Genomic DNA, 112,709 nt, shown 5'->3' on the forward strand with positions numbered 1-112,709 from the left:
CGCCCTGGCCCACGTGATCATCACCGAAGGCCTGCAAGACCAGGCCTTTATCGACGCCCGTTGCGAGGGCAACGATTTCGCCCGCTGGAGCGAGTTCGTCAGCCGCGCGGAAAACTCTCCGGAAGCCATCAGCCCGATCTGCGGCGTGCCCGCTGCCGACATCCGCGCCGCGGCCCGGCTGTATGCCACTGGCGGCAACGCGGCCATCTATTACGGCCTGGGCGTGACCGAACACAGCCAGGGCAGTACCTCGGTGATGGGCATCGCCAACCTCGCCATGGCCACCGGCAACATCGGCCGCGAAGGCGTGGGCGTGAACCCGTTGCGCGGGCAGAACAACGTGCAGGGCTCTTGCGACATGGGCTCCTTCCCCCACGAGCTGCCCGGTTACCGGCACATCTCCAACGTGGCGGTACGCACCGAGTTCGAACAGGCGTGGAACGTCACCCTGCAACCCGACCCGGGCCTGCGCATTCCCAACATGTTCGAGTCGGCACTGGCCGGCAGCTTCAAGGGCCTGTACTGCCAGGGCGAAGACATCGCCCAGAGCGACCCGAATACCCAACACGTCACCGCGGCCCTGTCGGCCATGGAGTGCGTGGTGGTGCAGGACATCTTCCTCAACGAAACCGCCAAGTTCGCCCACGTGTTCCTGCCGGGTGCTTCGTTCCTGGAAAAGGACGGCACCTTCACCAACGCCGAGCGCCGCATCTCGCGGGTGCGCAAGGTGATGGAGCCGCTGGGCGGCAAGGCCGACTGGGAAGGCACCGTGGCCCTGGCCAATGCCCTGGGCTACCCGATGAACTACAAGCATCCATCGGAAATCATGGATGAAATCGCCCGCCTGACGCCGACCTTCACCAACGTCAGCTACGCGGAACTGGAGCGCCACGGCAGCCTGCAATGGCCGTGCAACGCCGAGGCGCCGGACGGCACGCCGACCATGCACATCGAGGAATTCGTGCGCGGCAAGGGGCGGTTCATGCTCACCGGTTACGTGCCCACCGAGGAGAAGGTCAACAGCCGTTATCCACTGCTGCTGACCACCGGGCGCATCCTCAGCCAGTACAACGTCGGCGCGCAGACCCGGCGTACCGAGAACGTCGCCTGGCATGACGAAGACCGCCTGGAAATTCACCCGACCGACGCCGAGAGCCGTGGCATCAACGAGGGCGACTGGGTCGGCATCGGCAGCCGCGCCGGCCAGACCGTGCTGCGTGCGCGGGTCACCGAACGGGTTGCACCGGGGGTGGTGTACACCACCTTCCACTTCCCGGAATCGGGCGCCAACGTGATCACCACCGACAACTCCGACTGGGCCACCAACTGTCCGGAGTACAAGGTCACAGCCGTGGAGGTCAGCCGCGTCTATCACCCATCCGAGTGGCAAAAACGCTACCAGGAATTCAGTGACGAACAGCACCGCTTGCTCAAGGAACGCCAACAGGCACGGGGCGAGAAAGCGGAGGTACGCCGATGAGCACTGAAAACCTGATCAAGATGGCCAACCAGATCGCCCAGTACTTCGCCAGCGAGCCGGATCGGCAAGCGGCGGTGCTCGGCGTGCGCAACCATATGCAGATGTACTGGACGCCGGGGATGCGCAAGGAATTGCTGGCCTGGCAAACAGAGCATCAGGGGGCGGATTTGCATCCGCTGGTGCAAGTGGCGGTGAGTGAGGCGGGCTGGGAGGCTTGATGTAGGGAACTGTGTAAACCTGTGGGAGCGAGCCTGCTCGCGAATGCGGACTGTCAGGCGATATTACATTGACTGACACACCGCCTTCGCGAGCAGGCTCGCTCCCACAGGGGTGGTGTGTTGTGTTTGCCCGACTTACTTATCTCCCCCCGTCACCCGCACCGCCGTCTCGATCGCCCGCACGCTGATGGCCGCAAAGATCGCCGTCAGCAGCACACCATTGAACCCAAGCAATATCGCCAATACCCGCGACAGCGGCAGTTTCGGCACCAACTCGCCATAACCAATGGTCAAGCCCGTCACGAAGCCAAAATAGATGCCGTCGAACGCATCCCAGCCCTCCAGATAGCTGATGATCAAGCCAACCGTAACGATGACGACCAACATCGCGGAAAAGATCGGCCAGGCCAGTCGAAGGTAGAAGCCAACGGATTTGTAGAACTCTCGACGGATGTGCGACGTAGGGGCGTGCTTCATGTCATGGCTTCCTGAACGAGCGGCGAATGGGCGTCTCATCAGCTTGGCACAAACGCTGGAATATGAAGGCGGACCAACGGCTCGGTGCGCGTGCAGAACAGCTATTAAGCTGGAGTGACTTGGCTCTGGAGAACCCTCATGTTCAAGCACCCGATCGCGCCGCTGCTGCTCTTCGTGTTCGTGGCCATCAGCGGGTCGTCGTGCCATGACACTCGCCAGGACGACCAGGCGAGACCGCCGAACACCGGGGGCAGTGGCAGGATTATCCCCGACCAACAACGCATGCCCTCGACGATGCCGCGTCCCAGGATGTAGAGGCTACTCGATCTGAATCGGCCCCTTGGTCCCGGCATCACTGTCGGTCCAGTAATCCTCATTCTGCAGCCGCCGATCGCCCTGGATCGTGAAGGTCAGCTTGCCCTGGCGAAATTGCAGCGTGCCGTCGGTGCGCTTGGCGTTGACCCGTTTGCCGTTGACCCAGACCTGTTCCTTGGCATCGATACGAATCGTCGCGACGGTGGCGCCGGCATCGCTCTTGGCCACCCATTGCCCGGCGTAGGGCGTCTGGGTGGTTGCGCCATCGGCCGCGGGGTTGCTGAACCCGGCCTTGGCATTCTCGGCCTTGCTCTTGTGGATATCACAGCCCTGGGTCTCGCTGACCTGTGTACAACCGGACTGCTCAAGCTGTTTGCGGTACTTGTCGCTGATGGCGTATGCCGGGGATTGCGCAGCGATGAAGATGGCCAGTGCCGGCAGTATGATTCTGTTCATGTTCGCTCTCCTTCCCGAATACGTACACGCTGCATGGAACATCCACTGTAGCCTGCATTTGCGCATCCCGGCTCACAAGGCTTAACAGGCACCGGCGATGACCTGCGTTATCATCGCCCGCCTCTGTGCCCCAAGAGCTCGAACCCGGATGCCCGTTACACAGCCATTGCCCGACGATCATCAAGTATTGCCACCCGTGCTGGCCGGCCCGCTGCTGCGGCGCCTGGAGCCCAAGCGGCTGGTGTTGTGGCTGGTGGGTTCGCGGCCGCTGGCATTGACCCTGCGTTTGCAGAATGTACGCGACATTCGCCTGGAAGCCGGGCAATGCACGGTGATAGCGATCGGCAGTCATGCCTACGTGCACTTGATCGACGTCACCCTCGATAGCGCCCTGCCCTGTGATGAATTGCTCGAATACGACCTGCTGCTGGATGGCACAACGGGCATCGCCGACTGGGCGCCGCACCTGTTGTATGGCGATGCGCCGCGTCCGAACTTTGTCCTGCGGGCTCGGATCGATCAACTGCTGCATGGCTCTTGCCGCAAGCCCCATCACTCGGCCGCGGACGGCTTGCTCTGTGTGGATAACTTGCTGGCGCAAACCCACGCGGCCACGGATCGCCCGGCACTGTTGATGATGACCGGCGATCAGGTCTACGCCGATGACGTGGCGGGGCCGATGTTGCGGGCGATCCATGCCTTGATCGAGCGGCTTGGGCTGTTCGGCGAGCACCTGGAAGGCGCCGTGGTCAGCGATAGCGCCAGGCTCTATGAGCACCCGGCCAGTTACTACCATCGCGCGGATTTGTTGCCGGCGTTGGAGAGCAACGAGACCCTGCGCGAGCGATTTTTCGGTGGCGCGCGCAAGCCGATTTTCACCAGCAGCAGTGCCGACAATCATCTGGTGACTTTCGCCGAAGTCATGGCCATGTATTTGCTGGTCTGGTCGCCGGTGCCCTGGTCCTTGATCGCGCCGCAACCACCGACGCTGACACCACAGCGGCGCGAGCGTTATGCCCTGGAGCAGACGCGCCTCGACGGGTTCAAGGCTGGCCTGGGCAATGCGGCGCGAGCGCTGGCGCACTTGCCGACGCTGATGATTTTCGACGACCACGATATTACCGATGACTGGAATCTTTCCGCGCAATGGGAGGAAACGGCCTACGGCCATCCGTTCTCCAAACGCATCATCGGCAATGCGCTGCTGGCCTACATGCTGTGTCAGGGTTGGGGCAACAATCCGGATGCGTTCAGCGGCGTCATGGACAAGGCCAGCCGTTTCAGCGCCACCGGCAACGACGGCTATCTCGACAGCCCCGTGCAGGATGCGTTGATCGATGAATTGCTGAAGTTCCAGCGCTGGCATTACGTGCTGCCCACCACACCGGCCATGGTCGTGCTCGACACCCGCACCCGGCGCTGGCGCAGCGAGATGAACCTCAAGCAACCGTCGGGCCTGCTGGACTGGGAAGCCTTGAGCGAACTGCAACAGGAGCTGCTGGATCATCCGTCGGCGATCATCGTTTCACCGGCGCCGGTGTTCGGCGTGAAACTGATCGAAACCGTGCAGCGCGTCTTCAGCTGGTGCGGTTATCCCCTGCTGGTCGATGCGGAAAACTGGATGGCCCATCGCGGCGCAGCGCAGGTGATCCTGAACATTTTCCGACACTCGCGTACACCGGGCAGTTACGTGGTGCTGTCGGGCGATGTGCATTATTCCTTCGTCTACGAAGTGCTGATCCGACACCGCAAGGCCGGGCCGCGCATCTGGCAGATCACCAGCAGCGGCATCAAGAACGAATTCCCGCCGACCCTGCTGGAGTGGTTCGACCGCCTCAACCGCTGGCTCTACTCGCCCCGCTCGCCGCTGAACTGGCTGACCAAACGCCGCCGCATGCGCATCGTGCCGCACATTCCCGAACACGCCCAGGCGGGTGAGCGGCTGTGGAACTCGGCGGGGGTCGGGCAGGTGTTCTTTAATGAACAGGGACAGCCGCGGGAAATCTTTCAGCTCAATGCCAACGGGGCGCCGAAGACGCGGATGGTTGCCCCGGAAGACAATGATTAAACCCTGTAGGAGCGAGCCTGCTCGCGATGGAGGCATGGGCGACACGGGCTGTCTGATGCCCCGCGTTATCGTTGACGTCCATCGCGAGCAGGCTCGCTCCTACAGTTGATTGGTGTCGCCCATGGACTTCACCCGAACCCTGATCATCGGCAATTCCGGCTCCGGCAAAAGCTGGCTGGCCGAGCGCTTGTCCCGGCACCTGCAAATCCCCTGGACCGATCTCGATCAAATCCACTGGCTATCCGACGAACACAGCATCCCCCGCCCCCGCGCCGAGGCATTGGGCATGGCACGCATCGCCGCCAGCGAAGAACATTGGGTGATCGAAGGGGTTTATGGCTGGATCGTCAGCGAGCTGCTGAACCGGGCCACAGCGTTGATCTGGCTGAGTGTTGAAGACGAAGCGTGCGTCGCCAACATTCGCCAACGCGAGGTGAATGACGACGAGCGCTTGATCGCCTTGCTGGAGTGGGCGGGCAGCTATCGAACGCGCGACGACTCCAGTGGGTTCGCTGCGCATCAGCGGCTGTTCGACGCGTTTGGTGGTTCCCAGATCCGGCTGAAAGATCAGATTGAAATCACCCATTTCGCCAATGCCATGGCCAACATCGGTTAACCGCTGCCTTCCTTTCGGATCTGGACTACACCACTTACGGAAATGTCTTGAAGAGGTTTCAACGATACTCAGAACTGATGTTGATGCGCCAACTGCACAACGACCATTCAGAGGTATCGCCTTGTCAACCTGTACTCATATCTGTACGTTCCTTGCATCAAGCGAGGAACATTGCATGCACACCATCAACTACACCACAGCACGCGCGCACTTGGCTGAAACCATGGATCGCGTCAATGAAGACCACGCCCCGCTGCTGATTACCCGTCAGAAGGGCGAACCGGTGGTGATGATGTCTCTGGCGGAATACAACGCCCTCGAAGAAACCGCCTACCTGCTCCGTTCCCCAGCCAATGCCGAACGCTTGATCAAATCTCTGGGTAACTTGCGAGCGGGAAAAACCAAAGCCAGGCAACTCATCGAAGAATGAAGATCGAGTTCACTCCTGAGGGCTGGAATGACTATCTCTGGTTCCAGCAAAACGACAAGGCCGGGCTCAAACGAATCAACCTCCTGATCAAGGCTATCCAGCGCGAACCGTTTGCCGGTCCGGGCAAGCCAGAGCCGCTCAAACACAACTTGAGCGGCTGTTGGTCACGCCGGATTACGGCTGAGCATCGTTTGGTCTACACGATCGAGGACGGTGAGATATGCATCTTGATGTGCAGGTATCACTACTGAGCAATCGCCCGGCCCACCCCTCTCACAATCATCTCCACTTCCCGCTCATCAATGGTCAGCGGCGGCAGCAGGCGGATGGTCTGACCCCGCGTCACGTTGATCAGCAGGCCGTGATCCCGGGCGGCGATCAGGGTCAGGTCGCGGATCGGTTGTTTGAGTTCGATGCCGATCATCAGGCCCTGGCCGCGGATTGCCAGGACGTTGGGGTGCTCGGCCAATTCCATGCTTAATCTTTTGAGCAGCCGTTCGCCCTGAAGCCGGGCGTTTTCCCGCAGGCCTTGTTCTTCGATGATGTCCAGCACCGTGCAACCCACCCGGCAGGCCAGCGGATTACCGCCGAAGGTGCTGCCGTGGCTGCCGGGGGTGAAGATTTCGGCGGCTTTGCCACGGGCCAGGCAGGCACCGATGGGGATGCCGTTGCCCAGGCCCTTGGCCAGGGTCATCACATCCGGAACGATGCCTTCGTGCTGGAAGGCGAACCACTGGCCGGTACGGCCGATGCCGGTCTGGATTTCGTCGAGCATCAGCAGCCAGGCACGCCGGGTGCACAGTTCGCGTACGGCCTTGAGATAGCCGGGTGGCGCCAGTTGCACGCCGCTTTCGCCCTGGATCGGCTCCATCAACACGGCCACGATGCGTTCGCCATGGGCCTGCTGCACCCGCTCCAGCGCCTTGAGATCACCGAACGGCACTTTGATGAAATCCCCCGGCAACCGGTTGAAACCCAGGCGCACGGCCGGACCGTCGCTGGCGGACAGAGTGCCAAGGGTCCGCCCGTGAAAGGCGTTCTCCATGACCACCACCAGCGGTTGTTCGATGCCTTTGTGCCAGCCATGAAGCCGGGCGATTTTCAGCGCCGTTTCGTTGGCCTCGGCGCCGGAGTTGTTGAAGAACGCCCGATCCATGCCGGCAAGCTCAGTGAGCTTGTGCGCCAGCCGCTGCTGCCAATCGATGCTGTAGAGGTTCGAGGTGTGCAGCAGCAACCCGGCCTGCTCGCTGATGGCGGCGACGATTCGCGGGTGGGAGTGGCCCACGTTCGTCACCGCCACGCCGGCGACCGCATCCAGGTATTCACGACCGGCCCGATCCCACAGGCGCGTGCCCAGGCCTTTATCGAAACTCAAGGCCAGGGGTTGGTAAGTGCTCATCAGGCAGGCGGCGGTCATGACATCAGGCTCCAGCAGTTGTCGGTGTTTTTGCAGTATGGTTAGCCACCTGAGCTGGATAAACGCAGTAATACTTCAATCATTTTAAAGCTGAGCTTGATAATGGATCTGTTCCAGGCAATGACCGTCTACGTCCGCGTCGTGGAAGCCGGCAGCATGACGGCCGCCGCACAGCAGTGCGAAATGTCCACGACCATGGTCGGCAATCACCTCAAGGCACTGGAGCAACGCCTGGGTGTGCGCCTGCTCAACCGCACGACACGCCGCCAGCGCCTGACGGAATTCGGCAGTGCCTATTACCAGCGCTGCCTTGAAGTGCTCGGGCTGGTGGCGGACTCGGAACGCCTGGCCGAACAGACCCTCGATGAGCCCAGCGGCACCCTGCGTATTACCGCCCCGCTCACCTTCGGCACCGAACGCCTGGCGCCGGCCCTGAGTGAGTTCAGCCTGCAGAACCCGCGGGTGAAACTGGACGTGGTGCTGACCAATCGCCGCCCGGACCTGCTCGACCACGGCTTCGACGTGGCCTTCCGCCTGGGCGCGCTCGAACCCTCGAACCTCATCGCCCGCCCGTTGATCGATTACACCCTGACCATGTGCGCGTCGAAGGAATACCTGGCCCGTCATGGCACCCCGGAAGAACCCGAAGACCTGCAGCACCACAACTGCCTCGCCTTCGCCTACCCCGCCGGCGATGACTGGCAGGCGGTGGCCCGACAATGGCGCCTGAACGGCCCGGATGGCGAAATCGTGGTGGCGGTCAGCGGATCCATGGTGATCAACAGTTCGGCGGGCTTGCATCAGGCTGCACGCACCGGGATGGGCATCGTGATGGTGCCCGACGCGCTGGTGGAACCGGACCTGAAGGACGGCAAGCTGATTCCCCTGCTGCAACGCTATCAACTGCCGTGCCGGCCGATGCACCTGGTGTATGCCCAGGATCGCTATCGGCTGCCCAAACTGCGTCGTTTCGTCGACTTCGCCATGGGCATGTGGGGCAAGCACTAGCCGCCCCGGTGCGGCATGAATTAATCTCCGCGCAGGACTGGTCATTTTGATATCAGGCAGCAGGGAGAGCAGCGATGGACGAAGCATCGAACATCGAACCGGTGAAGTTCGATCTGTCGGGCATGAACGACAGCATGCTGCACACCATCATGGAGCTGGTCAGCGACGGAATCTGGGACTGGAACGCCAATACCGGTTTCGTCTACCGCAACGCCCGCTGGTACGAAATGCTCGGCTATTCGCCTCACTCTCTGGATAACAGCGTGTTGACCTGGGAAAACATCATCCACCCCGATGATTACCCACAGGTCATGGCCCGTTTCGATGATCACTTGAGCGAACGCAGCCCGGTTTACCAGGCCGAGTATCGTTGCCGCACCCATGACGGCGGTTACATCTGGATCGAAGATCGCGGTCAGGTACTTGCCCGCAACGAAGACGGCTCAGTGGCACGCATGGTCGGCGCGCACCGCAGTATCGAAGACAGGCGACGTCTGCTCGAAGAGCTGGAACGACGCAATCACTCGCTCGAAGCGCAGATCGAAGAGCGCACCCAGGAGCTGTCCCGGGTCAACGAGCAACTGCAACTGCAGCTCGAAGAAAACCGCAAGCTGGCGCACACCGACACCCTGACCTCCATCGCCAACCGCTATCGCCTGGAACAGGTACTGCCCCAGGCCTGCGAGCGCTCCCAGCGTTTTCGCGAGCCGCTGTCGCTGATCGCCATGGACATCGACGACTTCAAGATCATCAACGATCACTACGGCCACGCGCTGGGCGATGCCGCCCTGGTGCACGTGGTGGACAACATCAAGCGCTTCGTACGCGAAGGCGACCTGCTGGCCCGCTGGGGCGGCGATGAATTCATCATGACGCTGGCCAACACCTCCCTGGCCGAAGCCAGAACCCTCGCCGAGACCATCCGTCATGGCCTGACCGAGTTGCTACCGGTCGGGGACTTCCAGGTGACCATGAGTTTCGGCGTGGTGCAGCGCTTCGATGAAGAGCAGCAGACCGGCCTGATGGCCCGTGCCGATCAGGCGCTGTACCGCTCGAAGATCGCCGGCAAGAATGTGATCTCGGGATAACGCCCTCCTCCCCTGTTATTCACCCAAGAAAGTCTGGGTCCCCCCAATCCCTGTGGCGAGCGAGCTTGCTCGCGTCGGGCTGCGCAGCAGTCCCAAAAATCAGGCAACCCTCGCGATTGTTTGTGCGTGCTGCGCACTCAAGCGGGAGCAAGCTCCCTCGCCACAAATATTTCACTCTTCAAGTTCAGCTTAACTGAACAGTCTTGCCCCCTTGCTTTCACATCCCCGCCTTCACCAGCACCGGTTTTTCCTGATAGCGATCCGGGTACAGCTGCTTGAGTTGCGCCACCTTCGGCAGGTCGTTGATCACGATGTAGGGATAGCTCGGATGCTCGGTGAGAAAGTCCTGATGCTCCTCTTCCGCCGGATAGAAACCGTTGTAGGTTTCCAGCTTGGTCACGATCGGTTTGTCGAATGAATGGGCAGCGTCGAGCTGGGCGATATAGGCCTGCGCCACCCGTTGCTGTTCGCTGCTTTTGGTGAAGATCGCCGAGCGATACTGGGTGCCGGTGTCCGGCCCCTGGCGGTTGAGTTCGGTCGGGTTGTGGGCCACCGAAAAGTAGATTTGCAGCAAGGTGCCGTAACTGACCTGGCTTGGGTCGAAGGTCACCTCCACGGACTCCGCATGCCCGGTATCGCCATCGCTGACCCGCTCGTACTGCGCCGTGCTGGCCGCCCCGCCCGCGTAGCCGGAGACCGCGTTTTTCACGCCTTTGACATGCTGGAACACCCCTTGGACGCCCCAGAAGCAACCGCCGGCAAAGACTGCGGTTTCGCTGTGGGCCTGGGTGACTTCGTCGAGGGTTGGCGGTGCAATCTTCACCGCCTCTTCAGCACCGCCCAGAGAGAACGCCGAGCATTGGCCAATAGCGCCCGCAGCGGCCAATGCCAACAACGTACGACGCCAGGTGAACAGGGTTTTCATGGTTCGAACTCCACAAAACTGAAAGGGGCTGTCAACCGAAGGTAAAGGCGTAGGCCGATGCGCCCGGATCAAGAAACTCGATGCTGAAGGTCCGGTCATCCACACCGCCGTTCTGGCGCACCAGTTGGTACAGGCGCTGGTCCGTCACCGTGCCACTGCCATCGGGCGCCACGTCCATGCCGTGGTCATTACCGGGGGCCTTGCCATCGATCAGCACCTTGAAGCGCACCGGCTTGCCATCCGCGCCCGGGCCGAGCACCAGATGCAGGTCGCGGGCGTGGAAGCGGTAGACGATGCGACTGGCCGGCGCACTGGCGGTGGCGCGTTCTGCGCCGACATGCCACTGCCCGCCCAGGCTCCAGTCGTTCAGTGCCAATTGTGCCGGTGGGTTGTAGGTCGCCACCTTGTCCGGTATCAGGCTGGTTTCCGGCACGAAATGCTCTGCGCGCTGATAGCCGACATAGGTTTCCGGCGATTGCACTTCGTTGTTGTCCGGGGCCATTTGCACGCCCTCGGCCTTGGCGGTAATCAGCCCGTCCGACACCTTGCTGGCACCGGCCTCACGCAGCAGTTGCTGGATGACCCGCTCGGATTCGGCGTATTCGCCTTCGCCGAAGTGGTGATAACGAATGCGCCCCTGGGCATCGGCAAAGTAGTGCGCCGGCCAGTATTCGTTGTTGAAGGCACGCCAGATCTTGAACTCGTTATCGATGGCCACCGGGTAGTTGATCCCCAGATCCTTCATGGCCTTGGTGACGTTGTCGACGTTGCGCTCGAAGGCGAACTCCGGCGCATGCACACCGATCACCACCAGCCCCTGGTCGCGGTACTTCTCGGCCCAGGCCTTCACGTAGGGCAGCGAGCGCAGGCAGTTGATGCAGGAGTAGGTCCAGAAATCCACCAGCACGACTTTGCCTTTCAGCGCCTGGGCATCGAGCGGTGCCGAGTTGAGCCACTGTACGGCGCCGTCCAGCGGCGGCAGGTTGCCCTCGACCGGCAAGGTGCTGGCGGTGGTGTCCGCCACTGGCAACGAGCCTTCCGACAACGGTTTTTGCGCCATCATCGCCGTGCTGTTACGCGGTGACTTGCCCGCCAGTTTCTCCACCAGCGCCTGTTCGATCCCGCCGGTGGAGGCCGTGGAAACCCGCGCCAGAATCCCGGTATCGAGCCCCAGGGCAATGGCCGCCACGCCGGCCAGCATCGCGGCGCCGAGACCACGTCGCAGCCACTCGCCCGCACCGATCGAGCGTTTCATCGCGGCGAATACCTTGCCGCCCAGCAACAGTGCCACGGCGAGCGAAGTGGCCGCACCGGCGGCATAGGCCAGCAACAGCAAGGTGGTGGCGATGCTCGCACCCTGCAGCGCCGCACCGGTCAGCAACAGGCCCAGGATCGGCCCCGCGCAGGGCGCCCACAGCAGACCGGTGGCGACCCCGATCAGGAACGAAGCGCCGGGTCGTGGCCGGGCATCGGCGCCCGCTGCCTCGGACAAACGACTCCCGGCAGCAACCAGCGGCCGGGTCAGGCGTTCGGCCAGTTGCGGCAACAACAGCGTCAGGCCGAACAGCGCCACGAACACCAGCGCCAGCCAGCGCCCGTACTGATTGAGCTGCACCACCCAGCCACCGCCCACCGCCGCCAGCGTGGCGACGAAAGCGAAGGTCAGCGCCATGCCCGCCAGCAATGGCAAGCCGCTCTTCACAAACGGTTGACCGGTGCGGGCGAAGACAAAGGGCAACACCGGAAAAATGCAGGGGCTGACAATCGTCAGTACACCGCCGAGATACGCGAGGACCAGAAGCCACATAGTGCTTACCTGCAAACGTGAGTGAAAGGAATCAGACCGTGCGGGGCGCGAACTTCATCGCCAGGCCGTTCATGCAGTAGCGCAGCCCGGTGGGTTTCGGCCCGTCATCGAAAACATGCCCCAGATGCCCGCCACAACGTCGGCAGTGAACCTCTTCGCGGACCATGCCGAAGGTGCGGTCCTGGCGGGTCGCCACCGCCTTGTCCAGCGGCGCCCAGAAACTTGGCCAGCCGGTGCGGCTGTCGAACTTGGTGGCAGAGGAAAACAGCGGCAGATCGCAGCCGGCACAGGCGAAGGTGCCGTCGCGGTGTTCGTTGTTCAGCGGGCTGCTGTAAGCCCGTTCGGTGCCCTCTTCGCGGAGGATTTCATACTGCTCGTCGCTGAGGATGGCGTGCCATTCGCTGTCGCTGTGGGTCACTTCGAACACCTCCGATGCGTCAGCCTCACTGATCAGTACAGAGCGGCTGGCGAATTTTGGCAATGCACCGATGGCCAGGGCTGCAACCCCCAGCCCACCGCTCGCCCAAAGAAATTGTCGTCTTGAGAACATGGTCGTCTCCGAAGTCCATAAGGTCTTTCATGGAACTGAGCCTAAGCTTGGGGTGATCGCCAAATCCTCACGGGAAGTTAAACAATTCGTGATAACTCGACTTCCGAAAACACCGCACAATGCCGCTTATCGACGGAATCGCGGATAACTGCTTTTTTGCTTTTTTGTAGGAGCGAGCATGCTCGCGAAAAACCTGAGGGCACCGCGGGGTGCCAGGTTTCCCACGTAATCGTTAACGACCATCGCGAGCATGCTCGCTCCTACAGGTACAGGGTATTACCGATGGAACAGAACAAACGCGTCCTCGTGGTCGAGGACGACCTGCATATCGCCGACCTTATCTGCCTGCACCTGCGCGATGAGCAGTTCGAGGTGGTGCACTGTGCCGATGGCGATGAAGGCATGCGCCTGCTGCAGCAAGGCAACTGGGATGCGCTGATTCTCGACCTGATGCTGCCGGGCGTCGACGGCCTGGAAATCTGCCGGCGCGCCCGTGCCATGGCGCGCTACACCCCGATCATCATCACCAGCGCCCGCTCCAGCGAAGTGCACCGCATTCTCGGGCTGGAACTGGGCGCCGACGACTACCTGGCCAAGCCGTTTTCCATGCTCGAACTGGTGGCCCGGGTCAAAGCCCTGTTGCGCCGGGTCGATGCCATGGCACGCAACCTGAAGATGGACGCCGGCAGCCTGAACATCGACGGCCTGGCCATCGACCCGATTACCCGTGAAGCCTCCCTCGACGGCCGGCGCCTGGACCTCACGCCCCGGGAGTTCGACCTGCTGTACTTTTTCGCGCGCCAGCCCGGCAAGGTGTTTTCGCGCATGGACCTGCTCAACGCCGTGTGGGGTTACAGCCACGAAGGCTACGAACACACCGTCAACACCCACATCAATCGCCTGCGCGCCAAAATCGAGGCCGATCCGGCGCAACCGGCGCGCATCCTCACGGTCTGGGGGCGGGGCTACAAGTTTGCCGCCGGCGAGGAGTCACAACCATGAGGCTGACCCTCACACAACGCCTGTCCCTGGTGTTCGCCGTCCTGCTGCTGGTGTGCTGCGGCACCTCGGCGTGGATGCAGGTGCGCTCCAACCAGATGCATGAACAGGAAGTGGTGCAGGGGTTGTCGAGGGACCTGGCACAACACATCGCCCGCGACACGGTGCTGATGGACGCTCAAGGCCTGATGCCCAATGCCGTGCGCGATCTGTTCAGCAAGCTGATGCAGGTCAACCCCAGCGTCGAGGTGTACCTGCTGGACACCGAGGGCAGGATTGTCGGCAGCGCCGCGCCCGAGGGCCGGATACACCGGGAACAGGTCGATCTGGCACCGATCCAGCGCCTGCTCAAGGGCGATGCCCTGCCGATTCTCGGCGACGACCCGCGCAGCGTCGATGCACGCAAGGTGTTCAGCGCCGCGCCGCTGAAGGTCAATGGCAAGCCGGCGGGTTATCTCTACGTGGTGCTGCTCGGCGAGGACCATGACCGCCTCGCCGAACGCGGTGCCACCAGCGCCGCGCTCAACACAGCGCTGCTGTCCATCGGCCTGGTGGCGCTGCTGTGTCTGATTGCCGGTCTCACGGCGTTTGCCCTGATCACCCGGCCATTGCGCCGCCTGACGGACAGTGTCAGCCGCTTTGACATCGACGGCATCCCTGTCACGCCGGCGCCCTCCCTGCCCGCGGAGAAAGTCGCCAGCCACGACGAAATCGCCATCCTCGATGCCACCTTCCGGCAGATGCAGGTGCGTCTCGGCGAGCAGTGGCGCTCCCTGACCCGCCAGGATCAGGAACGCCGCGAACTGGTGGCGAACATCTCCCACGACCTGCGCACGCCCCTGGCGTCCTTGCACGGATATCTGGAAACCCTGTCGCTCAAGGACGCCACGTTGTCTCCCGAAGACCGTCGCCGCTACCTGGGCATCGCCCTGGATCAGAGCCGCAAGGTCGGTGGCCTGGCGCAGTCGCTGCTGGAACTGGTGCGCCTGGAGCACGGTTTTGTGCAGCCGATCCTGGAGCGCTTTTCCCTGACCGATCTGGCGCAGGACATCTTCCAGAAATTCGAGCTCACCGCCGAGGCGCGGCACGTGGAACTCAAGGCCACCTTCGCCCCCAACGTGTCGGCGGCCTGCGCTGACCTGGGGTTGATCGAACGGGTGCTGACCAACCTGTTCGACAATGCCCTGCGCCATACGCCGCAAGGTGGGGAAATCGAACTGAGCCTGAGGCCGCAAGGATCCTTTATTGAAGTGACCGTCAGCGACACCGGCCCCGGCATCGCCCCGGAACTGCGCGAAGGCCTGTTCCTGCGCCCGTTCAACATTGGCGGCGCGCGGCGCGATGGTGGGTTGGGGCTGCGAATCGTGCATCGCATCCTACAATTGCATGGGTGCGAGATTCAGCTGGTCGATGTGCCCGGACGCGGTGCGACCTTCCGTTTTTCGTTGCCCAAGGATGAAGAGACGGCGGTGCGGTCGATGAGCCTGAATGCCCCTGGGCACGCCTGACAGTCCGTGGCGCGCCCATCGCGAGCAAGCTCGCTCCCACAGGTTTTGCGTCGTGGCACGGATTCAGGCCCGACACACATCCCCTGTGGGAGCGAGCTTGCTCGCGATGGGGCCGGCAGCTTCAACATCTTCATTGGCTGACACACTGCATCGCGAGCAGGCTCGCTCCCACAGGTTTTGCGTCGTGGCACAGATTCAGGCTCGACACACATCCCCTGTGGGAGCGAGCCTGCTCGCGATGGGGCCGGCAGCTTCAACATCTTCATTGCCTGACCCACCGCATCGCGAGCAGGCTCGCTCCCACAGGTTTTGCGTCATGGCACAGATTTAGGCTCGACACATATCCCTTGTGGGAGCGAGCCTGCTCGCGATGGCGTCAGCCCATTCAACGAAGGGCCTGGCTCAATCCCGATACCCCGGCGCCACCCGATCCAGCATCCGCAACAACGCCGCCCAGGCCAGTTGCATGGCATCCGGGTCGGTCAGTTCCCCTTCCTCCAGCGGCCGCCCCGGGTCGTTGAACTGGCGCTCGGTGTGTTCGCACACCTCAACCGGTGGCAATACCAACTCCCCGGCAGCCTGCGCGGCCAGCTGAATTTCACAGGCCTTTTCCAGGTAATACATGCGCAGGAACGCCTGGCTCACCGTCTCGCCAACCGTCAGCAAACCATGGTTGCGCAGCATCAACACCGGCTTGTCACCCATGTCCGCCACCAGCCGCTGCTGCTCGCTCATGTCCAGCGCCACGCCTTCATAGTCGTGGTAGGCGACCTTGCCGTAGAACTCCATGGAAATCTGGTTCACCGGCAACAACCCGCACTTCAACGCGGCCACGGCGCAACCGGCCTTGGTGTGGGTGTGCAGCACACATTGCGCGTCTTCACGGGCCCCATGAATCGCACTGTGAATCACGAAGCCCGCCGGATTGACCGGGTATGGCGACGGCTCGACCGCGCGCCCTTGCAGATCGATCTTCACCAGATTCGACGCAGTGATTTCATCGAACATCAGCCCATAAGGGTTGATCAGGAAATGATGCTCCGGCCCCGGCAGACGCACCGAAATATGGGTGAAGATCAAATCCGTCATGCGGAAATGCGCAATCAGGCGATAACAGGCTGCAAGCTCTTCCCGCAGCCGTTGCTCGACAGGACTCATGCCTTCGTCCCCGCTTTCAGCGAGCAAGCCTCAAGCCCCTGCCCCAACGCCTCCCAGCCATCGAAACCGCGACGTGCGATGAACACCAGCCGCGAGCCGCTGGCCTTGGCTTCATCACCCGCCGGCTGAAACTGACTGCGGGTGCCGACATGCTGCAACCAGTGCGCCTTGTCACCCTGCGCCAGCCGCACCAGCCCTTTGACCCGAAACACATCACTGGGCAATGCCTGCAACCAGGCACGCAAACCCTCGGCATCGAGCGCCGAGTCGCTTTGCCACAGCCAGCTGCTGAACATTTCACCGTGGTCGCCGTCAGCCACCCGTGTCAGCGGCTTCTGCGCACGCGGCTCAAGCTCCAGTTCGGTCTCGAGCCATAGCGCATCCGGCAACTGCGCCTGCACGCTTTCGTGTATCCGCGTGCGCAGCCCCAAGGCTTCACGCAACGCCTGCAATTGCGGCTCGTCCACCAGATCGGTCTTGTTCAACAGCAACAGGTCGGCAGCCGCCACCTGGGCGCGGGCCAGGCGCGCATATTCGCCCTCCAGTTGCAGGTGACGGGTGGCGTCGACCACGGTGATGACCATGTCCAGCTGCATCTGGCTGCGCAGCTGTGGATAAGCCAGGGTCTGCACGATGCGCTGTGGATCGGAGACCCCGCTGCATTCGATGACGATGCGTTCAAGCCGTGGCTCCAGCTGCGCCAGGCTGCCCAGTTGCGCCAGCAGGTCTTCCTGCACGGTGCAGCAGATGCAGCCGTTTTGCAGGCTGTACACCGCGTCGGTGACCTCCGAAACAATGGCCGCATCGATGTTCAATTCGCCGAAGTCATTGACGATCACGGCCAGTCGGCTGCCCTCCGCACGGCGCACCATGCGGTTGAGCAATGTGGTTTTGCCGGCGCCGAGAAAACCCGAGACGACGGTCACGGCAATGCGTGGGGAAGTCATTCTGCCTTGCCCTCCAACACCGGTGGTTCACCCTGCCAAACAGCCTTGAGGCCGACGGATTCCAGGGTCGAATGACGGTCGTAGACCAACTGGCCTTCGACGAAGGTCAGCAACACCTGGGTCTTGTGGATGTAATTGCGCGCCGGAGCGGCGAACAGGTCGCGGTCGATCACGATCAGGTCCGCCAACTTGCCCACTTGCAGGCTGCCGGTGCTCTGCTCCAGCCCCATGGCCACCGCGCCGTTGCTGGTGATCACCGTCAGCGCCTGTTCGAGGCTGATCGGGTCGCCGAAGCAGGCCGGGTCGTCGTTCCACGGGTTCTGGCGGGTGATCATGGTTTCCAGCGCCAGCCACGGGTCGATGGACGCCACCGGCCAGTCGGTGCCCATCACCGCGGTACCGCCCGCCGCCAGCACGCCCTTGAAGTCGTAGATGCGCTTGAGCCGCTCCTGGCCGTAGCCGGAACGCGCACCGCTGGCGAACGGCGTCGGGTACCAGGCCGCCGGGGAAAACTCGGCAATGACGTTGAGTTCCTTGAAGCGCGGCAGGTTGCCCGGATGCAGCAAGGTGCTGTGTGCGCATTGATGGCGCACGCCGCTGAAACCGTTGCGACGACGGGCTTCGGCCACGGCATCGAGGAACACGTCGGAGGCGCCGTCACCGGTGCAGTGGGCAATCACGCGGATGCCCTTGCGGTCCATGTCCACCACCATGTCGGTGATGTGTTCCGGGGTCAGGTTGAGCTTGCCGCGCCAGCTCTTCTCTTGCGGCCACGGTGTCAGCAGGTACGAGGATTTCGGTTCCACGGTGCCGTCGAAGTGGAACTTCACCGCGTTGGCGCTCAGGCGCGCGCTGCGATAGTAATGACGTTCGCCAGCCAGCAATTCCCAGCGACGACGCACCGGAAAGATATCGTCCTGCCAACTGATCGCCGCCTCGATGCGCACGGTCAGCTCGCCGCTGTCGTCGAGCTCCTTCAGCGCTTGCAGACGCTGCTCGCACACGTGCACGTATTTGCTCGCGGTCACGCCACGGGAGCTCTGGAAGTGCACGCCATCGCGATAGGCACGGCGCAGCACGCTGACCGGGGTCGGCGGCATCGCGGCGTGGATCATCGCGTAGGCGCCGTCGATCATCAGGCCGGTGGGCTCGCCGGTCAGCTCGTCGCGTTCGAAATAACCATTGCGCGGGTCTGAGGTGTGGCGGTCGATGCCCGCCAGTTCCAGGGCCTTGGAGTTGACCATCATGGTGCCCCACATGCGGTCGAGCAGCGCCACGGGACGGTCCGGCATGACGCTGTCGAGCCAGGCGCGGCCCGGCGTCAGGCCGGCTTCGCGGAAGGTGTAGCGCACCCAGTACTGACCGTAGATCCAGCCGTCGCCGGGATGGCTGTCGGCATAGGCGAGGATGCTTTCGCGCAGCTGTTCCGGGGTCGGGTCCTCGATGCCCACGTCCAGGTCATCGGCGTAGCGTGGCGCGAGGGCAAGGTCGGGGTGGGTGTGCATGTCGTGCAGGCCCGGCATGCAGAACGCGCCTTGCAGATCGTGCACCCGGGTGTTCGGGCCCTTGAACATTTCGATCTGGCCGAGGCTGGCGACGCCGATCAACTTGCCGTCGCGAATCGCCACGGCCTCGGCCCAGGGATTGGCCGGGTCCTGGGTATAGATGCGACCGTTGGCGAGTATCAGGTCAGCGTAGGTCCCCTGCGCCGAATGGGTAGAGAGAAAGTTGTCGGACTCGGCCATGTAAGCCACCTTTGAGTTCAGGAGGTTGAAAGGTCCACCAGGCGCTGGGCGGGTTGGGGACCTGAAAAATTATTGTTGTTTTAGTCAGCCAGGAAGGTCGCGGCATCGACCTCGATCATCACCGGCTCATCAGGGTTGCCGAGCTCGTCCAGCAACGCGCGCAGGCCCTGCAAATGGCTCACGCGGTGATGGCTGACGTGGCAGCTCTGCGCCAGGGCTGCGAAGTTCGGCGTGAGGATGTCCACCCCCAGCAACGGCACCGAACGGGCATTCATGTAGTCGCGGATTTCGGCGTAGCTGCTGTTGTTCCACAGCAGCAGGATCACCCCGGCGCCGGCCTCTTTGGCGGCGATCAGTTCGGCGCTGGAAAACTGCAGGCCACCGTCCCCCACCAACGCAACCACCGGGCGCAGCGGTTGCGCCAGCTTGGCGCCGATGGCCGCCGGCAAACCGTAGCCGAGGGTGCCGTAGCCACTGCCGGCGTTGAACCAGCTGTTGGGCGTCGGCGCGCGATAACCCAACGCCCCCTGATACACCGGCTGCGTCGAATCGCCAACGATCAGCGGCTCGGGCAAGTGATCGCGCAGGGTATCGAGCAGCGCCTGCATGCGGCTTTGTTTTGCACTCCAGCCGGAATGTTCGACGGCATTGACCCGCGCCACGCGCTCGCCGCCCCAGTTCGCTTGCGCCTGACGCTGCGGCAGACTCGCCAACAGCGCCCGCAGGCCTTGTTCGGCATCACCGAGCAAACCCACCGCCGCTGGCTGTAGGCCGAGCACTTGCATCGGGTCGATGTCGAGGCGAATCAGGGGTGCCTTGAACGACAGCGCGCCCAGGCCGAAAAAGTCGTAATCGGTTTCCCCAAGCTCGGTGCCGACCGCCAGCACCAGATCAGCCTCGGCGATCAGCTCGCGGCCATGGGCCGAAGACTGCACACCGTCAAGCAGCAAGGGGTGTTCGGGGGCCAGCAGGCCACGGGCATTGGTGGTCAGCGCCACCGGGGCCTGCAAGCGTTCGGCAATCGCTGTCAGGGCCTGGGAGCAGCGCCGCGCGCCACCGCCGGCGAGGATTAACGGGCGTTTGGCAGCGTTGATCAGGGCAACGGCCGCCTCGATGGTCTGCGATGCCGGGGCCGGTGCGGCCGGCAATGGGCGCGGGCTCAGATCCAGACCGTCGGCGGACATCTCCAGCACATCCAGCGGAATCTCGATGTGCACCGGGCGCGGTCGTGTGCAGCCAAACAGGGCAAAGGCCCGGGCCAACACTTCCGGCAGTTGTGACGGATGCTGCAAGGTATGACTGAAGGCACAGACGCCCGCGACCAGCGCACGCTGGTCAGGCAGTTCATGCAGGTGACCATGGCCAAGGCGCAGCTGTTCACGGCGGTTGCAGGTGGAGATCACCAGCATCGGCACCGAGTCGGCATAGGCCTGGCCCATGGCGGTGATGATGTTGGTCATGCCGGGGCCGGTGATGATGAAACACACCCCCGGCTTTCCGCTGGCCCGGGCATAGCCGTCGGCCATGAACCCGGCCCCCTGCTCGTGGCGCGGGCTGACGTGCTTCAGGCGGCTGCCGTGCAAACCGCGATACAACTCCACGGTGTGTACGCCCGGAATGCCGAACACGGTTTCAACGCCATAACCTTCCAGCAACCGGACGAGCGCCTGGGCACAACTGGTCATGCAGCACCTCTTTTATCCATGAAATCTGCGCTCGCGGATATGCCGGCGCACTGACGAATGGAACTAGTATTGTTGAATCAACCAATACAACAATCGATTTTTTTTGGCCTGACTGTTCGATTTCCTTCACCATAAGTGAGATTAAACACAACTTTGTGGCGAGGGAGCTTGCTCCCGCTCGACTGCGCAGCAGGCGCAAAGTTGGACGAATGATGCAATTGGGGCCGCTTCGCGACCCAGCGGGAGCAAGCTCCCTCGCCACAAAAGGCCGCGTCGTTCGTTCGTATTCCTTCAACCTTTCAGCGGAATGAGTTATGCGCTTTCCTTCGATGACCGCCCTTCGCGCGCTGGACGCGGTGGCCCGCCTGGGCAGCGTGTCGGTCGCGGCCCGTGAACTGAACCTGACCCGCAGCGCCATCAGCCACCAGATCAGCAAGCTTGAGGAATGCGTGGGCTTTGCCCTCACCGAGCGCATCGGCCGGGGCATCGGCCTGACCTGGCAAGGCGAACGCTATGCGCGGGAGGTGCACGGGATCCTGATGAACCTGCTCGACGCCGGGCAGGCGATCGATGACCAGGAAATCTCCGGACGGCTGTGCGTCAGCTGCGCGCCGGGGTTCGCCACCTATTGGCTGTGCCACCACATCGGCGCCTTCCTGCGGCAATACCCGCAGGTGCAATTGCAGCTGATTTCCCCGCGCACGCCGGATGACATCAACAACCCGGGCGTCGACCTGTTTATCGCCTACGGCATTGGTGACTGGCCGGAAATGATGGTCGAGGAGATCGTGGCCCTGCGCTTCTTCCCGGTGTGCAGCCCGCGCTTGATCAACGCCCTGAGCGGCCTTAAAAGCCCGCAGGAGCTGAGCCACTTCCCGCTGCTGCACATGACCGATTACTCGGACTGGCGCGTCTGGCTCACCGCCGCCGGCGCCTCGGGCGTCAACGCCGGCAGCGGCATCCTGTTCTCCGACGCGCATTGCGCACAGGCCGCCTGCATTGCCGGCCAGGGCATCGCCATCGGCGACAACCTGATCAGCGGCGATGCCTTGTCCAAGGGCCTGCTGGTGCGCCCGTTCGACATCACTATCGACCTGCACCGCGGCTACTACCTGGCCGCCGACCCGCAAAAGGCCGAACGCGCGGTGGTGCAGGCCTTCAGTAACTGGGTCAAGACCCAGCTGCAGTCGTCGCGCCAGACCTGGCAAGACACGCCCTGAACTCACTGCAAAAACTGTGGGAGCGAGCCTGCTCGCGATTGGCCGTGCCAATCAACATCGATGTCGCCTGAAAAACCGCCATCGCGAGCAGGCTCGCTCCCACAGGTTCAGGGCTCTGTTTCAAGGGTCTGAAGCGAGGCGAAAATCGCCAATCAATTGAGTAATAAAACTAACCAATACGAGCAAAATAACTCAATTGATGTAGCGATATTTTTAACAATAATAGGTTCCAAAGCCCATTTCGGACTCACCTCCGTCCTCGTACGTCTTATGGGCAATAAAAAGAGGAACCTCATTGTGTCCAGCCGTTCAGCGATTCAGCTAAGCGCTCAAGGTATCAGCCAGTATTACGGCCGTTTCGCGGCGCTGGATAACGTCGATCTCGACGTGCGGAAAGGTGAATTTCTTACCCTGCTGGGCCCTTCCGGCTCGGGCAAGACCACCCTGTTGATGATCCTCGCCGGTTTCCTCAGCCCGACGGCGGGCAAGTTGATGGAACAAGGCGTCGATATCATCAGGCGCCCGGCCGAGCAGCGGAACTTCGGCATGGTGTTCCAAGGCTACGCGCTGTTCCCGCACATGACCGTCGCCGACAACGTCGCCTATCCGCTGCGCATCCGCAAAGTCCCGGTCGAGGAACGTAATCGCCGGGTCAAGCACATCCTCGAAGTGGTCGGCCTCGGCGCGCAGATGCACAAGAAGCCTGCGGAAATGTCCGGCGGCCAGCAGCAGCGCGTGGCGATTGCCCGGGCCCTGGTGTTCGAACCGGAACTGCTGTTGCTCGACGAGCCGCTGTCGGCGCTGGACAAGAACCTGCGCGAACAACTGCAAACCGAGCTGCAACGCATCCACCGTCAGGTGGGCACCAGTTTCGTGTTCGTCACCCACGACCAGAACGAAGCCCTGGCGTTGTCATCGCGCATCGCGATTTTCAACCACGGCAAGCTGACCCAGGTCGACACCCCGGAAAACATCTACAACCGTCCCGAGAGCCGTTTCGTCGCCGAGTTCCTCGGCAAGATGAACCTGTTCCCGCTGGACAGCCTGACCCGCAACGGCGCCACCGCCAGCGGCCGTTGCGGCACCAGCGTGCTGCACGCCGTTGCGCCGAACGCCCTGGGCCAGGCCCCCATCGTGCTGGCGGTACGTCCGGAACACATGGAACTGCACAGCGACTGCCCGACCATGGAGGGCTACAACGTGATGCCCGCGCAACTCACCGACAAGGTCTACCAGGGCTCCAGCACCCACCTGGCGCTGAAAGTCGGCGGTGATACCTTGCCGATCAACCTCTCCGTACCCGGCAATCACCCGGGCGCCCTGATGCCCAGCGGTGCGCCGGTGTGGCTCAGTTGGCCGGTGCAGCAAAGCTTCCTGCTACCTGCTTAAAGCCGGCTTTCAAACAAAAAGCATCCGCATCACAAAGCTCTCTTCCAACGACAACAAAAAAGGCCGGTGCCCGCCAAGGCACCCGCTACTTGAGGACTTGCCCATGGGCCCGGATCACCAACAAGACTGCATCGAAGTACTTATCGAAAAAGCCCGCGGCGGTCAGATCAACCGTCGTACGTTCATCCAGGCCATGGGCCTGCTGGCGGCCGTACCGCTGGCGCTGCGCAGTGGCATCAGCTGGTCGGCGGACAAGCCGCTGGTGGTGGTCAACTGGGGCGGCGATGCGTTGAACGCGTTCCGTTCGGCATGGACCGATACCTTCACCAAGAACACCGGCATCCAGGTGCGCATCGACGGCGCCGGCCCGACCGAGGGCGCGATCCGCTCGCAACTGGCCAGCGGCCAACCGAGCTGGGACGTGGTCGATGTCGAGAGCTACAGCGCCATCGTGCTGGGCCGGGAAAAGATCCTGCAACCGCTGGACTACAACGTCATCAAGCGCGATCAGGTAGCGCCGGCACTGGCTTCCGATTTCGGTATCGCCAGCTACCAGTTCAGCTACGTGATGGCCTGGGACAGCGCAAAATTCGGCGACAACGGCCCCAAGACCTGGGCCGATTTCTGGGACGTGAAGAAATTCCCCGGCAAGCGCACCTTGTACAAATGGATGAACGGGATGCTCGAAGCGGCGCTGCTGGCCGACGGCGTGCCGGCCGATCAGCTCTACCCGCTGGACGTACCGCGGGCGATGAAGAAGATCGACGAGATCAAACCCCACGTGCTGTCGTTCTGGAGCTCGGGCGCCGAGAGCCAGCAACTGATGGTCGATGGCGAAGTGTCGGTGGGCGCGATCTGGCACACCCGCGCCAAGCTGCTCAGCGAAGACACCGACAACCGCGTGCGCTGGAGCTTCGACAACGGTTTCATCAACTCCAGCAGCTGGGCCGTGCTCAACGGCAACCCGGGCGGCACTCAGCCAACCATGCAATTCATCCAGAACGCGTTGCAGCCCGAAGGCCAGCTCAAGCTGTTCGAACTGCTCGGCAACGGGCCGTCCAACAGCGCCACGGAAAAGCTCATGTCGGCCAAACAACGGGAAGCGAACTGCGCCTCCGAAGAAAACCTGAAAAAGCAGATCGCCCTCAACGCCCAGTGGTACGCCGACAACTACTCCAAGGCCCTGGAAGAGTATCTGACGCGGTTGTCCAAGTGAGCCTCAGACCATGACTACGACCCTGACCTCAACCCTGTCCAGCCCCAAGCCCCGCTTCAGTTCGCCGGGCCTGGAGCGCGGCCTGCTGCTGTTTCCGCTGCCGGTGCTGCTGTTGGTCTTCTACGTGCTGCCGTTTCTTGGCGTGGTCGGCTGGAGCTTCTCGCTGCCAACCCCGGGCATCGAGCAATACCAGCGCATCGCCACTGACCCGGCGATCCACGACATGCTCTGGCGCACCCTGCGCCTGTGCATGACGGTAAGTCTGCTGGCGTTGGTGATCGGTTACCTGCTGGCCTACTGCTGGGTGTTCAGCCCGCCGTTCTGGCAACGGGTGGTGGAGATCTGCATCTTCATCCCGTTCTGGATTTCCGTGCTGGTGCGCGCCTTTGGCTGGCTGATCACCCTGCGCAGCAACGGTGTGCTGAACAACAGCCTGATGGGCATGGGCCTGATCGATCAGCCGCTGCAATTGAGCCGCAACGAGATCGGGGTGGTCATCGGCATGCTCCACGTGATGATCCCTTACGCGGTGTTCCCGCTGCTATCGACCATGCGCCAGCTGGATCAGCGCGTGCTCATGGCCTCCCGTGGCCTGGGTGCCGGTGCCCTGCGCACCTTCTGGCAAGTGCTGCTGCCGCAGACCCTGCCGGGCATGCTGGGCGCGTTCATCATGGTCTTCGTGTTCTGCCTGGGCTTCTTCATCACCCCGGTGCTGTTGGGTGGCGGGCAAACGGTGATGATCGCCGAGTACGTGTTCCTGCAGATGTTCCAGACCAGCAACTGGGGCCTGGGCGCGGCGCTGAGCGTGGTGCTGCTGGCCCTGGTCAGCGCATTGATCTGGGTGCTGTTGAAAATGACCCGTGTGAACCGACTGGTAGGCTGAGAACACTATGAATACCCATCGCACAAGCCCGAGTACCCGGCTGCTGGCCGTGGTCGCCATGGCTTTCATGCTGTTCCCGCTGTTGACGGTCATTCCGGTGTCGTTCACCAGCAAACGCTTCCTGTCGATGCCCGAAGGCAACTGGTCGCTGCGTCACTACGAGGCGCTGGTGAGCAACCCGGACTGGTTCCATGCGATCAGCCAGAGCCTGACCATCGCCTTCGCCACCAGCCTCATCGCCACCGTACTGGCCGCCAGTTTCAGCCTCGGCATCTGGTACATGCGCTCGAAGTTGGCCACCGCGCTGATCGGCCTGGTGCTGTTGCCGATGGCGATTCCGCCGGTGATTTCGGCGCTGGTGCTGTATTTCATGGAAACCAAGCTCGGCCGCTTCGCCCCGGGAATGGGCTACGACACCCTGACCGGCGTGGTGATTGCCCACGTGATCATGGTCGTACCCTACGGCGTGGTGACCATGCTGGTTGCCTTGAGCCAGATTGACCGGCGCATCGAACTGGCATCGCGCAACCTCGGCGCCAGCCTGATGCAGACCACCTTCATGGTGATCCTGCCGAACCTGAAACTGGGCCTGGCCTCCACCGCGCTGCTGGGTTTTGCCCTGTCCTGGGAAGAGGTGGCGGTGACGCTGTTCATCACCAGCGTCAACGTCGATACCTTGCCCAAGCGCATCTGGAGCGGCCTGCGCGATAACGTCGACCCGAGTGTCGCGGCGATTTCGGTGATCTTGATCAGCCTGACCCTGGCGGTGCTGATTGGCCGGCTGGTGGTTCAGCATCTGGCGGACAAACGGGCGCAGAGGTTGCTGCACTCCTGATCAGTTCTCGGCACCTGGCCCCGCTTCGTCATGAACGCGGGGCTTTTTTTGCACGCTGAAAACCTGTGGGAGCGAGCCTGCTCGCGATGGACGTCAACGATAACGCTGGAAGCCTGACACCCCGCGGTGTTCCGTCGTCCATCGCGAGCAGGCTCGCTCCCACAGAAAAGCAAAAAATTGACCAGCCGCCTGTTCATCCGTGACAACGCAGCCCCGGTCCAATAGATTAGTCGGCCCGAAAAAGCCCCTACGCTTTTTCCCCCTATTCAAGCTGAACAAAGTAGTGAAATTTCAATGTCCGATTCCAATACCGCTGAAACCGTAGTCACCCTGTCGTCCAAAGCGGAATACGAAAACTCCATCAATCTTTCACAACACGTCCCCCAGGCCAAAACCATCAGCGAGATGGTGCTGGACGCTTTCCAGTCCAACCGCGAAAGCGAGCAGATTCGCGAGCTGCGCGCCGCGATCCGCCAGGCACATGACAGCTTCGACGACGACAAGGCCTATGAACTGATGGGCCAGCTCAAGCAACTCAAGGACGCGGAAGCTGCCGATATCGCCGCCCTGGAAGACCTGAGCAGCAAGTTCTCGATCAGCCGCATCCTGTCGAGCTTCAAGAACGATCCGGCATTTCAGGAGATCGTCTACGGCCTGGCCTTGAAAGTGCTGAACCAGACCCACCAGGCCATCAGCAACCCGAGCGGCAGCAAGGGCAAGGCGGCACGGGCGAAGAAAGAAAGCGAAGTGTTCACCATCAGCAAGGATGGCATCAGCGTCACCCTGCCGTTGCGCACCCCGCGTTCGCGCCTGAACGTTGACCGCGAAGCCCTGGAATTCCTTGGTTTCACCTTCGTTGGTGAAGGCGATGAAGCGGAGCTGGAAAGCGAAACCTTCATCGACAACAGCGGCGCCGAACAAGCCGCCAACCGCAAGAACATCATCACCGCACTGCAGCAGCAGACGGCATTCGACGGGTACAGCATCGCGGCCCAGTAATACATCACTTTGTGGCGAGCGAGCTTGCTCGCGTTGGGCTGCGCAGCGGCCCCAAAAAATCTGACTACTACCGCAGACTTTTGTGAGTGCTGCGCACTCAGACGGGAGCAAGCTCCCTCGCCACAGGTATCTCACAGACTCACCCAAGAGCCCCGCCCCCGAGCGGGGCTTTTTATTGCCTGCGTTTCGGGCAAATCCGTGATTAATCTTCCAGTATCGACGGCAGTACTTCCCTTCACCCAACAGCACCACGGGTCCGCCCGCTCAGATTAAGGTTGGGGAGCGCCTTTTCACTTTCCAGCCAATGACCTCAGTGGTGCAACTGCTGAGGTCATCATGAACACGACTCCGTTGTACCGCCAACTGGCCAATCACTACCTGGACGCCATCCGCAGCGGCACCCTGAAAACCGGTGAACGCTTCCCCTCGATTCGGCTGATGATGGAAAAACACGCGGTCAGCCTGTCGACGGCGGTGCAGGTCTGCCGGGAGCTGGAAGACTACGGCGTACTGGAAGCACGCCCCCGCTCCGGCAACTACATCCGCCAGCCCGACACTCCCGCCAAACCCGCGCCGACCGCCCTGCCCCCGCCACTGGACACGGGTGTCTACGTGGGCATTCACGAACAGGTGTCGGCGGTGCTCAAGGCCAGCCAGCGGGCGACGGTGAAAGTCAATTTCGCCAGCGCCTACTGCGCGCCGCAGCTTTATCCGATCAAGACCCTGCAGGACAACATGATCAAGGCGTTGCGCCAGGATCAGCACTTGTTCGAGACCACGGGCTCGACCGCCGGCAGTATCGCGCTGCGCAACGTGCTGGCCCGACGCGCACTGACCAGCAAAACCCACCTGAGCGCCGAGCGCATCGTGATCACCAACGGCGCCACCGAAGCCATCACCCTGGCGTTGCGCGCGGTGACTCGCCCCGGCGATACCGTGGCCGTGGAGTCGCCGACCTTCTACGGCTTGCTGCAAATTCTCGAGAGCCTGAACCTGCGGGTGCTGGAAGTGCCGGCGTCGAGCCACGTCGGCATCAACCTGACGGCCCTCGAACAGGTGCTGCAAGGCCCGGAGCGGATCAAGGCGTTGATCGTCATCCCCAACCTGCACAACCCGCTGGGCAGCATCATGCCCGACGCCAACAAGGCGCGGCTGGTGCAGCTGTGTGCCGTGCACGACATCGTGCTGATCGAGGACGATACCTATGGCGATCTGGTAGACAGCGAGCAGCCGCTGTCCACCCTCAAGCATTGGGACCGGGGCGACAACCTGATCTATTGCGCATCGCTGAACAAAACCCTGGCGCCGGGCATGCGCCTGGGCTGGATCAGCGCCGGCAAATGGCACGAGCGCGTGGAGATGCTCAAGTACACCCAGTCCCGTGGTTGCGAAGCGCTGTCGCAACTGGCGGTCAGTGCATTCATGGGCACACCGTCCTATGAGCGTTACCTGCGGCGCTTGCGCAGCACCCTCGCGCAGCAACGCCTGCAAATGAGCGAGGCCATCCAGCGCTACTTTCCCGCCGGCACTCGCGTGACCAACCCCCGGGGCGGGACTTTGCTGTGGGTGGAACTGCCCCACGAGCATTCGTCCATGGCGCTGTTCCACGAGGCCTTGAACAGCGGTATCCAGATTTCCCCAGGGGGGATCTTTTCCAACGGCCAGCGGTTCGATCACTTTGTGCGCATTGGCTGTGGCGCGCCGTATTCGCCGAGGATTGATGAGGCGTTGCAGACGCTTGGCCTCCTGCTCAACAATCAACGCTGACCATCCCCACTGTAGGAGCGAGCATGCTCGCGATGGTCGTCAACGATGACGCTGGCAACCTGATGCCCCGCGGTGTTCTGTCGCCCATCGCGAGCAGGCTCGCTCCTACAGGTTCAGGGAAATGTTACCTGGGGGTCTGGTGCAGGCAAATGATATGCGGGTCATCATTCCAATGTGGGAAACGTTCGGCGATCTGTGGGTCGTGGCCGGGGATGACGTGGTCTTCGCTGTCGGCCAGGCGGTCGATTTCAGCGAAGGCTTCGAGGGTTTGCGACAGGTCGTCGAGAATCGGAAACGGGCTGCGCTGGCGGATGTTGACCCACAGATGCGCAGCGTCTGACGCCAGGACAATCCAGCCCCGCGCGGTATTGACCCGCACCACCTGGCTGCCCGGCGTATGACCGCCCACCGCATGCAAGGTGATGCCCGGCAACACTTCGGCCGTGCCACGGTGCAAGCGCATGCGTCCTTCGAACAGCGGCGGCAGCGCCGACATCACGTCCTCGACTTCGTAGGTTTTGTTCACCGTGTGATGGGCCATTTTCGGCCCGGTGCAGAAGCGCAGTTCGGCCTCTTGCAGGTGCACGGTGGCCTTGGGGAACAACCCGAGATTACCGGCGTGGTCCCAGTGCAGATGCGTCAGGATTAACTGCTCGACCTGCGCCGGATCGATGTCCAGTTGCCGCAGGGATTCCTCCGGCAAGCGGAACATCTGCCGGTTGCGCCGATCCGCCGTGGCCGGTTGAAAACAGGTGTCGACCACGATCACCTGTTGCTGGTTGCGGATCACCCAGAAGTAGTAATCCAGCGGCATCGGCGCATTCGGATCACCGCAGCAGGCGTCGTAGAGAAAATTCTCCCGGGCGGTGCGCTGGGCATTGGCGCCGACACGGATGGCGAACACTTCGTACACGGGAACGGACATACGAATCTCCAGATTCAGGCGGCGGTGGTTTTGAGGGTCGGGCGGAAATCGAAGTCGATCTGCTCGCTGATGCCCAGGTCGTGCGCCAGCTTATGCAGGCCGCTGTAGTCGCGCATGATGGTCGCGTTCTTGCTGCTCTCGCGGGTGTCGGCAATGATCTGCGCGGCCTCCTCGACCCCGAGCTGGGTCAGAATCGCCTCCCACATCGAGTAGTCCTGGGCGACAAAGGCACTCAGGGCCACCGACAGGGTGCGTGCGAAAAAGGCCTGCTGCTCTGGCTGCATGTTGGCGTACATGACCTTGGCCACTTCGGCGAGCACTTTGCTGTGGGCGTATTCGTCGCGATTGTGCAGCTCGGCAACACGGCGGTTTTGCGGCTGGATGCTCTGGTCATCCGCCAGCAGGTCCAGGTAGGCGTTGACGCTGATCTCGGCCACCACCGCAAAGGTGATCGCCGCCAGGTCTTTCTGCCATTGCTCGGCCAGGGTTTCCCGCAAGGCCTGCAGCCGCAGGTAGGTGACCGACGGCGGCAAGTCCAGCTCCTGATCGATCGCGCGTTCCAGCTTGGTCCGCTCGATGGCCCGCAGGTGCATGAGCGTGTGGTAGTGCTCGTCGATCAGGGTCTGCTGCATGGCCTCGCGAAAGTGCCAGTCGTCCTTGCCCAGGTATTGATTGGCAATGACGCTCAGCGCCGGGTTGACCACGTGTTCCTCGGCGGTCACGGTGCGCAGGTTGTAGCCGATCCAGCCCCAGGTCACCACGCTGCTCTTGAGCTCGTCGCTCAGGGCCTGGAATTTCGGGTGGTGAAAAAACGGCACCATCTGCTGCGGGTAGTCCGGGCGGGCCGGGTCGAACACCTCCTCGACCGAGGTCTTCTCGGGTGAGCAGACCGTGGCCCGACGGGTCCAGGCCTGATTGAGCCGCACGACCAGTTGATGATCGACCTTGGCGATCTCGATTGCTGTTTGCATGACGCGATACCTGTAGGACGCGTACCCGCTCGCGGGTACGCCAAAAGAAAGAAGGGCGACGGAAAGATCAGGCCAGCCAGTAGCGGGTCAGGTGCCGCGCCGGGTCAGTGTATCGACTGCGGGCGTGGATCATCCGCCAGTTGTCCCAGATCAGCATGCAACCTTCGGGGATCAGCACCGGGGTGTTGTGCTCGATGAAATACGCCTCGCCGAGCACCGCAAACCGGGCCAGCGGCGAGCTGTTGTTGCTCACCTGGGACTGCTCCAGTGCCTGCTTGGACGGGTTCACGTCGCCGTAGTGAAACTGGTTGTAGCTGAAGCGGAAAATGTCGCCATCTTCGGTCGGCGTCAGGATGTATTCCTTGACCCGCGTTTGCGCCGGCTCACCGGGCTTGGCCGTGGCGACGAACTCCACCGGGGTGTCATTCAGCCATTCGCGCAACTCAGGCTCGGTGCGCTCCAGCGACTTCAAAAACTCATAACCATCCACCAGCCCGGTGTGCCCGCCACCGCAGGTTGCCTGCCGATGGCAATGCAAGGCCAGGTAACGCGGCGGCGGGCCGTATACCGGCGCCTCGGTGTGCGGGCCAATGCCATTCATGCTCTGCGAATACGGCAGGTCTTCATAGCCTGGCTTGCGGGTGATGGCGAAAGCCGTCTGGCCGTTGAACTGAGGAATGACCGGACCGAACTCATGCAAGGTGCCGACAACGTCATGGGCAAATTCGCCGGGCGTCAGGACGGTCCAGCCACGGGACGACAACTCGTCATGGCGATGGCCCAGCGAAACGTAAGGTTTGGACGCAACAATCCCTGGATTTGACATGGTGAGATTCCTGGCAGTTGATCAGGCGTTGACGGTTGAGGTGTAGGCGGCAATCAGTTCGCGGCAAACATCGCCCGGTCGATAGCGATGCTCGTCGATGCTTTGCACTGGGGTGACTTCGGCGGCGGTGCCGGTAAGAAAACACTCATCGAAGTCGCCCAGTTGCGTAGGCAGAATCGTGGTTTCGACCACCTGGTAATCCAGCGCCCGGGCCAGCCCGATGACGGTCTGGCGGGTAATGCCGTCGAGGAAACAATCCGGCAGCGGTGTGTACAGGGTCCGATCCTTGACGAAAAACACATTGGCGCTGGTGGCTTCGGCCACGTGGCCGCGCCAGTCGAGCATCAAGGCGTCGTGGTAACCGTTGTCTTCCGCGTCGTGCTTGCTCAGCGTGGCGATCTGATAGTGCCCCGACGCTTTGGCTTCGAAGGGGCTGCTGCTCGGTGGCGGGCGACGCCAGGTGGCGGTTTTCAAGCGAATGCCGGCCATGCGCGCCGCCGGGTCGAAATAACTCGGCCATTGCCAGCAGGCAATCGCCACATGCACCCGGTTGAAGCGCGCCGAGGTGGAGATCATCTCGCTGCCGCGCCAGGCCACGGGCCGCAGATAGCCCTCGACCACCTGGTTGCGCTTGAGCAGTTCGTAGCTTGCCGCTTCCAGTTCGTCAGGCTGGAACGGGATGACAAAATCCATCAACTGCGCCGAGCGATACAGCCTTTGGGTGTGTTCGCGCAGTTTGAAAATATTGCCGTTGTACACACGCTCCCCTTCATAGACCGTGCTTGCGTAGTGCAAGCCGTGGGTCAGTACGTGCAGGCGCGCCTGGGACCACTCGACGAACTCGCCGTCGAGCCAGATCACCCCATCGCGTTGATCAAACGGGATACTGCTCATGTCCTTATCTCCCCATACATAAACAAGAATTGCCTTACGCCGTTTGCAGCAGGACCGGTATCAATTCCGGCTTGGGCGCCAGCAACCGCTCAGGCTCGGTCTGAAAGAAAAACGCACGTTCGCCAAAGGCCGGCCGCAACTCGTCGAACCAGGTCGCCTGGGGGTCGAAACGCGCATAGAAGGTGCGCAACACCCATTGCGGATCCCGGGCCTGGAGGAACTGCAGCACGAAGACTTTTTCCCCGGCGACGGTCTCGATGCCGTTGATCAAGACCTTGCCGTAGAAGGTGCTCATGGACGGACCGCGCACCGTGCGCGCCAGCCCCGACACCGTGCGATAGGCCGCCTGGAAGATCTCGAACGCCCGCGCCAGGGGCATCGCAAAGTAATGGCTCGGCCCGGTGTCGCGTTCGACGAACATGTAATAGGGCACCGCCCCCAGCCGCACGCCTTCGGTCCACAACGCCGCCCAATCGTCCGGGTTCTCGTTGATGTGGCGGATCACCGGCGCCTGCATGCGCAGGGTGGCGCCGGTGGAGCGAATGCGTTCGACGGCTTGCCGGGCGATGTCCTGGCGCAGTTCAACCGGGTGGTTGTAGTGGCCCATGATCGAGAGGTTTTTCCCCGCCGCGACGATCCGCCGGAACAGCTCGAGCAACTCCGGCGCATCCTTGTCGCTGACAAACCGCTGCGGCCAATACGCCACGGATTTGGTGCCCAGGCGGATGCTTTTCAGGTGCGGCAATTCCAGCAGCGGCTCGATGTAGCTGGCCAGGGAACGGCTGTTCATGATCAGAGGATCGCCGCCGGTGATCAGCACATCGGTCACTTGCGGATGCACCCGCAGGTAGCTCACCAGCTCCTGGGATTCCCGGGCGTTGAACTTGAGTTCTTCCTCACCGATGAACTGCGCCCAGCGGAAACAGAAGGTGCAGTACGCGTGACAGGTCTGCCCGGCACCGGGGAAAAACAGCACGGTCTCGCGGTACTTGTGCTGTATGCCCGGCAGGACTTTTCCGTCGAGGGTGGCGTTGTTGTGCGTCAGCTGCCCGGCCGGATGAGGATTCATGCGCAGCCAGATCGCCTCGATCTTGCGCTTGATGGCCGCGCTGTCATCCCGTTCGATCAATTGCTTGAGCACGGTGTATTCGTCCGGCAGCAACATGTCCCGGTGGGGAAAGGTCATGCGGAAAATCGGATCGTCCGGAATGTTGTTCCAGTCGATCAGCGTCCCCAGCACGTATTCGTTGGTGCGAAACGGCATGACCCGCGCCACGACAGTCATGGCTTCCTGCAAATCCGGCGTGAGCTTGTGCCAGTACGGCGTCTCGCGGATGGTGCGTGAGTTATAGGGTTTGTATCTTTCGTGCTCCGACAGTCCCTGCATGGCAGCGCTCCTGGTGTTGGCTGGCAGTTATCACTGGATGGCTGGCGCTACGCGCTCTATGTCCATCCATGCCCGAACGCTGTCGCGATCCCACTGCCGGCGCACGTAGGCCGCCAGGCGTGCAGGCACCGGATCACCGTTGGCCACCAGGCGGTTGAGCATGATTGCCAGGTCGGTGTCGGCGATGCTCCAGTCACCGAACAGATGCTCGGCGCCCTCCTCCAGCAAGTGATCGGCGACGAAGAACAGGCGCTCGACAGCCGCTTTCGCATCAATGGAGAGCGGTGTGTCTTTCTTGCCGAAGTACACCAGGTCGAACGGGCGCTCCTTGCGCACCACCAGCAAGTCGCTGCGTAGCCAGGCCTGGAGTTGACGGGCGCGGGCGCGTTGCCTGAGGTCCTGTGGATAGAGTTTGTTATGGCCCGGGGAGAGTTCTTCCAGGTATTCAGCGATGGCAGACGATTCCGACAGTGCGAAACCATCGTGAACTAACGTTGGCACTTTGTTAGTCAGGGAAAGATCACGATAAGTGTTTTGATAGTTCTCTTTCGCTTTCAAATCCACCGTTACGAAGTCGAATGAAAGTTGCTTTTCCTTGAGCGCCACAAATGCCGACATCGCAAATGCGCTAATAAAATCAGCACCGACATACAGTTTGAGTTTTCGGTTTTCCATAGAACACTCCATTGCAATGGCTGCATTGATAAACCTGCATTGGAAGTGATCGTATTAAGTTGATACGGGGCTGAATAGATACAGAATTTGTCTGTTTCAATCGATACAGAAAGTTTCTGGCGTGAGGAAATTTGTCGCGGCAGGTGAAGCCTGCGCGAGGGTTGTGAGCTATCGGTAATGGGGTGTTTTTGGGGGGATCAACAGGGAAATTGTGGGAGCGAGCCTGCTCGCGATGGACTCAAGAACGCCGCGTATAGTCAGCAACTACGCGTCATCGTTGGCGACCATCGCGAGCAGGCTCGCTCCCACAGGAGAATGGAGGGGATTGTCAGGAGGTGGCGTTCGACAGCTGCGCCATTTGTGGCATGTTGCTCAGGTTGAGCATGGCCAGAGGCTCGGTTTTGCTGGTGTTGACGAAGCCGTGGCGGGTCCAGGCCGGCACCAGCAGCACGTCGCCAGGGCCGACGCTGACTTCATCGGCGCCCTCCAGGGTCAGCGTTCCGTTGCCGGCCTGAATGATGAACAGGTGCCACCAGGCATGCGCATGACCGTCCAGCCTGGAGCCCGGGATCAGCCATTGCATGGAGACCGCCATCCCTGGCGTCAGCCTGCAACCGTCCGGGCTGTTGTCGTGGGCCAGCGCGACAATATCGACCTCGCTGTCCGCCAGACTCTGGCGCATGTCTGTCAGTTCGCCTTGTTTCCACACCCGCGCGCCGATCGGCGGATTGTGCAAACTTTGACGAAAGTCCTTATATGAAAAAAAACCACCCTGAATGTTGTTCATTGGCAAATACCAAATGTCCGGTGACTTGAGTCACCAGACACTAGGGCAACAACTTGTAACTGTAAAGCAGGGGTTTTCATTAATTACAGGACCGAGGGCCGCAGCGCCGCAATCATATCAACTTCGACCGCGGCATTTTTCGGCAACTGATAAACCCCGACAGTGGTTCTTGTATGTTTACCGGCATCGCCCAACACATGACTGAACACATCCGAGGCACCGTTGGCCACTTCACTGAGATCGACAAAGTCCGCCGTAGACCTCACATGTACGGTGATGCGGATCAGCGATTTGACTTTATCCAGTGAACCGATGGCATCGACGATCAACGCCAGGCCACGCAATGCACAGATACTGGCCGCCGCTTGCGCGTCCGCCATGCCGAGGTCCAGGCCGACCCGGCCCGGATACTGGATCTTGCCATCCATGCGTGGCACCAGACCGCTGATGTACAGCTCATCGTGGTGGCGGATCAGCGGAGTGTAATGGCCGCCCACGGTGTTCTCACCGTAGATGTCAAAGCCGAACTCCTTGGCCAGGGCGATGAAACGTTCATCACAGGTCATGTGTTCAATCATTTACCGAATCCTCTTCATTACTGCTAAAACTTCGATCTCTACCCGTCGGGCAATGGCTTAACCGGCGGCCCTCACGGGCGGTTCCAGGCTGGTGATCCCGACGCTTGACTCGATGGCTTGGGACAGGCGCAACAGGTCATTGCTCAGCTGTGCGTAGTGCTCGTTGAACAACACGATGTGGCCGATGAACGAGAAGTTGTCCGTCACCAGCGCGGACACCGAATCACCGATGCGCTTGGCAAATTTGGCCTCCAGCACTTCGATGTTCAGCGAACGGGTCAGCGCCTCGATGTCGGGTATCGAACGCAAAATCCCGCCGGCTGGCGCCCTGAGCAGACGAATGCCGCAATAGCCGCGAGGCACTGGCTCGCAGGGCTCGATCTGACCCTCCACGGCCCAGCGCACCCAGCGCTCCCACGGGTTGAAATCGATGAACGCCTGGCGCGCCAGATCCCAGATGTGCATGCCACCGGGGCGCATGTTGGTTTCCACGGCGGAGGTCAGATGGTCCGCCCGCAGGAACACTTCGTTGTGCCAGGCGCCGTTATCCAGCGATACCAGATCGGCCATGTGCCGCCCGGCGTCGACCAATTGCGTCTGTACGTCGTCCGGCAACGGCGCGGGCACCACCTGCTGGATCTCGGCGCGGTAGGCGCCTTCGGTGGTGGTTTTTTCGGTGATCCAGGTGCTGCCGGCCACGCAATCCCAACTGTATTCACGGGCGTTCTGGATCAGCTCTTCGATCACGATGCCGCCTTCGCGGTAAGGCTTGAGTGCCTGCCAGACTTCATCGCACTCGGACGGATGATTGATCACGCGACAGCCCCTGCTCGCACCCTCGCAAGCCGGCTTGATGAAGGCTTTTCCACCCAGCTCGACAACCCGCTGACGCAATTCGGACAGACTCTCGACCCGCGTGGAAAATACCGGGCGGTAATCCTCGGGCGCCTCGGTGGCCATGACTTCCAGGCTGCGGAAGATCTGCTTGTCCAGACCCGCACGAGCTTCGGCCGGCGTGATGCCGGGCAGCCCGAAATGACTGGCCAGCGCCGCGCCGAGCAGCACGCCGCGGTCGGAAAACGGCAGTACGCCGATCAGCTTCCAGCTATCGGCCTTCAGGCAGCCCACCACCAGTTCAAGGGATTCGGCCACGTCTTTTTCGGCCAGCGAGGTGCTGCAGACATGATCGGCCACTTGGTCGTCATGGGGCTGGACCTGCTCGACCAGCAGGATGAGCCTGGCGTTGTAGAGCGACTTGCACAGCTCGCGCAATTTCTGGATATCGTGTACCCGATTGCCGTTGTAACCGACCACTACGACGCATGAAGTCGTATTCATAATGCCCCCGACTTGCAAATTGAAACCCGCACCCGCGACGACTCAGTCGTGTAACGACGCTTGGGATTTACGGTTGAACCAGTACCACGCCAGGATCCCGCCCGCGCCGATGGCAGCCAGCACCAGCGCGTTGTACGGCGCCGGCACGACCCGCATGACCAGCACCGTCAGCCCGGCGCCCACGCCCAGGGAAACTTCCTTGACGAACATGTTGTTCTGCTTGACCGAGAAGTAATCGAGGTAGCTGAACGCGCACTCGGCGATGGACAGCAGCGCGACCCAGATCAGCGCGCCCACGAGGGTTTCGACGTGGAACGCGGCCGGTGATGACAGCACCGCGAAACCGCCGACGATGATCCCGATCACCGCCACGACCTTGAAGCGACCGGTGCGCTCGATGAGTTTCATCACCGGCACCTGGGCGAACACCACCACGGCGCTGTTGAGGATCAGCATCAGGCCGTACCAGGCGGGCAGTTCACCGGTCTTGAGCAGGATTGCCTGGGGCAGAATCGAAAACACCCCGAACAGCTTGATGCCCATGATGATCCCGGCGATCACCCACGGCAGCTTGTTGCGCCAGCCACTGCCATCGTGAGTGACGGGGCTTGCGGTCACGGGTTCGCTGGTGAAGGTCGCACCGTGGGCGATCGGCAGGCACAACAGCACGAACGCCGCGGCGCCGAGGAAAAACATGGTCGGGGTCAACAGCGGCGACAACAGGATCAGGCCGGCCAGCAGGCTGCCCATGTTCATCGCCACGCGGTTGTACGCCGCGCCTTCCTTGGTCTGCGCCGCTTCGCTCTTGATCAGGTAACCGGCAATCGCGATGCCGTAGGCAAACAACGCTGCGGCGAACATCACCACGCCCTGGTTGCTGGTGATGGCCAGCAATACCAGCCCGAGGGCGGCGCAGAGCAAGGTGACGCTTAGCGAGCGACGCCCAAGCACCAGCAACGTCAGCGGCAGCAACAGGAGCAAGGCGCGATAGCCGAGGGCGAGGATGCTGTTGGTCGCGGTGTCGAGCCAGACGTTGGCCTTGCCCAATACCGCAAACAGCGATACCGCGGTGATGATCCGGATCGCAAACAGACGGATATTGATCACCGGCTTGGCAACGGCGACCGTTGTTTGAACACTCATGCAGCACCTCTGGAGCCAGTGATTTTTCAGGCGTTGAGCGCCAACATTCAGGAAAGTCTGTAAGGTGATGGTAGAGACAGAGGCTTGTTTTCATCAGAGCAAGTTCGTTTAGAATCGAACGAACTTTACTGCCGGAGAGACCAGTAAAATGCAGGTTCAGCGTGCCGTGATCGCTGCTTTCGAGTTCCAGCCGGGTGTGCCGCTGGTCCAGCAGATCGTCGATCAATTGTCAGTAGCGATCAGTCAGGGCGGGCTACCGCATGGTTCACGGTTGCCGCCGATTCGCGAACTCTCCGAGTTGATGAACGTCGGCAAGTCCACGGTGGTGGATGCTCTGGACCGCTTGCGGGCCAAGGGCCTGGTGGTTTCGCGCCAGGGTTCGGGGCACTACGTGCATCGCTCCAGCGTCACGATCAAGACTGATGCCGGGCCGGACCTGCAGCCCCAGGACACCCTCAGCGTGGTTCGCCGCGCGGTGCTGCAGGACACTGGCGCCCTGCGTCCTGGTGCCGGTTTCCTCCCCTCCTCCTGGCTGCCTGCCGAAGAACTGCTCAAGGCCGTGCGCAGCACCCTGCGTGCGACCTCTCTGCAAATGGGCGAGTACGGCGTTGCCGCCGGTTACCTGCCATTGCGCGAAGCGCTACGCGTCAAGCTGTCGGCCATCGGCATCGAAGTGCCGGTGGACCAGATCGTCACCACCGCCAACACCGTGCAGGCCATCGACATGCTGATGCGCCTGCTGGTCAAACCCGGCGACACCGTGCTGCTCGACGACCCGTGCTACTTCACCATGCATACCAACCTGGCCTTGCATGGCGCCAAGGTCATCACCATCGCCCGCGGTGCCGACGGCATGGACATGGAGGCCTTCGAGCAGTTGGTGAGTGCCCATCGCCCGGTGCTCTACATGACCAACAACGTCCTGCACAACCCGACCGGGCACTCGTTTTCACCGGCGCAGGTCTATCGCTTGCTGGAGCTGAGCCACCGCTATGGTTTCCACATCGTCGAAGACGATCTGTACTGCGACCTGCAACAACGCATGACCCCGCGTCTGGCAGCAGGCGGGCTGGACAATGTCAGCTACGTTTCCGGATTCTCCAAGACGCTGACCGCCAACAGCCGAGTCAGCTTCGCGGTGCTTTCGCCACAACTGGCGGCCCGCATGGTCACCCTGAAAATGGCCTGCGGCGGCATGACCTCGGAACTGGCGGAACAGATCATCTGCGCGATGCTCAGCGATGGCAGCTACGCCAAACACACCCGCCGCACCGTGGACAGGCTTTACGAATCGAGCAGCCGGGTGTCCAGCTGGCTGGTCGAAGCCGGTTGCTCGGTGTCGTCGCTGCCCCATGAAGGGCTGTACATCTGGACCCGATTGCCAGAAGGCCTGCACGCCGAAACGCTGGCCAGAAAAGGCCTGGACATCGACCTGGTACTGGCCCCCGGCACCCTGCTCAGCAAGGCGCCGGATGCGAGCCAGTTCCTGCGGTTCAATGTGGCGCATGGAGATAATTTTCAGGTGCGCGAGCGCTTCCTGCGACTCCTCGACAACTGAACACTGCCATACAAAAAAGCCCCGCGATTCCTTCGAATGCGGGGCTTTTCTCATACAGATCAAATCATGAATTCAGTGCTTGTTGCTCTGCCGCGTAATGTCGGGTCTGGTAAGGCATCAGCGTCTGGGCTTTCAGCCCAAGCCCTTCGTCCAACCCCCAGGAAATGGCAAGCACATCACGGCGTTGATTGAGCGGCATACCTGTGTGCGCCGCCATTTCCTTCCGGGAAGTTGAGCGAGCAAAAAGCTCCAGAGCATTCAGGGTTTCCGACACTCGGGTGTCAGACACACACGCAAAACGAGTGAATCGCTCAAGCAGATAGCCTGCCCGTCGCAACTGCAAATCGTCGTTATGGCAACTCAGAAATACTGACACTTCGCACTCCAGATTTGAGTCCGAGTACCACACGGCTTTGGCCGCGCTGATAAGCGCTACGTCATCTGCCTGATCCAACGGGCTTCTGACCAGCGTGTCCAAAGCTGAGGAGAGGACGTGGCCGTCAAGGGGCTTCGTCATCTGTCGTCTCCAGATAATCTTGCAGGATGTTGGTGAGAACAGAGATCGGCTGCTCTTTGTTGCCAACATATACATCAATCGCCTGCAACGCCAGCCGATGGAATTCGGTGCTGCGTATGAAGCCGGCCCTGAGAAGCGCCATGATATCGCCGATATCTTGATCCGTAGCCCTGCCCAGTTTTGAGATTGCCACATCAATAGGCGCGGCAATGTGAACGTGCAGTGGTGACACGATGGGGAACTCTGCCAGAGGAAGGCTGCGCTCCCAATAATCCTCATGGATAGGACCAAAACAGGTGTTGTATTGCAGGTCGTAGTTGAGCTCCATCAACCGGCCTGATTGTTCATCCACGAACAGTTCAGGAACCTGTGCAAGTAGGGTTTGCAGGTGAAGATCTTCAGGGAGATTGAACTCGTAGATCTCGGCATCGACGTCCGTGGAGACCCGATGATTTGTGTAGAGGTGAACCGCACAGCCACCAAAGACGATAATTTTGAGCGCACCCGATTTTGCACCTTCAAGCGTGAGCTGCACTTCGACCGACTTGAACATCGACACCAAAGCCTGTCCCAGTGCCGTACTTGTGTTCAGGCGGGGGGCAATTACATCCTGTATTTCCATTTCGAACCTCTACCACTGATGAGAGTGTGGTGATCGAAATGGACCGTACTGAGGCGCATGAAAATTGGCGTTAGGACGTTTCCCAAATGCCATGTACCGTTTTCCGAAATGAACAAAGGCTGGCTTTTGATCGCCCCCACGCGCCAGGACCGATCAATTGAAATCGAATGCCCCAACGAAAGCCCAGCCAACAAAAAACCCCGCACCTTCTCTCGAAGGGCGGGGTTTTTCTTGTCGCGATCCGACGCTTAAGGCGCGTACGTCAGCAGCAACTCGGTCGGCACTTTGAAGTCCAGGGACATCGCCACGCTCAACGCGGTAATGGTGAAGATCGAGAACACGAACAGCTTGCGTGCCCAGACCGTGTCATCCACTGCCTTGTAGCCGGTCCAGGCCATGTACAGCCAGTACATGCCCATGGCCGCGGCGACGGCGAGGTAGCTCATGCCGGCGTAGCCGCTGAAGGTCAGCATCAAGGTCGCCACGAGGAAGGCCAGGATGTAGATCAGGATGTGCTTCTTGGCCACCTGGATTCCGCGCTTCACTGGCAGCACCGGGATCGATGCGGCCAGGTAATCGTTGAAGCGGAAGATCGCGATGGCGTAGGAATGCGGCATCTGCCACAGGCTGAACATCACCAGCAACGTCAGTGCGGCCATGTCGAAGGTGTTGCTCACCGCGACGTAGCCGATCACCGGCGGCATGGCGCCCGACAGGCTGCCCACCAGCGTGCCGTGAACCGACTTGCGCTTGAGGTACAGGCTGTAGAGGCCGACGTAGATCACGAAGCCGATCACGGCGAACAGCGCAGCCAACGGGTTGGCCACCTTGTACAGCAACACAACGCCGGCGACACCCAGGACGGTCGCATAGGCCAGGGCCAGTTTCAGGGAGATGAGGCCCTGGACCAGCACCCGGTTCTTGGTGCGTTCCATCTTCACGTCGATGTCGCGGTCGATGCAGTTGTTGAACACGCAACCGGAGGCAACCACCAGGGACGTGCCGATCATGGCGGCCAGGAAGATGGCCAGATCGACATGCCCTTTGGAGGCCAGGAAAAATCCGCCTGCCACAGAAAGCACGTTACCGAAAATGATCCCCGGTTTGGTGATTTGGATAAAGTGCTTGAAGGACATGCGGATTTACCTCACTTCGCCATCATGAACGTGTGGATGCTGAACATGATCCAGATCGACAGACCAACCAGCAGCGCAATCACGATCGCGGCAAAGACAAACGCGATGACGTTGTTACGCTGTGCCGACGAGCGATCCAGGTGCAGGAAGTACACCAGGTGCACCAGCACCTGGATCACGGCGAATGCCACGACGATCAACAGAGTGATCGACTTCGGCAACGTCGGGTACATCACCAGACCGAACGGAATCAGGGTCAGGATGACCGACAGGATGAAGCCAATGCCGTAGGACTTGACGCTGCCGTGGCTGCCGTCGTCGTGGCCATTGTGGGAATGAGCGTTAGCCATTTACATAGTCCCCATCAGATAAACAACGGTGAATACGCAGATCCACACGACGTCCAGGAAGTGCCAGAACAGGCTCAGGCAGCTCAGACGGGTCTTGTTGGTCGCCGTCAGGCCGTTTTTCTGCACCTGATACATCATGATCGCCATCCAGATCAGACCGCTGGTCACGTGCAGACCGTGGGTACCAACCAGGGTGAAGAACGCGGACAGGAAGCCCGAACGGTTAGGACCGTAGCCCTCGGAGATCAGCATGTGGAACTCGTTGATCTCCATGCCGATGAAGCCGGCACCGAACAGGAAGGTCAGGGCCAGCCAGCCCAGGACCTGCTTCTTGTTGCCACGGAAGAACGCCAGCATGGCGAAGCCGTAGGTGATCGAACTGAACAGCAGCAGAGCGGTTTCGCCCAGCACATATGGCAGTTCGAAGATGTCGTGGCCCGACGGGCCACCCGCTACGTTGTTAACCAGTACCGCGTACGCTGCGAAGATCGACGCAAACAGAATGCAGTCGGTCATCAGGTAGAGCCAGAAACCGAATACGGTCATCTCGCCCGAGTCGTGGTGGTGGTCATCGTGCCCATGGTCATGACCATGGGCGTGTCCAACATTGGTCACTAAGTTCGACATGGTTTAAGCCTGTTCCAACGAGGTTTCAACACGGGTGGTGGTGGCCCGGACTTTCCCGGCCGCTACCAGACGCTTGTGCTGCTCGGCTTCGATGCGCTCGATCACGTCGACCGGCACGTAGTAGCCTTGATCATCACGGGCCGCGTGGATCGCGAAGTAGATGACGGTGCCAGCGAGGCTAGCGATTGCCAGCCACCAGATGTGCCAGATCATCGCGAAGCCGAACACGGTCAACAGCGCGCCCATCACCACACCGGTAGCGGTGTTGTTTGGCATGTGGATCGGTTCGTACTTGGCCGGAGTCTTGTACGCGGTACCGTTTTCCTTCGCTTCGGTGAACGGATCGACGCCATCGGCTTTTGGCAGCACGGCGAAGTTGTAGAACGGAGGTGGCGACGAGGTCGACCATTCCAGGGTGTGTGCATTCCACGGGTCGCCGTGTTCGCACATGTTCTCTGGCTTGTTGCGGTCACGCACACTCACGTAGAGCTGGATCAGCTGGCACGCGATACCGGCGGCGATCAGGATCGCACCGAACATGGCGACGTACAGGTACGGCACCCACTCAGGGTTGGTAGTGGCGTTCAGACGACGGGTCATGCCCATGAAGCCCAGAACATAGAGCGGCATGAACGCGACGAAGAAGCCGGTGATCCAGAACCAGAATGCTGCCTTGCCCCAGCCTTCGTGCAGCTTGAAGCCGAACGCTTTCGGGAAGTAGAAGCCGAAACCTGCGATGTAGCCGAATACCGCACCACCGATGATCACGTTGTGGAAGTGCGCGATCACGAACAGGCTGTTGTGCAGAACGAAGTCGGCACCCGGGATGGCCAGCAGTACGCCGGTCATGCCGCCGATGGCGAAGGTCACCATGAAGCCCAGGGTCCACATCACCTGGCTGGTGAAGCGCAGACGGCCCTGGTAAATGGTGAACAGCCAGTTGAATAGCTTCACACCCGTCGGGATGGAAATCAGCATGGTCGCCAGGCCGAAGAAGGCGTTGACGCTGGCACCCGAACCCATGGTGAAGAAGTGGTGCAGCCAAACCATGAAGCCCAGGATCGAGATTGCGCCCGATGCGTAGATCATGGAGTGGTGGCCGAACAGTTTCTTGCCCGAGAAGGTCGAAACGACTTCGGAGAAGATACCGAACGCCGGCAGAATCAGGATGTAAACCTCAGGGTGACCCCAGGCCCAGAACAGGTTGACGTACATCATCGGATTGCCACCAAGTTCATTGGTGAAAATGTGGAAATCCATGTAACGGTCAAGCGTCAGCAGTGCCAGGGTAGCGGTCAGGATCGGGAACGAAGCCACGATCAGAACGTTTGCCCAGGTGCAGGTCCAGGTGAAGATCGGCATGTCCATCAGTTTCATGCCAGGGGTACGCATTTTCAGCACGGTGGCCAGGAAGTTGACCCCCGTCAGCGTCGTACCCAATCCGGATAGCTGTAGCGCCCAGATGTAGTAATCCACACCCACGCCCGGACTGTATTGCAGGCCCGACAGCGGCGGATAGGCAACCCAACCGGTCTTGGCGAATTCGCCGACGCCCAGCGACAGGTTGATCAGCACCACGCCGGAAACCAGCAGCCAGAAGCTCAGGGAGTTCAGGAACGGGAAGGCAACGTCACGCGCGCCGATCTGCAGCGGCACTGCAAGGTTCATCAGGCCGGTGAAGAATGGCATCGCCATGAAGATGATCATGATCACACCGTGAGCGGTGAAGATCTGGTCATAGTGTTCAGGTGGCAGGTAGCCAGGCGAACCCTCGGTGGCCATGGCCAACTGGGTACGCATCATGATGGCGTCGGCAAAGCCGCGCAGCAGCATGACCATGGCGACGATGATGTACATCACGCCGATTTTCTTGTGGTCGACCGAAGTCAGCCACTCGGTCCACAGGTAAGTCCACTTCTTGAAGTAGGTGATTGCAGCGAACAGTGCCACGCCGCCGAGGGCGATCATGGCGATGGTCACCATCACGATCGGCTCGTGGAACGGGACCGCTTCCCAACTTAATTTACCAAACATCGTTTACTCCTCTGCCCCGGCAGCTGAATGCGAGTTCATGTCCGTAGCGGCCACTTCTTTCTCTTTCTTCTCGTGGTGCACCTTAGGACCTGGTTTCATGCCTTCGTACTTGTCGACGATGGTCTGGAACAGGTTCGGTGTAACCGAGGAGTAGAGCTCGACTGGGTTGTTCTGGCTCTGCTTGGCAAGAGCTGCGTATTCAGCCTGTTCAAGCTTTTTAGGTGCCTTTTTGACTTCATTGACCCAAGCGTCGAATTCTTCCTGAGTCGTTGCGGTCGCTTTGAATTTCATGCCGGTGAAGCCAGCGCCGCTGTAGTTGGCGGAGATGCCTTCCATTTCAGCGTTCTCGTTGGCGATCAGGTGCAGTTTGGTCTGCATGCCCGCCATCGCGTAGATCTGGCCGCCGAGCGCAGGGATGAAGAACGAGTTCATCACAGCGTCAGAAGTAATCTTGAAGTTGATCGGCGTGTGAGCCGGGAACACGATCTTGTTGACCGTGGCAATGCCTTGTTCCGGGTAGATGAACAGCCATTTCCAGTCCAGCGCGACCACTTCGATGGTCACAGGCTTGACGTCGGATTCCAGCGGACGATACGGATCCAGTGCGTGGGTCGACTTGTAGGTCACGTAACCCAGGGCAATGATGATCATGATTGGCACAGCCCACACCGCGATCTCGATCTTGGTGGAGTGGTTCCACTTCGGCGTGTAGGTGGCGCTGGTGTTGGAGGCGCGATATTTCCAGGCGAACAGGAAAGTCATCACGATCACCGGAACCACGACCAACAGCATCAGCAGCGTTGCGGTGATGATCAGGTTTCGCTCATCCAGACCAACCTGGCCCTTGGGGTTGAGCAAGGTCATGTTGCAGCCTGACAGCAACAACGCGCCGATCAGGGGCACTAAGCCTAGTAGTCTGGGGTACCTGTTTTTAATCATCTCACGACCTCTAAAGCAGCTTGCGCCATGCAGTTGGGTTTTGATCGCCAACACTTCACCCTGCCAAGGGTTGGCATTTTTTCTTGGATTGAATAAGGGCTGGCCCGTCGTGCGTCAGACGCGTTTCGACAAATCCTGGGCTAGCATTGAGTTCTTATTCGATTCGTGGTCAAAGGCCTTGTTACAGACCAATTCCATTTGGTGCGGATAGTTGGAGGCACCGACACCTGGGAGTCGCACGAAGCCACCCGGCCTCTCGACACCCTTCCCTGCTCAATGACCTGGTGAGGATGAGCAGCGCCGGGGATTCAGTGCGGGCGATTGTAGATATTTCGTGTTTTTTAAACCATGTCTCATCCCGAAATAATTTATATCCCGAGCCGCAACAATTCTTCACGGAACTCGCAAAAGTGCGGCATGGTATCGAAATTGATTCTCAACAAAAACACCAAAAATAGTAGGTCTACCTACCCGCATTTCAGACAGCATCGAGTCCCCTACCGCCGTTCTCGATGCCGCCAAAGCCCCCATATGACGGGGGCTCTGGCAAATTGCCAGAGCCTGTTAAAACTGCCTGTTCGAGCCTGATGGCGGCGAAATGGCCGAACTGAAAAGCAGGCCAATTTCGTTGCACGCCCGCGCACCAATTCGCCCCCTTGAAACCTGCTGCGACACTAAAGATGTGACAACATGTCGCACACTTGTCACACCCTTGATTGCCGCATATCACGATGTTTTAACGCAGGCTCTGAAAATGCAAAAACGCCCCGGCCCTCTTTCAAGGACCGGGGCGTTTTTCTGCGGGGTTCGACGTTGCCGCCTTCGACCTCAACGCAGGTTTTTGCGGTTACGCACCGTGAGCAGCGGCACCAGAATCACCACCAGCACGAAGGCCACCAGCGCCCACTGAGCCAGGGACAAACCGAGGATCGGCGGGTACGGCGTGGAGCAGAAACCGTCGACCTGGAAGCCCAGCGGGAAAATCTTGGCCAGTGGCAAATCGTCCACAATCGGCTGCAGCACATCGACGCCGCAACTGACCGCAGGATAGAACTGGGTGAAGACGTGATGCCCGGCCACGCCGACGCCTGCCAGCGCACAAATCACCACCAGGGTTTCGAAAATCGTGATGCTGCGACGGCTACGCATGGCCGCGCCGACAAAGGCGAAGATGGCGATCAGCAGCAAGGCGTAGCGTTGCAGGATACAGAGCGGGCATGGTGCCTCGCCGAGCACGATTTGCATGTACAGCGCGCCGCCGATCAGCGCCAGGCAGATGATGCCGAGCAATACCAGATAGCGCCGTTCACGCCCCAACCGCAGAGTTTCCTCGCTCATCGCGTTTCCCTTCAAGATATCGAATGCCCGCCAGTCTACACGCTGGCCCTGCTCTTGGAGAGTCGGGTGCGTGTCGCGGGTATCGGGGGAGAAGACGCCAGGCGGGTTAAGAAGGGATTAACTTTCGAGGTTTTTCAGTTCAATCAGAAGTGAAGCAATCGCGAGCAGGCTCGCTCCCACAATGGATTTCAGTTAACCACAAAGCTTGTGTTCACCGCGGCCACTGTGGGAGCGAGCCTGCTCGCGAAAAAGGCGACTCGGTCTCCCGAATCGCCCCCCGGTACTTATTCCAGCGCCGCAGCCGGCCCGAAGAACTCGTAACGGCTCTGCTTCTCAGGCACACCCAGCGCCTTGAGGTGACGCTTGACCGCCGCCATGAAACCTTTCGGCCCCAGGAAGTAGGCGTCTAGATCGCGCTCGGCCGGCAGCCATTCGTTCAGCTGTTCCTTGCTCAGCAGGCCGACCTTGTGCGCCGCCGGGCTCACACCGTCATCTTCGTCATAGCAGTAGAAGCGCTTGAGTTGCGGGTGACGCGCAGCCAAGCCCTCGATCCAGTCGCGGAATGCGTGGACGCTGCCGTTGCGGGCGCAGTGGATGAAGTGCACCGGACGCTGGGTTTCCAGCGCTGCTTCGAGCATTGCCAGCGTCGGGGTGATGCCAACGCCGCCGCTGATCAGCACCAGTGGTTTGTCGCTGGCCGTCAGGGTGAACTCGCCCGATGGCGGGAACAGCTGGATGCTCTGGCCCACGTGCAGTTCGTCGTGCAGGTGATTGGACGCACGACCACCGATTTCACGCTTGACGCTGATGCGGTACTGACCGTTGTTGGGGCGCGCCGACAGCGAGTAGTTACGACGGATTTCTTCACCATCGAGGAACAGTTTCATGCCGATGTACTGGCCTGGTTCTGCCGCCAGAATCGGGCCTTTGTCCGCAGGTTCGAAGTAGAACGAGGTGATTTCCGCGCTTTCCTCGACCTTGTCGACTACGATGAATTCCCGCGCCCCGCGCCAGCCGCCCGGTGCCTGTTCTTTCTGGTCGTAGATGCTGGTTTCGGCACCGATCAGGATGTCGGCCAATTGACCGTAAGCCGCGCCCCACGCCGCGATCACTTCCGGGGTCGCGATTTCTTCGCCCAACACTTCAGCAATGGCGCGCAGCAGGCAGGTGCCGACGATCGGGTAGTGTTCCGGCAGGATCTGCAGGGCTACGTGCTTGTTGATAATCTTGGCCACCAGGTCGCCCAACTGATCGAGCTGGTCGATGTGACGTGCATACATCAGCACGCCGTTGGCCAAGGCGCGCGGCTGGTCACCGGAGGACTGGTGGGCCTGGTTGAACAACGGGCGAACTTCCGGATACTCGGACAGCATCATGCGATAGAAGTGAGTGATCAGCGCTTCACCACCGCTTTCCAGCAGCGGCACGGTGGATTTGACGATGGCACGGTCTTGAACGCTAAGCATAAGGTGACTCCTGAACATCGAGGGTTTGTAAACGACTGCCCTAGGGATATCAGCTTTCGTGCCAACTTTTATTTCCTTATAAATCAATAACTTAAAAATAAAGTAGTCATATCGACACAAGCAGCCTTATAGTCATACCGACTACACGGAGTCACTATGACTGCAAAATCCCTGCTCACCGCCCTGCTCCCCCTGGTCTCGGACCTGTCCCGCGAACTTCCCGAAGGCGAGCGCTATCGACGCCTGCTGGAAGCCATGCGCGCCCTCCTGCCTTGCGATGCCGCCGCCCTGCTGCGCCTTGATGGCGATTGGCTGGTGCCGCTGGCCGTCGACGGCCTGAGCACCGACACCCTCGGCCGACGGTTCAAAGTCAGCGAGCATCCGCGCTTCGAAGCCTTGCTCAGCAGCCCCGGCCCGACCCGGTTCGCCGCCGACAGCGACATGCCCGACCCGTATGACGGGCTGGTCGATGGCCTCGATGACCATCTCGAAGTCCACGATTGCATGGGCTGCCCCCTGTTCATCGACGAACGCCCATGGGGTTTACTGACCCTCGACGCCCTCGATCCCGAGCGCTTCGAGCCGATCGAGCTGGATGCCCTTGAGGCCTTCGCCAGCCTCGCGGCCGCCACGGTCAACGCCGCCGAACGCATCCAGCGTTTGAACAATCGCGTCGAGGACGAACACCAGCGCGCCGAGGTCTACCGTCAGGCGAGCGGCCAGCAGAGTCGCGAAATGATCGGCCAGAGCAAGGCGCACAAACGCCTGGTGGAAGAAATCAACCTGGTGGGCGGCAGCGACCTGACCGTGCTGATCACCGGCGAAACCGGGGTCGGCAAGGAGCTGGTGGCCCAAGCCATCCACGCCGCCTCGCCCCGGGCCGACAAGCCGATCATCAGCCTCAACTGCGCCGCGCTGCCCGACACATTGGTGGAAAGCGAGCTGTTCGGTCACGTGCGCGGTGCCTTTACCGGGGCATTGGGCGACCGGCGCGGCAAGTTCGAACTGGCCAACGGCGGCACGCTGTTTCTCGATGAAGTGGGCGAGCTGTCGCTGACGGTGCAGGCCAAATTGCTGCGGGTGCTGCAAAGCGGCCAACTGCAGCGCCTGGGCTCGGACAAGGAACATCAGGTGGATGTGCGCCTCATCGCGGCGACCAACCGCGACCTGTCCGAAGAGGTGCGCAGCGGCCGCTACCGCGCCGACTTCTATCATCGCCTCAGTGTTTACCCTTTGCGGGTCCCGGCCCTGCGTGATCGTGGCCGCGATGTGCTGCTGCTCAGCGGCTATTTCCTCGAACAGAACCGCTCGCGCATGGGCCTCAACAGCCTGCGCCTGAACAGCGATGCCCAGGTGGCGCTGCTGGCCTACGACTGGCCGGGCAACGTGCGGGAACTGGAACACTTGATCGGTCGCAGCGCCTTGAAGGCCTTGGGCAACTGCAAGGAGCGGCCGAAGATTCTCAGCTTGAGCGCAGCCGATCTGGACCTGCCCAATGGCGGCCTGGAAGTCGCCGCCGAGCAACCGACCAGCGCCGCCATTCCCCTGGTGACCGGTGATTTGCGCGAGGCCACCGAAAACTATCAGCGCCAGCTGATCGGCGCGTGCCTGGAACGGCATCACAACAATTGGGCGAGCGCGGCGCGGGAGTTGGGGCTGGACCGGGCGAATCTCGGGCGGATGGCCAAAAGGCTGGGCATGAAGTGAGGGCCCCATCGCGAGCAGGCTCGCTCCCACAGTTGATTGCATTTCAAATGTAGGAGCGAGCCTGCTCGCGATGGCGGCCGACCGTTCAACCGATTTTCTAAAGCCTGCCCCCAACAAGTCGATAACCCGGCATCGATAGCTGTTGGCGATCCTCGCGGTCGTCCGTCACCTTTTTCCACAGAAGGTACTTATGTCCTCCACCAAAGGCCGCGCGGATTCACTTTCGCTTCTGCTGTTCACTCTGCGCAGTGGCAAGTTGATGGCGATCAACCTGCTCAAAGTCAGTGAAATCATCCCTTGCCCGCCGCTGACCAAGCTGCCGGAGTCGCACCCCCATGTAAAAGGTATCGCCACGTTGCGCGGTGCCTCGCTGTCGGTGATCGACCTCAGCCGCGCCATTGGCGAGCGCCCGCTGGAAGACCCCAACGGCGGTTGCCTGATCGTCACCGACGTCAGTCGCTCCAAGCAGGGCCTGCACGTGCAGGCGGTGAGCAAGATCGTCCATTGCCTGACCACCGACATCCGTCCACCGCCCTTCGGTTCTGGCGGCTCCCGTGCCTATATCACCGGTGTGGCCTCGGTCGACGGCACACTGGTGCAGGTGCTGGACATCGAGAAAGTCATCCACGGCATCGCGCCGGTGGAGATCGACATGTCACCGACCGAACTGAGCATGGAAGACGCGGAAATCCTCGGCAGCGCGCGAATCCTGGTGGTCGACGACAGCCAGGTGGCGTTGCAGCAGTCGGTGCACACCCTGCGCAACCTCGGCCTGCAATGCCACACGGCGCGCAGTGCCAAGGAAGCGATCGATTGCCTGCTGGACCTGCAAGGCACCGCGCAGCAGATCAACCTGATTGTCTCCGACATCGAAATGTCCGAGATGGACGGCTACGCCTTCACCCGCACCCTGCGCGAGACGCCGGACTTTGCGCACCTCTATGTGTTGTTGCACACCTCGCTCGACAGCGCGATGAACAGCGAAAAGGCCCGGCAGGCAGGGGCCAATGCGGTGCTGACCAAGTTCTCTTCGCCGGAACTGACCCAGTGCCTGATCACCGCGGCCAAGGCTGTGGCCGAACAGGGTCACTGAGTCTTGGCCATGGACTTTTGTTGGTTGATGCGGCGCGACCTTACCGAGGTCGTGCCCGCCATCGACTGGCCAACCGGCATTCAAGTCACCCATTACCGACCCCAACTTGCGGCTGCCGTGTATCACTTGATGGAGCTGGGCTATCAAGACGGCGGCGGGCGCGTGCCCGCGCTGGATGTCTGGCAGCAACGCTTTGAAAGCGATCCCGAATACGATCCAACCCTGTGTTTTGTTGCATTGGATGCCGAGGGTGTGGCCGCCGTGTGCCAGTGTTGGACCAGCGCCTACATCAAGGACCTGGTGGTGCATCCGCGCGCCCGGCGACAAGGGGTGGGGCGTGGGTTGCTGCTGCATGCGTTCAATGTGTTCCGGCAGCGCCGTGAAGGCTTTGTGGATTTGAAGGTGCTGGAAGGCAACCTGCAGGCGCGGCGGCTGTATGAAAGTGTCGGGATGCATGCAGTGCGCCGCGAAGAGGTTCCAGCCTGATCCACCGCACTTTTCATGACAGGCATACTCCAACCTTGGCCACTACCTTTCCCTGGATGCCTGATCAATGAAAGCCGCCACCCTGACTCTCCTGTGCCTCACCGCCCTCGCCTCCCAGGCCCACGCCTCAAGTCCCGACGCCTGGGCCGCCTACGACAAAACCGTGCTCGCCAGTTGCACCAAGGCCAGTGGCCTGAAGAATGCCAAACCTGTCGGTAACGCTGCGCAGTTCGATGATCGTGTCGGTTACACCGCCGTCCTGCTGCAGGGCCAGTACCCGCAAAAACACATGAAAGGCGCCCAGGGCACCGAACTGTGCCTTTACAACAAGCAAAGCAAAACCGCCTACGTGACCGAATGGGACTCCATCCGCCCGGCCGCCAAGGCGCAGTGAGTGGCGCATAACTTGCTTTGACAGGGCCTTTGCGGCGGCTTTCTGTCGCCGTTTCATGCCTTTGGATGCGACTGTGCGCTCAATGAATACGACGTTTTCCTGCGTAGGCTGTGGCAAATGCTGCCATGACCACCATGTCTCGCTGACCCTGCCTGAAGCCCGCATGTGGGCCGCCGACGGCGGTCAGGTGATCGTGCTGGTGGAAGCCTTTCTGAGCAACGGCCTGGGCCTGCCGGCCGAGCAGCGTGAACACGCCCAGCGCCGTTCCGCGGTGGTTCGCAGCGCCGATGCCGAGGCATTCGTCGCCATCACCTTCGCCGCCTACAACGCCGGCGCCTGCCGAAATCTTGACGAAGACAACCGCTGCCGCATCTACGAGCGCCGGCCACTGGTGTGCCGTATTTATCCGATGGAAATCAACCCGCACATCGCGCTGAACACGGTGGTGAAGGAATGCCCGCCCGAGTCGTGGGAAACCGGGCCGCAGTTGATTGTCGGTGGCGAACTGGTCGACCGGGAGCTGGCGCAATTGATCCAGCGTTCCCGCCAGGCCGATCGCGACGAGATTCTGATGAAGGATGCGATTTGCGCGTTGCTGGGGATTAGGACGACAGCGCTGAAGGGCGACGGATTTACCGCGTACCTGCCGGACATGAACGAGTTCGCGACGATCATCGACGAGCTGCACGGCCAGACATTGCCGGAGTGGAGCAGCGAATGGCAGTTTCATCTGTCGAACGAGGACGTCGCCGGGCAGGTGCTGGCGACGGGGGCGCAGGTGGCGGTGGATACGCCGAACTATGCGTTTATTTCGTTGCGGGCGGCGTGATCCAACCGTTGCGTTGCCTGCAATGACCGCATCGCGAGCAGGCTCGCTCCCACAGTGGATAAGTGCCGGATACAACATCCACTTTCACTGAAAAAACCCTTGTGGGAGCGAGCCTGCTCGCGATGACGGCTTCACTGTCACCGCAGAATCCGGACCTTAACGCTTACCCATCGACCGCCGAGTCCCCGGTGGTGCCATGCCCGGGGTCTTGGTGTGGCCGTTCTTGGCGCCGTTCTTGTACCACGGCTGGTTGGAGCCTTTGGCGGCTGCCAGCTCACCCGGCTTGAACGGGAACTTGAATGCAGGGATCGCGGCTTTGGTTTCGCCATCAGCGCTAAGCTCTACGCCATCTGGCAGCGCTGCCTGTTCGTCGCTCAAGGTTTCGGCGACCGGCGGTTGTTTCGGGGAAGTCATGAAAGCTCCGGGTGATGCGCAAAGTGTCGGGCCCGGTTAGCGAGCCGCGAAAGGCGCCAGTATAACTGGATGAAGCGCCGCAATCTGCTGCCAAGCAACTCGCACAAATGCCGGGAAGAATGTTAGCTTGCTCAGCAATCTCCTCCGTCCGACGAGCCCGCCTCCATGAAAAAAACCGTCCTCGCCTTCAGCCGCGTTACGCCTGAAATGGTCGAACGCCTGCAACAAGACTTCGACGTCATTGTGCCGAACCCGAAAAACGGCGACATCAATGCCCAGTTCAATGAAGCCCTGCCCCACGCCCACGGCTTGATCGGTGTCGGCCGCAAGCTTGGTCGTGCGCAACTGGAAAACGCCGCGAAACTGGAAGTGGTGTCCAGCGTCTCGGTGGGCTACGACAACTACGACGTGGCCTACCTCAGCGAACGCGGGATCATGCTGACCAACACGCCGGATGTGCTCACCGAAAGCACCGCCGACCTGGGCTTTGCGCTGCTGATGAGCAGTGCCCGCCGCGTGGCCGAACTCGATGCCTGGACCAAGGCCGGTCAATGGCAAGCCACGGTCGGTGCGCAATTGTTCGGTTGCGATGTCCACGGCAAAACCCTGGGGATCGTCGGCATGGGTAACATCGGCGCGGCGATCGCCCGTCGTGGCCGCCTGGGTTTCAACATGCCGGTCATCTACAGCGGCAACAGCCGCAAGGTCGAGTTGGAGCAGGAACTCGGCGCGCAGTTCCGCACCCTGGATCAACTCCTGGCCGAAGCCGATTTCGTCTGCCTAGTAGTGCCGCTCAGCGAGAAAACCCGACACCTGATCAGCCATCGCGAACTGGCGCTGATGAAGCCCAGCGCCATTCTGGTCAACATCGCGCGTGGCCCGGTGGTGGATGAACCTGCCCTGATCGAAGCACTGCAAAACAATCGGATTCGCGGCGCGGGGCTGGATGTGTACGAAAAGGAACCGCTGGCCGAGTCGCCGCTGTTCCAGCTGAAAAACGCCGTGACCCTGCCACACATCGGCTCGGCCACTCACGAAACCCGCGAGGCGATGGCCAACCGTGCCTTGGCCAACTTGCGCTCCGCACTGCTGGGCGAGCGACCGCAGGACCTGGTCAACCCGCAGGTTTGGAAAGGCTGATTCCCACAAGGCGTATTTCTTTGTAGGAACTGCCGAAGGCTGCGATCTTTTGATCTAAAGATCGCAACCTTCGGCAGCTCCTACAGGGCGTCAAGCAATACATAACTTGCAACTCAGTGCCCCGGTAAATTTAAAAAAAACGGCTATAAACTCCGACGCCTTAACGGTACTTACCGTGTACTCGGAGTATTCCCATGAGTCACTTCACCACTGCCGGTGTCATCAGGCGCAGCAAAATACTGGTCGTCCTGATGGCGGCACTTTTCGGATTGATGACCCTCACCAACAACTTCACCGACTATGCGGCCTACTCCGAGTACATCGGGCGAATCATCAGCATGAGCGACACCGTAGGTAACGATTCCCGACGTTATCGCGCCATCTCTTCCAGCATCTTTCATCACCGTTTTTACTGGGCAATCATCACGCTCGAGACCATCTTCACCTTCAGTTTCCTGGTAGGCACTTATCACCTCTGCCGCAAACTTTCCGCGCCACGCCGTGAATTCCATGAAGCCAAGAAGTTCGCCATCATTGGTTTCAGCACCGCACTTTTCGTTTACCAGACGTTATACGTGATCATCCTCAACGAATGGTTCGACATGGAGTATTCCGCGCAACGCAACGCCTTCGACTGGGCAAGAAACAATATTGAATACATGTTCCTCGGCCTGATCTATCTGTTGGTGGTGAAGGACAATTGAACCCTTAGTTGTTCAAGCCAGCTTGCTCGCCACGGGACTCACGCTTGCCCTGGGTTTGCGGAATACCAATACGTTACCCAACATCACCATCACCAGCCCGACCAGCGCCGGAGCGGTCCACTGGTAGCCTTCGGCAAACGCCGAGACATTCAGCGCCACCACCGGAAACAGCACGGTGCAATAGGCGGCGCGTTCCGGCCCCATGCGACCGACCAGCGTCAGGTAAGCAGTGAAGCCGATCACCGAGCCTGGAATAACCAGGTACAGCAACGAACCGATGTAACGGGCGCTCCACTCCACGTCGAACGGAATGCCTTTGACCAGGCACCAGACCGACAGCATTGCCGCACCGTAAGCCATGCCCCAGGCATTGGTGGTCAACGGCTTGAGCCCGGCTTTCTGTTGCAGGCTCGACAGCATGTTCCCCGCCGAAAAACACAAGGTGCCGCACAGGGCCAGACCCAGGCCAAGCAGGGTTTGCGGGCTAGCGGTGTGGCCGACCAGTTCAGGCCAGAACAGCAGCCCCAGGCCGAGCAAACCCAACGCTCCGCCCATCAACACATTGCGGGCGATTTTCTGGCCGAAGAACACCCGCGCATTGAGGGCGTTCCACAGGGTCGCGGTGGAAAACACCACAGCCACCAAACCGCTGGGAATCCATTGGCTGGCGGTGAGGAAGCACATGAAGTTCACGCAGAACAGGCAGAGCCCCTGAGCCAGGCAGATCAGATGCCCACGGCGGTTCATCACTTGCAGTTTTCGGCTCAGCAGCAGCAACGCGAACAGCACCAGGGCGGCGAGACCAAAGCGATAAACGATGGACACCGGAATCGCCACCACGCCCAGTTGCCATTTGAGGGCAATCCAGGTGGTGCCCCAGATCAGCACGGTCAGCAGGTACAAAGAAAGGTTCATGGCGCAGGCTCCTTAATAGGTGTCCAGTGTCCTGCGCTGGATGCCCGCGCACTTGCATAAACTTGCGCTTTTATCGCATCGCGGGCTGGCAGGCGAACGCCTACGGAGTAGGATGCAGGGCGTTGGATGCAGTTGTAGAGAGCAACAATCATGGCCGCACTGGACACCCTGCAAGTCTTTCAAGCCCTCAACCGCTCGCCCAATGCTCGCCTCGAGCACAGCGCCGAGCTCGGTGACGGCCTGTCCGCAGCCTTGTGGAGCAACCATCACGATGCCCAGGACTACGAGGCGCCAAGCCATCACACACTGTCTTGCTACATCGATGGCGGCACCGGCACCTTTCGCCGCGACCAGCCCGGCACCAAGGGCGGCCCGGACAAGTTGTGCATCCTGCCCGCCGATCATCAGTCCGGCTGGGTGATCAACGGCAATATTCGCCTGGCCCACCTCTACTTCAGCCCCGAACAATTCGCCCTGGGTTGCGTCACGCTGCTCGATCGCGAACCTCGGGAATTGCAGTTGCGCGAACAAACCTTTCTCGAGGATGCGCAACAGGCGCAGCGTTTTCGCCAGTTGATCGCCCTCAACTGGGACGAGCCGGGCGAACGCCTGCTCACCAGCAGCCTGGCCCACGAAATCCTCAGCCATGCCCTGCTCAGCCAGGTCAGCAATCGTACGGGCCTGCGCCTCAAGGGCGGCTTGGCAGCGCACCAGCGGCGGTTGTTGGTGGAGTACATCGACAGCCATCTGGATACGGCGATCAGCCTGGGACAACTGGCGGCATTGTGCGCGCTGTCCGAATACCACTTTGCGCGGATGTTCCGCGAAAGCTTCGGCCTGCCGCCGCATCAGTATGTGTTGGCGCGACGCTTGAACCGGGCGCGGGAGTTACTGCGCGCAACCTCGCAGCCGCTGGGGGAGATTGCACTGGCTTGCGGGTTTTCCAGTGCCAGTCACTTTACCAATCGTTTTCGGCAGGTACTTGGCGGAACGCCCGGCGAATATCGACAGGCGTTTTTGCGTTAGATTCTCGGACCTGATCGCGAGCAGGCTCGCTCCCACAGTGGATAAGTGTCGAGCACAAAATCTGTGTTCGCTGAACATCCCTTGTGGGAGCGAGCCTGCTCGCGAAGAACGATGACGCGGTATCCCGTCAAAACTCCAGGGTGCTCGACAGGACCACCTGCCGCGAATCCCCCATCGACACAAAGAACCGGCTCGCCGCCGAGGTGTAGTAGGTGCGGTCGAACAGGTTTTTCACGTTGAGCTGAAACTTGACCTTCTGCCCATCCAGCTGGGTGTCGTAGGTGGCGAACGCATCGGCGACGGTGTAGCTCGGCAGATCGAAATCATTCACCGCATTGCCCGCCCGCTCCCCTACATAACGCGCACCCGCGCCAACCCGCAGCTGATCGCCACCGATGATTCTGCCGAAGTCATACACCGCCGACAGCGAGCCGCTGTTCTTCGCCACGTTCTGCAATTGCTTGCCTTGGTAATCCGGGTCCTTGGTGACTTCGGCATCGGTGTAGGCATAGCTGCCGATCATGCTCCAGCGCTCGCTGAGCTGGCCGCTCAGATCCACTTCAAGGCCACGGGAACGGACTTCGCCGGCGGCGCTGTAGATCGTCACCGGACCTTCGGAGTTGGCGATCAGCACGTTGCGTTTCTTGATATCGAACAGGGCGATGTTGCCCGTCACGCGACCCGGCAGATCCAGCTTGGCGCCCAGCTCCCAGGACTTGGCTTCTTCCGGCGCGACACTGCCGTCGAGTACCGCGGTGCTGCCGCTCAACGGGGCGATGGTCGAGTTCGGCTTGAACGATTCGGTGTAGCTGCCGTAGAACGACAAGGCGTCGGTGTAGCGATACACCAGGCCCGCGCGCGGCACCCATTTCTGGCCGTTGCTGTCGGTGTTGGCGTGGAACGGCACACCTTTGCCGGCGTACTGGTCGAACTCCTGGAAGCGCCCGCCCGCCACCAGAATCCATTGGTCAGTGAGGTGGATCGAGTCCTGGAAAAACACCGAGTCGCTGCGCAGAAGATCGGTCTGCGCGCTGTCGGCCGGGCTGACCGTGGTGCCTTCGACTTCACGGCCATACACCGGGTTGAGGTAGCTGAAGGTGGTCAGGCTTTTCTGGCGGATCAGGTCTTCGCGGTAGATCTTGCGGTACTCGTCGTCGATACCGAACACCAGGTCATGCTGCATGCCCAACACATTCACCTTGCCTTCCAGGCTGGCGGTGGTGAAACGGTCGGTGCTGATCGCATTCTGCGTACCGTCCATGCTGCGCGTCAGCGTGCCTTTTTTGGTGTCAATGGCGGTCACCCGCACCTGGCTGGCGTCGTAGGTTTCGCGGTTCCAGCTGTAGCCGAAGTGAGCATTCCAGTTGTCGTTGAGCTCGTGATCGGCCTCGAAGTGATAGAGGTCCGAGCGCCCTTGCATGTTGTTGAAAGGCTCGTCGAGCCGACGATCGCGGGAGATGTCCAGCGGATGGTTGTCACGGGGGTCGATCACCGTGCCACGGTCGAAGGGGGTCAGAAACTCCCGATGCTCATAGGCGAACAACAGCTTGGTGCTTTCACCGAACCAGGCCAGCGAGGGAGCGACCAGAGTCTCGCGGTGCACACCGTAGTTGCGCCAGTAATCTTCGTCCTCGTGGTCCAGCACCATGCGATAAGCGAACCCGGAAGTACCCAGCGCGCCGGTGCTGTCCAGGGTACCGCCGCTGCCGTTCTTGCCTTCGCCATAGGTCGAGCCGCGCAGGGTCAAGGCGTTGTACTGCTCAAGCTGGGGCTTCTTGCTGACCATGTTCACCACGCCGCCCGGGTCTTGAATCCCGTAGAGCAAGGACGCCGGCCCCTTGAGCACTTCGACCCGGTCCACCGTGGCATTGAGACCACGGCCCTGCACGATCGGCATGCTGTCGCGCATGATCGAGCCGTTGCGGTTATCGCCAAAGCCGCGGGTCATGACCGAATCCTGGGTGCTGCCGAGGGTATTGCCCTGGGTGATGCCGCTGACGTTGGCCAGCGCATCGTCCAGATTGCGCGGTGCCTGATCACGAATGACTTGAGCGGCGACCACGTTGATGGTCTGCGGGATTTCCTGAATCGGGGCCGAGGAGCGCGCCACCGAACTGACGGGTGGCGGCTGATAGCTCTCGGATGGCTCCATCACCGATGTAATGGTGGTCGCGCCCAGGTTCAGGGCGCCGTCAGTGGGCTGCGGCTCAAGCGCCATGGTGTGGCCGTCGGTGCGGCGGAAGGTGAACCCGGAACCGCCGAGCAAACGCTGCAAGGCCTGTTCGGCGCTCATCTGGCCGTTGACCGCCGGTGCGTTGAGGCCATAAGGCGCTTCATCGGTGTAGACGACGCTGATGCCGGTCACCCGGGTGAAATCGCTCAAGGCCTGGGGCAGCGGTTTGGCGGCCAGCGCAAAATTGAACTGCTCACGTTGCTGGGTGCTGCCCGTGTCGGCGGCCATCGCCACGCCCAGGGGCATCAATGCCAATGCCGAAAAACCTAAAGCAGATACACCTAACCACTGTTTGACCGAACCCGATTTTGCCCTGGACTTCATGACTCATGACCTGTGTAGAACCGCAACGGATGCGAATGACTCGCAGTTTCAGTCACTACACGGATGGCGTTCGGTTTTACCTCAGCAGAAATTGAAAAATATTTTTAGGAGATCAAAAGATCGCAGCCTTCGGCAGCTCCTACATGGGAACGCGATCATCCTGTAGGAGCTGCCGAAGGCTGCGATCTTTTGTTTTCAACGCAAAATAATCAGATGCCCCAGCACTTGATGCTGCTCAAACCCCATCACCCCCTGCAACGAACTCAACACCGCCTGCGGGTTCTTGCTGGCAAAGCTGCCACTGACCCGCCGCTTGCCCAACTCATCGTTGAGCAACAGGATCCGGCCGGGGTAATAACGCCCCAGATCCTGCACGACATCGGCCAGTGGCGCCTTGTAGTAGTTGAGCCAGCCCTGGCGCCATGCCAGTTGCGCTTCACTGTCCACCGCGTGCAACGGTTGTGCGGAGCCTTCGCCATACACCACTTGCTGGCCGGCGGTGAGGACTTGTTGGGGGGCGCCTTTATCCGCGGTCACCCCAACCCGGCCCGATAACACCGTGACTTGCGCGCCATGCTCTTGCAGGCGCACTTCGAACTGGGTGCCCAGCACCCGCGCCTGGCCCTTTTCCGCGTCGACCACAAACGGCTCGCCGGTGTGTGTCACGCTGAAGAAACCGGCCCCACGCCGCACCTGCACATGCCGCTCTCCCCCACTGAAGTCCACGGCGATGGCGCTGTCGGCGTCGAGGGTGACTTGCGAATGATCGGCCAGGGTGACAGTGCGGATTTCCCCCGGTGCGGATACGTAATCGGCGCCCAGGTCATCCAGCCAGCGCGACGGCTGCCAGCCCGTGCCGAGATTGATCATCAGCAGCAAACAAGCCGCCATCGCCAGCGCGCCGGACCAACGCCGAATGCCGTTGCCCCGAGAGCGATTCATGGCATTGAGGTAACGCTGCAAGGCCAACGCATCTTCATCGGCCAGGGTGCGCGCCGGCCCTTCGCTCAACTCCCACAGCACTTGCGCGCGGGCATAGGCGTCGGCATGCGCCGGGTCAGCCTGCAACCATTGGCTGAAGCGGGCCTGGTCGGCGCTGCTCGGCTGGTCATGCAACAGACTCAGCCAGGCCAGCGCGGCCTGCTCCTGGGCAGGCGTCGGGGTGACGCTTTCAACATTGTTCACGGTGCTTTCCCTGGCATACGTGGTGGCGGCTCCCGCAGGCTGGCCTTGCAGGCTTCGAGGGCGCGCATCATATGTTTTTCCACGGCACTTTGGGACAAGCCCATGGCCTTGGCGATCTCGGCGTATTTGCGACCGTGGATGCGATTGAGCAGGAAGATCTGCCGCGTGCGCTCGGGCAAGGCGCGCAACGCCGCCTCTACATGGCGCAAATCGTTGCCGGCCTCCAGCGCCGCCTGCGGCTCACTGCCCACGCCGTCCGTCGGCTCCACCATCAAGCCTTCGCTGGCCCGGGCCCGCGAGCCTTCGCTACGCAAATGATCGATGGCGATGTTGCCGGCGCAACGCAACAGGTAGGTGCCGAGTTCCTCGACCTGCACCAAGGGCCGCCGCCAGAAACGCAGGAACAAGTCCTGCACCAGGTCGGCAGCCGTCGCCCGGCAACCGACACGGCGGTTCACCAGCGCTTCCATCTGCGACTGTTGCGAGAGGAACACCTGCAGAAAATGGGCACGGTCGACGCGCGGTTCATCGCGCTCGCGGGGCTCCATGTCACAGGGTTCGGGGGAATGGCTGATCATCGATTCAATGCATCGTAAACGCGGCGGGCGCAATACTAATGATAAATATTCTCATACGCAAAGCTGTCGGGCCGAGTCAGCTTGCCAGGTCGATGATTGGTAACTGGGGGTGAGGGCCACAAAACAAAACGGGCCTGCAATGCAGGCCCGTTTTCATTGGGAAGTTAAATCAGGCTTCAGCCGTTTTGTGCAGCCTGTTCGTTTTCAAGAAATTCTTCTTCAAGCAACCTGTCAGCGTGCGGCCTGCGCTCGAATGGCACCACGGCGGCGCGCGGTTTGCCGCGCAGTTTGCCGAACAGGTGTTCCAGCGCGTGCTCGAGCTTCTCGGCTGCGCCGTCGATCGCCAGCTCCAGGTTGGCGGCCTTATGGGTGACGGAGATCGGTTGATGGCCTTTTGGCCGCGCTTCCAGTTGGCAGCGTAAATCGTGGGGACCGGGCTTGTCGCCGTTCTCATCCCGCAGGTGAACTTCGACCCGGGTCAAATCCTCCTCATAACGTTCGAGCGTGCTCTCAATGGTGGTTCGTACCCACTCCTCCAGTCGTTTGCTGCTTTGAATATGGTTATCGCTATTGACTTGGATTTGCATAGTTCATCCCTTATTTCAGCTAGCTCGCGAGAGGCCGGTCAGCTAAGCCCTTGGGCGTCGTCACCGTGACCTCTTGCTGACACAATCGGTCTGTACGCTGAACAATTCAACCCCTGAAAAAAGATAATTTTGAAATCGTAAAAAAAGCCGGACAACCGGTAAAAGCGCTGTTAAGGTCGGGAGTTGATTCGCCCCGCTCCGGTTAAAAATTCCTACACTTGTCCTTCCCCCAGCGGGTGCAACGCGCGAAAAATCCCCGCCTCTTCCACCAGCCAGTCATGCACCGCCCGCACGCCCGGATGGCTCAGCGCACCGGGTGCATAAAGCAACATGTAGCGCTTGTGATTGGGCACCGCCAGGCCAAACGGCACGATCAGCGCCCCGCGCTCCAATTCGTCGTTCAACAGGGTTCGCCGCGCGATGGCCACCCCCATGCCGGCGATGGCCGCTTCGATGGTCAGGTGGTTGCGATTGAAGGTGTGCCCGCGCCGCACATCAGCCCCTTGGAAGCCGATCGCATTGAGGTAGAACTCCCATTCCGCATATTCATAACTGCCGCGCCAGGCGGTGATGTCGTGCAGCAACGGAAAGTGCATCAGGTCCGCCGGGCCATGCAGCGGTGGACGACCGCGCAACAGGCCCGGTGCACAGACCGGGAAAATCTGTTCATCGAGCAAGGCTGTGGATAACAACCCGGGATAGCTGCCGTCGTTGAGGTCGATGGCCAGGTCGAAGTCGCCCTCATGCAGCGGCACGCTGCTGTCCTCGGCCACCAGCCGCAGCTGGATATCTGGAAAACGTTGCTGCAAGCGTGGCAGGCGCGGGGTCAGCCATTTGCTCAGGAACGACGGAATAGAACGCACCCGCAAGGTTCCGCTGATCATCCCGGCGTCCAGCCGGCGCAATTCCGCATCGATGCTGCCATAGGCCTCGTTGACGGTAATGGCCAGCCGCTGGCCTTCAGCACTGAGCTCCACCCCCCGCGCACGCCGATGAAACAGGCGAAAGCCCAGGCGTTCTTCCAGTTGGCGAATCTGCTGGCTGACCGCCCCGGGCGTGATGTGCAGTTCTTCCGCGCAACGGGTGAACGACAAGTGCCGGGCCGCGCAGGAAAACACCTGCAGCCATACATAGGTCTGGGCATGTAATTGACGGCTCATCGTTTAGTCCTGCTAAAGGCTCTCTTAGGAAGTTTCGTTGGTCACGTAGGACCATGCTTGGCAGTATCGCTGAAAGTGCGCTTGTCCTACAAAAATGGCAGCGATTCATCTTCCATTTCAGGAATAGGCTTTAGCATGGCTATCAGTGTTTTCGATCTCTTCAAAGTCGGCATCGGCCCGTCCAGCTCCCATACCGTTGGTCCGATGCGCGCGGCGGCGACCTTCACTCAGGCACTGGTCGACCAGGGTTTAGTGTCTGACGTGCGACGGGTAGAAATCCGACTCTATGGCTCCCTCTCGGCCACCGGCGTCGGGCACGCCACCGACCGCGCCTGCGTCATGGGCCTGATGGGCGAATGGCCGGACCGTATCGATCCCACCACCATCGACAGCCGTATCCACACCCTTCGCGAAACGGCCCGACTGTCGCTCGCCGGCCAGGTGAGCATCCCCTTCGACTGGTCCCGCGATCTGCTGCTGCTCGACGAAAGCCTGCCCTACCACCCCAATGCCATGTCCCTGACCGCGTTCGGCGACAGCGGCGAGCTGTTCGAGCAAACCTACTATTCGATCGGTGGCGGTTTCATCATCGAGGCGGCCGAAGCGGAATCCGGCGTTGCGCCTGCCAGCGATGTGGTGCTGCCCTACGACTTTTCCAGCGCGGTCGAGTTGCTTGAACTGTGCAACGAGCACGGCCTGCGGGTCAGCGAACTGATGATGGCCAACGAGCGGGCCTGGCGCAGTGACGCCGAGATCCGCCAGGGCCTGCTGCACATCTGGTCGGTGATGCGCGAGTGCGTCGAGCATGGGCTGGATCACGAAGGCATTCTGCCCGGCGGCCTGAATGTTCCACGCCGCGCGAAGAAGCTGCACCGCAACCTGTTGGAAATCGGCAAGCCGAACGTCATCACCTCGACCCTGTCGGCCATGGAGTGGGTCAATCTCTATGCCCTGGCGGTGAACGAAGAGAATGCCGCCGGCGGGCGCATGGTCACCGCCCCGACCAACGGCGCGGCGGGGATCATTCCGGCGGTGCTGCACTACTACATGAAATTCAACCCGGACGCGTCGGACGATGATGTGGTGGCGTTCTTTTTGGGCGCGGCGGCTGTCGGCATTCTCTGCAAGAAAAACGCTTCGATTTCCGGCGCCGAAGTCGGTTGCCAGGGCGAGGTTGGTTCAGCCTGCGCCATGGCCGCCGCCGGCCTGGCAGAGGTGCTGGGCGCGACCCCGGAGCAATTGGAAAACGCCGCCGAGATCGGCCTGGAGCACAACCTGGGCCTGACCTGCGACCCGGTGGGCGGGCTGGTACAAGTGCCCTGCATCGAGCGCAACGCGATTGCCGCCGTGAAGGCGATCAATGCCACGCAAATGGCCTTGCGCGGCGACGGCAAACACTTCATTTCTCTGGACCGGGTGATCCGCACCATGCGTGATACCGGCGCCGACATGCACGACAAATACAAGGAAACGTCACGCGGTGGCCTGGCGGTGAATTGGGTGGAGTGCTGATCGCTTTGGAGGCACGTCAGGGTTTATTGCCCTGAAACGGGCAGGAAAACAGAAGACGGAAGCCAACTTTGTGGGAGCGAGCCTGCTCGCGATAGCGGACTGTCAGACAACATCTGTGTTGACTGTGCAGCCCTCATCGCGAGCAGGCTCGCTCCCACATTGATTTCTGTGTGGTCGCGATGATTGTCCGACAATCTATCCGGCATGCCCCTTGCTACACCCCTGTTGCAAGCATTGATGGCGAAATGGCCACGGAATGGCCGATGGTCCGGTGTTGCGAACTAATCCCGACATCGACCGGTCAACAACTGCACGTTCAATCAGGCGGTGACGCATCATGGACAACCCGTTTCAGCTCATTACCGATGCCTTTGCAGCGGATTATCAGATCAACCTGAGCATTCAGGGCCTGGACGGCAGCATCATGCTGACCCTGTCAAACAACGGTCGTATCGTGGCAAAACGCATGATCAGTGCCGAACAACGCAACGACCCCGTGCGCCTCAAACGGCTGGTGCAAAGCATTCAGTTCGGCATCGCCATCGAGCGAGGCCACAGCGCCGTAGCCATCCTCGAGGCCATGACCGACAGCGGCCCAGGCAACTTGCCACCACCGTCGGTCAAAGGCCGGCCTCGCCACGCCATGGGGCTTTAAATCTCGCCCTTCTCGACTTCGGGATGCTCACTGGAACCCGCACCGATCTTGCGGTGCGGATTTTCAATCTTCACCGACGGAAATTGTGAAGACGCATAGCGCACCACCAGAATCGCAAACGCCAGCAGCAGGATCCCGCCGCACAGGTAAATGATCCCCAGATCCGGCGGATTGTGGTGCGACACGTTGGAAATCAGCAGGCGCGTCAGCGCCGTGATCGCCACGTAGATCAGGAAGCGCACCGGCATGTGGTTGGTCTTGAAGTAAATCCCGACCATCGCGCCCAGTTCCAGGTAGATGAACAGCAGCAAGATGTCATCGATCTTGATGTGTCCCTGCTCGATCATCCCGAGAAATTCCATCACCGCCGCCCACGCAGTCACGGCGCCGATGGCGAACAGCGCCAGGTAGTGGAAGGTCTCGACGAACAGGTTGCCCAGGGACTCCGCCAGTTCGTGCACGGTCTGCCGCAGGTTTTCGGCCCAGTTGATTTTCACGATGATGCTTCCTTAGGTCGGCTCGACCGGATAATGCGGGTTGGACTTTACGTTTGTTCTGCATGCAGAAACTGTTTATGCAGAAACAGGGCCACGCCATCATGGCGAGCCGCCGCAGATTGCGCTCCGTGGCGTTTGGTCGCACAGCCCCTGTAGGAGCAAAGCTTGCTCGCGATTGGAACGACGCGGTCCCCCTGACAATCCTCAAAACCGGACTACATTAAAAAGCCACTACCCAAACCCCAGCGATTCGCTTATTCTTTTGCTGTATATAGATACAGTAGTCGAATCAGACAACCCAATGTAAAGGCATGTGAGGTGGTGAATGGCCGTCGAAGTGGTATACCGCAGCAGCCGAGATCTGGAGCGCTTGTTCATGGATAAAGCCGAAGCTGACCGTCATGACAAAATGCTCGAGCTGGCCGAGTTGCTGGCCGAAGTGTTGCAAAAAGCCGTTCCGTCCCTGACCGAACAGCAAGTGGAAGAAGCCGGGATCTACATGGCGAAGAATCGCGACGTGTTCGCCAAGGCATTCAAGAGCCAGCCGGACGCCCTGTCCGAGTTGCTGAGCGCGCCTGTGGAAGCCCCTCAACCGGTGGCAGCACCTGTTGAAGAAGAGGTGGTCGCCGAGCCGACACCTGCGGCCAAGCCAGCCAAGGCCGCCAAAGCAGCAAAATAAGTGGCAGCCGAATTGAACAGGCCCTGAGCCAAAAATTAAAAGATCGCAGCCTGCGGCAGCTCCTACAGGAAACGCAATTCCATGTAGGAGCTGCCGCAGGCTGCGATCTTTTGATCTTTCTATCGGTACAAAACCCTCTCTGCCAACTCGTCCGCCACCCGCGCCGGGGAACGCTTTTCCGCCTGGGCGTGGGCAAACACTTCAGTCAGTCGCGAGCTTATTTTCGACAGGTGCGCAGTGATGGTCGCCAGCTCTTCGCCCCGGTGTTTGAGCGACACGTAAATCAGCCCGCCGGCATTGATCACATAGTCCGGTGCATACAGGATGCCCCGCCGTTCCAGCTGATCGGCGACGTCCAGATGGGTCAGCTGGTTGTTGGCCGAGCCCGCCACCGCAGAACAGCGCAGTTGCGTCACGCTATGGCTGTTGAGCACACCGCCCAGCCCACAGGGCGCCAGGATGTCGCAAGGCGTGCTGAGCAGCGCGTCATTGGCAATCGGATGAGCGCCAAGTTGCTCCATGGCCAGTTGCACCTTGCCGTGGTCAATGTCACTGACCAGCAATTCGGCACCCGCGGCATGCAGCTGTTCGGCCAATGCATAACCCACGTTGCCCAGGCCCTGGATAGCCACGCGCAGGCCTTCGAGGTTGTCGCTGCCCAATCGCGCCATGGCGGTGGCACGAATGCCGGTGAACACCCCCATCGCGGCGTGGGGGGCGGGGTCGCCTGCTGAAGTCGTGCTGGTGACGTGCTGGGTCTGTTGGGCGATGCAGTCCATGTCCGCCACCGACGTGCCACTGTCGATAGCGGTGATGTAGCGCCCGTCAAGCTGGTTGATACAACGCCCGAAGGCTTCGAACAACGCCGCACGATTGGCCACATGGGCGGGCCGGACAATCACCGCCACGCCACCACCCTGGGCCAGGCCGGCCAGTGCGGCCTTGTAGCTCATGCCTTTGGCGAGGCGCACGGCATCCTCGATGGCGGACTCATCGCTGGGGTAGGCAAGGTATCGACACCCTCCCAGGGCGGGGCCCAGGTGACTGTCATGGATGGCAATGACCGCCTTCAACCCGGTGGCCGGGTCGACGCTCAGATGCAGCGATTCAAGGCGAGTGCTTTGCATGAGAGCGAACATCGTAGGGGCTCCCGAATCACTTCTTGTAGTCGCCAGTATAGGCTTGCGCGCAAAAATTGCCGAAGCGCACCGGAATAAGCACAGCGGCCGTTAAGGCATTCGGAAATATCCCTCGAGCCTCCCGGCCGGCACTGGACGGATGGCGCAGACGAGGCTAAAACGAGGCATTGCCCGGAGATTTTCATGACGCCGCGCCAATCGTTTTTCGCCTGTCTGCAACGTTCACCGCCCGCGCTGTTCGAGGCGGCGCTGTGGATTGCCGCCGAACATGACAGCGAAGTGAACCCTGCTGCGCTGCTGGAGAACTTCAAGACGCTGCAACAGCGGATCAGCGGCAGCCTGCCGATGCTGCCGGTGAGCGAGCTGGCGCAACCCCTGCTGCGCTGCATGAATGACCTTGGGTTTGCCCAGGACGACTCCAACCCGCTGCGCGCGCAAGCGGCACTGCTCAATCGAGTGCTTGAACGTCGACGCGGGCAACCCCTGGCCCTCGGCCTGATTGCACTGCAGCTGGCCAAGGGCCTGGAGATTCCGCTGGTCGGGGTCAACTTCCCCGGCCATTTTCTATTGCGGGTACCCGGGGCCGATCATTTGCTCGACCCGTGCGGTGGCCGTCGCCTCTACCCCAACGATTGCCGTGAGCTACTGCATCGCCAATACGGCCCCGACCTGAAACTCAGCGCCGAGCACCTGACCACCGCCGAACCGCTGCAGATGCTCCAGCGCCTGTCGCGCAATCTGCGCCAGCTGCACCTCGCCAACGACGATTACATCGGCGCTCTGATCGACGCCGAGCGCGTGCTGGAACTGGGCAATGGCACCACCGCCGACTATCTGGCCCGGGCCAGCCTCTACCAACGGCTGGACTGCCCCAACGCCGAGCGTTTCGACCTCGAACATGCCCTGCTGCTGACCGACGACCCGATTCAGCGCATTCGCCTGACGGAGCGGCTGGGGCACTTGCCACCCAATTCCATCGTCCACTGATACGCTCTCCGCTTTCTGTAGGAGCGAGCCTGCTCGCGATGAGGGCGTGTCAGTCGATATTCATATATCTGACACACCGCCATCGCGAGCAGGCTTCGCTCCTACAAGGGGCAGGTGTTGGCCTTTAAGGAGTATCCGGCTGATTCGCCGGATGCGCCTTGATGAACGCCGGATGCGCAGCAGCCAGCGCCGCCACGCGACGAATCCGTGGCCAGGCCTCCAGGGAAATGTTGAAGCGCTCAGCCGCGTACAGTTGTGGAATCAGGTACACATCCGCCAACCCGGGTTGCGGCCCGAAGCAAAAGCCAGCGTCGCCAATCAGTTGTTCCACGGCCGACAGCCCCTGACCAATCCAGTGACCGATCCACTCGACCACCTGTGGCTCGTCGTGGCCCAACTGCCGTAGCCGGTTGAGCACGCTGACGTTGTGCAGCGGATGCACGTCGCAGCCGATCAGCGCCGCCACACCGCGCTCATGGGCGCGGGCAGCGAGGTCTTTGGACAGCAGCGGCACCTGTGGATAACGTTCCTCCAGGTACTCGATGATCGCCGGTGACTGGATCAGCAGTTCACCTTTATCGGTGCGCAAGGCCGGCACGCGACCTTGCGGGTTGATGCCCAGGTACGCGGGCTGGCGATGCTCGCCACCGGGCGGCGCGATCAGGTTGACCGGCAGCGCCTGGTAATCCAGCCCTTTCAACGCCAACGCAATGCGCACTCGATAGGACGAGGTCGAACGGTAGTAGGTATAGAGTTCCATGCCCCGTTCCCCTTAGCGCGCCGGCAGGACTTTGCCGCGGCATTCGCCGAAACCGATGGAAGCAAAGCCTTCGCGGCTGCAACGGCCGCGAAGGATGATTTCGTCGCCGTCCTCAAGGAATTTGCGCACTTCGCCCGACGCCAGCTCCACCGGCTTTTTGCCGCCTTCGGTGATTTCCAGCAAGCTGCCGAACTGACCGTTTTCCGGCCCCGACAAAGTGCCCGAACCGAACAGGTCACCGGCCTGCAATTGGCAGCCATTGACGCTGTGGTGCGCGACCATTTGCGCCACGGTCCAGTACATGTGCTTCGTGTTGCTCAGGGTCAGGCGGTGCGCCGGCAGATTCTGTTCGCGCATGGCTTCGGTCAGCAGCAGCACTTCCAGTTCGATGTCGAAAGCACCGGCGGCCTGATCGCGCTTGTCGAACAGGTACGGCAGCGGCTGCGGATCGCCTTCCGGACGCGCAGGCTGGGCACGACGGAACGGCTCCAGCGCTTCGGCAGTCACCACCCAGGGCGAAATGCTGGTGATGAAGCTCTTGGACAGGAACGGCCCCAGCGGCTGGTATTCCCAGGCCTGGATGTCCCGCGCCGACCAATCGTTGAGCAGGCAGAAGCCGGCGATGTGATCGGCCGCGTCACCAATGGCGATGGAGTCGCCCATCTCGTTGCCCCGGCCGATCCAGATGCCCAGCTCCAGTTCGTAGTCCAGGCGCGCGCAGGGGCCGAAGGTCGGCTCGGTCTGACCGGCCGGCAGGGTCTGGCCTTTCGGACGACGCACGTCGGCGCCGGACGGGCGAATGGTCGAGGCGCGGCCGTGGTAGCCGATGGGCACGTACTTGTAGTTCGGCAGCAACGGGTTGTCCGGGCGGAACAGTTTGCCGACGTTCTGTGCGTGTTCGATGCCCACGTAGAAGTCGGTGTAGTCATTGATTTTCGCCGGCAGGTGCATTTCGCAATCCGCCGCCAGGGGCAGCAGTTTTGCGCCCTGGGCTTCGATCTTGCCGTGCAGGGTGCTGCCTTCGCCCAGCAGTTCCAGCAAGCGCTCGCGCAAGGCCACACGCGCCTCGCGGCCCAGCTCGAAGAAGGCATTGAGCTGACCGCCACGGGTGGCTTCAACAGCGGCTTTTGCTGCACCGTCGAACAGGCCGGCATCCAGTGCGGCTTCCAGGTCGAAGATATGTTCGCCGATGGCCACGCCGCTACGAGGCGCCGAACCTTTCACGCTGAACACGCCCAGCGGCAGGTTTTGCAGCGGGAAATCGGCATGGCCGTTGGCCGAAGCAACCCAGCTGCGAGTGAGGGAAGTCTGCGTCATGGGTTATCTCCGGGTCGGGTCGAAAGTGGCGGGCAGCGTGGCCCAGCAAGCGTCGTAGTTGGTTTGCAGTTGCGGGCAATCGAGGGCGAAACGGCTCGGGCGCAACACCTGGCTGGTCTCGAACATGAAGGCCATGGTGTTGTCGATTTTTGCCGGCTTGAGATCGGCGTTGATCGCCTTGGTGCAGGTCTCGCCGTCTGGGCCATGGGCACTCATGCAGCTGTGCAGCGAGGCGCCGCCGGGGACGAAACCTTCAGCCTTGGCGTCGTACTCGCCCTGGATCAGGCCCATGAATTCGTTCATCAGGTTGCGGTGGAACCAAGGCGGACGGAAGGTTTTCTCGGCGACCATCCAGCGTGGCGGGAAGATCACGAAATCGAGGTTGGCCAGGCCGTGCACGCTGGTCGGCGAAGTCAACACGGTGAAGATCGACGGGTCCGGATGATCGAAGCTGACCGTGCCGATGGTGTTGAAACGGCGCAGGTCATATTTGTACGGCACGTTGTTGCCATGCCAGGCGACCACGTTCAGCGGCGAATGATCGACCTGGGTGCCCCACAACTGGCCAAGGAACTTCTGCACCAGGACGGTCGGTTGCGCGACGTGTTCGTAGTGGGCGACCGGGGTCAGGAAGTCCCGCGGATTGGCCAGGCCGTTGCTGCCGATCGGCCCCAGGTCCGGCAGGCGCAGCGGCGCGCCATGGTTCTCGGCGATGTAGCCGCGTGCTTGCGGGTCGAGCAGTTCGACACGGAATTTCAGACCCCGTGGCAGCACGGCGATTTCCAGCGGCTCCACTTGCAGCACGCCCAGTTCGGTGGCGATACGCAGGCGGCCCAGTTGCGGCACCAGCAGCATTTCGCCGTCGGCATTGAAGAACACCCGTTCCATCGATTGGTTGGCGCGGTACTGGAAAATACTGATGCCAGCCGGCTTATCCGCACCGGAGTTGGCCGCCATGCTCACCAGGCCATCGATGAAATCCGTAGGTTCGGCGGGAATATCCAGGGCATTCCAGCGCAGGCGATTGGGCGTCACTTCGCCCAATGGGCCACCGGCCAGTTGCCGATCGAGCTTGGTGAATGCCGGGTGATTGGCCGAGGGCTGGATACGGTACATCCAGGTCCGCCGCGCTTCGCTGCGAGCCATGGTGAACGCGGTGCCGGAAAACAGTTCGGTGTAGAGACCGTAAGGGGCTTTTTGCGGGGAGTTCTGGCCGACCGGCAATGCGCCGGGCAACGCTTCGCTGCTGAATTCGTTGCCGAAGCCCGACTGATAAGCCAGTTCTGGCGACGTTGAATCGAGGTTCATGGAGCCTCCTGAACAGGGAGTTGGCCGTGGCCTGACACTCTTTATCAAAGGTCATGGCACGCCAGGGTTGTTATTATCGTAATTCGATTACGCATAACGTAATTTGATTGGTATTGACCGTCAAGCTATAAAGGCGCCCATTCATCCCCGGATCTCCTCTCCTAAAAGACGGCGCCACCATGGAAAAGCCCACCAGCGACAGCAACGGTAAACAGAAAGTCCGCTCCGCCGAGGTGGGTACCGACATCCTCAAGGCGCTGGCCGAGTTGTCGCCGTCGACGTCCCTCTCGCGCCTGGCCGAACACGTGCAGATGCCGGCGAGCAAGGTTCACCGCTATTTGCAGGCGCTGATCGCCAGCGGCTTTGCCGAGCAGAACGCTGCGACCAACCATTACGGGCTGGGCCGCGAAGCCTTGCGTGTAGGGTTGGCGGCACTCAACAGTATGGACGTGCTGAAAGTTGCCGCCCTGCCGCTGGCCGAGTTGCGCGACGACCTGAACGAAACCTGTTTCCTGGCGGTGTGGGGCAACCAGGGTGCGACCGTGGTCCACATCGAACCGGCGGTGCGGGCGGTCACGGTGGTGACGCAATTGGGCTCGGTGTTGCCGCTGCTCAGTTCTTCGACTGGCCTGGTGTTCGGCGCCTATCTGCCCAAGCGGGAAACCGTGGAGCTGCGCGAACAGGAACTGCAGGCCCACACCGCCCACCCACTGGCGGACGATCAGGCCTACGTCGCCATGTGCGAGCAGATCTGCGCACGCGGCCTGCATCACGTGCATGGCTTGCTGATGCCCGGCGTGGATGCCTTGTCGGCGCCGGTCTTCAACGCGATGGGCAATGTCGTGGCGGTGTTGACGGTGGTTGGCCCGACTTCCCTGTTTCATGCCGACGAAGACGGGCCGGCTGCGCGACGTTTGCTGGCGGCGGCGCGCGCGGTCAGTTGGCGCATGGGCTTTGAAGCGGGCAGCGGCATTTCCCAGGCGCCACACAAACCTCTGTAGGAGCTGCCGCAGGCTGCGATCTTTTGATCTTGTTTTTAATCAAAGGCAAAAGATCGCAGCCTGCGGCAGCTCCTACAGGGGGAACGCGTCAACCCTGCGCGATCAGCCCCAGCTTCTTGGCCGTGGCCACCGCCTGAGTCCGACGCTCAACGCCCAGCTTGCTGTGAATGCGCCGCGCGTGGGTTTTCACCGTATGCAATGAGATGAACAACTGCTCGGCGATCTGTTGATTGGAATTGCCCTGGGCAATCAGCCCCAGCACTTCCAACTCTCGTCCGCTCAACGGGTTGGCGTCCAGCGGCGCCGCCGGCTCGTCGTCCACGCCCAGGCGACCAAGCAAGGTCGGCTGGCGCAGCCGCAACTCGTGCAACGCCTGCTGCAGATGGCAGCGCCTCACCAACGCCAGCCCCGCCTGTAACGCCGAGGTCGCCAGGGCTGTTTCGCCGATGAGGTCTGCCACTTCGCAGATGGCCAGTTGCAGTTCGGTTTCCAGCGCCAGCATTCCATGCAGTTGCGCGTGATCGAGCAAAACCTTGAGCCGCTCCAGCGGGGCCTGCGTCATCTGCAGTTGGGTCTCGGCGATGATCAGCAGGTACTCGACCCGTGCAATCAGCTCCACCGTGGCCGGCGGTGCCTGCCGGGCATGCGGCCCGCGGTAATGGCGCAGCACGCGAGTCAGTGCTTCTTGCACCAGCTCCGGCCGACCTTGCTGCAACCAGAAGTGAGCGCTGATTTGCAGCAGCGCACTGCGATAAACCGTGTCGGGAATCTGTCGTTGTTGCATCAAGCGCTCGGCCTCGCGCAAGCGGTCAAACGCGTGGGCGTAATCCCGCTGATTGGCCGCCACCTGGGCCTGCCCGAGAAAGCCGTACAACGCACGCTTGTCCTGGCTGTGCAGGCAATCCTGAAGGCCGCTCTGGAACAACTCGGCGGCCGCGTCATCCTGCCCCTGCCACTGCGCCAGGCGCCCGCGTCGCAAGGCAATGCGCCCCAGCAACGGTGTCGGGCGATCAGCCTGTCGACTGAGCAATTCATGAATATCGGCCAGCAGGCTCTCGGCCCGCCGGGGAGCGCCACGGTGTTCAAGCAACTGAGCGTGATCGAGTTCGAGCAAGCCTTCGAACAGCAACGACCCCTGCGCCCGCGCCAGACACAGCGCCTCCCGGTTGAGCGCCTGCGCGACATCCAGCTCGGCATTGAGCAGCGCCTGCTGGGTCAGCCCGGACAGGCACAGCAAGCGTGCCGGCCAAGCCTCTGCGGCCAGCTCGGCCAATGCCTCGACGAAATGTCCGCGAGCGGCCGCCATACGCCCCTGCAAATGCAGCAGCCAGCCCTGTTGCGCCTGCCAGCGGGCGAGCAGTTGACGCTGCAGTGCCGCCGTCGGTTGCGGAGCAAACCGCGCCATTTGCTCGATGCACGCCGCCGCCTGTTCGAAGCGTCCGGCAAACAGCAGCGCCGCCGTGATCAGGCTGACCAGTTGCGGCGAACCGAGGGTCAGCTCTTGCCCTTGGCGCTCATGCAGATTCAGCAACAGGCGCACGTTCTCGCGCCGGAACAAATGCTCGAAGTTGAAGTGCTGCAACAGGCTGACCGCCACCTCGAACTCTTCAGCCAGCAGCGCCTGCTCGAATGCGCCTTGCCAGTCCTCTTCGGCGCAGAACCATTGGCACGCGCGCCGATGCCATGAGCGCCCCACCGCCCCCTGTTCGTCACGCATGGCCTGGGCCAGGGGTACGAACACACGAAACCATTCTGCGGAATCTTCCCAGGGCTCGATGAAGCACCCCATCTCCTGCAAGGCCTGCAACCAGCCTGCACCCTCCCCGGCGCCGAACAGATACTCACAGAGGCCGGCATTGAAGCGCGGTAAATGGGCCAGCACCTGCCAGGCTTCCACCAGTTCCGGCGGCAAGTTGTTGAACAGTTCATGCTGCAGATAATCGAGCAGTGTCGCCGAGCGCCCCTGCCTGTCCTGCCCGGCGGACCACGGACACCCTTCGAGCAGGGCAATGCGCACACCGGCCCCCCATCCACCGCTGCGCTGCACGATGCGCCTGGCCAAACCGGCCACCTGAGTGTGCTCCAGATGGCCGAGCAACTGCCTGACATCCGCCTCGGTAAAGGCCAGCGCCGGGCCGTTGCACTCATACAGCTCGTCATCGAGCAACAACCGTGGCCAGTTGCAGGACGGACGCCGGCGCGCACCCAGCCACCAACTCAACGCCGGGTTGGTGAGGGCCAGCAAACGATCGAGCAGACGGTCGAGCTCAGGATGGGAGAAGCGGCAGTAGTCATCGATGAACAGCCAGGTCGGCGTTTGCAGCCGGGCCAGGTACTCCAGCATTGCGGGCTCATCCATTGATGCCAGCCCCAACGCTTGCGCCAGCCGCTGCAGAAAGTCGGCAACACTCAACGACTCCCCCGCCAACGGCAGCCAATGCACCCGGCAGTCCTTTGGGGCGCGCAACAGGCATTCGGTGAGCAGCGCACTCTTGCCGCTGCCGGCCGGCGCGCAGAGCAATTTCACGCGCGCCGTGGCGGCCAGCAGCGGCTCGACCAATCGCTCGCGGGACAGGTGATGAGAAGACAATCGAGGCAGAAATCCAGGACGGTCCAGACACGTCGTCATGGCAGTCATAGTGGTGCGCCTTTTTATAATTGTAGCGCCACCCTAGACCCCTCCAGCGCGCTTGTTGAAGAAGTATTCAGCAGGCTGATTAACAGCCATAAAAAAGGTGACCGCGAGGTCACCTTTTTGTGTAAGAGCCTGTAGGACGATTACCTCACCCCCGTGCTCCGAAGGGCTGCTGGCGTGTAGTCCCCGGCTTTTGCCGCGATGTTGAATTCGAAGCTGCGTTTCTCTTCGTTCTTCATCCCCAGGGCGATGTAGCGACCGGCAATCAGGTCATACAGCGCTTCGACGGTGTAGGCCGGCACCTGATGATCGTAGTAGAACTGCGCATGCCCTTCGGCCACACGCCAGAGCTGGCCGCGACCGTCATAGTGATCGGCCAGCGCCACCTGCCAGGTGTCTTCGTCGATGTACATGTGACGCTTGGCGTACACGTGCCGCTCGTTGGGCTTGACCGTGGCCACCACCTCCCAGACCCGATGCAACTCGTAGCGGGTCAGGTCCTGGTTGATATGACCGGCCTTGATCACATCGGTGTATTTCAGGTCCGGCGAATCGAGCTTGTAGCTGTTGTACGGAATGTACATTTCCTTCTTGCCGATCAGCTTCCAGTCGTAGCGGTCCGGCGCCCCGGAAAACATGTCGAAGTTGTCGGTAGTGCGCAGGCCGTCGGACGACGTGCCGACCCCGTCATAGGCCACTTGCGGGGCACGCCGCACACGGCGCTGGCCGGCGTTGTAGATCCAGGCCTTGCGCGGTTCCGTGACCTGGTCGAGGGTCTCGTGAACCAGCAGTACGTTGCCCGCCAGCCGCGCCGGTGCCGTCACTTCCTGCTTGAAATAGTTGAGCACGTTGTCATCGCTGCCCGGTTTCAAATCCCCCAGCAGCGAAGGCACGGCCACTTCATCCTTGAAGCGAATCACCGTGAAATCGCCATTGGATTGCGGCGTTGCCTGGGTAATGGTGCGACGCAGATTGCCGCCGTGATAGCGGGTGATGTGGTTCCAGATCACCTCGACCCCGTTCTTTGGAATCGGAAAGGCGTAGTAGCGATTGCCGGTGAAATTGGCCAGGCCGTTACCGTCGTTGATCGGGGTCACGTTCAACGCACTGCGCTTGGCCGACTCGTAGATGTCCGGTGGCAGGGCCGCAGTACGGTGGGTCGGGTAAACCGGGATTTTGTAGGTTTCCGGGTAGCGCTTGAACATCGCGATCTGCCCATCGGAAAGCTTGTCCTTGTACTTGTCGACCGTCGCCGCGGTAATGATGAACAGCGGTTTTTCATTGGCGAACGGATCGGCCAGGAAACCCTTGCTGTCTACCGCGCCGGCGTTTTTCGGGATACCGCCGGTCCACGCCGGGATCGAACCGTCGGCGTTGCCGGCCTTCTCGGCACCCAGCGGAGTGAGGGTGGTGCCAAGCTTGTTCGCTTCTTCCGGCGATACGGCGGCCATGACGTTGGCAGCCAACAGACCGAGGGCCAGGACACTGCATTGCAGAATCATCTTGCGCATGGAAATCATCCTTCTCGAGACAGATCAGAAGTTCACGCCAAAGCTCAACGCCACGAAGTCGCGGTCCTCGAGCGTGTTGTAGTCGCCACCGAAGAAGTCGGTGTAACTGAGGCTTGCGGTGTAGGTGTTGCGGTAGTCCGCATCCACGCCCAGGCTGACGGCCTTGGCGCCTTCGTTGAACAGGCCGTTGGGGCCGTAACCCGTGACGTCGTGGGACCACGACAGGTTGGGCTTGAAGTTGATCCCGGCGATGACGTTGTTGTAATCGAGGATCGCTCGGGCGCGATAACCCCACGAAGTCGAGGTCACGAAGCCGTCGGTATCGCCGCCGAAACCATACTGGCCATACACCGAGTCACGGCCGTAACGCAGCTTGCGGCGAGACTCCAGCCCACCGACATGCACCACCGCCGCTTCGCCCACCAGGGTCAGGCGATCAGCGCCGGCGACCTGGTCGATGAAGTGCGTCAGGGTGCTCTGGACCTGGGTCACCTCTTTGCGCCGATAGCCTTTGTTGTCTGCACCCGGCGACGTGGCGATGGGGGATGCCGCGCCACCTGCTATGGGGTTGAGCATCGCCAGGGTCAGGTCGTTGGTGTTGACCTGCACGGGTGCGTTGGGCCGGTAGCTGATCTCCCCGGTCCATGCCGTGCCGGTTGGCAGCGTGGTGGAGAAACTCGCGCCGTAGAGGCGAATGTCTTCCGGGTATTCGAGGTAGTACTGGCCTCGACCGAGCATCACACTTTGCGCGAGACCCGAACCGCTGCCAGGAGCGATACGGTTGGCGGCGGTGACAATCCCCGGAATGCTCGCCAGTGTGGAGAGGCCGGCGGTCTTCGTGCCGACGTTGGGTGTGCGACTGTGGTAGTTCATGAAGTACAGGCCGTACTCGGTGTCATCCCCCAGCCAGCGCAGCGCCGTGCCCCACTGCCCCGAGTCCCGGGCATCACGGTCCTGGCCGCGAGGCACGACCACGCCTTCGCGGGTGACTTCGAAGCCCTGGCCAAATGCCGCGGCTACCGGCTGCAACGGCGCAATGGCCGGGCTGGCGACGGTGTAGTTCTTGTTGCAGCCGTCGGCCACCACATCGTTGCCGAAGAAGGTGCCGCAGTTGTCGACGACAGTCTGGTCCCACTCCAGTTGATAGAACGCCTCGACTGTCAATTTGTCCGTCAGGCCCTGGGACGCGAACAGCATGTTGACCGGAATCAGGCCTTCCTTGATCTCGGCGCCGGGCCGGCGGAACGCGGAAACGTCGACCGGGTTGATGCTGTTGATCGAGTTGCCGATGAAGGTACTTTCACCCCAGCTGACCACCTGCTTGCCAGCGCGCACCGTGCCCGGCAGCTCGGCAATGGAATAGTTGTGATAGACGAAGGCATCGAGAATCTGCCCGCCGGAGGACTTGGCGCCTTCCTTGCGATTGTGGTCGCTGATCGGCTTGAACGGCCGGTCTTCGTCCTTCAACTCGAAGTCGTACCAGTACTTGCCACGGACAAACACACCGGTGTCGCCGTATTTCAATTCGAGGTCGTGAATACCCTTGAAGATCTTCGAGAAGGTTTCGCCCTTGCCGAAGTTCTGGCGCCCGTCGTCACCGGTCGACGCCTGCCCGGTGCCGCCATTGGGAATGCCCACCAGCGATTTGTCCGCATCACGCATGCCCCAGCTCGCGCCCACGGACAGCGAGGAATCGAAGGTGCCCTCGATTTCCCCGATGTTGAAAGAAACAGCCTGCGCCTGGGCACAGCAACCCAAGGCAACCGCAGCGGCCAGCGCCTGCGGCGTGAAGATGGCGCGCATTGTTGTTTTTGTCATGCGTCTTCCCCGGTGAGTGACAGAAGGCCCCACCCTACTGCCGCCCGCCGGGTGCGATAAGCGCACCAAGGAGGTATTCGTGGTGTACCTCCAAAGGATGATCAGGTGCTGGGAATGGGGTCTTGCGCGGGGTATGGATGAGTTCGATGGCGGCCTATCAGCGCAACGCATGAGCCGTATAAACACCTGCACGAGCTGTGCAGGAGCTGTCGTGTGAAACGAGGCTGCGATCTTTTAAGGCCAGGATCAAAAGCTCGCAGCCTGCGGCAGCTCTTGCAGTCAGCTGCTACAGTGAAAGAGCCTTCAGCGCATTCGACTGTTGCGTGCCCTGTAAGAGTGCATGTCAGGAATCGCTGTTTTTCCTTTGCCGGCAAAGACTTAATCTAGCCGGGCTTTCACGGGAAACAGCCTGGAAGCACGAAACGACAGCGCAGGATTGCCCCGCGCCGCTCGCGACAGATTTCAGATGATTCGAAGGTTTCGAGTCATCGCCCCGTGTACACCGACGTTGATTTGTAGCTCCTGGATCCAACGTCTTGCTTGGCCGCTGCCTTTGCAGCGGCCTTTTTTATGGGCGAAGGTTTTCAAGCAGGGAGAATGGCAGGAACCTGGCAGTTCCTGCCGAAGGGAGTGCGATCAGAGCGAATACTTCTGCAAATTCCCCATCATTTCCTTCAGCGCTTCAATGTTGTCCTTCGGATGCGCCGCACCCTCGAAATCACAAATCTGCTGCCAATGCTCCGCCACGTCTTCCGGTGAGAACCCGGCACGTGGGTCGAAGCCGACGCCGAGGCTGCGTTCCCAGCGAACCTTGCCCATCCAGCCGCCGCCCACTTCGAACAGGCCGGAGGTGTCCTGGCAGGTTTCGCTGGCCAGGTACACCACCAGCGGGCTGACCAGTTCCGGTTTGAGTTGCTCGAACACTTGTGGCGGGATCAGGCCTTCGGTCATGCGGGTGCCGCCGGTGGGGGCGATGGCGTTGACCAGGATGTTGTTCTTGCGGCCTTCGAGGGCCAGGGTGCGGGTCAGGCCGTAGAGGCCGAGCTTGGCCATGCCGTAGTTGGACTGGCCGAAATTGCCGTAGATGCCCGAGGTGGACGCGGTGAAGATGACCCGCCCGTAGTTCTGCTCGCGCATGTGCGGCCAGGCGGCACGGGTGACTTTGTAGGCGCCTTCGACGTGGACGCGGTAAACGAGGTCCCAATCGGCGTCTTCCATTTTGTGGAACGTCTTGTCGCGCAGGATACCGGCGTTGTTGACCACCACATCGACGCGACCGAAGGCGTCCATGGCATGTTGCACCAGCTTGTCGCCGTCAGTGACCGAGTCGTGGTTGGCCACCGCGGTACCGCCGGCGTCGCGGATTTCCGCCACCACGCGATCGGCCGCCGAGGCGTTGGCGCCTTCGCCCTGGGTCGAACCACCGAGGTCGTTGACCAGTACCCGGGCGCCCTGTTTGGCGAACAACAGTGCGTGCGCCCGTCCCAGGCCGCCACCTGCACCAGTGATGATCACGACTTTGTCTTCGAAGCGTACAGATTGATTCATGGAGGACTCCAGCAGGCCTTGGGACGATGGGTCCGAGTGTCAGGCACGGCGCTGCGGGTCACAATGAACACGAGGGAGGCTGAATGGTGCGCGATAAGGCTGGGGGATGATTGAGAGTGCACAGGATGGCCGCCAAACATGTGGCGAGGGAGCTTGCTCCCGCTCGGCTGCGCAGCGGCCGCAAGAACTATGGACTTCTTGAATGGTTTGGGGCTGCTTCGCAGCCTAGCGGGAGCAAGCTCCCTCGCCACAATTGCTCTGCAATGTCAGGAACACGCCAACTTCAGCGGCGGCAAAATCAGCCGCTCGCGAAACTCCAGGTAGTGCTTGAGCACCTGGCACGGCGCTTCGATCTGCGGGTAATGGCCGATGTCGCTCAAGAGCACCGCGTCCGCGTCGGCAATCAGCTCCCGATAACGGGCGACCATGTGCGCCCCGGAAACCGGGTCGACCTCGCCATCGATCACCCGCAACGGCACCTCGCCACGCTGCATCGCACCGACCCAACGCTCGCGCCAGGTTCGCCGCTCGGGAATGTAAGTGATCAATTTGTGCATGACCCGAGGGCCATGATTGGTTTCGATCAGGCTCCAGAAATCATCGATCACGCTTTCACTGGGACGGGTTTGCGGACCGAAAATCTGCCGGAAGCTCTTCACCAACCCGTCACGGCTGAACGCACGGCCGATCATCCAGCCCAAGGGGCTGAGCAGCAGTTTTTGCATCAGGACCGGGCGGTGGGTTTCCGGAAACAGTCCGCCATTGAGGAATACGCAACTGGCGATACTGATGTGCGATTCGTAATGCCGGGCCAGCAGTTCCTGGGCCACGCTGTCGCCATAGTCGTGGGCCAGCAGGTGGACCGGCTGCGCGACATTCAAGTGCGCCAGCAATGCCTGCTGCAGGTCGGCCTGCTCCAGCAGGCTGTACTCGTGATCCACCGGTTTGGCCGAATCGCCAAAACCAAGCATGTCGCAGGCAATCACGCGATAACGCTGAGCCAGGGGTTGCCACAGGTAATGCCAGTCCCAACTGGCGCTGGGGAAGCCATGAATGAGCAGCAGCGGCTCACCCTGCCCCGCCGTCCAGTAGCGGATGGCCTGGCCACGGAAGGTGAATGTCTGGCTGCGTTTACGCCAGACCGACAGGGGAATCTCGGCGAGAGCCATTAGAGTTTGTACCCCGGGTCTTGTTTATCGAGTTTGCGCAGCAACGCTGGCCAGGCCAACGCGCCGCCCATGCCTTGGGCACTCTTGGTCACGCCGGCGATCATGGCCTTGGCCCCCGCCAGAATCTGCGGCTCGATGGCGATCAGTTCCGCGCCACCGGTTTGCGCCATGACCTGGATATCGCAGGCGCGCTGGAAGGTGAACATCATCAGGAAAGTGTCGGCAATGCTGCTGCCGCAGGTCAGCAGGCCGTGGTTATGCAGCATCAGGAAATTGTTTTCCCCGAGGTCGGCCTGCAGCCGCGCCTTTTCTTCGTGATTGAGCGCCACACCTTCGTAGGCGTGATACGCAAGGCTCGACAACACAAACAGCGACTGCTGGCTGATTGGCAATACGCCCTGTTTCTGCGCCGACACCGCGACACCAGAAGCGGTGTGGGTGTGCAGCACACAGACCACGTCGTGACGGACTTCATGCACTGCGCTGTGGATGGTGTACCCGGCCGGGTTGATCTCGTAGGGGCTGTCCATCAGCTTGTTGCCGGCCTGATCGACCTTGACCAGGCTCGACGCGGTGATTTCGTGGAACATCATGCCGAACGGGTTGATCAGGAAGTCTTCGGTGCCAGGCACTTTGGCGGAGATATGGGTAAAGATCAGATCATCCCAGCCATGCTGGGCCACCAGGCGGTAACAGGCTGCGAGGTCCACACGGGCTTGCCATTCGGCGGGGCTGACCAAGTCTTTGACACTTTGTGGCGATTGGACGGGGGCTACGCTCACGACAGGGAACCTCTATTTTTATTATGGAGTGTTTCCAATGAATACCGAGTCTAGTCAGCCCACCTCGTTCGCGTAGTTGCATTGGCAGCCAGCTTGATGGCCGAACGAGTCAGTGGCCAAAACAGATTGGATCCATGTCAGATGGCCGCCGCCAGAGGAGGTACGGAGCGCGCTGGGGGCCGCTCCGTCAGAAGCATGACGAACGCCGGTGCTGGCGTTCGAAGTCAGTCGCTCAGCCCTTGAGCGCGCCGACCAGTTCCGCCAGCCAGGGCTCGGCATCCCCTTCCGGGTTCACGCTTTCGCTGGCGTCCAGACGCAGCATCGGCAGCACTTCGCGGATGCCCAGTTCACCGAACAGTTCGCGCATCAGTTCGCCACCGCCGCAAAACGTATCGCCATAACTAGCGTCGCCCAGAGCGATCACCGCCCCCGGCAAGCCACGCCAGGCCGCGGGCAATTGGTCGCGAATGGCGAAGTACAGCGGCTGCACGTTATCCGGCAATTCGCCCATGCCCGTGGTGGAGGTCACGGCCAGAAACGCCTCGGGTTCGAATGCCTGAAGGTCGGCGAGGCTGGCACGGGGGTTGTAGGCGGTTTCGTAGCCGGCGGCTTTCAAAATGCTCGCCGCGTGACGGGCGACTTCTTCGGCCGTGCCGTATACCGAGCCGGAAATGATGGCGACTTTCATCAAACTGATCCTGAACCTGAGTCAAAGACCCGGATATTAACAGCACAGTCCTGATTGTTCTTTTAGAATGCCTCGGACAACCAACAAGGAAGGGTTTCACCGATGATCAACGCAAAACTCCTGCAATTGGCCATCAACGCCTCCAACGACGGCATGGTGATTGCCGAAAAGGAAGGCGATCAAGACAAGATCCTGATTTACGTCAACCCGGCGTTCGAGCGCCTGACCGGCTACACCAGCGAAGAAATCCTTTATCAGGATTGCCGTTTCCTGCAATCGGGCGACCGCGACCAGGATGCCCTGTCGAAAATTCGTGATGCGTTGAACAGCGAAGGCTCGTGCCGGGAAATCCTGCGCAACTACAAGAAGGACGGCACGCCATTCTGGAATGAACTGTCTATTTCGACAGTGAAAAACCCGAATGATGGCCAGGTTTACTTCATCGGCGTGCAGAAAGACGTGACCGTGCAGGTCAAGGCGCAACAGCGTGTGGCACAGCTTGAAGCACAGTTGGCGGAGGTCCAGGCCGAACTTGCCGCACTCAAGGCGACGAACGGCGCAAACATTTCAGCGAATTAGTTGTCACTTACTACAATCACCAATGACTTTGTAACTATATCTTTCGAGCTAGCCATGCAACGCGACGCGCTCCTGACCCAGGATGAACTGGATTTTATCCAGACCATGCAGCACAACCCGCAACTCAACGTGCGGGATGCAACGTCGAGCCTGCTCGTCAATGGTGGTTCGCAGATCCGTGACTTGCTCACGCGCCTTGCCGCCCATGAGCAAGTCACCATTCAAGCCAACTTCGAAAACCAGCAGATGACCTTCCCCCTGCACCTGGTGGAAGACGAGTTTCATGCGCTGCATCTGCGCCTGGGTGTACCCAGCATCTATGAAGACGGGCCGCTGGTTCGACCATGGCGCCTGGTGCTCGACGAACCGGTCGCACTGGAAAATGCCAAGGGGCAGCCGGGCGCGATGTGGGTGCACGAAGTGTCGTTCAAGGGCGTCCTGCTGGAAATGCGCAACAAGACCAAGGCGCCGAAGCATTTCGCGTTGTGGTTCAGCCCTTCAGGCTACGAGCGGATCGCCTTGCGCGGCACCCTCGAAAAAGAAACCGAACAGGGCTTCTACGCCTATCAGCTGAGCCAGAGCGATACGGATGAAACCGAACGCCTGCGCCAGTACATCCTGCAACAGCACCGGTTGACCCATCCAGCGCTGCATCTCTGACCCGCATCCGAAATCAGGTATCCAGATTGCCCGCCAGGAACTGTTTCAGTCTCTGGCGCATTTGCGCGCCTTCGTTCCCCAGACAACCGATCGACGATCCCGCCAGGCTTTGCTGAGCCAGATCGGAGGCATCGCCCGCCAGCAACACCGGACAATCCACACTCATCGCCAGGCGGTTCAACCGTCTTGGCAATTCGGGGCTGGGTACGTGATTGGAAAATAGTACCAACGCCTGGGGCTTGATCCTTTCGCAGACAAGCGTCAATTCGTCGAGCGGTTGGCCAATGGTCAACACGCGCACACCGGTTTGCCCGCCGCTGAGGAACAGGGCGGCAATCAGTAGTTCAAGCTCGCGGCACTGGCCTGCCAGGGCACTGACGATGACACGCCGGGGCTTAGTGTCTCGAACCAACAGCAAGCGCTGCACAACCCGCGAGCGCAGAAAACCATCGAGGAACAACCACTCGCTGGTGCGGCCAAACGAGTCCTGGCGTTGCAGCAGTTGTTTCCAGAGCGGGATCAGGATGTCCTGGAACACCACTGGCTGGGTGTAGGTAGAAAAGATCTGTGCGTAGACCTGCTCCAGTCGCACATCGTCAAAAGCACTGACCGCAGCCTGGACCTGCGACTGCCATTGCGCGTAATCGGCCTGCACAAGACTGTCGGGGATGATGTGTGACAGCGCCTGAAGCGGTGATGCCTTGGCGAGCAACTTGCCGATCTTGCTCACCGCCACGCCGCGCTCGATCCAGTCGAGGATGCTGCGTACGCGCTCGATATCGGTCATGGAGTACAGGCGATGCCCACTTTCGGTGCGAGTGGGGACGATCAGACCGTAACGTCGCTCCCATGCACGAAGCGTGACCGGGTTGACTCCGGTCAGCCGCGCTACCTCGCGTATGGGAAAGAGCTCTTCCCGTTCAAGAGAACGCGCAGGCGACACATCAGGGGCAGCGTCGGTAAGTATGGGCATCCGGTTTCAACATCCCTGTAAGTTCGAGTCATATTCTAGCTCCCCTGCCCCGTAAAGTTTCCGTAAAAATTTTTTGCCGTGACGCCCAGGGTTGATTCAGGAACAATCCTTGCCTGTCACACGACGCAGCCCACCACCCCGGCGCTGCGCCTGGCGAAACTCCTACCCGGAGCGACGCCTCTGCTTTTGGAGATACAAAATGTCTGCTTCCCCCGTCACCCTGATGGTTGCGCGCCGCGTTGCCGATGGCCGCTACCAGGACCTGATCGCCTGGTTGCGCGAAGGCGAACAACTGGCCACCGATTTCCCCGGTTATCTGGGCTCCGGCGTACTCGCGCCGCCACCTGACGATGACGAATTCCAGATCATCTTCCGCTTCGCCGACGAACAGACGCTGCACGCCTGGGAACACTCCGCTTCGCGTACCGCCTGGCTGGCACGGGGCAGCGACCTGTTCGCCCATCCGACCGAACATCGTGTCAGCGGCATCGAAGGCTGGTTCGGCGCCGCCGGCCAACGCCCGCCACGCTGGAAGCAGGCCGTGGCGATCTGGCTGGCGTTCTTCCCGGTATCCCTGCTGTTCAACTTTGTCCTGGGGCCATTGCTGGGCGAGATGGCGCTGCTGCCTCGAGTGTTTATCAGCACCCTGTGCCTGACGCCGTTGATGGTCTATTTCTTCATTCCGTTGTCGACCCGGTTGTTGGCGGGCTGGTTGAACGGCGCGCCAGCACGGCGATTGCCGGCAGAGACCGCCTCTCAAAACCAATGAAGCCCTCTTTGCAGGAGCGAGCATGCTCGCGATGGACACGAGACCGCTGCGGAGCACCAGGCTGCCAGCGTTATCGTTCACGATCATCGCGAGCATGCTCGCTCCTACAGAGGGCGTAGGTGAACGCTGCAATGCGCTGGTATAGTTTTGCTCTTACCGCGACGCGAGCCGTTCATGACTTCTTCCGTAGCCCCCATCCTCATCACCGGTGCCGGCCAGCGCGTTGGCCTGCACTGTGCGCAGCGATTGCTCGAAGACGGCCATCGCGTGATCTTCAGTTACCGCAGCGAGCGCCCCGGCGTGCAGACATTGCGCGACCTGGGGGCGACGGCGGTGTTCGCGGACTTCTCCAGCGAAACCGGGATCCTCGATTTCATCCGCGAAGTGAAAACCCATGCCGCCAGCCTGCGCGCTATCGTGCACAACGCTTCCGAGTGGCTGGCCGAAACCCCTGACACCGATGCGGCGGCGTTCACCCGCATGTTCAACGTACACATGCTGGCGCCCTACCTGATCAACCTGCATTGCGTCGACCTGCTCGAACGCTCGAACCCTGCGGATATCGTGCACATCAGCGATGACGTGACCCGCAAAGGCAGCAGCAGGCATATCGGCTACTGCGCCAGCAAAGCCGGGCTGGAAAGCCTGACTCTGTCCTTCGCCGCCAAGTACGCGCCGGGCATCAAAGTCAACGGGATCGCCCCGGCCCTGCTACTGTTCAACCCTGATGACGACGCGGCCTACCGCGCCAAAGCGCTGGCCAAATCCGCGCTGGGTATCGAACCCGGCAGCGAAGTGATCTACCAGAGCCTGCGCTATTTGCTCGATAACCCCTATGTCACCGGCACGACCCTGACCGTCAATGGCGGAAGGCACATCAAATAAGTGTCCCGCGAGGATTTACCATGACGTTATCCCTGCACCAGAACGCCCTGTCCCAGAGCTATCGCGACATCCTCATCGGCGTCGGTGAAAACCCCGACCGCGAAGGCTTGCTCGACACCCCGATGCGGGCGGCCAAGGCGATGCAGTACCTCTGCCACGGCTACGATCAAAGTGTCGAAGAGATCGTCAACGGTGCCCTGTTCGCCTCTGACAACGATGAGATGGTGATCGTCGACAACATCGAGCTGTACTCGCTCTGCGAGCATCACATGCTGCCCTTCATCGGCAAGGCGCACGTGGCCTATATTCCAACGGGCAAGGTGCTGGGCCTGTCGAAGATTGCGCGGCTGGTGGACATGTTCGCCCGGCGCCTGCAGATCCAGGAAAACCTCACCCGGCAAATCGCCGAAGCCGTGCAGCAAGTGACGGGGGCGGCCGGTGTCGCGGTGGTCATCGAAGCCCAGCACATGTGCATGATGATGCGCGGCGTCGAGAAACAGAATTCGACCATGAACACCTCGGTGATGCTCGGCGCCTTCCGCGAGTCAAGCAATACCCGCCAGGAGTTCCTGCAATTGATTGGACGGAGCAAGTAGTAATGCCACAACTTCAACCAGGCATGGCACGCATCCGGGTCAAGGACCTGTGCCTGCGCACCTACATCGGCATCAACGAGGACGAGATCCTCAACAAGCAGGATGTGTTGATCAACCTGACGATCCTGTACGCGGCCCAGGAAGCGGTGCGTGACAACGATATCGATCACGCGCTGAACTACCGGACCATCACCAAGGCGATCATCGCCCATGTCGAGGGCAATCGCTTTGCCCTGCTCGAGCGCCTGACCCAGGAACTTCTCGACCTGGTCATGGCCAACGAATCGGTGCTCTACGCCGAAGTCGAAGTCGACAAGCCCCACGCCCTGCGGTTTGCCGAATCGGTGTCGATTACGCTGGCAGCAAGCCGTTAGCTACAAGCTTCAAGCGGCAAGCTGTAAACTTCGACCCACCGCAACCCATCTTGCAGCTTGAAGCGCGCCGCTCAACGCTGTCTCGAAGAGACTCCCATGACCGATCAAGAACGCATCGAACTCGAAGCCGCCGCCTTTCGCCGGCTGGTGGCCCACCTGGACAGCCGCAAGGACGTACAGAACATCGACCTGATGAACCTCTCGGGCTTCTGCCGCAACTGCCTGTCCAAGTGGTACAAGGCCGCGGCCGATGAACGCCAGATCGAGGTCAGCCTCGATGACGCCCGTGAAGTGGTTTACGGCATGCCGTACGCCGAGTGGAAAGCCCAATACCAGCAAGAAGCCAGCGCCGAACAACAGGCGGCGTTCGCCAAAGGAAAACCAAATGAGTGATCTGAACACCCTGCGCGCCAGCCTCAAGAGCGGCGAACACGCCTTCGCCGACACCCTGGCGTTCATTGCCGCCGGCTACGACTACCAGCCCCAGGCGTTCAACAATGGCGGCGTGGAGAACGCCGCCGGGCAGAACGAAGGTTCCTGCAAGACCCTGGGCCTGGCGCTGCTGGAAGGCCTGAGCGACGAGGAAGCCCTGCTGGCGTTCGGTGAACATTACCGCTCGGTGCTGGCGACGCCTGAAGGCAGCGACCACGGCAATATCCGCGCGCTGATCGCCCATGGCCTGGCTGGGGTGAAGTTCTCGCAACAGCCTCTGACCCGCCGCTGAACCAAACCCGGCTCTGAACCTGAACCCTGTGGGAGCGAGCCTGCTCGCGATGGACGCAAGAACTCCGCGGGGCTTCAGGTAGCCTGCGTTATCGTTGGCGATCATCGCGAGCAGGCTCGCTCCCACAGGTTAGAGATGTAGTGGTTTCACCGTACGTCCCGACTTTTAAGATTGACCCGGCGACTTTATTTCGTTTGCCGCCCGGCACCGCTCACGGCTTAGATAAAAAGAAGTCCTCCTTCTTCCGAGCCGGTCCTCCATGCACAGCGAAACCATCAGTCAGTCGATCAACATCGTTCACCCAGTCACCCTCAGCCACGGTAAAAACGCCGAAGTCTGGGACATGGACGGCAAACGCTACATCGACTTTGTCGGTGGCATCGGCGTACTGAACCTCGGTCACTGCCACCCACGCATCGTCGAAGCCATTCGCGAGCAGGCCACCCGCCTGACCCATTACGCGTTCAATGCCGCGCCCCATACCCCCTATATCGAACTCATGGATCGCCTGGCCGCGTTTATCCCGGTCGAGTATCCGGTCAGCGGCATGCTCACCAACAGTGGTGCCGAGGCGGCCGAGAACGCGTTGAAGATCGTGCGTGGCGCCACCGGCCGTACCGCGGTCATCGCTTTCGATGGCGCCTTCCACGGACGCACCCTGGCCACCCTCAACCTCAACGGCAAGGTCGCGCCCTACAAGCAGAAAGTCGGCGTGCTGCCGGGGCCGGTGTATCACCTGCCCTACCCCAGCCCGGACAACGGCGTGACCTGTGCCGAGGCCTTGAAAGCCATGGAGCGCCTGTTCAGCGTCGAAATCGACGTCGAGGACGTGGCCTGCTTTATCGTCGAACCGGTGCAGGGTGAGGCGGGTTTCCTGGCCATGGATGTCGAGTTCGCCCAGGCGCTGCGCAAGTTCTGCGACGAGAAAGGCATCGTGCTGATCGCCGATGAAATCCAGTCCGGCTTTGGTCGCACCGGTCAGCGCTTTGCCTTCTCGCGACTGGGTATCGAACCGGACCTGATCCTGCTCGGCAAAAGCATCGGCGGCGGCTTGCCGCTGGGAGCGGTGGTAGGGCGCAAGTCGCTGCTCGACAACCTGCCCAAGGGCGGGCTCGGTGGCACCTATTCCGGCAACCCCATTGCCTGCGCCGCCGCGCTGGCGACCCTGGATGAAATGACCGATAACCACTTGCAGGCCTGGGGCGCCCAGCAGGAAGAGGCGATTGTCAGTCGCTATCAATCCTGGCGTGATCGCAACCTGTCCCCCTACCTCGGGCGCCTGACCGGCGTGGGTGCGATGCGCGGGATCGAGCTGGCCAATGCCGACGGCACACCGGCTCCAGCGCAATTGACGCAACTGCTGGCCCTGGCGCGGGAAGCGGGCTTGCTGCTGATGCCCAGCGGCAAGTCGCGGCACATCATTCGGTTGCTGGCGCCGTTGACGACCGAGGCGGCTGTGCTTGAAGAGGGCCTGGATATTCTCGAAGCGTGCCTGCAGAAACTGACCTGATCCACAGCGCCCACTGTAGGAGCGAGCATGCTCGCGAAGAACCTGAGAGCACCGCGGGGTGTCAGGCTCCCGGGATTATCGTTGACGACCATCGCGAGCGTGCTCGCTCCTACAGGGATTTGTGCATTTTCCGAAGGCACAAAAAAACCGGCTGTTAAGCCGGTTTTTCGTTTCTACAGAATCAAGCGTTCTGCAGATTGTCCAGATAACGCTCGGCATCCAGGGCCGCCATGCAACCGGCGCCGGCCGAGGTGATGGCCTGACGGTAAACGTGGTCAGCCACGTCGCCCGCCGCGAAGATGCCTTCCAGGTTGGTGGCGGTGGCGTTGCCGTCACGGCCGCCGTTCACGACCAGGTAGCCGTCTTTCAGAGTCAGTTGGCCTTCGAACAGCGAAGTGTTCGGGGTGTGGCCGATGGCGATGAACACGCCGTCGACTTTCACTTCATCGAAGCTGCCGTCGTTGTTCTTCAGGCGGGCACCGGTCACGCCCATGTTGTCGCCCAGGACTTCGTCCAGGGTGGCGTTGAGCTTCAGGATGATCTTGCCTTCAGCCACGCGTGCGTTGAGCTTGTCGATCAGGATCTTCTCGGCGCGGAAGGTTTCGCGACGGTGGATCAGGGTCACGGTGCTGGCGATGTTGGCCAGGTACAGGGCCTCTTCGACAGCGGTGTTGCCGCCACCGACCACAGCCACTGGCTTGTTGCGATAGAAGAAACCGTCGCAGGTCGCGCAGGCCGAAACGCCTTTGCCCATGAACGCTTCTTCGGACGGCAGGCCCAGGTAACGAGCGCTGGCGCCGGTGGCGATGATAAGGGCGTCGCAGGTGTAGGTCGCGCTGTCGCCGGTCAGGGTGTACGGCTTGGCAGCGAAGTCCACGGCATTGATGTGATCGAAGACGATCTCGGTCTCAAAGCGCTCGGCGTGCTCGCGCATCCGCTCCATCAGCGCCGGGCCGGTCAGGCCATGGACGTCGCCCGGCCAGTTGTCGACTTCGGTGGTGGTGGTCAGTTGACCGCCGGCTTGCATGCCGGTGATCAGCAGTGGCTTGAGGTTGGCACGGGCGGCATAGACCGCGGCGCTGTAACCGGCAGGGCCGGAACCGAGAATAATCACTCGCGAATGACGGACTTCAGACATGACCTGCTCCTGTTGACCGGCCCGGAACACCTGGCGCGGAACGCCGGATTGCCGGCGGGAATAAAAAAGAACGGTTGAAAGCACTTGGCTAAGGCTTGAACCCGACCGTCCTGTAAAAGATTGGGTGCAGCGTATCGAGGGGGCGAAGATTAAGGAAATACGGTTTAACAATCCAGCTCATAGGTGGTCTCTATGCCGACACGGCGTGTAATCGGACGCCTTTGTTACAGTTAATGTCGATACCACCGCCGCGCTTTCGCACGTCAGGCAAAGCCGGTAAGGTCGGCGCGTTTTCCTTCTGCTCGGAGCCCGTTATGCCCGCCCCTGTACTGTCCGGCCCGCAATACCTGCGCGAAGGCCTCAAGCTGGTCTTGAGCCCTAGTCTGCGTTTGTTTGTGTTGTTGCCGCTGGCAATCAACCTGGTGCTGTTCGTCGGATTGATCTATCTGGCCGGCCATCAATTCAGCCTGTGGGTCGATACGCTGATGCCATCCCTGCCCGATTGGCTGGGCTTCCTCAGCTACATCCTGTGGCCGCTGTTCGTGGTGCTGGTGGTGTTGATGGTGTTTTTCACCTTCACCATGCTGGCCAACGTGATCGCCGCACCGTTCAACGGCTTTCTGGCGGAAAAAGTCGAAGTGGTGGTGCGTGGCACCGACGATTTTCCGGCCTTCAGCTGGGGCGAACTGATCGCCATGATTCCGCGGACCTTCGCCCGGGAAATGCGCAAGCTCGGTTACTTCCTGCCCCGGGCGATCGGCCTGTTCATCCTCTCCTTCATCCCCGTGGTGAACCTCATCGCCGCACCGCTCTGGCTACTATTCGGGGTGTGGATGATGGCGATCCAGTACATCGACTACCCGGCGGACAACCACAAGCTGGGCTGGAACGAGATGCTCGCCTGGCTGCGGCAGAAGCGCTGGCAGAGCATGAGCTTCGGCGGGATTGTTTACCTGGTGCTGCTGATTCCGGTGGTCAACATTCTGATGATGCCGGCAGCGGTGGCCGGGGCGACCCTGTTCTGGGTGCGCGAGCGCGGGGCCGAGAACCTCGTGAGCCAGCGCTGAGCCATACCCGCAAAAGCGTTCATAAATCCATAATCTGAACGTCACAACGCCGACATGGCCTCAGCTGACACTGAGGTCATGACGACAGCTCTGCATATCACCCTGATCACCGAAACCTTCCCTCCCGAAATCAACGGCGTGGCCAATACCCTTGGTCGCTTGTGCGACGGTTTGCGCGCGCGCGGGCATCAGGTGGAACTGGTGCGACCGCGTCAGGGTTGCGATCAGTCGGCGAGCAGTGACGATGAATTGCTGCTGTGCCGAGGCTGGCCGCTGCCGGGTTATCCCGGCCTGCAATGGGGGCAGTCGTCGATGCACAAGCTTCTGCGGCGCTGGCAGCGCCATCGACCGGATGTGCTGTACATCGCCACGGAAGGACCGCTCGGGTTGTCGGCCCTGCGAGCGGCTCGGCGCCTGGGGATTTCGGTGGTCAGCGGTTTTCACACCAATTTCCAGCAGTACTCCAGCCAGTACGGCCTCGGTTTGCTGACGCGCCTGCTGACCCACTATCTGCGCTGGTTCCACAATCGCTCGAACCTGACCCTGGTGCCCAGCATCAGCCAACGCATGGAGCTGGAGCGGCGGCAGTTCGAACGCCTGGCGCTGCTGTCCCGGGGCGTCGACAGCCAGCTGTTTCACCCGGCCAAGCGCTTGAATGGGCTGCGTGAGCAGTGGGGACTGGGCGAAAACGACATTGCCGTCATCCATGTAGGACGTTTGGCACCGGAGAAAAACCTGGCGTTGCTCAAGCGTTGCTTCGACATCCTGAAGGCCACTTATCCACAGCGGAAAATGAAGCTGATCGTGGTGGGCGATGGTCCGCAGCGCCTGCCCATGGAAAGCGAAATGCCCGATGCGATTTTCTGTGGCACCCAGCGCGGTGAGGCCCTGGCCAGTCACTATGCGTCAGGGGATGTGTTTCTGTTCCCGAGCCTGACTGAAACCTTCGGCAATGTCGTGCTGGAGGCTCTGGCCTCCGGGTTGGGCGTGGTGGCTTACGATCAGGCTGCGGCGGCGCAACATATTCGCCATGGCTACAACGGTGTGTTGGCGATGCCCGGGGACGAAGAAGCGTTCTGCGATGCGGCGGTTTGGATGCTGGAACAGGACGAAACCTTGCGCTGCATGCGGCTCAATGCGCGGCAGCATGCCAGCCGCCAGGGTTGGGCGGCGATCATCGAACAGTTCGAGGGGCAGTTGCGGGGGGCTTGTGTGGGGGAGTTGGTGGTGCCGAATGCGCCGACCGTCCCCTGAATCTCTTTTGATCTTGAGGCCGTCTTCGCGGGCAAGCCCGCTCCCACAGGTTTTGTGTACAACGCAGAACCTGTGGGAGCGGGCTTGCCCGCGATGAGGACCGATCAGGCGCTGCTTAGACCAGCGTCATCAACGCATCACGACTGAACGGCAGGATGTCCTGCTCACGGCCTTCGCGCACTTTCTGCGCCCAGTCCGGGTCCACCAACAGCGCGCGGCCGACCGCCACCAGGTCGAACTCATCATTGTTCAAACGCTCCAGCAGCTTTTCCAGGCTGGCCGGCTGGGCGACCTTGTCGGTATTGACCATGAACTGCAGGAACTCGCCGTCCAGGCCGACACTGCCAACGGTGATGGTTGGCTTGCCGGTGAGCTTGCGGGTCCAGCCGGCCAGGTTCAGCTCGGAACCGTCGAACTCCGGCTCCCAGAAACGGCGAGTCGAGCAGTGGAAAATATCCACGCCAGCATCGGCCAGGGGCTTGAGGAACGCCCCCAGGGCTTCAGGGGTTTGCACCAGGCGCGCGGTGTAATCCTGCTGTTTCCACTGGGAGAAGCGGAAGATGATCGGGAAACCTTCGCCGACTGCGGCACGCACGGCCTGGATCAACTCGATGGCGAAACGCGAACGGTTCGCCAGGTCACCGCCGTACTCGTCGGTACGCTGGTTGCTGCCTTCCCAGAAAAACTGGTCGATCAGATAGCCGTGGGCACCGTGGATTTCCACGCCGTCCATGCCAATGCTCTGGGCATCCTTGGCGGCCTGGGCGAACGCGGCGATCACGTCCTGAATATCTTGCTTGGTCATGCCGTGAACCACGACATTGCCTTCTTTGAGTTTTTCCGACGGGCCGTAGCCCGGCACGCTGGCATCCGGCTCGGTGCCAATGCGGCGCACACTGCCGACGTGCCACAGTTGCGGAACGATCTTGCCGCCTTCGGCGTGAACCGCGTCGACCACTTTTTTCCAGCCAGCCAGCGCGGCTTCGCCGTAGAAATGCGGCACGTTCGGGTAGCCGTTGGAAGCCTTGTGCCCGACGGTGGTGCCTTCAGTGATGATCAGGCCTACGCCGGCCGCGGCGCGACGACGGTAATACTCGATCACTTTGGAATTAGGGATGCCGCCAGGAGAAAACGAGCGAGTCATCGGCGCCATGACGACGCGGGTCGGCAATTCGAGGTTGCCGAGGTGGAACGGTTTGAACAGGGCTTTTACAGGCATTTGGACGCTCCACGGGGATAGACTTTATGACGGCGATAATATGGATGTTCAAACGCGCTGAACAGCACTATTGATTTGGGTGATGTAGGAGCGAGCATGCTCGCGATGATGGTCAACGATAACGCGGGAGTCTGGTACCCCGCGGTGTTCCTACTACCATCGCGAGCGTGCTCGCTCCTACACAGGAGGGGTCAGTTCAGGGCTTTTTCGATGGCCTGAACGACACTTGGATCGTCCGGAGCGGTACGTGGCGAGAAGCGCGCCAGCACACGTCCGTCCTTGCCCAGCAGGAATTTCTCGAAATTCCAGGTGATGTCACCGGGGAATTCAGCGCCCTCGCCCGCCAGCAGTTTGTACAACTGATGCCGTTCATGACCGTTGACTTCCAGTTTGCTGGACAACGGAAAGGTCACGCCGTAGTTGAGGCTGCAGAACTCCTGGATCTCTTGTTCGGAGCCCGGTTCCTGGCCGGCAAACTGATTGCACGGCAGGCCCAGCACACTGAAACCCTTGCCCTTGTATTGCTGGTAGAGGTTTTCCAGCGCCGCGTACTGTGGCGTCAGTCCGCACTTGGAGGCCACGTTGACCACCAGCACGACGTGCCCCTTGAACGGCGCCAAAGGAAGCGCCTTACCATCCAGGCCTGTCAAATTAAGGTCGTGAAAAGCACTCATGACGTACTCCAGATTCCCGTGTTTTTCTCGAAACAACGACTTGGCGGCGTCGCCTGGGACAGCCGCAGACTAAAAAGGCGCCCACAGGGCGCCTCTCCAGTTATCGAAAGCTTAGCGCAGAAAATCAGTGGTGATGGCCACCTTCGCCATGGATGTGACCATGAGCGATTTCTTCCTGGCTGGCATCACGGATATTGACGATCTTGACCTGGAAATTCAGGCGCTGACCGGCCAATGGGTGGTTGCCGTCGACGGTGACGTCGTCGCCATCCAGATCGCGGATGGTAACGATCTGCATCTGGCCATCCGGAGCGGAAGCGTGGAACTGCATGCCCACTTCCAGCTCGTCGACGCCTTCGAACATGCTGCGGCTCAGGGTGCTGACCAGTTCGGCAGCGTATTCGCCGTACGCATCTTCAGGTTCTACGGATACGTTCAGCTCGTCGCCGACCGCTTTGCCTTCCAGCGCCTTTTCCAGGCCCGGGATGATGTTGCCTGCGCCTTGCAGGTAGACCAGCGGCGCGCCGCCGGCGGAGCTGTCGATGACCTCACCAGCGTCGTTGGTCAGGGTATAGTCGATGGAGACAGCCTTATTGGCGGCGATCAGCATGGGGCGAGACCTTTTGCATAAGAATGATGAAAGACGCAGTTTAGCGAAGCAATCGTCCGAAAGCGAACACAACCCGGACAGACGGGACGTGACGATCACAGGCTTCCATCAGGACGAGGAAGGTCACTGGGTGGCCGATCTTTCCTGCGGCCATACCCAGCACCTGCGCCACCAGCCGCCGTGGCAATCCCGGGCCTGGGTCATGGATCCCGCGCAACGCCGCGAAAAAATAGGCCAGCCCTTTGACTGCGGTTGGTGCGCACAAGGCTCGGTTAGCGATAACCTTGGCGACTGAATTTCGGTAGATCGTCAGATATAGATGATCGCCACTGCCATGCACCTCCAGAGAATCCGCATGCAAACTTTTTTTATCGCACCCACCGATTTTGGCGTGGGTCTGACGTCCATCAGTCTCGGGCTGGTACGAACCCTGGAACGCGCCGGCCTCAAGGTCGGCTTCTTCAAACCGATTGCCCAGCCGCATCCAGGTGATACCGGCCCCGAACGCTCTACCGAACTGGTCGCCCGCACCCACGGCCTGAAGCCGCCACAACCGCTGGGCCTGGCCCATGTCGAGCGCATGCTCGGCGACGGTCAGCTGGACGAATTGCTCGAAGAGATCATTACCCTTTATCAACAGGCGGCCATCGGCAAGGACGTGCTGATCGTCGAAGGCATGGTGCCGACCCGCAGCGCCAGTTATGCCGCGCGGGTCAATCTGCATCTGGCCAAGAGCCTGGATGCCGAAGTGATCCTGGTGTCGGCGCCGGAAAACGAAGTGCTGACCGAGCTGTCCGGGCGCGTGGAGTTGCAGGCGCAATTGTTCGGCGGGCCGAAAGATCCGAAGGTTCTCGGCGTGATCCTGAACAAGGTCAAGACCGACGAGAGCATGGATGCCTTCGCCGCGCGCCTGAAAGAACATTCGCCGCTGCTGCGCAGTGGCGACTTCCGCCTGCTGGGCTGCATCCCGTACCAGCCGGAACTGAACGCCCCGCGCACCCGCGACGTGGCCGACCTGATGGGTGCCCAGGTGCTCAATGCCGGCGATTATGAAACCCGGCGCATGACCAAGATCATCATTTGCGCACGCACCATGCGCAACACCGTGGAGCTGCTCAAGCCCGGCGTGTTGGTGGTAACCCCCGGCGATCGCGACGACATCATCCTCGCCGTCAGCCTCGCGGCCATCAACGGCGTGCCCCTGGCGGGCCTGCTGCTGACCAGCGACACCCTGCCCGACCCGCGCATCATGGAGCTCTGCCGAGGCGCCTTGCAGGCAGGTCTGCCGGTGCTGTCGGTGAGCACCGGCTCCTACGACACCGCCAACCTGCTGAATGGCTTGAACAAGGAAATCCCGATCGACGACCGCGAGCGCGCGGAGATCATCACCGACTTCGTCGCCGGCTATCTGGACGCCGACTGGCTGCACCAACGCTGCGGCACGCCACGGGAAATGCGCCTGTCGCCGGCGGTGTTCCGCTATCAATTGATCCAGCGCGCCCAGAACGCCAACAAACGCATCGTCCTGCCCGAAGGCAGCGAGCCGCTGACCGTACAGGCCGCTGCCATCTGCCAGGCTCGGGGCATCGCCCGCTGTGTGTTGCTGGCCAAACCGGCGGACGTCGAAGCGGTCGCTCGCGCCCAGGGTATTGAGCTGCCGGCGGGGCTGGAAATCCTCGACCCGGACCTGATCCGCGAGCGCTATGTCGAGCCGATGGTTGCCCTGCGCAAGACCAAGAGCCTCAACGCGCCGATGGCCGAGCAGCAACTGGAAGATCCCGTGGTGATTGGCACCATGATGCTGGCGCTGGATGAGGTCGATGGCCTGGTGTCCGGGGTCATTCACTCCACGGCCAATACCATCCGCCCGGCCCTGCAACTGATCAAGACCGCGCCAGGCTGCACCCTGGTGTCGTCGGTGTTCTTCATGCTGTTTCCCGAAGAGGTGCTGGTCTACGGCGACTGCGTGATGAACCCGCACCCGAGCGCCAGCGAACTGGCCGAGATTGCGCTGCAAAGTGCCGATTCGGCGGCGGCATTCGGCATCACGCCGCGGGTGGCGATGATCAGCTATTCCAGCGGTGAGTCGGCTTCGGGTGAAGAAGTCGAGAAGGTCCGCGAAGCGACGTTGCTCGCCCATGAACAGCAACGCACGCTGCTGATCGACGGCCCGTTGCAGTACGACGCCGCCGCCAACGAAACCGTGGCCCGGCAACTGGCGCCGAACAGCCAGGTGGCCGGTCGCGCCACGGTGTTCGTGTTCCCCGACCTCAACACCGGCAACACCACGCACAAGGCCGTGCAGCGCAGCGCCGATTGCGTCAGCCTCGGGCCAATGCTGCAAGGCCTGCGCAAACCGGTGAACGACTTGCCGCGCGGTGCGCAGGTCGATGACATCGTCTACACCATCGCGTTGACCGCGATCCAGGCAGCCAACCGACCTATGGATGTTTAAATGCTGGACTTTCTACCTGCACCGGTGCGCGGTGTCATCGCTTCGCTGCTGTTGGCGTTGAACACGATTCTGCTCTGCTCGTTCCTGTTCTGTGTGGCGCTGGTCAAGGCTTTGCCGTTCGCCCTGACCCAGCGCATTGCCGGCTGGCTGATGAGCCACACTCACGAAGCCTGGATCAGCCTCAACAAGGGCTGGATGAACCTGGTTCGCCGCACCCGCTGGCACATCAGCGGCCTGCACGGCCTCGACTATCGGCACTCCTATTTGATCACCAGTAACCACCAGAGCTGGGTCGACATTCTGGTGCTGCAATACGTGCTCAACCGACGCATCCAGCCGCTGAAGTTCTTTCTCAAGCAGGAACTGATCTGGGTGCCGGTGATCGGGCTCGCGTGGTGGGCATTGGGCTTTCCGTTCATGAAGCGCTACTCCAAGGCGTACCTGGAAAAGCACCCGGAAAAGAAAGGCAAGGACCTGGAAACCACCCGCAAGACCTGCGCGAAGTTTCGCGACAACCCGGTCGGCATTTTCAACTTCGTCGAAGGCACGCGCTTTACGAAGGGCAAGCACGCGCAGCAGCAGTCACCGTTCAAGTACCTGCTCAAACCCAAGGCCGGCGGTATTGCCTTTGTGTTGGATGCGATGGGCGAACAGCTGGAATCGATCGTCAACGTGACCATTCACTACCCGGCCGGACGCCCCGGTTTCTGGGACCTGCTGTGCGGGAACGTGAAGGATGTGGCGGTGCACTTCGAAGAGCTGAAGATTCCGCCGCAATTCATCGGCAAGAACTACGACCAGGACGGTGAGTACCGCTTGCAGTTCCAGGGCTGGATCAATCAGATGTGGCAGGACAAGGATGCGTTGCTCGAACAGATGCATCGCGAATATCCAGGCAAACGGTGATCCCCTGTAGGAGCGAGCCTGCTCGCGATGGCGGTCGTACATTCAGAGTTTTTGTCGACTGATCCACCGCTATCGCGAGCAGGCTCACTCCTACAGTTGACCGAGTTGGCCAAAAACAAAAACCCGCCGATGATCACTCATCGGCGGGTTTCTTTTTTCCAGCTAACGCTTAGATCGCGCCGCGTTTACGCAGCAGATCCAGCACTTTCTTGACGCCTTCTTCCAGCGACACCAACCGCCAGTGAGTCGTTGAAAATCAGCGTTAGTTGCATACCGGGCTATTACGAGCCAAGCCTGACAGGCGCACACAAGCGCAATCCAAATCCAGCCTCACTTGACTTAGCTGTTAAAGGATTCTTATAACTGGTCTGGCAGATTTCACATCAGAGAACAAAAATTTAATAATAGACAATCTATATACGCGACTCGCTACACATAACCATCACTTCCACTAGTACAGCAGCCATACTCATCACCGTTATCGTCAGCGCTATTATTTGGATCACCGAACTCAAGAGGACCAATGGTGATTACTGGGACTATATCAGGAGGAGGAGCAGTCGGAAGCACCGGATTTGTGGGAGGAATAAAACCAACGCCTGCACCATCTTCATTGGGAGCAGCCGCCGCAGAAAGCATCAACTCCCCTGTCTCAGATATCCAATTACAGGAAAGCATCTGATTGTTATACGCCGCCCGCAACGTATCTTTATGGACAATCCTCATATCGGGTGCGCAAGCATAGTCAAGATAGCTATCCGATGGATTTTCTCTAAAGAAGTCCGCTGCATTTTTGGTGATCGTTTTAAATGTCTCCGAATTGCGAATGGAATATAAACCAACACCTACGCTCACAATAGTGAGGCTAGCAACGACCACGGGTGGAGCAGCGACCAAGATTGCCATGGTTGCAATCACACCTGCAACATTGCCTAAAAGACTAAAAAAGTCATCAGCCTTTAATTCTGCCCCCTCCCTAATATCTATCCCAATTTTTAGAAATGTAATCGTACCCGCAACAATATTAGCAGGCATGCTAACAATCGGCACATAAGGACCTGCCAACTTAGTGACAGATGTCACGCTCGCTATTACAGCACCGGTTTGTGCCGTCTGACTCAAGAGCACCATCCCTGTACCGTTAACTATGAACTGATCCGATACTGCAGTCGCGCCCGAACCAACAGTTATACCATCATTCACTACTCCGACAATTATTTCAGCTTTCCCAGCCATACATCACTCCTTAATCACAGTTTTAAACGCAAGTGTCATTCTTACCTGATCACACTTCACTGACGGCGATCTCGCAGCGTGTGGAATCCTTCCATCGAAAATCACTATCCGGCGAGATTTTGGCAGTACAGCTTTAACAACATTTTCTTTATTATCATCATAAAAAACGAGCTCCCCTCCCCAAGATGTGGGCCAATGCTCGTTACAAAAAACAATTACTGTAAACCCAGGATGCGTCTTGTTATCGCGGTGAATAATCGTATCTTGCCCAAACGTCTGCCCATTCGCGTAAACGCCTAACAATGTTATGTTGAAACTATGTAAGCTTGATAGCCTCTTCCAGAGCTTTACGAGAAAACACCACGATTCATTGCTGCTCAACTCTTCTAAACAGGATTGCCGATCGGGGCGACCTTTACCCGCAATAAATACGTGCCAACAAGGCCTAACAAAGGGCAGTTCCTCATAATTCGGCCAGTTATACCTCCAGACGGCACCTTTTAGTTGCCGATTTATACTTTGCTCCTCTCCTTCCGTTAAGAAATCGTCAATCACATATATACTATTGTCAACCTGCTCGATCTTCATGCGCTATCCTTTTCGCAAAAAGCCTGTTCCAGATACCATTCCTAACAATCAACATGAGCAAATAGATGGACAATAGTAAAAATGTAAATAGCATGAAATAATTTGCAGTATTGTTGAGTTTTACCCACTGCAATATATTTTCACGATTTATCATAACTACTCCGCCCTCATCATAAACCCCCCAGATAAACTGTGTATTCCGTGAAGAATCCACAGCAACCAACAGCTTCCGTGACTTACTCAAGTCCAAGTGCCGAAGATCACGGTTTGAAGCTTCAATAATATAGTTATACGCACCATCATCGCGACCGACTCTCAGATGCAAATACGAAGTAGTTTTCGAAGCATCCGAAAGACCCCTATATATATACGCATCTTCCAACACTAACTTCCTTGGCACCAAGGGAACTTCTACTACTTTGCTAAAAAAATAGAAAACAGAAAAAGAAAACAACAAAAAAATAATTAGACAAAAAGCAGTTTCAGAGGTACCAGCCACATACCTCCTGGAAACCAATAACACTTTATTTCGCACACCTTACTCCCTGAGCGCAAATCAAAACCCATAGCCATACAAGAACTTATTTACTTATGAACAATTTGAAATACCTCTGAACTATCTCACTTCGACTACCAACAACACTATGCTCATTTACGAATCAATAAAACTTACCCATTTCCGGTAACTCTGTAGTCCTTTTCCCAAACGCTAGTGACTTTGGCATTGCACCACTTCAGATTTCCGGCTGCCTAGCCGGTGTGCATTGGGAGTACCAGCCAGAATGTGAGGCGACTGCAAGGGCTCTTCGCGGGCACAAAAAAACCCGCCGATGATCACTCATCGGCGGGTTTCTTTTTTCTGGCTGACGCTTAGATCGCGCCGCGTTTACGCAGCAGATCCAGCACTTGCTTGACGCCTTCTTCCAGCGACACGGACTGGGTGTCGATCACAAGGTCAGCATCCAGCGGCACATCGTACGGGAAGGATTCGCCCGGGATGTTATCCCCTGCCGCCGCGTACAGGCCTTGCGGGTCACGCTCGGCGCAGACCGCCGGCGAAGCCTGGACATAGACCGTCACCAGACGCTCCTTGCCGATCAGGTCCTTGGCCTGCTCACGACCTTCGGCACTTGGTGCAACGAAGGCTGCCAGGGTCAACAGACCGGCTTCGTTGAACTGACGCGCCACGTGCGCGGCACGACGCCAGTTCTCGGTACGCCCGGCGCGATCCTGTGGCAGACCTTTGTTCAGGTCGTGACGCAGGTTCTGGCCATCGAGCACAAAGACTGCACGCCCAAGGTCGAACAGCTTGCGCTCCACGGCATAGGCCAGGGTGGATTTGCCAGCGCCCGACAGGCCGCTGAACAACACGGTGGCTGGCTGCTGGCCGAAGCGCAGGGCGCGTTCTTCGGTGGCAACGTGAGCCAGTTTGCCGTGGTGGGTGCTGGTGCCATGCGCGACCGGTTGCGCGACGATCATGCCCGCACCAACGGTGCCGTTGGTCAAACGGTCGATGACGATGAATGCGCCGGTGGTGCGGTTGCTGTCGTAACCGTCGAGGGCAATCGGCGCGTCGAGCGCGATCTTGACCTTGCCGATTTCGTTCAACTGCAACGCGCTGGCCGGTGCTTCTTCCAGGGTGTTCACGTCGACCTTGTTGACGATGCTGGCAATGGAGCCCGGCACGTAACTGGTGGCGCGCTTGATGTCGTATTTCTTGCCCGGCAGCATCGGCTCTTCGGCCATCCACACCAGCATCGCTTCGAAGCTGTCGGTGACCGGCGGCACGTTGTCCGCGTGAACCAGCAGGTCGCCACGGGAGATGTCGATTTCGTCTTCCATGGTCAGCGTGACCGCCTGGCCAGGACCGGCGTGCTCCAGCTCACCTTCGAAGGTGACGATGGATTTCACGCGGCTGCTCTTGCCCGACGGCAGTACCACGACTTCGTCGCCTTTCTTGACGATGCCGCTGGCCAGGGTGCCGGCGAAACCGCGGAAGTTCAGGTTGGGACGGTTGACGTACTGCACCGGGAAACGCATGTCGGTGAAGTTGCGGTCGCCCGCCACTTCCACGGTCTCGAGAATTTCCATCAGCGACTGGCCGGTGTACCACGGCGAGCGCTCGGACTTGTTCACCACGTTGTCGCCCTTCAGTGCCGACATCGGCACGAAGTGCATGCTGGTCGGCTTGAGCTTCAAGCCTTCGGCGAACTTCAGGTAGTCGGCCTTGATCGACTCGAACACGCCCTGATCGAAGTCCTTGAGGTCCATCTTGTTGATGGCGACGACGATGTGCTTGATGCCCAGCAGGGAGGCGATGAAGCTGTGGCGACGGGTCTGGGTCTGCACGCCGTAACGGGCGTCGACCAGGATGATCGCCAGGTCACAGGTGGACGCACCGGTGGCCATGTTGCGGGTGTACTGCTCATGGCCGGGGGTGTCGGCAATGATGAATTTGCGCTTGGCGGTGGAGAAATAGCGGTAGGCGACATCGATGGTGATGCCTTGCTCACGCTCGGCCTGCAGGCCGTCGACCAGCAATGCCAGGTCGATGTCTTCGCCGGTGGTGCCGACTTTTTTCGAGTCGCGGGTGATCGCTTCCAGATGATCTTCGTAGATCATCTTGGAGTCGTGCAGCAGGCGCCCGATCAGGGTGCTCTTGCCGTCGTCGACGTTACCGCAGGTCAGAAAGCGCAGCAGCTCTTTACGTTCGTGCTGGCCCAGGTAGGCGAGGATGTCCTCGCTGATCAAATCAGATTGATGCGACATGACAGCCCCTTAGAAATAACCTTGACGTTTTTTGTCTTCCATCGAGCCTGCGCCATCGTGGTCGATGACACGGCCCTGGCGCTCGGAAGTTCGCGTCAGGAGCATTTCCTGAATGATGTCCGTGAGGCTTTCGGCCTCGGACTCCACCGCGCCCGTCAACGGGTAGCAGCCAAGGGTACGGAAACGCACTTTCTTTTTGACGATGCGGGCTTTGTCTTCATCGCTCAAGTGTTCGAGGATGCGCTCGTCGTCGATCATGATCAGGGTGCCGTTCTTCTCGATGACTTCACGCTCGGCGGCGAAGTACAGCGGCACGATCGGGATGCCTTCGAGGTAGATGTACTGCCAGATGTCCAGCTCGGTCCAGTTCGACAGCGGGAATACGCGGATCGACTCGCCCTTGTTGACCTTGCCGTTGTAGACGTTCCACAGCTCGGGACGCTGGTTTTTCGGATCCCAGCGGTGCTTGCTGTCGCGGAACGAGTACACGCGCTCCTTGGCGCGGGATTTCTCTTCATCGCGGCGCGCACCACCGAAGGCGGCGTCGAAACCATGCTTGTCCAGTGCCTGTTTCAGGCCTTCGGTCTTCATGATGTCGGTGTGCTTGGCACTGCCGTGGGTGAACGGGTTGATGTTCTGCGCCACACCGTCCGGGTTGATGTGGGTGATCAGGTCCAGGCCCAGCTCCGCAACCATCTTGTCGCGGAAGGCGTACATCTCCTGGAACTTCCAGCGAGTGTCGACGTGCATCACCGGAAACGGCAGCTTGCCGGGGAAGAAGGCCTTGCGTGCCAGGTGCAGCATCACGGCGGAGTCTTTACCGATGGAGTACAGCATCACCGGGTTATCAAACTCGGCGGCCACCTCGCGGATGATGTGGATGCTTTCCGCCTCCAGCTGTTTCAGATGCGTCAGTTTGTCGACCATGGCTACTCACGAAATCTTTCTTATGAACGGCCAGCGGGCCGTGTTCGAGCGGGGATCCTAGCACAGCGGCCCGCTTCTAATCAGGGCGCTGGCTAGATCGAAAGGGTATATGAATATGCCTGCCTGTTTGGCCAGCAGAGGTCCCTGTGGGAGCGAGCCTGCTCGCGAAAGCGGCGGGTCAGCCCTATTGATGTCGCCTGACACGACGTCTTCGCGAGCAGGCTCGCTCCCACAGGGGTTGGGGGGATTCAAATTGGATTCGGGCAATCGATGAAGATGTGCTCGAGGGCAAAGCGTCGCGCCAGGTAATCACCCAGCGCCTGAACACCATAGCGCTCGGTGGCATGGTGACCGGCGGCGATGAAACTGATGTCGTTTTCCCGGGCGCTGTGGAAGGTTTGTTCCGAGGCTTCGCCGCTGAGGTACAGATCGACACCGGCCAGGACTGCCTGATCGATGTAGCCCTGGCCGCCGCCGGTGCACCAGCCGACGCGACGGATCATCGCGCTGCCCTCGATGACCAGAGGTTCGCGTCCCATGACTTCCTGCACGCGCCGGGCGAAATCCCGAGGCGTTACCGGCTCGTTCAGCGACCCCACCAGACCGACGATTTTCAGGTTGTCGGGATCCAGCGGCCCTTCGACGGTGATGTCGAGCTGACGCGCCAGCTGTACGTTATTGCCGACATCCGGGTGCAGATCCAGCGGCAGGTGATACGCCAGCAGGCTGATGTCGTGCTTGAGCAGGGTCTTCAACCGGCGCTGCTTCATGCCGGTGATGCACGGGTTTTCACCCTTCCAGAAATAACCATGGTGCACCAGCACCAAATCGGCATTGGCCTCCACGGCGGCATCGAGCAAAGCCTGGCTGGCAGTGACGCCACTGACAATGCGCATCACTTGCGGCCGACCTTCGACCTGCAGGCCGTTGGGGCAGTAATCGGCGATCCTTGCACTGTTGAGGTAACGGTCGGCTTCTTCGACGAGTGTGCTCAGGGCGACGGCCATAAAAGACTCCTAAATATCCCGTTCAGAGGCACGCGCGGCCTCGTATAATGCGCGACATTATGGGCGGTCCCCAACCGCCTGCAACCTCTCAGGACGTGCTTAATGCTCAAGGCGCTGCGTTTTTCCGGCTGGCCGTTGTTGGCCGGCGTGCTTGTCGCTCTGTTAATCATCCAGCGTTACCCGCAGTGGGTCGGGCTTCCGAGCCTCGACGTCAATCTGCAACAAGCCCCGCAAACCACCAGCATGCAGCAAGGCCCAGTGTCCTATGCCGACGCGGTGACAACCGCCGCGCCATCGGTGGTGAACCTGTACACCACCAAAGTCATCAGCAAGCCCAGCCATCCGCTGTTTGAAGATCCGCAGTTCCGTCGTTTCTTCGGCGACAACTCGCCCAAGCAGAAGCGCATGGAATCGAGCCTGGGCTCCGGCGTGATCATGAGCCCGGAAGGCTACATCCTGACCAACAACCATGTGACCAGCGGCGCCGACCAGATTGTGGTGGCGCTCAAGGATGGTCGTGAAACCCTGGCCCGGGTGATCGGCAGCGACCCGGAAACCGATCTCGCGGTATTGAAGATCGACCTGAAGAATCTTCCCGCGATCACGGTCGGCCGCTCCGACAACATCCGCATCGGCGACGTTGCGCTGGCCATCGGCAACCCCTTCGGTGTCGGCCAGACGGTGACCATGGGCATCATCAGCGCCACCGGCCGCAATCAACTGGGCCTGAACAACTACGAAGACTTCATTCAAACCGACGCCGCGATCAACCCCGGCAACTCCGGTGGTGCGCTGGTGGACGCCATCGGCAACCTGACTGGCATCAACACCGCGATCTTCTCCAAGTCCGGCGGCTCCCAGGGCATCGGTTTCGCCATCCCGGTCAAACTGGCCATGGAAGTGATGAAGTCCATCATCGAGCACGGCCAGGTGATTCGTGGCTGGCTGGGCATCGAAGTGCAGCCGTTGAGCCAGGAATTGGCTGAGTCCTTTGGCTTGTCGGGGCGTCCGGGCATCGTTGTCGCCGGGATTTTCCGCGACGGCCCGGCACAGAAAGCCGGCCTGCAATTGGGCGATGTGATCCTCAGCATCGATGGCGAGCCAGCGGGTGATGGTCGCCGCTCGATGAACCAGGTGGCACGGATCAAACCGACCGACAAGGTCACGATTCAGGTCATGCGCAACGGCAAGGAACTCAAGCTCACAGCGGAAATCGGCCTGCGTCCGCCACCCGCACCGGTGAAGGAAAAAGAAGAAGAGTAACGGTAGAAGCTGCCCCAGGCCGCGATCTTTAGCGGTACGGGCAGCATCACAGCGACAAAATCGTTAACAGCAGACATTCTCATTAGTCATGTTATATTGTTTCAATTACTGCAATTGGAACAACATAACATGTCGTCTCGAAAAAAGGCCTCCCTCGCCAGTATCGCCTTCGGCCTGCTGGGGAGCCCGGTCTTCGCCGAAGAATCCCGGACCCTCGAACTGGGCGCCATCAGCGTCACTTCCGACTACCAATCCCCCACCGATCCCGTCGATGGCTATCGCGCGATCCGCTCCTCCAGCGCGACCAAAACCGACACGGCCATTCGCGACATTCCACAATCGATCAGCGTGGTGCCCGTCAGCGTGCTCAATGATCTGGGCAGCAATAGCGTCGAGCGCGCCCTGGATTTCGCCGGCGGTGTATCGAAACAGAACAACTTCGGCGGCCTGACACTTTACGAATACAGCGTGCGCGGCTTCACCACCTCGGAATTCTACAAGGATGGCTTCAGCGCCAATCGCGGGTATCCGAGCACGCCGGACGTGGCCAACATCGAGCGCATAGAAGTGCTCAAGGGGCCCGCCGCCAGTCTTTATGGCCGAGGCGATCCAGGTGGAACGGTGAACATCGTCACCAAAAAACCTCAACCCGAAGCCTTTGCCACCCTGCAAACCAGCGCCGGCAGCTGGGATCGCTATCGCACGGCACTGGACGTCAATACGCCTCTGGATGACAACGGAGATGTGCTGTCGCGGGTCAACCTGGCGGTCGAGGACAACCACAACTTCCGCGATCACGTCGACAGTCAGCGGCTGTTCATCGCACCTTCGTTCAGCTGGCAGCTCAACCCCGACACGCATGTGCTGGTGGAAAGCGAATTCGTCCGGCACAGCTCGACATTCGACCGAGGCATCGTTGCACCGAACAACCGGTGGAGCGGTGTCTCTCGCTCGACCTTTCTCGGCGAGCCCGACGACGGCGACATCGACAACCACAACAACCTGCTGCAGGCCGTGCTCGAACATCAGCTCAACGACCTTTGGCAACTGCGCCTGGCCAGCCACTACAAGGAAGGCAAGCTCTGGGGCTTCGCCTCCGAACAGCGCGCGCTGAATGCCGATGGCCACACGGTCAACCGTCGTTACCGCGAGCGCGACAACAACTGGCACGACAGCATTACCCAGCTCGAACTGCGCGGCTTTTTCGACCTTGGCAGTTGGCAGCACGAACTGCTGATCGGCAGCGAGTACGAAAACTATCGCAAGGACGAGCGAGTCACGACCATCGCTGGCGGTCCCTACCCCATCGACATTTATCAGCCGGTCTACGGCCAGCCGAAACCCGACGGCGCACGCTCCGGAACAGACTTTCTCGAACATGTCGAAAGCCATGCACTGAACCTGCAGGACCAGATCATCTTCACCGACAAGTTGCGAGGCATGCTCGGTGCGCGCATCGAACAGTTCGAGCAGCGCATCGACGATCATACCCGCGGTACCACCAGCGGCCAGCGTCACGACGCCCTCACCCACCGAGCCGGCCTGCTCTACCAACTGACACCCGACGTCGGCCTGTTCGCCAATGCTTCCACCTCGTTCAAACCCAACAACGGCCTGGACGCCGCCGGCAAATCCTTCGACCCGGAAGAAGGCGTCGGCTATGAAATCGGCATCAAGAGCGAGCTGTTCGACGAGCGCTTGAGCAGCACCCTCGCCGCCTTTCATATCGAAAAGGAAAACGTCCTTGCCGTCGATCCGGCCACCGATACCAGCCGTGCCATGGGCAAGGCGCGCAGTCGCGGCTTCGACCTGCAAGTCGCCGGGCAAATCAGCGATGCGGTCCGGGTGATCGGCGCTTTCGCCTACATCGATGCCGAGGTCACCCAGGGTGACCAGGTCATTCCCACCGGCAGCCGAATTCTCGGCGTGGCCAGACGCAGCGGGAGCCTGTTGGGGGTTTATGAGTTTCAGGACGGCCGCTGGCGTGGTTCGGATGTCGGTGCCGCGTTCACCTATGTCGGAGATCGCTCGGGTGAAGCCGGCGGCGACTTCGAGTTACCGGCCTACCACACCGTCGACCTGCTGGGTCATTACAAGGCCACTAACCACCTTACCGTCGGCCTGAACCTGAACAACGTTTTCGACGAGAAATATTTCGAGCGCTCGTACAGCAACTACTGGGTCAACCCGGGCGAGCCGCGCAACTTCACCGTCAGCCTGACACTCACTCTGTAAAAGGACGTCTCCATGCACTCTCTCAAACCCCTGGCCCTGCTCGGCTTGCTGTTCGCCACTGAAGTCTCGGCCCACGGCCTGTGGACAGAACAACGCCGCGGCAACATCGAAGTAATTTATGGCCACGGCGCCGAAGACAATGCCTTCAAGGCCCGGAAAATCAGCGGTGCCTGGGCCTATGACACGAGCGGCAAAATGATCCCGGTGACGGTCCAGCGCCTGGTCGATCACGCCCGCCTGCAACCGCTCAAACCACCCGCCGTCATCGCCGTGGCACTGAACAACGGCATGTGGTCGCAAACTGCCGATAAAAAGTGGATCAACGAGGGACGCAGCAAAGTGCCCGGGGCCATCGAATCAACGGAGACGTTCAAGTACAGCCTGGCGATTTATCAGCCGGGGGCGAAGCTGCCGAAACTCGATCAGATCAAGTTGCTGATCCTGCCGGAGGTCGATCCACTGACTGTCGGGCCGGGGCAGTCGTTGCCGGTTCGAGTGCTACTGGATGGCAAGCCGGCGGCGGGAGTGAAGCTGGTTGGCGACTATCGCAACGCGCCGAATACCCTGACCACTGAAACCGGTGCGGACGGGCGAGCGCAGGTGCTGGTGCGTAATGAAGGGTTGAATGTGATTGCGGCGCAGGTGGAAGTGCCGGTGAAGGACAGTGCGGATGTGAGCAGTCGGGGGCTGTTCAGTTCGCTGACGTTCGTGGGCGAGCCGCATCGCGAATAGCCTGGAAAAAACTCAGCCATGTGGGAGCGAGCTTGCTCGCGATAGCGGTGTGACATTCAGCGAAAATTCCGAATGTTACGCCCTCATCGCGAGCAAGCTCGCTCCCACAGGACCGGGGGATGGATTAGAGATCGCCAAGCCCTTCGATCAGTGCCTGATTCTGCTCCGGCGTACCAATCGAAATCCGCAAGAACTGCGCAATCCGCTCCTGCTTGAAGTGCCGGACAATCACGCCCTGCTCGCGCAACTTCGCCGCCACGCCCGCCGCATCATGCTGCGGGTGACGGGCAAAAATGAAGTTCGCCGCCGACGGCAGCACTTCAAAGCCCTTGGCCTGCAACTGCGCGGTCACCCACTCGCGATTCTCGATCACCAACCGGCAGGTCTTGTCGAAATACTCGCGGTCCTCGAACGCTGCTGCCGCACCGACATTCGCCATGCGATCGATCGGATAGGAGTTGAAGCTATTCTTGATTCGCTCCAGCGCCTCGATCAGGTCCGGGTGCCCCACCGCCAGGCCAACCCGCAGCCCAGCCAGCGAACGGGATTTGGACAGGGTCTGGGTCACCAGCAGGTTCGGGTAACGATCCACCAGGCTGATCGCCGTTTCGCCGCCGAAGTCGATGTAAGCCTCGTCCACCACGACGACCGAATCCGGGCTGGCCTTGACGATCTGCTCCACGGCCTCCAGCGCCAGCAGGCAGCCGGTCGGGGCGTTCGGGTTGGGGAAAATGATCCCGCCGTTAGGTTTGGCGTAGTCCGCCGGATTGATCTGGAAGTGCTCGTCCAGCGGCACGGCATCGAAGTTGATGCCGTACAAGCCGGCGTAAACCGGATAGAAGCTGTAGCTGATATCCGGGAACAGCAGCGGCTTATCGTGCTGCAGCAAGCCGTGGAAAACATGTGCCAGGACTTCGTCGGAACCGTTGCCGAGGAACACCTGATTGGTCTTCACGCCGTAATAATTGGCGACGGCGTTCTTCAGCAGATCACTGTTCGGGTCCGGGTACAGGCGCAGGTTGTCGTTCAGTTCGGTCTGCATCGCGGCCAATGCCTTGGGCGACGGGCCGTATGGGTTTTCGTTGGTGTTGAGCTTCACCAGTTTCGCCAGTTTCGGCTGCTCGCCCGGCACGTACGGCACCAGGTTCTTGACGAAAGGGCTCCAGAATTTACTCATGCTCAGTTCCCCTGCCCTTGTGCAAAGTCTTTATCAAGAATGCGGTATTCGGCGCTGCGCGCGTGGGCACTCAGCGATTCGCCGCGGGCCAGCACCGAGGCGGTCTTGCCCAGTTCCGATGCACCCTGCTCGGAACAGAAGATGATCGACGAGCGCTTCTGGAAGTCGTACACACCCAGCGGCGACGAGAACCGTGCGGTGCCGGAAGTTGGCAACACGTGGTTGGGGCCTGCGCAGTAGTCGCCCAGGGCTTCGGAGGTGTGGCGCCCCATGAAGATTGCGCC

108 protein-coding genes and 1 pseudogene (2 of these 109 cut by a window edge) are annotated in these 112,709 nt (G+C 60.7%); 48 read left to right on the forward strand and 61 right to left on the reverse strand.

All coding sequences use genetic code 11. From position 1 onward, the window contains the following. Both fdhF and ABTV29_RS26350 read left to right on the forward strand, forming a co-directional pair. On the forward strand, positions 1-1,480 hold the 3' portion of the coding sequence (gene fdhF, locus ABTV29_RS26345) for a formate dehydrogenase subunit alpha (protein ID WP_433767491.1). 1,418 nt of this gene lie to the left of the window's left edge; only the last 1,480 of its 2,898 coding nucleotides appear in the window; the start codon falls outside the window, past its left edge; the stop codon is at positions 1,478-1,480. Then, a complete protein-coding gene (locus tag ABTV29_RS26350) occupies positions 1,477-1,698 on the forward strand; it encodes a formate dehydrogenase subunit delta (protein ID WP_433767492.1) in 222 nt (73 codons plus the stop codon). The genes fdhF and ABTV29_RS26350 overlap by 4 nt, the downstream gene beginning before the upstream one ends. Positions 1,699-1,833: 135 nt before the next feature. On the opposite strand, the gene ABTV29_RS26355 is transcribed toward ABTV29_RS26350, so the two are convergent. Next, the gene (locus ABTV29_RS26355) at positions 1,834-2,175 is read right to left on the reverse strand and encodes a potassium channel family protein (RefSeq protein WP_433767493.1); all 342 of its coding nucleotides are present in this window, start codon (positions 2,173-2,175) and stop codon (positions 1,834-1,836) included. A gap of 318 nt (positions 2,176-2,493) precedes the next feature. Continuing rightward, positions 2,494-2,946: a hypothetical protein gene (locus ABTV29_RS26360; protein ID WP_433767494.1), complete on the reverse strand. Its 453-nt coding sequence runs from the start codon at positions 2,944-2,946 to the stop codon at positions 2,494-2,496. 148 nt (positions 2,947-3,094) lie between these two features. Here ABTV29_RS26360 and ABTV29_RS26365 point away from each other — a divergent pair, with 148 nt between their 5' ends. The 4 genes from ABTV29_RS26365 (at position 3,095) to ABTV29_RS26380 (ending at position 6,311) form a co-directional block, all read left to right on the forward strand. Continuing rightward, entirely contained in the window at positions 3,095-5,014 is a 1,920-nt protein-coding gene (locus ABTV29_RS26365; protein WP_433767495.1) for an alkaline phosphatase D family protein, read from the forward strand. A 121-nt stretch (positions 5,015-5,135) separates the two neighbouring features. Beyond that, complete coding sequence (locus tag ABTV29_RS26370; RefSeq protein WP_433767496.1) at positions 5,136-5,630, forward strand: adenylate kinase; 495 nt, start codon at positions 5,136-5,138, stop codon at positions 5,628-5,630. A 175-nt stretch (positions 5,631-5,805) separates the two neighbouring features. Then, entirely contained in the window at positions 5,806-6,060 is a 255-nt protein-coding gene (locus ABTV29_RS26375) for a type II toxin-antitoxin system Phd/YefM family antitoxin (protein WP_433767497.1), read from the forward strand. Continuing rightward, positions 6,057-6,311, forward strand: coding sequence for a Txe/YoeB family addiction module toxin (locus ABTV29_RS26380; protein WP_433767498.1), 255 nt, complete (start codon positions 6,057-6,059; stop codon positions 6,309-6,311). The genes ABTV29_RS26375 and ABTV29_RS26380 overlap by 4 nt, the downstream gene beginning before the upstream one ends. Here the strand turns inward: ABTV29_RS26380 and ABTV29_RS26385 are convergent. Continuing rightward, complete coding sequence (locus tag ABTV29_RS26385; RefSeq protein ID WP_433767499.1) at positions 6,305-7,477, reverse strand: aspartate aminotransferase family protein; 1,173 nt, start codon at positions 7,475-7,477, stop codon at positions 6,305-6,307. The two genes, ABTV29_RS26380 and ABTV29_RS26385, sit on opposite strands and share 7 nt — an antisense overlap. Before the next feature lie 102 nt (positions 7,478-7,579). On the opposite strand from ABTV29_RS26385, the gene ABTV29_RS26390 reads away from it, so the two are divergent. Together ABTV29_RS26390 and ABTV29_RS26395 are read left to right on the forward strand one after the other, a co-directional pair. Next, on the forward strand, positions 7,580-8,485 hold the full coding sequence (locus ABTV29_RS26390; protein WP_433767500.1) for a LysR family transcriptional regulator: 906 nt from the start codon (positions 7,580-7,582) through the stop codon (positions 8,483-8,485). A 74-nt stretch (positions 8,486-8,559) separates the two neighbouring features. Beyond that, positions 8,560-9,573, forward strand: coding sequence for a sensor domain-containing diguanylate cyclase (locus ABTV29_RS26395; protein WP_433767501.1), 1,014 nt, complete (start codon positions 8,560-8,562; stop codon positions 9,571-9,573). A gap of 217 nt (positions 9,574-9,790) precedes the next feature. Here ABTV29_RS26395 and msrA read toward each other — a convergent pair whose 3' ends face one another. Genes msrA through msrB form a run of 3 tightly spaced genes read right to left on the reverse strand, consistent with a single transcriptional unit; the run spans position 9,791 to position 12,855 of the window. Then, positions 9,791-10,498 carry a peptide-methionine (S)-S-oxide reductase MsrA gene (gene msrA, locus ABTV29_RS26400; RefSeq protein WP_433767502.1) on the reverse strand — a complete coding sequence of 236 codons (708 nt, stop codon included), beginning with the start codon at positions 10,496-10,498 and terminating at the stop codon, positions 9,791-9,793. Between the two features lie 31 nt (positions 10,499-10,529). Then, the gene (locus tag ABTV29_RS26405; protein ID WP_433767503.1) at positions 10,530-12,305 is read right to left on the reverse strand and encodes a cytochrome c biogenesis protein DipZ; all 1,776 of its coding nucleotides are present in this window, start codon (positions 12,303-12,305) and stop codon (positions 10,530-10,532) included. A 31-nt stretch (positions 12,306-12,336) separates the two neighbouring features. After that, positions 12,337-12,855 (reverse strand): peptide-methionine (R)-S-oxide reductase MsrB, encoded by a 519-nt coding sequence (msrB, locus tag ABTV29_RS26410; RefSeq protein WP_110967973.1) that lies wholly within the window; start codon positions 12,853-12,855, stop codon positions 12,337-12,339. Positions 12,856-13,137: 282 nt separating this feature from the next. Here msrB and ABTV29_RS26415 point away from each other — a divergent pair, with 282 nt between their 5' ends. Together ABTV29_RS26415 and ABTV29_RS26420 are read left to right on the forward strand one after the other, a co-directional pair. Further along, positions 13,138-13,857 (forward strand): response regulator transcription factor, encoded by a 720-nt coding sequence (locus tag ABTV29_RS26415; RefSeq protein WP_433767504.1) that lies wholly within the window; start codon positions 13,138-13,140, stop codon positions 13,855-13,857. Further along, positions 13,854-15,362: a sensor histidine kinase gene (locus ABTV29_RS26420; protein ID WP_433767505.1), complete on the forward strand. Its 1,509-nt coding sequence runs from the start codon at positions 13,854-13,856 to the stop codon at positions 15,360-15,362. Before ABTV29_RS26415 ends, ABTV29_RS26420 begins: the two co-directional genes overlap by 4 nt. Positions 15,363-15,764: 402 nt before the next feature. On the opposite strand, the gene ABTV29_RS26425 is transcribed toward ABTV29_RS26420, so the two are convergent. The 4 genes from ABTV29_RS26425 to ABTV29_RS26440 form a co-directional block, all read right to left on the reverse strand. Continuing rightward, positions 15,765-16,520 carry a class II aldolase/adducin family protein gene (locus tag ABTV29_RS26425; RefSeq protein ID WP_433767507.1) on the reverse strand — a complete coding sequence of 252 codons (756 nt, stop codon included), beginning with the start codon at positions 16,518-16,520 and terminating at the stop codon, positions 15,765-15,767. Further along, entirely contained in the window at positions 16,517-17,467 is a 951-nt protein-coding gene (locus ABTV29_RS26430; RefSeq protein ID WP_433767508.1) for a CobW family GTP-binding protein, read from the reverse strand. The genes ABTV29_RS26425 and ABTV29_RS26430 overlap by 4 nt, the downstream gene beginning before the upstream one ends. Beyond that, on the reverse strand, positions 17,464-19,212 hold the full coding sequence (locus tag ABTV29_RS26435; protein WP_433767509.1) for an amidohydrolase: 1,749 nt from the start codon (positions 19,210-19,212) through the stop codon (positions 17,464-17,466). The genes ABTV29_RS26430 and ABTV29_RS26435 overlap by 4 nt, the downstream gene beginning before the upstream one ends. A gap of 80 nt (positions 19,213-19,292) precedes the next feature. Then, positions 19,293-20,897: a 5-guanidino-2-oxopentanoate decarboxylase gene (locus tag ABTV29_RS26440; RefSeq protein WP_433767510.1), complete on the reverse strand. Its 1,605-nt coding sequence runs from the start codon at positions 20,895-20,897 to the stop codon at positions 19,293-19,295. A 314-nt stretch (positions 20,898-21,211) separates the two neighbouring features. Between ABTV29_RS26440 and ABTV29_RS26445 the strand changes: the two genes are divergently transcribed. From ABTV29_RS26445 to ABTV29_RS26475, 7 genes are all read left to right on the forward strand, one after another. Beyond that, positions 21,212-22,117, forward strand: a complete 906-nt coding sequence (locus tag ABTV29_RS26445; RefSeq protein ID WP_433767511.1) for a LysR substrate-binding domain-containing protein — start codon at positions 21,212-21,214, stop codon at positions 22,115-22,117. Positions 22,118-22,414: 297 nt separating this feature from the next. Then, a complete protein-coding gene (locus ABTV29_RS26450; protein WP_433767512.1) occupies positions 22,415-23,506 on the forward strand; it encodes an ABC transporter ATP-binding protein in 1,092 nt (363 codons plus the stop codon). Between the two features lie 103 nt (positions 23,507-23,609). Then, complete coding sequence (locus ABTV29_RS26455) at positions 23,610-24,722, forward strand: ABC transporter substrate-binding protein (RefSeq protein ID WP_433767513.1); 1,113 nt, start codon at positions 23,610-23,612, stop codon at positions 24,720-24,722. 10 nt (positions 24,723-24,732) lie between these two features. Then, positions 24,733-25,605 carry an ABC transporter permease gene (locus ABTV29_RS26460; protein WP_433767514.1) on the forward strand — a complete coding sequence of 291 codons (873 nt, stop codon included), beginning with the start codon at positions 24,733-24,735 and terminating at the stop codon, positions 25,603-25,605. A 7-nt stretch (positions 25,606-25,612) separates the two neighbouring features. Beyond that, positions 25,613-26,440: an ABC transporter permease gene (locus tag ABTV29_RS26465; protein WP_433767515.1), complete on the forward strand. Its 828-nt coding sequence runs from the start codon at positions 25,613-25,615 to the stop codon at positions 26,438-26,440. Between the two features lie 294 nt (positions 26,441-26,734). Next, a complete protein-coding gene (locus tag ABTV29_RS26470) occupies positions 26,735-27,439 on the forward strand; it encodes a hypothetical protein (protein WP_433767516.1) in 705 nt (234 codons plus the stop codon). 336 nt (positions 27,440-27,775) lie between these two features. Beyond that, positions 27,776-29,206 carry a PLP-dependent aminotransferase family protein gene (locus ABTV29_RS26475; RefSeq protein WP_433767517.1) on the forward strand — a complete coding sequence of 477 codons (1,431 nt, stop codon included), beginning with the start codon at positions 27,776-27,778 and terminating at the stop codon, positions 29,204-29,206. Positions 29,207-29,330: 124 nt separating this feature from the next. Here ABTV29_RS26475 and ABTV29_RS26480 read toward each other — a convergent pair whose 3' ends face one another. The 10 genes from ABTV29_RS26480 to ABTV29_RS26525 all read right to left on the reverse strand — a co-directional run bounded on the left by ABTV29_RS26480 (position 29,331) and on the right by ABTV29_RS26525 (position 38,730). Continuing rightward, entirely contained in the window at positions 29,331-30,131 is an 801-nt protein-coding gene (locus ABTV29_RS26480) for an N-acyl homoserine lactonase family protein (RefSeq protein ID WP_433767518.1), read from the reverse strand. Positions 30,132-30,145: 14 nt separating this feature from the next. Then, on the reverse strand, positions 30,146-31,102 hold the full coding sequence (locus ABTV29_RS26485) for a diiron oxygenase (RefSeq protein ID WP_433767519.1): 957 nt from the start codon (positions 31,100-31,102) through the stop codon (positions 30,146-30,148). Between the two features lie 67 nt (positions 31,103-31,169). Beyond that, positions 31,170-31,928 carry a TauD/TfdA family dioxygenase gene (locus tag ABTV29_RS26490; protein ID WP_433767520.1) on the reverse strand — a complete coding sequence of 253 codons (759 nt, stop codon included), beginning with the start codon at positions 31,926-31,928 and terminating at the stop codon, positions 31,170-31,172. Positions 31,929-31,949: 21 nt separating this feature from the next. Continuing rightward, positions 31,950-32,822, reverse strand: a complete 873-nt coding sequence (locus ABTV29_RS26495; protein ID WP_433767521.1) for a branched-chain amino acid aminotransferase — start codon at positions 32,820-32,822, stop codon at positions 31,950-31,952. A 34-nt stretch (positions 32,823-32,856) separates the two neighbouring features. After that, complete coding sequence (locus ABTV29_RS26500; protein WP_433767522.1) at positions 32,857-34,209, reverse strand: KamA family radical SAM protein; 1,353 nt, start codon at positions 34,207-34,209, stop codon at positions 32,857-32,859. A gap of 30 nt (positions 34,210-34,239) precedes the next feature. Continuing rightward, a complete protein-coding gene (gene yfcF / locus ABTV29_RS26505; RefSeq protein WP_433767523.1) occupies positions 34,240-34,884 on the reverse strand; it encodes a glutathione transferase in 645 nt (214 codons plus the stop codon). A 328-nt stretch (positions 34,885-35,212) separates the two neighbouring features. Beyond that, positions 35,213-35,671 (reverse strand): cupin domain-containing protein, encoded by a 459-nt coding sequence (locus ABTV29_RS26510; protein ID WP_433767524.1) that lies wholly within the window; start codon positions 35,669-35,671, stop codon positions 35,213-35,215. A gap of 83 nt (positions 35,672-35,754) precedes the next feature. After that, positions 35,755-36,249 (reverse strand): RidA family protein, encoded by a 495-nt coding sequence (locus ABTV29_RS26515; RefSeq protein ID WP_433767525.1) that lies wholly within the window; start codon positions 36,247-36,249, stop codon positions 35,755-35,757. A gap of 57 nt (positions 36,250-36,306) precedes the next feature. Then, positions 36,307-37,587, reverse strand: coding sequence for an ATP-grasp domain-containing protein (locus tag ABTV29_RS26520; RefSeq protein ID WP_433767526.1), 1,281 nt, complete (start codon positions 37,585-37,587; stop codon positions 36,307-36,309). A 42-nt stretch (positions 37,588-37,629) separates the two neighbouring features. Further along, entirely contained in the window at positions 37,630-38,730 is a 1,101-nt protein-coding gene (locus ABTV29_RS26525) for a hypothetical protein (protein ID WP_433767527.1), read from the reverse strand. 148 nt (positions 38,731-38,878) lie between these two features. On the opposite strand from ABTV29_RS26525, the gene ABTV29_RS26530 reads away from it, so the two are divergent. Next, positions 38,879-40,288 (forward strand): PLP-dependent aminotransferase family protein, encoded by a 1,410-nt coding sequence (locus ABTV29_RS26530; RefSeq protein WP_433767528.1) that lies wholly within the window; start codon positions 38,879-38,881, stop codon positions 40,286-40,288. Positions 40,289-40,352: 64 nt separating this feature from the next. Here the strand turns inward: ABTV29_RS26530 and ABTV29_RS26535 are convergent, their stop codons facing one another. The 9 genes from ABTV29_RS26535 to hmpA all read right to left on the reverse strand — a co-directional run bounded on the left by ABTV29_RS26535 (position 40,353) and on the right by hmpA (position 49,317). Next, positions 40,353-40,805, reverse strand: coding sequence for a hypothetical protein (locus tag ABTV29_RS26535; RefSeq protein WP_433767529.1), 453 nt, complete (start codon positions 40,803-40,805; stop codon positions 40,353-40,355). Continuing rightward, positions 40,789-41,427 (reverse strand): DUF6036 family nucleotidyltransferase, encoded by a 639-nt coding sequence (locus tag ABTV29_RS26540; protein WP_433767530.1) that lies wholly within the window; start codon positions 41,425-41,427, stop codon positions 40,789-40,791. The genes ABTV29_RS26535 and ABTV29_RS26540 overlap by 17 nt, the downstream gene beginning before the upstream one ends. 248 nt (positions 41,428-41,675) lie before the next feature. Beyond that, positions 41,676-42,563, reverse strand: coding sequence for a heme o synthase (gene cyoE / locus ABTV29_RS26545; protein ID WP_433767531.1), 888 nt, complete (start codon positions 42,561-42,563; stop codon positions 41,676-41,678). An 11-nt stretch (positions 42,564-42,574) separates the two neighbouring features. Then, on the reverse strand, positions 42,575-42,913 hold the full coding sequence (gene cyoD / locus ABTV29_RS26550; protein ID WP_110966435.1) for a cytochrome o ubiquinol oxidase subunit IV: 339 nt from the start codon (positions 42,911-42,913) through the stop codon (positions 42,575-42,577). Further along, the gene (locus tag ABTV29_RS26555; protein WP_110966434.1) at positions 42,914-43,540 is read right to left on the reverse strand and encodes a cytochrome o ubiquinol oxidase subunit III; all 627 of its coding nucleotides are present in this window, start codon (positions 43,538-43,540) and stop codon (positions 42,914-42,916) included. A gap of 3 nt (positions 43,541-43,543) precedes the next feature. After that, positions 43,544-45,574: a cytochrome o ubiquinol oxidase subunit I gene (gene cyoB, locus ABTV29_RS26560; RefSeq protein WP_110966433.1), complete on the reverse strand. Its 2,031-nt coding sequence runs from the start codon at positions 45,572-45,574 to the stop codon at positions 43,544-43,546. A gap of 3 nt (positions 45,575-45,577) precedes the next feature. Beyond that, entirely contained in the window at positions 45,578-46,513 is a 936-nt protein-coding gene (gene cyoA / locus ABTV29_RS26565; RefSeq protein WP_433772030.1) for a ubiquinol oxidase subunit II, read from the reverse strand. Between the two features lie 828 nt (positions 46,514-47,341). Then, positions 47,342-47,851, reverse strand: a complete 510-nt coding sequence (locus tag ABTV29_RS26570) for a disulfide bond formation protein B (protein ID WP_433767532.1) — start codon at positions 47,849-47,851, stop codon at positions 47,342-47,344. 284 nt (positions 47,852-48,135) lie between these two features. Next, positions 48,136-49,317, reverse strand: coding sequence for an NO-inducible flavohemoprotein (gene hmpA / locus ABTV29_RS26575; RefSeq protein ID WP_433767533.1), 1,182 nt, complete (start codon positions 49,315-49,317; stop codon positions 48,136-48,138). 156 nt (positions 49,318-49,473) lie between these two features. Between hmpA and norR the strand changes: the two genes are divergently transcribed. From norR to ABTV29_RS26600, 5 genes are all read left to right on the forward strand, one after another. After that, on the forward strand, positions 49,474-51,024 hold the full coding sequence (gene norR, locus ABTV29_RS26580; protein ID WP_433767534.1) for a nitric oxide reductase transcriptional regulator NorR: 1,551 nt from the start codon (positions 49,474-49,476) through the stop codon (positions 51,022-51,024). Positions 51,025-51,214: 190 nt separating this feature from the next. Next, positions 51,215-52,117, forward strand: coding sequence for a chemotaxis protein CheV (locus tag ABTV29_RS26585; protein WP_433767535.1), 903 nt, complete (start codon positions 51,215-51,217; stop codon positions 52,115-52,117). Positions 52,118-52,144: 27 nt separating this feature from the next. Next, complete coding sequence (locus tag ABTV29_RS26590) at positions 52,145-52,603, forward strand: GNAT family N-acetyltransferase (protein WP_433772032.1); 459 nt, start codon at positions 52,145-52,147, stop codon at positions 52,601-52,603. 67 nt (positions 52,604-52,670) lie between these two features. Continuing rightward, positions 52,671-52,997 (forward strand): hypothetical protein, encoded by a 327-nt coding sequence (locus ABTV29_RS26595; RefSeq protein WP_433767536.1) that lies wholly within the window; start codon positions 52,671-52,673, stop codon positions 52,995-52,997. 82 nt (positions 52,998-53,079) lie between these two features. After that, entirely contained in the window at positions 53,080-53,826 is a 747-nt protein-coding gene (locus ABTV29_RS26600; RefSeq protein WP_433767537.1) for a YkgJ family cysteine cluster protein, read from the forward strand. A 156-nt stretch (positions 53,827-53,982) separates the two neighbouring features. Here the strand turns inward: ABTV29_RS26600 and ABTV29_RS26605 are convergent, their stop codons facing one another. Beyond that, positions 53,983-54,240, reverse strand: a complete 258-nt coding sequence (locus ABTV29_RS26605; protein ID WP_433767538.1) for a hypothetical protein — start codon at positions 54,238-54,240, stop codon at positions 53,983-53,985. A gap of 165 nt (positions 54,241-54,405) precedes the next feature. Between ABTV29_RS26605 and ABTV29_RS26610 the strand changes: the two genes are divergently transcribed. Together ABTV29_RS26610 and ABTV29_RS26615 are read left to right on the forward strand one after the other, a co-directional pair. Beyond that, entirely contained in the window at positions 54,406-55,380 is a 975-nt protein-coding gene (locus ABTV29_RS26610; protein WP_433767539.1) for a 2-hydroxyacid dehydrogenase, read from the forward strand. A gap of 194 nt (positions 55,381-55,574) precedes the next feature. Further along, positions 55,575-56,084 (forward strand): DUF2165 family protein, encoded by a 510-nt coding sequence (locus ABTV29_RS26615; RefSeq protein WP_433767540.1) that lies wholly within the window; start codon positions 55,575-55,577, stop codon positions 56,082-56,084. 12 nt (positions 56,085-56,096) lie between these two features. Here ABTV29_RS26615 and ABTV29_RS26620 read toward each other — a convergent pair whose 3' ends face one another. After that, complete coding sequence (locus tag ABTV29_RS26620) at positions 56,097-56,999, reverse strand: DMT family transporter (RefSeq protein WP_433767541.1); 903 nt, start codon at positions 56,997-56,999, stop codon at positions 56,097-56,099. A gap of 150 nt (positions 57,000-57,149) precedes the next feature. Between ABTV29_RS26620 and ABTV29_RS26625 the strand changes: the two genes are divergently transcribed. After that, positions 57,150-58,025 (forward strand): helix-turn-helix domain-containing protein, encoded by an 876-nt coding sequence (locus ABTV29_RS26625; RefSeq protein WP_433767542.1) that lies wholly within the window; start codon positions 57,150-57,152, stop codon positions 58,023-58,025. A gap of 127 nt (positions 58,026-58,152) precedes the next feature. On the opposite strand, the gene ABTV29_RS26630 is transcribed toward ABTV29_RS26625, so the two are convergent. The 5 genes from ABTV29_RS26630 to ABTV29_RS26650 form a co-directional block, all read right to left on the reverse strand. Beyond that, positions 58,153-60,582, reverse strand: coding sequence for a TonB-dependent siderophore receptor (locus ABTV29_RS26630; protein WP_433767543.1), 2,430 nt, complete (start codon positions 60,580-60,582; stop codon positions 58,153-58,155). A 195-nt stretch (positions 60,583-60,777) separates the two neighbouring features. After that, positions 60,778-61,767, reverse strand: a complete 990-nt coding sequence (locus ABTV29_RS26635; protein WP_433767544.1) for a FecR family protein — start codon at positions 61,765-61,767, stop codon at positions 60,778-60,780. Further along, entirely contained in the window at positions 61,764-62,345 is a 582-nt protein-coding gene (locus tag ABTV29_RS26640; protein ID WP_433767545.1) for an RNA polymerase sigma factor, read from the reverse strand. The genes ABTV29_RS26635 and ABTV29_RS26640 overlap by 4 nt, the downstream gene beginning before the upstream one ends. 176 nt (positions 62,346-62,521) lie before the next feature. Then, positions 62,522-62,932, reverse strand: coding sequence for an HPF/RaiA family ribosome-associated protein (locus ABTV29_RS26645; RefSeq protein ID WP_433767546.1), 411 nt, complete (start codon positions 62,930-62,932; stop codon positions 62,522-62,524). Between the two features lie 212 nt (positions 62,933-63,144). Further along, the gene (locus ABTV29_RS26650) at positions 63,145-64,092 is read right to left on the reverse strand and encodes a LysR substrate-binding domain-containing protein (RefSeq protein WP_433767547.1); all 948 of its coding nucleotides are present in this window, start codon (positions 64,090-64,092) and stop codon (positions 63,145-63,147) included. A 135-nt stretch (positions 64,093-64,227) separates the two neighbouring features. Here ABTV29_RS26650 and ABTV29_RS26655 point away from each other — a divergent pair, with 135 nt between their 5' ends. Then, the gene (locus ABTV29_RS26655) at positions 64,228-65,604 is read left to right on the forward strand and encodes an L-serine ammonia-lyase (protein ID WP_433767548.1); all 1,377 of its coding nucleotides are present in this window, start codon (positions 64,228-64,230) and stop codon (positions 65,602-65,604) included. A 337-nt stretch (positions 65,605-65,941) separates the two neighbouring features. Continuing rightward, positions 65,942-66,259 (forward strand): DUF3509 domain-containing protein, encoded by a 318-nt coding sequence (locus ABTV29_RS26660; protein ID WP_433767549.1) that lies wholly within the window; start codon positions 65,942-65,944, stop codon positions 66,257-66,259. Here the strand turns inward: ABTV29_RS26660 and ABTV29_RS26665 are convergent. Continuing rightward, entirely contained in the window at positions 66,256-66,756 is a 501-nt protein-coding gene (locus ABTV29_RS26665) for a phosphate-starvation-inducible protein PsiE (protein ID WP_433767550.1), read from the reverse strand. The two genes, ABTV29_RS26660 and ABTV29_RS26665, sit on opposite strands and share 4 nt — an antisense overlap. A 325-nt stretch (positions 66,757-67,081) precedes the next feature. Here ABTV29_RS26665 and ABTV29_RS26670 point away from each other — a divergent pair. Next, positions 67,082-67,321 (forward strand): annotated as a pseudogene (locus tag ABTV29_RS26670) (YebG family protein); the annotation flags it as partial. A gap of 233 nt (positions 67,322-67,554) precedes the next feature. Here the strand turns inward: ABTV29_RS26670 and ABTV29_RS26675 are convergent. Further along, on the reverse strand, positions 67,555-68,574 hold the full coding sequence (locus ABTV29_RS26675) for a Glu/Leu/Phe/Val dehydrogenase dimerization domain-containing protein (protein WP_433767551.1): 1,020 nt from the start codon (positions 68,572-68,574) through the stop codon (positions 67,555-67,557). A gap of 183 nt (positions 68,575-68,757) precedes the next feature. On the opposite strand from ABTV29_RS26675, the gene ABTV29_RS26680 reads away from it, so the two are divergent. Next, entirely contained in the window at positions 68,758-69,561 is an 804-nt protein-coding gene (locus tag ABTV29_RS26680) for a SirB1 family protein (protein WP_433767552.1), read from the forward strand. Between the two features lie 124 nt (positions 69,562-69,685). Here ABTV29_RS26680 and maiA read toward each other — a convergent pair whose 3' ends face one another. Genes maiA through hmgA form a run of 3 tightly spaced genes read right to left on the reverse strand, consistent with a single transcriptional unit; the run spans position 69,686 to position 72,946 of the window. Next, positions 69,686-70,321, reverse strand: coding sequence for a maleylacetoacetate isomerase (gene maiA / locus ABTV29_RS26685; RefSeq protein ID WP_433767553.1), 636 nt, complete (start codon positions 70,319-70,321; stop codon positions 69,686-69,688). 12 nt (positions 70,322-70,333) lie between these two features. After that, the gene (gene fahA / locus ABTV29_RS26690; RefSeq protein ID WP_433767554.1) at positions 70,334-71,638 is read right to left on the reverse strand and encodes a fumarylacetoacetase; all 1,305 of its coding nucleotides are present in this window, start codon (positions 71,636-71,638) and stop codon (positions 70,334-70,336) included. A gap of 3 nt (positions 71,639-71,641) precedes the next feature. Beyond that, positions 71,642-72,946, reverse strand: a complete 1,305-nt coding sequence (gene hmgA, locus ABTV29_RS26695; protein WP_433767555.1) for a homogentisate 1,2-dioxygenase — start codon at positions 72,944-72,946, stop codon at positions 71,642-71,644. A gap of 179 nt (positions 72,947-73,125) precedes the next feature. On the opposite strand from hmgA, the gene ABTV29_RS26700 reads away from it, so the two are divergent. Next, positions 73,126-73,947 (forward strand): IclR family transcriptional regulator, encoded by an 822-nt coding sequence (locus ABTV29_RS26700; RefSeq protein WP_433767556.1) that lies wholly within the window; start codon positions 73,126-73,128, stop codon positions 73,945-73,947. Positions 73,948-74,035: 88 nt separating this feature from the next. Here ABTV29_RS26700 and ABTV29_RS26705 read toward each other — a convergent pair whose 3' ends face one another. From ABTV29_RS26705 to ABTV29_RS26735, 7 genes are all read right to left on the reverse strand, one after another. Next, positions 74,036-76,585 (reverse strand): LuxR C-terminal-related transcriptional regulator, encoded by a 2,550-nt coding sequence (locus ABTV29_RS26705; protein WP_433767557.1) that lies wholly within the window; start codon positions 76,583-76,585, stop codon positions 74,036-74,038. Positions 76,586-76,725: 140 nt separating this feature from the next. Further along, positions 76,726-78,093: a DUF1329 domain-containing protein gene (locus ABTV29_RS26710; protein ID WP_433767558.1), complete on the reverse strand. Its 1,368-nt coding sequence runs from the start codon at positions 78,091-78,093 to the stop codon at positions 76,726-76,728. 24 nt (positions 78,094-78,117) lie between these two features. After that, on the reverse strand, positions 78,118-79,911 hold the full coding sequence (locus tag ABTV29_RS26715) for a DUF1302 domain-containing protein (RefSeq protein WP_433767559.1): 1,794 nt from the start codon (positions 79,909-79,911) through the stop codon (positions 78,118-78,120). 636 nt (positions 79,912-80,547) lie between these two features. After that, positions 80,548-81,459, reverse strand: a complete 912-nt coding sequence (locus ABTV29_RS26720) for an SDR family oxidoreductase (RefSeq protein WP_433767561.1) — start codon at positions 81,457-81,459, stop codon at positions 80,548-80,550. Positions 81,460-81,725: 266 nt separating this feature from the next. Continuing rightward, positions 81,726-82,628, reverse strand: coding sequence for an alpha/beta fold hydrolase (locus ABTV29_RS26725; RefSeq protein ID WP_433767562.1), 903 nt, complete (start codon positions 82,626-82,628; stop codon positions 81,726-81,728). Further along, positions 82,628-83,410, reverse strand: a complete 783-nt coding sequence (locus ABTV29_RS26730; RefSeq protein ID WP_433767563.1) for a class II aldolase/adducin family protein — start codon at positions 83,408-83,410, stop codon at positions 82,628-82,630. Before ABTV29_RS26730 ends, ABTV29_RS26725 begins: the two co-directional genes overlap by 1 nt. A 232-nt stretch (positions 83,411-83,642) precedes the next feature. Continuing rightward, positions 83,643-84,098 carry a flavodoxin gene (locus ABTV29_RS26735; RefSeq protein ID WP_433767564.1) on the reverse strand — a complete coding sequence of 152 codons (456 nt, stop codon included), beginning with the start codon at positions 84,096-84,098 and terminating at the stop codon, positions 83,643-83,645. Between the two features lie 102 nt (positions 84,099-84,200). On the opposite strand from ABTV29_RS26735, the gene ABTV29_RS26740 reads away from it, so the two are divergent. Both ABTV29_RS26740 and ABTV29_RS26745 read left to right on the forward strand, forming a co-directional pair. Next, on the forward strand, positions 84,201-84,677 hold the full coding sequence (locus tag ABTV29_RS26740) for a PAS domain-containing protein (protein WP_433767565.1): 477 nt from the start codon (positions 84,201-84,203) through the stop codon (positions 84,675-84,677). Positions 84,678-84,731: 54 nt separating this feature from the next. After that, the gene (locus ABTV29_RS26745) at positions 84,732-85,337 is read left to right on the forward strand and encodes a hypothetical protein (RefSeq protein WP_433767566.1); all 606 of its coding nucleotides are present in this window, start codon (positions 84,732-84,734) and stop codon (positions 85,335-85,337) included. Between the two features lie 13 nt (positions 85,338-85,350). Here ABTV29_RS26745 and ABTV29_RS26750 read toward each other — a convergent pair whose 3' ends face one another. After that, the gene (locus tag ABTV29_RS26750) at positions 85,351-86,310 is read right to left on the reverse strand and encodes a MerR family transcriptional regulator (RefSeq protein ID WP_433767567.1); all 960 of its coding nucleotides are present in this window, start codon (positions 86,308-86,310) and stop codon (positions 85,351-85,353) included. A gap of 199 nt (positions 86,311-86,509) precedes the next feature. Between ABTV29_RS26750 and ABTV29_RS26755 the strand changes: the two genes are divergently transcribed. The 7 genes from ABTV29_RS26755 to ABTV29_RS26785 all read left to right on the forward strand — a co-directional run bounded on the left by ABTV29_RS26755 (position 86,510) and on the right by ABTV29_RS26785 (position 91,168). Then, positions 86,510-87,079: an antibiotic biosynthesis monooxygenase gene (locus ABTV29_RS26755; protein ID WP_433767568.1), complete on the forward strand. Its 570-nt coding sequence runs from the start codon at positions 86,510-86,512 to the stop codon at positions 87,077-87,079. 174 nt (positions 87,080-87,253) lie between these two features. Next, positions 87,254-87,964 carry a dihydromonapterin reductase gene (gene folM / locus ABTV29_RS26760; protein WP_433767569.1) on the forward strand — a complete coding sequence of 237 codons (711 nt, stop codon included), beginning with the start codon at positions 87,254-87,256 and terminating at the stop codon, positions 87,962-87,964. 20 nt (positions 87,965-87,984) lie between these two features. Then, a complete protein-coding gene (folE, locus tag ABTV29_RS26765) occupies positions 87,985-88,560 on the forward strand; it encodes a GTP cyclohydrolase I FolE (protein ID WP_433767570.1) in 576 nt (191 codons plus the stop codon). A gap of 2 nt (positions 88,561-88,562) precedes the next feature. Further along, the gene (folX, locus tag ABTV29_RS26770; protein ID WP_008054404.1) at positions 88,563-88,934 is read left to right on the forward strand and encodes a dihydroneopterin triphosphate 2'-epimerase; all 372 of its coding nucleotides are present in this window, start codon (positions 88,563-88,565) and stop codon (positions 88,932-88,934) included. Positions 88,935-89,030: 96 nt separating this feature from the next. Continuing rightward, a complete protein-coding gene (locus ABTV29_RS26775) occupies positions 89,031-89,327 on the forward strand; it encodes a DUF1244 domain-containing protein (RefSeq protein ID WP_433767571.1) in 297 nt (98 codons plus the stop codon). Next, complete coding sequence (locus ABTV29_RS26780) at positions 89,320-89,658, forward strand: HopJ type III effector protein (protein ID WP_433767572.1); 339 nt, start codon at positions 89,320-89,322, stop codon at positions 89,656-89,658. Before ABTV29_RS26775 ends, ABTV29_RS26780 begins: the two co-directional genes overlap by 8 nt. A gap of 259 nt (positions 89,659-89,917) precedes the next feature. After that, the gene (locus tag ABTV29_RS26785; protein ID WP_433767573.1) at positions 89,918-91,168 is read left to right on the forward strand and encodes a 2-aminoadipate transaminase; all 1,251 of its coding nucleotides are present in this window, start codon (positions 89,918-89,920) and stop codon (positions 91,166-91,168) included. Positions 91,169-91,349: 181 nt separating this feature from the next. Here the strand turns inward: ABTV29_RS26785 and trxB are convergent, their stop codons facing one another. Next, positions 91,350-92,306, reverse strand: coding sequence for a thioredoxin-disulfide reductase (gene trxB / locus ABTV29_RS26790; RefSeq protein ID WP_110966387.1), 957 nt, complete (start codon positions 92,304-92,306; stop codon positions 91,350-91,352). Positions 92,307-92,620: 314 nt separating this feature from the next. On the opposite strand from trxB, the gene cysZ reads away from it, so the two are divergent. Together cysZ and ABTV29_RS26800 are read left to right on the forward strand one after the other, a co-directional pair. Beyond that, the gene (cysZ, locus tag ABTV29_RS26795) at positions 92,621-93,373 is read left to right on the forward strand and encodes a sulfate transporter CysZ (protein WP_433767574.1); all 753 of its coding nucleotides are present in this window, start codon (positions 92,621-92,623) and stop codon (positions 93,371-93,373) included. 54 nt (positions 93,374-93,427) lie between these two features. Continuing rightward, on the forward strand, positions 93,428-94,627 hold the full coding sequence (locus ABTV29_RS26800) for a glycosyltransferase family 4 protein (RefSeq protein WP_433767576.1): 1,200 nt from the start codon (positions 93,428-93,430) through the stop codon (positions 94,625-94,627). A 115-nt stretch (positions 94,628-94,742) separates the two neighbouring features. Here the strand turns inward: ABTV29_RS26800 and ABTV29_RS26805 are convergent, their stop codons facing one another. From ABTV29_RS26805 to ABTV29_RS26815, 3 genes are all read right to left on the reverse strand, one after another. Then, complete coding sequence (locus ABTV29_RS26805) at positions 94,743-95,846, reverse strand: NADH:flavin oxidoreductase (protein ID WP_433767577.1); 1,104 nt, start codon at positions 95,844-95,846, stop codon at positions 94,743-94,745. Positions 95,847-96,037: 191 nt separating this feature from the next. Beyond that, on the reverse strand, positions 96,038-96,520 hold the full coding sequence (locus ABTV29_RS26810) for a glutathione peroxidase (RefSeq protein WP_433767578.1): 483 nt from the start codon (positions 96,518-96,520) through the stop codon (positions 96,038-96,040). Between the two features lie 124 nt (positions 96,521-96,644). Continuing rightward, positions 96,645-97,130 carry an FKBP-type peptidyl-prolyl cis-trans isomerase gene (locus ABTV29_RS26815; RefSeq protein WP_433767579.1) on the reverse strand — a complete coding sequence of 162 codons (486 nt, stop codon included), beginning with the start codon at positions 97,128-97,130 and terminating at the stop codon, positions 96,645-96,647. Here ABTV29_RS26815 and ABTV29_RS26820 point away from each other — a divergent pair. From ABTV29_RS26820 to ABTV29_RS26830, 3 genes are read left to right on the forward strand one after another with little or no spacing between them, the layout of a single operon-like run. Next, entirely contained in the window at positions 97,099-97,425 is a 327-nt protein-coding gene (locus ABTV29_RS26820; RefSeq protein ID WP_433767581.1) for a DUF3565 domain-containing protein, read from the forward strand. The genes ABTV29_RS26815 and ABTV29_RS26820 overlap by 32 nt on opposite strands. A gap of 60 nt (positions 97,426-97,485) precedes the next feature. Next, on the forward strand, positions 97,486-99,585 hold the full coding sequence (gene pta / locus ABTV29_RS26825; RefSeq protein WP_433767582.1) for a phosphate acetyltransferase: 2,100 nt from the start codon (positions 97,486-97,488) through the stop codon (positions 99,583-99,585). Beyond that, positions 99,586-100,491, forward strand: a complete 906-nt coding sequence (locus tag ABTV29_RS26830; protein WP_433767583.1) for an acyltransferase — start codon at positions 99,586-99,588, stop codon at positions 100,489-100,491. It begins immediately after the preceding gene. Positions 100,492-100,920: 429 nt separating this feature from the next. Here the strand turns inward: ABTV29_RS26830 and ABTV29_RS26835 are convergent, their stop codons facing one another. From ABTV29_RS26835 to ABTV29_RS26860, 6 genes are all read right to left on the reverse strand, one after another. Further along, complete coding sequence (locus ABTV29_RS26835) at positions 100,921-101,727, reverse strand: hypothetical protein (protein WP_433767584.1); 807 nt, start codon at positions 101,725-101,727, stop codon at positions 100,921-100,923. Between the two features lie 3 nt (positions 101,728-101,730). Beyond that, a complete protein-coding gene (locus ABTV29_RS26840; protein WP_433767585.1) occupies positions 101,731-102,315 on the reverse strand; it encodes a 2OG-Fe(II) oxygenase in 585 nt (194 codons plus the stop codon). Continuing rightward, the gene (locus ABTV29_RS26845) at positions 102,296-102,814 is read right to left on the reverse strand and encodes a hypothetical protein (protein ID WP_433767586.1); all 519 of its coding nucleotides are present in this window, start codon (positions 102,812-102,814) and stop codon (positions 102,296-102,298) included. Before ABTV29_RS26845 ends, ABTV29_RS26840 begins: the two co-directional genes overlap by 20 nt. A gap of 371 nt (positions 102,815-103,185) precedes the next feature. Continuing rightward, entirely contained in the window at positions 103,186-105,084 is a 1,899-nt protein-coding gene (gene cysN, locus ABTV29_RS26850; RefSeq protein ID WP_433767587.1) for a sulfate adenylyltransferase subunit CysN, read from the reverse strand. A 9-nt stretch (positions 105,085-105,093) separates the two neighbouring features. Next, entirely contained in the window at positions 105,094-106,011 is a 918-nt protein-coding gene (gene cysD, locus ABTV29_RS26855; protein ID WP_116580974.1) for a sulfate adenylyltransferase subunit CysD, read from the reverse strand. Between the two features lie 248 nt (positions 106,012-106,259). Next, entirely contained in the window at positions 106,260-107,018 is a 759-nt protein-coding gene (locus ABTV29_RS26860; RefSeq protein ID WP_433767588.1) for a Nif3-like dinuclear metal center hexameric protein, read from the reverse strand. A gap of 102 nt (positions 107,019-107,120) precedes the next feature. Between ABTV29_RS26860 and algW the strand changes: the two genes are divergently transcribed. From algW to ABTV29_RS26875, 3 genes are all read left to right on the forward strand, one after another. Then, on the forward strand, positions 107,121-108,281 hold the full coding sequence (algW, locus tag ABTV29_RS26865) for a Do family serine endopeptidase AlgW (RefSeq protein WP_433767589.1): 1,161 nt from the start codon (positions 107,121-107,123) through the stop codon (positions 108,279-108,281). Between the two features lie 129 nt (positions 108,282-108,410). Continuing rightward, on the forward strand, positions 108,411-110,516 hold the full coding sequence (locus ABTV29_RS26870) for a TonB-dependent siderophore receptor (protein ID WP_433767590.1): 2,106 nt from the start codon (positions 108,411-108,413) through the stop codon (positions 110,514-110,516). A gap of 12 nt (positions 110,517-110,528) precedes the next feature. Further along, positions 110,529-111,248 carry a DUF4198 domain-containing protein gene (locus ABTV29_RS26875; protein WP_433767591.1) on the forward strand — a complete coding sequence of 240 codons (720 nt, stop codon included), beginning with the start codon at positions 110,529-110,531 and terminating at the stop codon, positions 111,246-111,248. Between the two features lie 124 nt (positions 111,249-111,372). Here the strand turns inward: ABTV29_RS26875 and hisC are convergent, their stop codons facing one another. Together hisC and hisD are read right to left on the reverse strand one after the other, a co-directional pair. Next, positions 111,373-112,425, reverse strand: a complete 1,053-nt coding sequence (gene hisC / locus ABTV29_RS26880; protein WP_433767592.1) for a histidinol-phosphate transaminase — start codon at positions 112,423-112,425, stop codon at positions 111,373-111,375. 2 nt (positions 112,426-112,427) lie between these two features. Further along, on the reverse strand, positions 112,428-112,709 hold the final stretch of the coding sequence (hisD, locus tag ABTV29_RS26885; protein ID WP_433767593.1) for a histidinol dehydrogenase. Its footprint extends 1,056 nt past the window's final position; 282 of the gene's 1,338 nt are visible here — the last part of the coding sequence; the start codon falls outside the window, past its right edge; it ends in the stop codon at positions 112,428-112,430.

The sequence above is a fragment of the Pseudomonas putida genome (assembly GCF_050989985.1).
Classification (GTDB): domain Bacteria; phylum Pseudomonadota; class Gammaproteobacteria; order Pseudomonadales; family Pseudomonadaceae; genus Aquipseudomonas; species Aquipseudomonas putida_AI.

What these genes read in the sequence shown, in the direction of transcription:
- ABTV29_RS26350 (WP_433767492.1), top strand. Translation starts at nt 1,477, where the DNA reads ATGAGCACTGAAAACCTGATCAAGATGGCCAACCAGATCGCCCAGTAC.
- ABTV29_RS26355 (WP_433767493.1), bottom strand. Translation starts at nt 2,175, where the DNA reads ATGAAGCACGCCCCTACGTCGCACATCCGTCGAGAGTTCTACAAATCC.
- ABTV29_RS26360 (WP_433767494.1), bottom strand. Translation starts at nt 2,946, where the DNA reads ATGAACAGAATCATACTGCCGGCACTGGCCATCTTCATCGCTGCGCAA.
- ABTV29_RS26365 (WP_433767495.1), top strand. Translation starts at nt 3,095, where the DNA reads ATGCCCGTTACACAGCCATTGCCCGACGATCATCAAGTATTGCCACCC.
- ABTV29_RS26370 (WP_433767496.1), top strand. Translation starts at nt 5,136, where the DNA reads ATGGACTTCACCCGAACCCTGATCATCGGCAATTCCGGCTCCGGCAAA.
- ABTV29_RS26375 (WP_433767497.1), top strand. Translation starts at nt 5,806, where the DNA reads ATGCACACCATCAACTACACCACAGCACGCGCGCACTTGGCTGAAACC.
- ABTV29_RS26380 (WP_433767498.1), top strand. Translation starts at nt 6,057, where the DNA reads ATGAAGATCGAGTTCACTCCTGAGGGCTGGAATGACTATCTCTGGTTC.
- ABTV29_RS26385 (WP_433767499.1), bottom strand. Translation starts at nt 7,477, where the DNA reads ATGACCGCCGCCTGCCTGATGAGCACTTACCAACCCCTGGCCTTGAGT.
- ABTV29_RS26390 (WP_433767500.1), top strand. Translation starts at nt 7,580, where the DNA reads ATGGATCTGTTCCAGGCAATGACCGTCTACGTCCGCGTCGTGGAAGCC.
- ABTV29_RS26395 (WP_433767501.1), top strand. Translation starts at nt 8,560, where the DNA reads ATGGACGAAGCATCGAACATCGAACCGGTGAAGTTCGATCTGTCGGGC.
- msrA (WP_433767502.1), bottom strand. Translation starts at nt 10,498, where the DNA reads ATGAAAACCCTGTTCACCTGGCGTCGTACGTTGTTGGCATTGGCCGCT.
- ABTV29_RS26405 (WP_433767503.1), bottom strand. Translation starts at nt 12,305, where the DNA reads ATGTGGCTTCTGGTCCTCGCGTATCTCGGCGGTGTACTGACGATTGTC.
- msrB (WP_110967973.1), bottom strand. Translation starts at nt 12,855, where the DNA reads ATGTTCTCAAGACGACAATTTCTTTGGGCGAGCGGTGGGCTGGGGGTT.
- ABTV29_RS26415 (WP_433767504.1), top strand. Translation starts at nt 13,138, where the DNA reads ATGGAACAGAACAAACGCGTCCTCGTGGTCGAGGACGACCTGCATATC.
- ABTV29_RS26420 (WP_433767505.1), top strand. Translation starts at nt 13,854, where the DNA reads ATGAGGCTGACCCTCACACAACGCCTGTCCCTGGTGTTCGCCGTCCTG.
- ABTV29_RS26425 (WP_433767507.1), bottom strand. Translation starts at nt 16,520, where the DNA reads ATGAGTCCTGTCGAGCAACGGCTGCGGGAAGAGCTTGCAGCCTGTTAT.
- ABTV29_RS26430 (WP_433767508.1), bottom strand. Translation starts at nt 17,467, where the DNA reads ATGACTTCCCCACGCATTGCCGTGACCGTCGTCTCGGGTTTTCTCGGC.
- ABTV29_RS26435 (WP_433767509.1), bottom strand. Translation starts at nt 19,212, where the DNA reads ATGGCCGAGTCCGACAACTTTCTCTCTACCCATTCGGCGCAGGGGACC.
- ABTV29_RS26440 (WP_433767510.1), bottom strand. Translation starts at nt 20,897, where the DNA reads ATGACCAGTTGTGCCCAGGCGCTCGTCCGGTTGCTGGAAGGTTATGGC.
- ABTV29_RS26445 (WP_433767511.1), top strand. Translation starts at nt 21,212, where the DNA reads ATGCGCTTTCCTTCGATGACCGCCCTTCGCGCGCTGGACGCGGTGGCC.
- ABTV29_RS26455 (WP_433767513.1), top strand. Translation starts at nt 23,610, where the DNA reads ATGGGCCCGGATCACCAACAAGACTGCATCGAAGTACTTATCGAAAAA.
- ABTV29_RS26460 (WP_433767514.1), top strand. Translation starts at nt 24,733, where the DNA reads ATGACTACGACCCTGACCTCAACCCTGTCCAGCCCCAAGCCCCGCTTC.
- ABTV29_RS26465 (WP_433767515.1), top strand. Translation starts at nt 25,613, where the DNA reads ATGAATACCCATCGCACAAGCCCGAGTACCCGGCTGCTGGCCGTGGTC.
- ABTV29_RS26470 (WP_433767516.1), top strand. Translation starts at nt 26,735, where the DNA reads ATGTCCGATTCCAATACCGCTGAAACCGTAGTCACCCTGTCGTCCAAA.
- ABTV29_RS26475 (WP_433767517.1), top strand. Translation starts at nt 27,776, where the DNA reads ATGAACACGACTCCGTTGTACCGCCAACTGGCCAATCACTACCTGGAC.
- ABTV29_RS26480 (WP_433767518.1), bottom strand. Translation starts at nt 30,131, where the DNA reads ATGTCCGTTCCCGTGTACGAAGTGTTCGCCATCCGTGTCGGCGCCAAT.
- ABTV29_RS26485 (WP_433767519.1), bottom strand. Translation starts at nt 31,102, where the DNA reads ATGCAAACAGCAATCGAGATCGCCAAGGTCGATCATCAACTGGTCGTG.
- ABTV29_RS26490 (WP_433767520.1), bottom strand. Translation starts at nt 31,928, where the DNA reads ATGTCAAATCCAGGGATTGTTGCGTCCAAACCTTACGTTTCGCTGGGC.
- ABTV29_RS26495 (WP_433767521.1), bottom strand. Translation starts at nt 32,822, where the DNA reads ATGAGCAGTATCCCGTTTGATCAACGCGATGGGGTGATCTGGCTCGAC.
- ABTV29_RS26500 (WP_433767522.1), bottom strand. Translation starts at nt 34,209, where the DNA reads ATGCAGGGACTGTCGGAGCACGAAAGATACAAACCCTATAACTCACGC.
- yfcF (WP_433767523.1), bottom strand. Translation starts at nt 34,884, where the DNA reads ATGGAAAACCGAAAACTCAAACTGTATGTCGGTGCTGATTTTATTAGC.
- ABTV29_RS26510 (WP_433767524.1), bottom strand. Translation starts at nt 35,671, where the DNA reads ATGAACAACATTCAGGGTGGTTTTTTTTCATATAAGGACTTTCGTCAA.
- ABTV29_RS26515 (WP_433767525.1), bottom strand. Translation starts at nt 36,249, where the DNA reads ATGATTGAACACATGACCTGTGATGAACGTTTCATCGCCCTGGCCAAG.
- ABTV29_RS26520 (WP_433767526.1), bottom strand. Translation starts at nt 37,587, where the DNA reads ATGAATACGACTTCATGCGTCGTAGTGGTCGGTTACAACGGCAATCGG.
- ABTV29_RS26525 (WP_433767527.1), bottom strand. Translation starts at nt 38,730, where the DNA reads ATGAGTGTTCAAACAACGGTCGCCGTTGCCAAGCCGGTGATCAATATC.
- ABTV29_RS26530 (WP_433767528.1), top strand. Translation starts at nt 38,879, where the DNA reads ATGCAGGTTCAGCGTGCCGTGATCGCTGCTTTCGAGTTCCAGCCGGGT.
- ABTV29_RS26535 (WP_433767529.1), bottom strand. Translation starts at nt 40,805, where the DNA reads ATGACGAAGCCCCTTGACGGCCACGTCCTCTCCTCAGCTTTGGACACG.
- ABTV29_RS26540 (WP_433767530.1), bottom strand. Translation starts at nt 41,427, where the DNA reads ATGGAAATACAGGATGTAATTGCCCCCCGCCTGAACACAAGTACGGCA.
- cyoE (WP_433767531.1), bottom strand. Translation starts at nt 42,563, where the DNA reads ATGTCCTTCAAGCACTTTATCCAAATCACCAAACCGGGGATCATTTTC.
- cyoD (WP_110966435.1), bottom strand. Translation starts at nt 42,913, where the DNA reads ATGGCTAACGCTCATTCCCACAATGGCCACGACGACGGCAGCCACGGC.
- ABTV29_RS26555 (WP_110966434.1), bottom strand. Translation starts at nt 43,540, where the DNA reads ATGTCGAACTTAGTGACCAATGTTGGACACGCCCATGGTCATGACCAT.
- cyoB (WP_110966433.1), bottom strand. Translation starts at nt 45,574, where the DNA reads ATGTTTGGTAAATTAAGTTGGGAAGCGGTCCCGTTCCACGAGCCGATC.
- cyoA (WP_433772030.1), bottom strand. Translation starts at nt 46,513, where the DNA reads ATGATTAAAAACAGGTACCCCAGACTACTAGGCTTAGTGCCCCTGATC.
- ABTV29_RS26570 (WP_433767532.1), bottom strand. Translation starts at nt 47,851, where the DNA reads ATGAGCGAGGAAACTCTGCGGTTGGGGCGTGAACGGCGCTATCTGGTA.
- hmpA (WP_433767533.1), bottom strand. Translation starts at nt 49,317, where the DNA reads ATGCTTAGCGTTCAAGACCGTGCCATCGTCAAATCCACCGTGCCGCTG.
- norR (WP_433767534.1), top strand. Translation starts at nt 49,474, where the DNA reads ATGACTGCAAAATCCCTGCTCACCGCCCTGCTCCCCCTGGTCTCGGAC.
- ABTV29_RS26585 (WP_433767535.1), top strand. Translation starts at nt 51,215, where the DNA reads ATGTCCTCCACCAAAGGCCGCGCGGATTCACTTTCGCTTCTGCTGTTC.
- ABTV29_RS26590 (WP_433772032.1), top strand. Translation starts at nt 52,145, where the DNA reads ATGCGGCGCGACCTTACCGAGGTCGTGCCCGCCATCGACTGGCCAACC.
- ABTV29_RS26595 (WP_433767536.1), top strand. Translation starts at nt 52,671, where the DNA reads ATGAAAGCCGCCACCCTGACTCTCCTGTGCCTCACCGCCCTCGCCTCC.
- ABTV29_RS26600 (WP_433767537.1), top strand. Translation starts at nt 53,080, where the DNA reads ATGAATACGACGTTTTCCTGCGTAGGCTGTGGCAAATGCTGCCATGAC.
- ABTV29_RS26605 (WP_433767538.1), bottom strand. Translation starts at nt 54,240, where the DNA reads ATGACTTCCCCGAAACAACCGCCGGTCGCCGAAACCTTGAGCGACGAA.
- ABTV29_RS26610 (WP_433767539.1), top strand. Translation starts at nt 54,406, where the DNA reads ATGAAAAAAACCGTCCTCGCCTTCAGCCGCGTTACGCCTGAAATGGTC.
- ABTV29_RS26615 (WP_433767540.1), top strand. Translation starts at nt 55,575, where the DNA reads ATGAGTCACTTCACCACTGCCGGTGTCATCAGGCGCAGCAAAATACTG.
- ABTV29_RS26620 (WP_433767541.1), bottom strand. Translation starts at nt 56,999, where the DNA reads ATGAACCTTTCTTTGTACCTGCTGACCGTGCTGATCTGGGGCACCACC.
- ABTV29_RS26625 (WP_433767542.1), top strand. Translation starts at nt 57,150, where the DNA reads ATGGCCGCACTGGACACCCTGCAAGTCTTTCAAGCCCTCAACCGCTCG.
- ABTV29_RS26630 (WP_433767543.1), bottom strand. Translation starts at nt 60,582, where the DNA reads ATGAAGTCCAGGGCAAAATCGGGTTCGGTCAAACAGTGGTTAGGTGTA.
- ABTV29_RS26640 (WP_433767545.1), bottom strand. Translation starts at nt 62,345, where the DNA reads ATGATCAGCCATTCCCCCGAACCCTGTGACATGGAGCCCCGCGAGCGC.
- ABTV29_RS26645 (WP_433767546.1), bottom strand. Translation starts at nt 62,932, where the DNA reads ATGCAAATCCAAGTCAATAGCGATAACCATATTCAAAGCAGCAAACGA.
- ABTV29_RS26650 (WP_433767547.1), bottom strand. Translation starts at nt 64,092, where the DNA reads ATGAGCCGTCAATTACATGCCCAGACCTATGTATGGCTGCAGGTGTTT.
- ABTV29_RS26655 (WP_433767548.1), top strand. Translation starts at nt 64,228, where the DNA reads ATGGCTATCAGTGTTTTCGATCTCTTCAAAGTCGGCATCGGCCCGTCC.
- ABTV29_RS26660 (WP_433767549.1), top strand. Translation starts at nt 65,942, where the DNA reads ATGGACAACCCGTTTCAGCTCATTACCGATGCCTTTGCAGCGGATTAT.
- ABTV29_RS26675 (WP_433767551.1), bottom strand. Translation starts at nt 68,574, where the DNA reads ATGTTCGCTCTCATGCAAAGCACTCGCCTTGAATCGCTGCATCTGAGC.
- ABTV29_RS26680 (WP_433767552.1), top strand. Translation starts at nt 68,758, where the DNA reads ATGACGCCGCGCCAATCGTTTTTCGCCTGTCTGCAACGTTCACCGCCC.
- maiA (WP_433767553.1), bottom strand. Translation starts at nt 70,321, where the DNA reads ATGGAACTCTATACCTACTACCGTTCGACCTCGTCCTATCGAGTGCGC.
- fahA (WP_433767554.1), bottom strand. Translation starts at nt 71,638, where the DNA reads ATGACGCAGACTTCCCTCACTCGCAGCTGGGTTGCTTCGGCCAACGGC.
- hmgA (WP_433767555.1), bottom strand. Translation starts at nt 72,946, where the DNA reads ATGAACCTCGATTCAACGTCGCCAGAACTGGCTTATCAGTCGGGCTTC.
- ABTV29_RS26700 (WP_433767556.1), top strand. Translation starts at nt 73,126, where the DNA reads ATGGAAAAGCCCACCAGCGACAGCAACGGTAAACAGAAAGTCCGCTCC.
- ABTV29_RS26705 (WP_433767557.1), bottom strand. Translation starts at nt 76,585, where the DNA reads ATGACTGCCATGACGACGTGTCTGGACCGTCCTGGATTTCTGCCTCGA.
- ABTV29_RS26710 (WP_433767558.1), bottom strand. Translation starts at nt 78,093, where the DNA reads ATGCGCAAGATGATTCTGCAATGCAGTGTCCTGGCCCTCGGTCTGTTG.
- ABTV29_RS26715 (WP_433767559.1), bottom strand. Translation starts at nt 79,911, where the DNA reads ATGACAAAAACAACAATGCGCGCCATCTTCACGCCGCAGGCGCTGGCC.
- ABTV29_RS26720 (WP_433767561.1), bottom strand. Translation starts at nt 81,459, where the DNA reads ATGAATCAATCTGTACGCTTCGAAGACAAAGTCGTGATCATCACTGGT.
- ABTV29_RS26725 (WP_433767562.1), bottom strand. Translation starts at nt 82,628, where the DNA reads ATGGCTCTCGCCGAGATTCCCCTGTCGGTCTGGCGTAAACGCAGCCAG.
- ABTV29_RS26735 (WP_433767564.1), bottom strand. Translation starts at nt 84,098, where the DNA reads ATGAAAGTCGCCATCATTTCCGGCTCGGTATACGGCACGGCCGAAGAA.
- ABTV29_RS26740 (WP_433767565.1), top strand. Translation starts at nt 84,201, where the DNA reads ATGATCAACGCAAAACTCCTGCAATTGGCCATCAACGCCTCCAACGAC.
- ABTV29_RS26745 (WP_433767566.1), top strand. Translation starts at nt 84,732, where the DNA reads ATGCAACGCGACGCGCTCCTGACCCAGGATGAACTGGATTTTATCCAG.
- ABTV29_RS26750 (WP_433767567.1), bottom strand. Translation starts at nt 86,310, where the DNA reads ATGCCCATACTTACCGACGCTGCCCCTGATGTGTCGCCTGCGCGTTCT.
- ABTV29_RS26755 (WP_433767568.1), top strand. Translation starts at nt 86,510, where the DNA reads ATGTCTGCTTCCCCCGTCACCCTGATGGTTGCGCGCCGCGTTGCCGAT.
- folM (WP_433767569.1), top strand. Translation starts at nt 87,254, where the DNA reads ATGACTTCTTCCGTAGCCCCCATCCTCATCACCGGTGCCGGCCAGCGC.
- folE (WP_433767570.1), top strand. Translation starts at nt 87,985, where the DNA reads ATGACGTTATCCCTGCACCAGAACGCCCTGTCCCAGAGCTATCGCGAC.
- folX (WP_008054404.1), top strand. Translation starts at nt 88,563, where the DNA reads ATGCCACAACTTCAACCAGGCATGGCACGCATCCGGGTCAAGGACCTG.
- ABTV29_RS26775 (WP_433767571.1), top strand. Translation starts at nt 89,031, where the DNA reads ATGACCGATCAAGAACGCATCGAACTCGAAGCCGCCGCCTTTCGCCGG.
- ABTV29_RS26780 (WP_433767572.1), top strand. Translation starts at nt 89,320, where the DNA reads ATGAGTGATCTGAACACCCTGCGCGCCAGCCTCAAGAGCGGCGAACAC.
- ABTV29_RS26785 (WP_433767573.1), top strand. Translation starts at nt 89,918, where the DNA reads ATGCACAGCGAAACCATCAGTCAGTCGATCAACATCGTTCACCCAGTC.
- trxB (WP_110966387.1), bottom strand. Translation starts at nt 92,306, where the DNA reads ATGTCTGAAGTCCGTCATTCGCGAGTGATTATTCTCGGTTCCGGCCCT.
- cysZ (WP_433767574.1), top strand. Translation starts at nt 92,621, where the DNA reads ATGCCCGCCCCTGTACTGTCCGGCCCGCAATACCTGCGCGAAGGCCTC.
- ABTV29_RS26800 (WP_433767576.1), top strand. Translation starts at nt 93,428, where the DNA reads ATGGCCTCAGCTGACACTGAGGTCATGACGACAGCTCTGCATATCACC.
- ABTV29_RS26805 (WP_433767577.1), bottom strand. Translation starts at nt 95,846, where the DNA reads ATGCCTGTAAAAGCCCTGTTCAAACCGTTCCACCTCGGCAACCTCGAA.
- ABTV29_RS26810 (WP_433767578.1), bottom strand. Translation starts at nt 96,520, where the DNA reads ATGAGTGCTTTTCACGACCTTAATTTGACAGGCCTGGATGGTAAGGCG.
- ABTV29_RS26820 (WP_433767581.1), top strand. Translation starts at nt 97,099, where the DNA reads ATGGAGACAGCCTTATTGGCGGCGATCAGCATGGGGCGAGACCTTTTG.
- ABTV29_RS26815 (WP_433767579.1), bottom strand. Translation starts at nt 97,130, where the DNA reads ATGCTGATCGCCGCCAATAAGGCTGTCTCCATCGACTATACCCTGACC.
- pta (WP_433767582.1), top strand. Translation starts at nt 97,486, where the DNA reads ATGCAAACTTTTTTTATCGCACCCACCGATTTTGGCGTGGGTCTGACG.
- ABTV29_RS26830 (WP_433767583.1), top strand. Translation starts at nt 99,586, where the DNA reads ATGCTGGACTTTCTACCTGCACCGGTGCGCGGTGTCATCGCTTCGCTG.
- ABTV29_RS26835 (WP_433767584.1), bottom strand. Translation starts at nt 101,727, where the DNA reads ATGGCTGGGAAAGCTGAAATAATTGTCGGAGTAGTGAATGATGGTATA.
- ABTV29_RS26840 (WP_433767585.1), bottom strand. Translation starts at nt 102,315, where the DNA reads ATGAAGATCGAGCAGGTTGACAATAGTATATATGTGATTGACGATTTC.
- cysN (WP_433767587.1), bottom strand. Translation starts at nt 105,084, where the DNA reads ATGTCGCATCAATCTGATTTGATCAGCGAGGACATCCTCGCCTACCTG.
- cysD (WP_116580974.1), bottom strand. Translation starts at nt 106,011, where the DNA reads ATGGTCGACAAACTGACGCATCTGAAACAGCTGGAGGCGGAAAGCATC.
- ABTV29_RS26860 (WP_433767588.1), bottom strand. Translation starts at nt 107,018, where the DNA reads ATGGCCGTCGCCCTGAGCACACTCGTCGAAGAAGCCGACCGTTACCTC.
- algW (WP_433767589.1), top strand. Translation starts at nt 107,121, where the DNA reads ATGCTCAAGGCGCTGCGTTTTTCCGGCTGGCCGTTGTTGGCCGGCGTG.
- ABTV29_RS26870 (WP_433767590.1), top strand. Translation starts at nt 108,411, where the DNA reads ATGTCGTCTCGAAAAAAGGCCTCCCTCGCCAGTATCGCCTTCGGCCTG.
- ABTV29_RS26875 (WP_433767591.1), top strand. Translation starts at nt 110,529, where the DNA reads ATGCACTCTCTCAAACCCCTGGCCCTGCTCGGCTTGCTGTTCGCCACT.
- hisC (WP_433767592.1), bottom strand. Translation starts at nt 112,425, where the DNA reads ATGAGTAAATTCTGGAGCCCTTTCGTCAAGAACCTGGTGCCGTACGTG.